We start from the raw sequence: 115343 nt of genomic DNA on the forward strand, positions 1-115343 counted from the left end.
GTGGCGGAGGACGGGGCGCCGGTGATCCTGCCGTCAGGGGCCGAGCGGACGGGGCTGGCGGCGCTGCCGGTGCGGGCGCTGCGGCTGTCAGGACCCGTGCTGACCCTGCTGCGCCGCTTTGGCCTGACGCGGATCGGGCAGCTCTATAGCATTGATCGCAAAGCACTTTCCCGGCGCTTCCAGTCCCGCGAAGCGGTGGAGGCGGTGATGCTGCGGCTGGATCAGGCGCTGGGTGCGCGGGCCGAGCCGTTTGCCCCGCTGCGGGCGCCGCCGGACTATGCCGCCCGCCTGCCCTGCCCGGAACCGCTGAGCGACAGCGCCGGGATCAGCGAGGGCCTGAGCCGCCTGACGGAGGAGCTGTGCGCGAAGCTGTCGGCCCATGGACTCGGCGCGCAAGGCTTTGTTTTTTATGCACTTCGTTCCGATGGCGAGACGCGCAGCCTGACCGTCAACATGGCGCGGCCGGTGCGCAAACCGGCCCATGTGCTGCGCCTTTTCCGGGAGCGGCTGGACCGGATTGACCCCGGTTTCGGCATCGACCTCCTGCTGCTGGAAGCCCTCAGAACCGCCCCCATGGAGGCCGGAAGCCAGCCATTATCCGCTGATCTTGCCATGACTATAACGGACTTAGGCATGCTTTCCGCGCTCGCAGACCGGATCCAGGCACGACTAGGCGAGGCCCGTGTCATGATCATCCAGCCGGAGGCCCGCCACCCACCGGACATGGCCGAGCGTCGCGTGCCCTTCACCGGCCAGCCGACCGAGGACACCCCGCCTCCGCCCGACACGCTGCCTGGCCTGCGCCCCATCCGTATGCTGGACCGGCCCGAGCCGATCGATGCCGTAGCCGAAGTACCGGACGGGCCGCCGCTGCGCTTCGTCTGGCGCCGGGTGGTGCGCCGCGTGGTGAAGGCCGACGGGCCCGAGCGGATCGCGCCGGAATGGTGGGCCCACCTGCCGACGCCCGGCAGCGGGGTCCAGGCCATGCCCCGCGCGCGGGACTATTACCGCGTCGAGGACGAGCACGGGCATCGCTACTGGATCTTCCGCGAAGGCCTCTACGATGACAGGCGCGGCAGCCACCCGGACTGGTTCATGCAGGGGCTGCTGGCATGAGCGGGTACGCAGAGCTCGCCGTGACGACGAACTTCTCCTTCCTGCGGGGAGCGAGCCATGGCGCCGAACTGGTGCAGCGGGCCGCCGAGCTGGGCCTGTCGGCCATCGGGGTCGCGGACCGCAACACGCTGGCCGGGGTCGTGCGGGCGCATACCGCCGCGAAGGAGGCCGGGCTGAAGCTGCTGGTCGGGGCACGGTTGGTGCCGCTGGAGGGACCGGAGATCCTGGCCTACCCGATGGACCGGACGGCCTATGGCCGCCTGTCGCGCCTCCTGTCAGACGGCAAGATGAAACCGGACGTACCGAAAGGCGAGTGCCATCTGACGCTGGAGACCATCCTTGCCGCCAGCGAGGGACAGGTGCTGATCGTCATGCCACCTGCTGTTCCGCCTGCGGAATTTTCCGATACGCTGCGCGAAATCGCCGCCGCCGCGCCGGGCCGCACTTACCTTGCCGCGCGCTACACCTATTCCGGCCGCAACCGCGAGCGTATCGCCCGGCTGGCGGAGTTCGCCGCCAGTGCCGGCGTGCCGCTGGTCGCCACAAATGACGTGCTCTACCACGCGCCGGACCGCCGCCCGCTGCAAGACGTGCTGACCTGTATCCGCGAACACTGCACCATCGACACCGCAGGCTACCGGCTGGAAGCGAACGCGGAACGGCATTTGAAGAGCCCCGCCGAAATGGCCCGCCTGTTCCAGGGCTTCGAAGCCGCTATCGAACAGACGCAGGCGATCGCGGAACGCTGCAATTTCAGCCTGGACGAACTGGCCTATGAATATCCGGACGAACCCGTTCCCTCCGGCGCAACGCCGCAAAGCCATCTGACAAAGCTGACCTGGGAGGGCGCGGCAAGCCGCTATCCGGATGGCATTCCGGATCAGGTTTCCCGGCAGCTGGAAGAAGAGCTGGCCCTGATCGAGGAGCTTTCCTATGCGCCCTACTTCCTGACCGTGCACGACATCGTCGCTTGGGCACGCAGCAAGGGTATCCTGTGCCAGGGGCGCGGCTCTGCGGCGAACTCCGCCGTCTGCTACTGCCTCGGCATTACCAGCGTGGACCCGACGCTGACCAAGCTGCTGTTCGCACGCTTCCTGTCGCGGGAGCGGCGGGAGCCGCCGGATATCGATGTCGACTTCGAGCATGAGCGCCGCGAGGAAGTGATCCAGTATGTCTACGGACGGTATGGCCGCCACCGCGCCGCCCTGACGGCAACGGTGATTTCCTACCGCTCCCGCTCCGCTGTGCGCGAGGTCTGCAAGGTGCTCGGCCTCAGCGAGGATATTTCCAGCGCGCTGGCCAATGGCGTCTGGGGTAGCTGGAACGATGCCATGCCGGACAAGCGCATCGTCGAGGCGGGGCTCAGCCCGCGCAGCCCGCTGATCCGCCGCGCCATCCTCCTGACCCGGCAGCTGATCGGTTTCCCGCGCCACCTGTCCCAGCATGTCGGCGGTTTCGTGCTGACGCAGGGCCCCCTCACCGAGACCGTGCCCATCGGCAATGCGGCCATGGATAAGCGAACCTTCATCGAATGGGACAAGGACGACATCAACGCGCTCGGCATCATGAAAGTGGATGTGCTCGCGCTGGGCATGTTGACCTGTATCCGCAAGGCCTTTGACATGCTGGAGAGCCACAAGGGCATCCACCATACGCTGGCCAGCATTCCACCCGACGATCAGCCGACCTATGACATGCTGTGCCGGGCCGACAGTATCGGCGTGTTCCAGGTGGAGAGCCGCGCGCAGATGGCGATGCTGCCGCGCCTGCGCCCGCGCGTCTTCTATGATCTCGTGATCGAGGTGGCCATCGTGCGGCCCGGCCCGATCCAGGGCAACATGGTGCACCCATATCTGCGCCGCCGGAACGGAACGGAACCCGTGCGCTTCCCGAGCCCCGCCCCGGAACACGGCCCGCCGGACGAACTGGAGCAGATCCTGGCGCGCACCAAGGGCGTGCCCCTGTTCCAGGAACAGGCCATGCAGATCGCCATCGATGCAGCAAAGTTCACGCCCGATGAAGCGAACGGCCTGCGCCGGGCGATGGCGACCTTCCGCCACCTCGGCACGATCCACAATTACGAGGAGATGCTGGTCTCGCGCCTGATCGATCGGGGCTATGACCCGGCCTTTGCCCGGTCCTGCTATGAGCAGATCAAGGGCTTTGGCGAATACGGCTTCCCGGAAAGCCACGCGGCCTCCTTCGCGCTGCTCGTCTATGTATCGTCCTGGTTGAAATGTCACCATCCGGACATTTTCTGCGCCGCCATCCTGAACAGCCAGCCCATGGGCTTCTACGCCCCGGCCCAGCTGGCGCGGGATGCGCAGGAGCATGGCGTCGAGATCCGCCCGGTGGATGTGAACCATTCCGACTGGGACAATACGCTGGAGCCGGTGGAGCATGCCTCCGGCCTGTTCGCCGTGCGCCTCGGCTTCCGGCAGGTGGACGGATTGCGGCAGGCCGACATGGAGCAGCTGATGCTGCACCGGGGCGCAGGCTATGCCAGCCCGGACGCACTGACACGCCGGGCCCGGCTGACGCGCGCCGTGCTGGAACGGCTGGCGGCGGCGGATGCCTTCCGTTCCATGGGCCTGTCGCGGCGCGATGCCCTCTGGAAGATCCGCGGCGACGCGCCGGGCCATGCCCTGCCCCTGTTTGCGGCGGCCGACCTCGCCGAACAGGGCGCGGAGGCGGACGTGGAGCTGCCACAGGTTCCGCCATCGGAGCATGTGCTGCAGGATTACCAGACGCATCGCATGTCGCTGAAGGGCCATCCGATGCACTTCCTGCGGAATGCGCATACGCGGCGGGGCATTGTCTCCACCGCCGAGGCAACCGGGCGGCGGAACGGCCAGCGGGTGGAGACGTCCGGCCTCGTTCTGGTGCGCCAGCGGCCCGGATCTGCCAGCGGGGTCGTCTTCGTCACGCTGGAGGATGAAACCGGGATTGCGAACCTGGTCGTCTGGCCGCGCGTGCTGGAACGGTTCCGTCCGGTCGTGATGCGTGCGCGGTTTCTGCATGTGGTCGGCCGGGTCCAGTCTGCCGACAATGTCACCCATATCGTGGCCGAGCGGCTGATCGACTGTACGGAGGACCTGTCCCTGCTTTCGGAAGATGTGCTGCGTGATCCGCTGAACGGGGTGCTGGCGCGGCCGGACGAGGTCCGCCGGCCTGTGGCGCCGCGCAAGGGCCCCGCCAGGCGCCCCTCTGGCGGGCGCCATCCGCGCAATGTCCGCGTCATCCCGCCGAGCCGGGATTTCCATTAAGCGGGCGACCTGCGGCCCGAAATATATTGACAGTCCTTATGTCAATTATTTAGGCTTCCCGAAACACATCAATCGGAGGCAATGCCCATGGATGTCCGGAACGAAGTTTTCCCATCCGACCCCGCCCGCATGACACAGATGCTGGAGAAAGGCCCTGACGGCCCGATATTCATGGTCAACCTACTGAAATTCAAGGAAAAAGCCGAGTATGACGATGGCCGCGAGACGGACCTTTCCGGACGCGATGCCTACATGATCTACGGCCGGGCGGTGGCCGATATCCTGCCGAAATTCGGCGGGCGGGCGGTCTTCGCCGCGGATGTCACCTTCCTCGCGCTCGGCGAAGTGGAGGAGCTCTGGGACGAAGTCGCCATCGCCATGTATCCCACCCGCGCGGACATGGTGCGCATGTCCCTGTCGGAGGAATGGCGCGAAGCCGCCGTCCACCGCTCCGCTGGCCTGAAGGGGCAACTGAACATCGAAACTGTCTTACCCGCAGCTCAGCAGGAGTCCCCATGGGCGAAAAACCTGATTCAGGAGCAAAAATGACGTTTCGCGCAGTTTCGTCAGCAGCGGGAAGCTTTCCTCAAGACCCAACCTGTCTATTCTGGACTTCTGATTGTGGGGATAATTGACGGCATTCGGCTTGCTTTCAGCGTCCGATAGCATTGGCAGGGAAATAGACATGGCGACAGACCAGACCACGCAAGACGAAACCCACGTCTCGGATGGCCGCAGGCTCAGGTCTGAACGCAACCGGCAGAAAATCGTGACCGCCATGATGGAACTGGTTCGCGAGGGTGACTACGACCCGAGCGTAGCCAGCATTGCGGAACGGGCCGGCGTTGGCCTCCGGACCGTGTTCCGCCATTTCGACGATGTCGACACGCTCTACCGCGAGATGTCCGGACAGATGGAGGCCCGCATCCTGCCCGAGATCGCCAAGCCTCTGACAACGGAAGCGTGGCAGGATCGCGTCAAGGAGATGATGGGGCGCCGCATCCGCATCTTCGAAGACATCATGCCCGTCCGGATCTGCGCCCGCGTCCGGCGCTTCCGGTCAGAATTCCTGATGGCCAATCACAAGAGGTTTGTGGCGCACGAAACGGCTGCGCTGTCCCTCGCACTTCCCAAGGAAGTGCTGGAAAATGAACCGCTGAAAATCGCCTTTGATGTTGCGCTGAGCTTCGACACCTGGCGGCGCCTGCGTCAGGACCAGGAATTCTCACGGGCCAAGGCCACCGCGACTCTCGAAGCCATGCTGGATGCGCTCATCGCCGCTGCAGAATGAAGCTGACGCACAGTCTCATACTTGCGGCTGTGATGGCCACTGCCTGCAGTGGACCATCTGATCAGAAGACGTCATCCGAGACATGTGGCCTCGCGCCTGGCGCACTGGGCACATTCATATCATTCGGACCCGGATCTTTCGACAAGGGAAAGGATCCGGTCTATCCGGAAGAGTCCCCCCCCCTTACTTTGCACATAGATGCATTTGACCTGCTGTCTCATGAAGTAACGAATGCCGAGTTCGCTCGCTTCGTTGAAGCAACCGGTTATGTAACCGACGCGGAACGTAGCGCAGCGGCTGGCGGAGTAGGTGCAGGTTCTGCTGTGTTCCAGTCTGCGGAAGGCTCCATCGGGAAATACCCATGGAAGCTCGTCTCCGGGGCAACCTGGAAGTCACCGGAAGGCCCGGGATCCAGTATAGCCGGGCGTGAACGCCACCCGGTCGTTCATGTATCTCTCGCAGATGCCCACGCCTATGCCGAGTGGGCCGATGGCAGGCTGCCGACAGAGGCCGAATGGGAATATGCAGCATCTCTCGGCCTGCCTGATCCGGCGCGCTCCAACTCCGGTGCATATACCGAAAGCGGTGGGCCAATCGCAAACACCTGGCAGGGCATCTTCCCCATCGCCAATACAGGTGCTGATGGCTTCAAGGGCACCTCGCCGGTCGGGTGTTTCGGTCCGGACAAAGCCGGCATGTTCGACATGATCGGAAACGTGTGGGAGTGGACAGACACGCCCTACGGCCCCGGAACGAACACGATCAAGGGCGGCTCCTATCTGTGCGCAGAGAATTTCTGCCGCCGGTACCGCCCAGCCGCACGCCAGCCGGAGGAGACCGATTTCTCGTCAAATCACATCGGCTTCCGTATCGCCCGGGATGTGCAGCCCTGATCGGTCAGTTTGGCCAGTAGATATATTCATCCCCAGCCTCGAACCGGTCTGCCGCAGTCTTGTCGACCATGATCGGGCTCTCCACGATGTAAGGATAGAGAGGCTCCCGCGCATTCGCCCAATGCGCATCGATCAGGGACTGAAGCTGTGCCACCTTGCCCGGCATGGAATCCGCGAGATTTACCTGCTCCGTAGGGTCATCCGCCAGATTGAACAGCCAGGACTTCTCCTGCCGCCCATTTACTTGCAGCTTCCAGTCGCCAGCGCGTACGACACGGTAGTATCCGCTGGACCAGAAGATCGCATCATCCTGCCGCTCAACGTGCCCGCTCCCTGTCGCTTCTGGCAGAAGGTTTTCGCCATCAATCTCCACACCCGCCGGCAAGACCGCCCCCGCGATTGCGGCCAGGGTTGGCATCAGATCCACATGCGCCACGGGGGTCTCTATCGTGGTATCAGCGGCAATTTTTCCGGGCCAGGAAACAAACATCGGTACTCGGATTCCACCCTCGAACAGGGTGATCTTCCACCCTCTGTATGGGGCATTCACCTCCGGCAAGCCGATATACCCCGCGCCGCCATTGTCTGACGTAAAGACGATGACCGTATTGTCCGCGAGCCCCTCTTCCTCCAGCTTATCCATGATGCGGCCGACACTCCGGTCGAGCGCACGCACCATCGCCGCATAGACTCTCAAGCGCTCCGGCTGGATGTCTCCCACGGCATCATAGTCTTCCTGAGTGGCCTGCAGCGGTGTGTGCACACCCCAATGAGCCAGATAGAGGAAAAACGGGCGGTTACGGTTTGCCTCAATCACCTTGCTGGCCTCGTCGGTCCAGTAATCGGTCAGATATCCACCCGGTTCGAACCATTCACTGTTATTGAACGATGCCGCGTACTGCATGCGTGCCCAGAGGAATTGGTCAATGGGATCGAAGTCAAGCTTGGCGTTGACCACATCCGGATCATCGCCCGGAAGATAAAGGCCACTCGCCATCAGTAAGCTTTCATCAAATCCTTGCGCGGTTGGGCGCGACTCCTCACTGCGCCCCAGGTGCCATTTGCCGATATGGACCGTGTGATACCCAGCCTGTTTCAACAGCTCAGCAACAGTCACCTCTTCGCCCGGCAAGCCCTGCTCTTCAAACGGCACACCGCCCTCATCCGCCTGCTTGTTCCAGAGGATCGGAGGAAGACCGTTGTCCATGTCGTTTCCAATCCTGGAAACGATACCTCCCATGCCGGCCGGCGTTGGCGTAAACTCAAAACCTGTACGGGTCGGATAGCGCCCGGTCATCAGCATCGCACGAGAAGGCGCGCAGGTTCCTGTGCCAGCATAAGCTTGCTGGAATATCGCGCCTCGCGCAGCAAGTCGGTCGATGTTCGGGGTGGGAACAAGCCCGCCTGCCACGCCGCCGCCGAACGTCGAGATGTCGTTGATGCCCAGATCATCCGCCACGATGAAAACGATGTTCGGTGGGCCTTCCAATTTGTCGGCCTGCCGACCTTCTGGCCCCTGATCCCAGGCAATCTCCTGATTAGGCGCCACGTCCACTCGGCCGGTATGTGAAACCAGAAACAGGATCACGGTTTTTTTGTTGAACCAGGCAAGTCCGGCAATAGCGACCAGAAGCGTGGCAATTGCGATGAGAATTTTTTTCAGCATGTTTGCCTGCGCCTAACTGAGCAATTCTTCACAGCCCGTACCGGACAGAATCTGCTGGACTTCACCCCGAGCGGCTGCGGGAAGCGCAGTGGCTTCTTCACGTAGATGCTTCAGGCATTTGGCTTGATACGGGAATGTCGGCTGTTTCCAGACCTGACCATCTATTTCCGTTTCAAACTCGGACTTCCCGGCGATGACAGCCGCGGCATTGGCCTTGAGGAATGGGAGGTAGACCCGGCCTATTTCGCGAAGCAACGGTTTAAGCCGTTCTTCCGCCTTCTCACGGGTAAACCAGTCACCGTCTTCTGGCTCTATACCGGACAAGTCTTCCACCCGGTCCAGCCAGGCCCTGACCCGAGCTGAACGCGCGCTCGTCAAAGCTGCAGAGGTCGGCTCCACGATGGCGAGCTGCGTGAGCTGTCCATAAATTGCGAAATCTGCTGAAGAGGGCCGTGCGCCGAGCACGTAGCCCGCGCCTTGCAACAAGGCATCCAGAAGGTCGATGAAGCGGAGATAGCTGGATTCAATGGTCGACGCGGTGACGTCATTCGAGCCGACAACATAAAGCCGCTCAGTCTGCCGTTTACTGAACATGTCCGCCATTTTCTGCGCATCCGGCGCGGCAAGCGTCGGCAGGGACCAGTAGACGAGCAAAGGCGCAGCATTGTCGCGGTCTGCTTCGAAATACCAGCGATAGTGGAACATGGCCTTGGTCAGCCATTCATCCGCATAATCTTCGATCAACTCATTCAGGAAAGCGAGTGCCGGATTTTCCGGAATGACACTCCGGCCGGCATAGTCCCGTTCCAACCGGCGGGTGATGGGTGTGGAATCGACAACGGCCTCAACATCACCGCTTCCATCAGGAAAATAGAAAGTCGGCAACAGCTTCACCTTCGGTTGCGGAAGGCCCGGCGGAGGATTCTGGTGCCCGCCCCAGAGAACCGCGTAGGGAATCCGGCGATACCGCAACAAAGCCAGCATCTTGCGTGTATACGGCGAACCGGGCGCGCCCATCAGCTTCAGGCGATCGTCAGGTATGACGTCCATGTTTCCTCCCTGCCCGCGTGCCGGGTCTTTTCACTTATTTATTGGCACTCTTCCTGTCATTTATTTCCGGGTCAATAGAAGATCGCCGGGTCAACGCCGGATGAGGCGCCGGACGAAGTAGACTAGGAAGCCGGCAATCGTGATGACGCCGATGAGCAGAACCAGCAGTTGTGGCCAGTAGGCCTTGAACTGACGCGCCATTGTATTGCGCGTGATCTCTCTCAAAGAGCTATAGCCTTCCGGCACTTCGAGAACGCCGACACGCTTGCTGTAAGCCTGATACTCATCCAGCATGTCCGCGAAGACATCCGGCTCGTCCTCGCTCAGATCCTTTGTCTCTCCCGGATCCTGTTCGATGTCGTACAGGCGCCACTGGCCGTCGCCATGTGGTTTCTGATTGCGGGTGATCTTCCAGCGGCCCTTCAGGATGGCGGAATTGCCAGATACTTCCATTCCGATCACATCGTCCGGCTGGTAAACCGTTGCTTGTGCACCGGACAGTATCGGCCCCAGGCTGCGCCCGGTCATCATGTTATCCGGTGCTTCAATCCTCGCGTATTTCAGCAAGGTTGGCGCGATATCCGTCACAACCGTCCGGGCATCGACGGCCTCTCCTTCCGGCACGCCGGGCCCCGCCATGACCAGCGGCACGCGAAGGCCGCCCTCCGATCCAAGAAATTTGAACATGTTATTGGGGGACGCCGCCGCGATCGCCCATTCCGGACCGATAAAGCCCCAGCTTCCCTGCTCCCCGATGCCATCGATGCCGATGTGATAGCCATGCATCTTCATCCAGATCGACAAGCGGATGTCTTCATCGCCGCGCGATGGTTCCGGTCCATTGTCGGACGTCACGACGAAGACTGTATTTTCATACTGACCGGTCTGCTCAAGGTGCTCCATGAGCCGGCCAATCTCGATGTCCATGGCCTCCATCATGGCGGCGTTCACCTGCATTCGGGCCGCATAGAGTGCCTGTTCGTCCGGGGAGAGATCGTTCCATGCGCGCATCTCTTCCGGCATATCGGCGAGCGGCGCACTCTCAGGAATCAAGCCGATGTCTTTCGCCTTCTGCCAACGCGCGATCCGCAGCGCATTCCACCCCTGGTCATAGATACCATCATATCCTGCGGTCAGTTGCGGAGGCGCCTGGACTGGAATGTGGATTGCCTGGAATGCCACATAGGCAAAGAATGGCTGATCCTGATCGCCCTCATCGAGGTAATCGATCATGTGATCGACGATCATGGTGGACGAGTAGAACGAGTCCGGCAGCTCCGCAGGCGCTCCATCCTCATACCAGGGCGCCTTTTGATAATACGGCATGTAAGGCTTAGGCGACCAGTTATCGGCACCGGATGCATCCAGTGCCAGAGACCGGTCAAATCCATGTGCGTTGGGCAGGTCACCCGCGCCGCTGCCGAGATGCCATTTACCGGACATCAGCGTCCGGTATCCGGCCGTCTTCAGCCTGTCTGCGAGAGTCAGGACGCCCGGTTCAAGATGCATCGTGTAGCCGGGCTGACCGACATGTTCCTTCGGCAGCACTTCGGGAATCGTTGCGATGCCGGTCATGTGATTGTCCATGCCGGTCAGGAGCATGGCCCGCGAGGGCGAACAGAGCGGAGATGAATAATGCCGCCGGAACATGGCGCCGCGCGCGGCGAGCGCGTCGATGTTCGGTGTACGCGCCTCTCCGCCATAGATGCCGAAGTCCATCAACGCCGCATCATCGACCAGGATGAGGACGATATTGGGCCGCGTATCTTCCGATTGGGCCTCGGCGGCCAGGCCTGTACCGAAGAAAGCGATGGCTGCGGTAATCCCCCCACCCAGCCATACGAAACTTTTCCGAACGATACCGCTCGCTTTCCAATCCGGCATGTCTACCCCTGACTCATATAATGACACTCGAAATGTCATCTGTTTGATCTTTTGTCAAAGTCGGGGCTGAACACCGCTGAGAAAATATCGGTGTAAATTCTGAAATTCAGGATACGCTGAGGTCAGACAGCCGGGTCGCTGGAGTGCGTCCACTTCGGCGGCTTCGCAGTTTCGCGTCCCAGGCTTGCGCCAGGTGCAAGGCGTTCTGGACCGTGCCGGTGGTAACGGGCGCCTTTCAAAAACAGCTTGAACGCTTCCCAATGGATTCCTGCGATGACGCCCAGCGTCATGAACGGAAATTTTGCCAATAATCCAAGCGTGGTTCTTGTCGTGACTGGCTTTGCCTTCCCGGCGAGATGCGCGGACATCCGATCCATTCCGCCGTCACGATAGGATATCGAGAGCGCGACTTTGTCGGATGGTGGCCGGACAATAAATTCGTAGCGGCCGCGCTGATCGAAGAAGGGAGAGACATAGAAGGCCTTGTCGCACTCATGCCGGCAAAGCCCGTCACTCAGGTCTGCCGCACAAAGATAAAAATGCCGCTCACCGAAGGTGTTGCCGACTTCATAGAGCACATGATGTACCTCCCCTGCCTGATCGTAGAGAAAATAGACCGAGACCGGATTGAACACATAGCCGAACATCCGCGGTAGAGTCAGGAGTTCAATTCTGGACACATCTTCCTGGACACCCTGGAGGGCGACGAATGTACGAACCCAGGTCCCCAAGTCCTCAGTATCGCCATCTCCATGATCCCGCGGGTCGAAACTTATCAGGCCGCGCTTGCCAATATTGAAGAAGCGCGCCAGACGTCCCGCTTCCTCCAGCCGGTCCAGATCAAGCAGGAGATAGGCAATCCGGTAGCGCAAAACATGCGAGATCTCACCGAACCGCCTGTGACTCACCTGCCCCGTATAGTATTGCGCCGGTTGTTTCACGCAGGCACCCTTCCGGCGTCCGCACGCGAAAGGCGCTCTTGCCGGTAATCGAAAGCCCAGGGCCGCTTCCAGTCGCTCAGCAGTTCAGCGACCGCCAGGCCGGACTGGATTCCATCCTCATGGAAACCGTACCCTTGCCACGCCCCGCAATACCATGTGCCGCGGCGGCCCTGGATGGACCAGATTTCCCGCTGCGCATCCATGGCAGGGCCATCGAAGACAGGATGGTTGTAAACGAACTCCCGCTCTACCTTCTCTGCGGCAGGCTCCTGTTCCGGATTTAGAGTGACAAAATAATCCGTGTTGGTCTCGATCCGCTGCAAGCTGTTCATCCAGTAAGTCACCGACAGCTCAAGAGAGTCGCTTCGCTTGGCGCGATAATTCCAGGCCGCCCACGCCGCACGCCGCTCAGGCATCAGGCTCTTGTCGCGGTGAAGGATAACGCGGTTCGGCTGAGTTCTGAAACGAGACAGAATACCGGCCTCCGTTTCGTCGGCGTCTTCCAGCAGCGCGAAAGCGTCGGGTGCGTGGCAGGCAAAAACGATTTCATCGAAGTCTTCATGCGCCCCTGTCTCGAAATCGATACGGACGCTGCTCCCGGTCCGCTTTACAGAGCGAATGCCTGCGCTACAGCGAATGCGATCCGCAAACCCCTTTGTCAGCGGCTCCAGATAAGACGCACTGCCGCCATCGACGGATTGCCACGGGAACTGCGGGCGGACGCTGACCAGGCCATGATTGACGAAGAAGCGAGCGAGACTTGCCGCCGGAAAATCCATGATCATCGAAACCGGACAGGACCAGATCGCCGCCGCCATGGGCAAAAGGTGATAGTCCACGAAAGCGCGGCCATAACGTTCCTCGGCCACATACTCCCCAATCGACCGGCCCCGTTCGCATTTTGCCAGTTCGTATGACGCCGCATGAAAGCGCAAAATATCCTTCAGCATCAAATAGAAGCGCGGGCTGGCCATGTTCCGGCGCCAGGCAAACAGCCCTTCCATGCCATGGCTGGCATATTCCATACGCTCATCCGGAATGGAGACCGAAAAGTTCATTCGGGTGGGATTGGCGCGCACTCCCAGATGTTCAAACAGTGCCGTGAGGTTCGGATAATTTGGTTCGTTGAAAACGATGAACCCGGTATCCACGGGAACTGGTCCCTCCCGTGCATCCACAATCACTGTCGCCGTATGACCACCTATCCGGTCCGCCTTCTCAAACACTGTGATGTCACAGGTGTTCTGAAGGGCCCATGCAGCGGAAAGGCCTGAAATGCCTGTTCCAATGATAGCGACTTTGGGGCGGCGGCCTTCTGATGTGTCCGCAGTATGGCGGCTGGCAGGTGCGGCGACATCAAATGGCATGGGCGTTCTCCGATTTACTCCAAGAGATACGCAGCAGCGCGCCTGCCGGATTGAATGATCCAGTCAGCCGGCATTTGCGTAAAAGCAACAAAGGAGTCGATAATGCGATTTGTGACGTCCGCTCAGTCAGGAGCCATTGATGGCATCAAGTCGAAAAGCCCGGCCAAAGTGAGCGCCCTTCCTGGCCGCTCCGCTGTGGATAGCGAGTTGATGTCACGCGTGGTCACTTCTGCTGACCGCGAGGCATTCAACACGCTCGCCGTTCATTACGGCCCTCGCCTCAAGGCTTGGCTAATGCACCGCGGCGAAGGCGATTCAACCTCCGAAGATATCGTGCAGGATGTCCTGACGGCGGTCTGGCAGAAGGCGGCGAGCTACGACAGTACGAAGGCCAGTTTTTCAACATGGGTCTACCGGATGACACGCAATCGCTGGATCGACCACAAACGGAAGCACGACCGGCTGCAGCCGACTGCGCCTCAAGACATGATCGAGTTGGCTGACGCGCCTCAAGATTCGCCACACGCCGGGCTCGAAGAAGCCGAGGCCGCGCAAGCCGTGAGGGATGCACTTGCGACCCTGCCGCCAGAACAAAAGCAAATGCTTTACCTCGCCTTTTTTGAGGGCCTCTCCCACAGCGCCATCGCAGAACGCACCGGCATAGCCATCGGAACAGTGAAAAGCCGGATCCGGGCGCCCTTGAAGAAACTGAGAACGACACTTGAAGCCTATCGAAAGGATGAACCATGAGCTCGGCACACTCCCTGCCGGTCACGGTTGATGACGACTGGCTGGCCATGCAGTCAGCGGGATCGCTCTCGCCGTTCAAGCAACTTCTGCTGACCTGTCAGGCAGACATCAATCCGTATGTTCGGGAAGCCTTTATAACCGATGACCATGTGGCGGGCGTGCTTTTGGAAAGCGCGAAGCCTGCAGCGATGTCAGATGATTTCCTTTCCCGCCTGAATGCTCGTCTAGATACAGAGGAAGCTGCCGAAACCGCTGTTCATGCAGCTTCGACCGGCACCCACGAAGAAGACAGTCAGCCTGAATGGATGCCCTCACCGCTTGCTGATTACATCCGGCGATCCGGCCGCCGCCTCAAATGGCGAAGTGCGGGCCTGGGCGTTCAGCAGGCACGGCTTGGCCGGAACAATCGGGGCGAACGGCTTTATCTCTTGCGCGCACGGCCAGGCCTTCCAGTGCCGCGTCACTCCCACAGCGGACAGGAATGGACGCTGGTTCTTGCGGGCGGATACAAGTCCGGTTCACAGCAATTTGGTCCCGGTGACCTTCACCAGGAAGACGAAGGTTGCATGCATGATCTGCGGATCGATGATGACGGCCCGTGCATTTCCCTCATTGTCGACGAAGGAAAGCTGAGGTTTGCGAATCCTCTGTTGCGTCTGTTTCAGCCCGTACTTGGAATCTGACCCGACAGTACCACAGGCATTTTAGCCTGATCGTATTCCGTTCAAATTGAATCGATCAAGTGATCTGGTTTGCGTTCCACACCCGCTGGAAATTACCGCCAAGAAACGCAGCCAGTTCCATTTCGCTCATGCCTTTTCGGCTGAGCAGCGCCACCAGGTCCGGCAGGCGCCTGTAGTCGTCGAATACGGGCTTGTAGTTCGCATCCATGTCGGACCCGAGGCAGACATGTTCGATCCCGACCATGTCCACTAACTGGAAAATCCGGTCGGCGAAGCCGGCAAGATCCCCAATTTCGATCCCTGTCGGCCATGCCCCGATGATGCCCCCTGAATCAGCGGCCGCTTTTGCCAGTTCAAGCGAAATGAAGCGCGGATGATAGGAGTGGGCCGAACTGATATGCGTATGCGTGAACATGACCGGCCGAGTACTGAGTTCCAAAGCCCGAAACGCCCCGGCTTCGGCCATGTGTGACAGGTCGATCACCATTCCCAGCTGGTTCATCTCCCGAACGATTGCATCGCCTTCAGAGGTCAGGCCATCATGAACCGGTTCATTGGTCATGGCGTCAGCAAGACCGTTCGTCCGGTAATGAACCAGTGTGATGGATCTGACGCCGTCCTGGTAGGCCTCACGCACGCGCTGCGTTGAGCCCTCCAGAAAGTCTCCGCCCTCCACCGTCCAGATTGCACCAGGCCGGCCGGAGGCCCGCGCTGAATCCAGCGCACCGGGTGCCAGCATTTCCGAGACGAGCCCCTGCTCCACAAGCCTCTTGAGATTACCGATCTGGATCTTGTAGCTCTGCCAGGCCTCTCCTTCCTCGAAAGGTCGTCGGGCTTCGAGACCCTTCCCTTTCGCAAGGTTCAGAACATTGAAGTCCGACACTGCAGCAAAACAAGCCGCCGCCAAGTGGCCTTCGCGCATATCGCCGATTGTCCGGCGTTCGAAGCCGGACTGAGCCTTGTAGACTTTCAGAAGCGGTGCGAGGCCCGAGGCTCCGCGGGCAAAAGTCCGTCCGGGGTGGGCATGACTGTCGATCGCCGGATACTTGTCCAACAGCGCGATCGCGTTTGCTCTCTCTTCCTCGGAAACCTCAAAACCAAGAGGCGCCGGCGCAGGCCGCTTGTTCAGCCAGTAAGCGCCGTACGCCACGCCTGCGCCAGCGACCAGTCCGCCGCCGATCAGGGCGCGCCGCGTCAGTTTTCCCATATGCTCTTCCCTCCTTCCGGGTAATGCGATCCTAGGACGCCGCGGACAGGGCCGCGAATTCCGCCATGGCTTCATCTGCGGTCAGCGCGAAGCCGTAGGACGCGAGCTTTCCAATGGTCGCGTCGTAGGATTCAAGGTGGTAGGTCGTCGTCGCATCGCGAACCACGCGGGTGATGTAGCCATAGTCGAGAGCCACACGGGTTGTGGTTTCCACGCACTCATCCGTCAGGAAGCCCACGACGATCAGGTGCTCAATCCCCATATTGCGTAGCGTTGTGTCGAGGCTTGTGCCTGTGAACGCACCACTGGCTGTCTTGGTGATGACGATTTCATCGGCATTCGGTTTGGTCGGCTCGAGGAACTGGGCCGCTGGGCTGTCGGGCGGGAAGCACCAGCCGAGGCGGCTATGTAGCTGGCTAGTGTCGCGTCCCTTGTCTGACAGGGCCTGGATTTTCACATGGATCGGCGGGATTCCAGTCGATCTGGCCGCGTTCAGGACACGTGCAGCCTGGACTACTGCGGCATTAAACCGGGCTTCATAATCACTTAGAGCTGCCCGGGCAGCATCTTCAGGCAGGCCTGCCGCAACAGCATTTTTAAGATGGTAAGATGGCTCCGCCAGATGCTGGATATCGATCAGAAGCAATGCAGTATTGTCCAGCGTGGCGGCCGGCGGCGCTTTCGCATTCACGAAGGAAGTGGCAAGCACCTCATTGATCCCGATGGTCGGCTGGGTTGTTGTGGTCATGCTGAATCTCACTCAGGGCTGATTGCGGATTATTTGAACGGATCGCCTACGGCTGTTTCAATGGCGTGAATTCCGTCTTCACTCAGCACGGCGCGCAGGCTGATCTTGAAGAGCCGGGCAACGACGTCTTCCTGCCCGATCAGGGTCGGAGCGACATAGCGAAGCTGATCGGCGGTATAGAGGTTCGCAATGCCGAACGCAGCTGCCTGCAGGGCGGCAAGCACGAGATCCTTTTCGACATCAATAAAGTAATTTGCGCCGAAACACTCGGTGACCAGATCATCCATCAACTGGATCGTTTTGTGCCGCTGCGCCTGATAGGTTTCCGAAGAGAGGATCTCCTCAGTTTCCATGCTTTTCATCAACAGGAAATAACCGGGATGGGAGCGGGCGAAGTGAACATAGGCGTAACCGACGGCCAGCAGCCGCGAGAGCGTCATGCTACCCGCCTGTTCGAGCGCATAAGTGCGATAGTTTTCCTGCAGCACGTACCCTGCGATCGCCGTTTCGACGAGCAGGTCCTGCTTGCTCTCAAAATGCCGGTAGATTGCCGGAACGGATGTCCCAACCATCTCGCCAACTTCTTTTAACTGGAAGTCCAGCGAGTGGCTTTTCGCAATCAGCCCGGCAACGGCCTCGATGATCGCATTCCGCAGATCGCCATGGTGGTATCCCGCCTTTTTGCGGACGCGGCTGGTCGATGTTTTCAAGCCACCTGCCATTCGCTGCAATTCCCCGGACCGCCGTCACCATGACGCGTTGACACATTAATGTTAATTCAATTAACTTCTTCGGGCAAGGCTTGGAAGTGCCTGCTTGCGCGCAGGTACCGGGGTTTACCCCAAGCCCGACATCCGAATTTAAAGGGAAGAACAAGATGAAGACGTCTAAACTGCTGATGGGCGCAAGTTGCCTGATTCTGGCAGCCGCTCCATGGGCCGCCGCCTCCGCCCAAACGCAAGCTGAGGGCGAAACGGCCGACACGGTTGAAACAACCAGCCCGGTGCAGGAAGACGACGTGAAGGTCTATGAAGGCATCGTCGTTACGGCGACCCGCCGCGCCGAAAAACTTTCGGAAGTGCCGATCGCCATGTCCGTCTTCGGCGACGACAATATTGACCAAACCAGCGTCCGCGAACTGTCGGAAATCTCCGGATACATTCCGAACGTTTCAATCTCGGGACACAACGACTTCCGGTCTGTCATCACGATCCGCGGCGTCGGCTCGGCCTCCCGCAACATTGGCTTTGACAGCCGCGTCGGCGTTTATGTCGATGGCGTTTACATGGGTCAGTCCCCGGCCGTGAACCAGGAACTGCTTGATCTGGAACGTGTTGAAGTGCTGCGCGGCCCGCAAGGCATGCTGTTCGGCAAAAACACCGTGGCTGGCGCTGTCAGCCTGGTGACCAAAAAGCCGGAAGACCGCTTCTTCGGCAAGCTCAGCGCCAATGTCGGCAACTACAACCTGCGTGAATTCCAAGGCATGCTGAACGTGCCGATTTCCGAGAAGGTCGCCGCAAAAGTCTCGATCTCCAAGACCGACCGCGACGGCTATATCGACAACATCACGACCGGCAACGAACTCGACACCAAGGACGTGCTGGCCTACCGCGCCCAGCTGCGCATCACGCCGAGCGACCAGTTCGAAATCAATCTCGCTTATGATGGCCTGTCGGCTGACAACAAAATCCTGGTCGGCGAACCTCTGACGGACCCGTACGGCGTCATGATCACGCCGTTTGCCCCGGAACCGCGCAAGGTCGCTTTCGACTTCGACCCGACCGAAGAACGTGACGTTTCCGGCGCGATGATGGACCTGACCTATGAGTTCCAGAACGGCTTCACGGCGAAGTCGATCACCGGCTACCGTAACACGGATGCGTCCTACTCAAACGCCACCGACTATGCGCCTATCTCGATCGTCTATGTCGATTATGGTGATGAATTCAAACAGACGACCCAGGAGTTCCAGCTGATCTCCCCGTCTGACAGCGCCTTCACCTACATGGGCGGTCTCTACTACTACAAGCAAGATGCTGACACGGTCCGGGATGTGACCCTCGGCGATAATTTCCTCGAAGGTTTCATTCAGCCGGTCATTGCGCCCAGCGTGGCCCCTCTCCTGAATCTGGATCCGGCGACCCTGACACCGGCACAGCTGGCATTCATCTCCTCGCTGGTTGGCTTCGGCCCGCTCGGCTCGAAAGTCACCAACAGCGGGAGTGTCGAAACGGAAAGTTTCGCCGCTTACTTCAATGGGTCTTACGACTTCAATGACCGCTGGACCCTCGGTTTCGGCGTGCGCTACAGCACGGAAGACAAGAGCGTGAACTGGCTGCTTGATGGCCGGAATTCGGGCGTCTTTGGTATTGGTTCCACCAATGTGGCACCCGGTGACACCACGACCGCTCCGACACCGCTGATCAATGACCGCAGCGACAGCTTCCTGTCGCCGGCAATCAGCCTCAGCTATGCCGTGACCGACCAGAGCAACCTCTACGCCAAATACTCATCCGGCTATAAAAGCGGCGGCTTCAACCTCGACTACATCAACGAGGACGAACTGGCGGCAAACTCCGGTCTGGAATTCGGCAAGGAAACCGTGGATGCTTACGAAGTCGGCCTTAAGAATACCTTCATGAATGGCCGCTTCACACTGAACCTCGCAGCCTTCTACTCCGAATACAGCGACTATCAGGTGAACCAGTTTGTTGACCTTGGCCAAGGCCGGACATCGATCCGTATCACCAACGCAGCAAAAGTTATCACCCAGGGTCTGGAAGCAGAATTCAACCTTCAGGCCACGGATCACCTGTCCTTGCAAGGCTCCGCTGGTTACCTGGATGCCACGTTCGACTCCTTCCCGGGCGGCGGCACTGCAGGTTCGGATGCTTCCGGAAACGATCTGATCAACGCGCCTGAATGGAGCGCCTCTCTTGGCGCGGTCTATACGCGGGATATCCCGTCGATTGACTCGACCCTTCTGACGCGCCTCGACATGACCTATTCGGATGGCTATTTCACCACCGCTGACAACATCAAGACGCAAACGCTTGCTTCCACCCAGGTGGTGCCGTTCGGCTATATCGACTCGATGACTCAGCTGAACGGCCGCATCGGTCTCATGAGCAATGATGGCCGTTACGAAGCCTATCTGTGGGGCCGCAACCTCACCGACGAAGATGGTCTGGTGGATGACTTCCGCGATTTCTTCGGAACGCTGGTAAACCACCCGAACATCGGGCGGACCTACGGCGCTGAACTGGTTGTGAACTTCTAATTCACCTGCTCTGACTCGATACCGGGAAGGATCCGCATCATGCCCCCTGTTGATGTGGAACTTTCCCGGTATTTTTCTGCCAGCTACAAAGAAGGACGCCAGAAGTTCTTCGAGTTCTGCCAGCGCCACGGCCTGGAGATCCAGAGCCATGTGCATCCAACCCTGAAGGGGCCCTCGGCCGAAGACCTTTCCATTGATGCCGTGTGGTATGGATCGCGCGATGCCAAGCGCGTCCTCGTCTTCAGCTGCGGCACACACGGACTGGAAGCTGCTGCTGGGGCAGCCACTATCCTTCGCTGGCTCGACAGGAGTGGCCCCGGGCAACTGCCAGAGGATATGGCCGCTCTGCTTATCCATGCCATCAATCCCTATGGGTGGGCCTGGGCGCACAGGATCAATGAAAACGGAATTGATCTGAACAGAAACTTTCCGGACCGGGGGAAGCCACTTCCGCCAAATCCGGACTATGTGGACATTCACGAACTCCTGCTTGCGGCCACCATGGACGATGAAGGCCTCGACAGATTCGTGCAGGGCTTTCACGCACTGACGGAGAGCAAGGGCATGAATGCCGCTCTGACCGGTATTACATCTGGCCAGTTCAACCATCCGGACGGGCTCAGCTTTGGCGGTACAGCGCTTAGCTGGTCAGGCGAAACCCTTTTTGCGATCGCCCGCGCCCATCTCGGCCAGGCAGAACGAATCCTGCACATCGACTGGCACACCGGCATCGGCGAATACGGACAAGCCCACTTCATTCTGGATGAGCCGAAAACATCAGATACGTATAGCCTACTCTCAGCCTGGTGGCCGGACCACGCCATCCATTGTGACGACGTGGTCGACGGCGTTTCCATTTTCTACAACGGGCTGTTGCTGGAAGGCTTGCGAGCCGAGATCCAGAAGTTCAATCCTGCTAAATTGGTGAACCTGACGATCGAATGGGGTACCTATGAGGTCGAGAAAATGCTGCTGGCCCTGGTAATGGACAATTGGCTGATGCACCGATCAGGCAAGGCTGATCCGGCGCAGGTGGACGCTGTGCGGAACGAACTGGTCGAACGCTTTTATCCAAAGGCAGCGGATTGGCGCTTCAATGTCATCCGCATATCCGACGAGATCCATGATCAGGCGGTCGCCGGGCTGAAAAGCTGGGACTGATGCCCAAGAAAAAGGGCGAAGCGATCTGAACCGCCTCGCCCTAATCTGTTTGACAGATGTTTCAGATGAGCGATGGAGGCGCCCCGGAGCCGGGGCGCCGTCCTCCAATCATGCACCCACGATGGCCGGGAGCGCTTTGCAGAAACGTTCCACGTCTTCGATCTTGCCGGTCGAGACACGCGTCCAGTCGACATAATCCATGTATTGTCCGCGGACTGATATTTTCTGCTCAGCGAACGCTTTCTGGACGTCGTTGGCTGCCTTGCCGGATTTGAAGAAGACGAAATTCGTCTGCGACGGCAGGTATTCGAGGCCGAGCGTGTCTAGCGTGGTCGTGATCATTTCACGAGCTTCTTTGACCTTCGCCTTGGAATAAGCCAGGAATTCCTCGTCATTGTAGCAACCGATGGCCGCTGCGTACGACGTGCACGGCGACCAGGACATGGCCGTTGCCTGAATCTTCTGGGCAACTTCCGGCGAAGAGATCGTGTAGCCCATGCGGATACCGGCCATGCCGTAGATCTTCGAGAAGGTCCGAGACACGATCACATTCGGATTGTCCTTGATCAGGCCGATGCAGGTGTTTCCTTCCGGATCGTCGGCCAGTTCCATATAGGCTTCATCGACCAGAACCATCGTCTTGGAAGCCATGCGAGTCACAGCGGCTTTCAGCGTCGCCGCGTCTGCCACGAGGCCAGTCGGGTTGTTTGGATTGCAGAGCTGGACGAGGCCGGTTTCGGTCGTGACCTTCGCCTCAATACCTTCGAGGTCGGTTGTCATGTCCGCTTTCAGCGGCACACGGTCAATGGTCGCCATGCCGAGACGGGCGGCATAGAGGGCCGTCGTATCCCAGAACAGACGCGGCGCAACGATCGGGCCATTCGGACCATAGATCATTGCTATCGCCGACAGCGCTTCGCCCGAGCCGGTGGTCAGCGCAATCTGCTCCGGCGCGACGCCGTTCTTTTCGGCAATCATCGTTGCCAGCTGTTTCACCGCATCCTGCGAAGCATAATAGGCGCCTTTCGAACCGGCATATTCGATCATTTTCAGCGCGGACGGTGACGGGCCGTAAGGGTTCTCGTTGCGCGAAAGAAGCGCCACGCCTTCCGGCGGACCGAGGAGGTAGGGGTTTTCAACAGCGACCTTCTCAGGCGGGAAGGCAGCCTCTGTGGTTTCCGCGATCGCGGATGCGCCCGACGCGCAGGCTGTTGCGCCTGCTACACCGAGGCCGGTCGCGCCAGCCAGAAGAAAACGTCTGGAAATATCGTAAGCCATATTCTGAATTACCTGTAGCCTTTGGGTTGAAAAGAAACTGAATCCTTGAGGTCCGCTTGATTGCGAATGGCAGCATCATCCTGTCCGCCTATTGTACAGGACTATGCCGGATGTTGCGACCGAAGGGGTAGCAATTGCCGTTGTGGCGCTTGCGACGTTGAATTGGTGGGCAGCTTTGGTGCTCAAGAGGGCAGTCAGGAAAGAAATTGTCACGCCTGCCGCCGCGGCAATTGCATAGATCTCGAGCGAATACTCGAGAAGGAGATTCGCTGGCGCAATGTGCGAAAACACGAAGACTATGGCGCCGCACAAAGCAGCAGGAACCAAAACACTCCGAAAGGTTGATCCCTCGAAGACAAGAAGCGGTTCGCGGACGGCGGATGCGTGCCGCAATTTATTGCCAGACATTCTGATCTGCGTTTCCTGATTGAGGCTTGTCAAAGCGCCTCTTCCCGAAGATGCAAGGAGGGGTAGCGATACCCCTCCCCGCGAAAATGTCGCCCGCCCCGATCACGAGGCGGGCGGATTTCATGCCGACCTAGAAGTTGGCCTGCAGTTTGACGTAGTAATAGCCACCCTGCCAGTCGATGATGTCACCGGAGCGATAGATCCGGCCACAGCAGCTGTCGCCGAGTTCCGCTTCATCCGGATACTGGTCGAAGGCATTACGCGCACCGAGCGAGATCTTCACCGCTTCAGAAGCCTGGAAGGATCCCTCAAGGTCCACCTGAACCTTCGCGCCATAATCCTGATAGCGCAGCGGAGCGTTCGAACCGTCAGAGTTCGTCGACTCACCGTAGTAGTTAGCGCGTGCCAGGAAGCTGTACGGGCCGACGTCATGCGTCACAGAGAACACGCCGCGCCATTTCGGATCGTAGTTCACGAAGTCATACTGGTCTTCATCGTTAAACAGGCTACCAACATCGCTGTCGAACTCGGTCTTGTTGTAGTTCACAGATGCGGTGAACTTGGTCGAAGACCCGTTTGCCCAATCTTTGGAGTAGGTACCGACCACGTCGACACCCTTTGTGCTCGTGTCGAATGCGTTGGTGAAGTAGAACACGCCACCGATCGATTCAGCACCGACAACCCCAGCACCGACAAGGGCGAGATAGTTGTCATACGCGGTTCCGGATGTCGGATCCGTTGACACATCCTGCGTCGAGATCGCGTTCACACGATCTTCCAGGTCGATCTGGTAGAAGTCGACCGTCAGCGAGAAGGCATCATAGGAAGACGTGAAGCCCAGCGTGTAGTTGGTGGACTTCTCTGGCTTAAGCGGTTCGGCACCCAGTGCGCCAGCGATCGGACCGCCTGCCGGGAACAGACCGGTTGCAACCGGGAAGCCATTCGGGAGGCGGGTCGACACGTTGGTTGTACCTTGCTGACCCGGTGTCGGAGCGCGGAAGCCCGTACCGACTGACCCGCGCACCGCGAAAGCCGGCGTGAATTCGTAACGGCCAGCCAGTTTCCAGACCAGTTCGGAGTCGAAGTCCGAATAGTCTTCAAAGCGCAGAGCACCTTGCAGGAACAGGGAGTCGGTTACGTCAGCACTCAGATCACCATAGATGGCGTAGGAGTCGCGGGTATATTCACCAGAGAACTCCGGTGAGTAGCCCGGGAAGCCGTTCGAACCCACACCGAGCGCCGTGTAGACGGGATCGGAGGAGTCAGCGCAATCCAGTGTGGAGCCGTTCGCGATGACGGCTGCACCTGCAGCGGTCGGCGCACCTGCGTCACAGAAACCGTACGGATCCGGAAGCGAGTAAGGCCCATCGATGTAGGACTCGTAGTTTCCACCAACGAGCTCGTAGGATTCGTCCAGGTAGCTGGCACCGAAAGCGAAAAGCAGCGGGCTGGCCAGACCAGTTTCAAATTCCTTCGAGAAGTCGGCCTGCAGTTGCATTTCTTCGTTGATCAGGTCACCCGGATGGAAGCTCGTCGGTGACATTTCTCCGAGCGACGGGTTGACCGTGTTCTTCAGCGTATACTTGATCTCGTTATGACCAAGACGGCCGCTGAAATCATAGGTGATACCGTTGTCCCACTCGCCACGCACACCACCGACACCGGAATAGTCGATGACGTTACCGAAGAAGCGCGGGGTAAAGCCGCCCGGGAATAGGTAGAGCGACGACCAGAGCGAACCATCCTCAAGGCGAATGTTTTCGATCGTGCCGTTACCTGGATAACGATAGAAGAAGCTGCCGTCAGCTTCTGAGTTCGAGTAGTTGCCGAACCCGTAAAGCTCGAATGTACCAAAGTCATAGCCAGCATTCACAAAGGTACGGAACGCTTTGGCGTTTGGCTGACCCCAAGGCTGAACCACGCCAGAACCGGAATAGTCAGCGCTGTCGAGGCCGGCGATGAAGGAGTCCAGATCGAACCCGGCGATGGAAGTATCACCTGGAGCAAAGTCCGGGCTGTTCACGTCCACACAGACCCAACTTTCACAATATTGTTCGCCGCGAACGGTCATATCCGCTTTTGAGTATTCGGCCGAAACGTTGACGAAGCCATTGTCGCCAAGCGCAAGACCGAAGTTGCCAGCAAGGGTCGTGTTGAAGCCGTCGCCCTCATAGTACTGACCGAAGTCTGCGCTGATGGAACCACCTTCCGGCGAGTCCTTCAGGATGAAGTTGATAACGCCGGCAATGGCATCCGAACCGTACTGGGCTGCAGCGCCATCGCGCAGAACCTCAACACTCTTAAGAGCGATAGCCGGGATGGTTGCGATATCCGGACCCTGCGTACCGGAACCGCCGATCTGCACCAAAGCGGCGCGGTGACGGCGCTTGGAGTTGACCAGAACAAGCGTCTTGTCGGTCGGCATGCCACGCAATGTGGCCGGGCGGATGAATGTGCCGCCATCCGAAATCGGCTGACGTGCCAGCGAGTAAGACGGAACCAGCGTCTTGATGATATCGTTGGCGTCCGTGAACGGCACGTCGGATATTTCGTCCGAGCTAAGAACATCTACCGGAACCGGAGAATCCATGACGGACCGCGCTTTACCCCGCAAGCCGGTGATGATGACTTTTTCCTGGACGGAAGTTTCGTCTGCTGCCGGTTCATCGTCAGGCTCTGCATAAGCCACCCCCCCGGTGACCACCATTCCAACGACCGCGGACGATACGGCACATTTCAAGAAAGAACTAAATCGCACTTTGTATTCCCTTTCCGCAGCGGAACCAACACTCACAATTGAGGTTCCGTCTGCCCCCTGTTGTCGAGCACACACCAGCTTCCCCCATTGGGCAGAACGCCCAAGGCACTGATATCCTGAGGTGTTAAGTCGGCCCGCCGTTGAGCCACATACGTCAGCAGACTGCTCAAAATGCCTCCGTTGGCATTCAGTTCCTGCTGACTTGCCTATCAAGCTGTCCTGCGCCCCCGCGAATGCCAATTCGAAACGTGTCGCCGGTGATGCTGAATCGTTAACCCGTCTCGCTTTTGTGCACCGCACACCAAACAACGCCCAAAGTCTCAGCACTCAGAATGCAGAAATCAGGCTCCAGAAGATCAGAGGTTTCATGGAAAAATCGCGAAGATTGCGAGAATGTTTTCTGCGATCTCCCGCAGTGGTTTTCCCTGAGTCATGGCCATGCGGCGCATGGAATCATAGACTTCCTGCTCCGCGAGACCGCTCTTCGTCATCAACAGGCCCTTGGCACGCTCAATTGTCTTGCGGGCTGCGAGGTCTTCCTGCGTTTTCTGCAACTGATCCTGCAGGGACAACGTCAACGCATGACGCTCCTCTGCCACATTCAGGATTGCAGGCACGCGTTCTGGCTCCAGTCCATCGACTATGAATGCACTGACGCCGAGCTTCAGCGCCCTGCTCATCTCTTCCCGGGATCCCTGATCGACGAACACGAGCACCGGCACAGAGCGGAACCTGCGCATCGTCAGAAGTTCTGTCAGCAATTCCAGATCTGCAGTTGGCGAGGCGATAAGAATTGCCCGCGCGCCCATCAGTCTCAACCGCCGGGTCTGCCAGTCCGCCTGCCCCGTGATTTCGGTGTGATGCGGTTGGTCACCCAGCCCATTTGAGATCTGCCTGGCCCGCGCTTCATCGCTGGCAAGCACCAGGATCTGCCCACCCCAACTCCCCATTTCAGACACGGAAATGGATTGCTGTTGCTCTTCCAGCAAGACTGTACTGCGGGGATTCTCGGCAGCCATTTCGGTCGGGGCTCTCTGCAAAACATTCAAATCATTGATGTCACTTGATTTTTGAGAACAACCGCGCCGAGTCCAAACAGCCAGGATGAAGTTGGCATGTCAGATTGCCGCATCTGATTATTCCTGTTTCGCGATTGACCAAATACTCGGCACGAAAGGCTGCATTTACCCCCCCCGTCTTTTTTGGAGCATTGTCCAGTTTCAGGGCAACCATGATTGCGTCAGGTCAAAATCGCTGAATCAGCGAGCATTCCACTGGGCGACGCTATGCTCTGAAGGTCACGCCTTGACCCTTTAAAGGCAGAGCTCAACAGTCGCCTACGGGAACGCTTACGCATCGAGGAAATCATGAAACGTAGAGACTTTCTGGCGACAGGGACAGGCCTCGGCATCGCTGCCCTCACGGGGTGTACAACGACCACTACGGGATTTGCTCCCGCACCAGTGACCGGCGATGCGTTGGTCCAGTCCATCGATGCACCGATGCGGCCCATAAAATCCTCCATGAGCCGCGTGACTCGCACAATTGTCGGTCTTCGCCCCTTCCGAAAACCCGGTCCCCGGCTGGAAGCAGTGAAGATCGGTTCCAAGGATGTCGTGCACAATTACGGCCACGGCGGAGGCGGTGTCTCCCTTTCCTGGGGCGTTGCAGAAATGGCAGCGGCACTCGTCAAAAAGACGCACAGCGACAAGGTCGCCGTTCTGGGATCCGGATCTGTTGGCTTGTCGACAGCCATTCTTCTCCAACGTGCCGGCATAGATGTAACGATCTACGCCAAGGATTTCCCGCCTTACACGACCTCGAACGTTGCGGGCGCCATGTGGCACCCTGTGACCCTGTTTGAGAATGATCAGGTCTCCCAGGAAACCCTGGCCATGCTGGATCTCGCCTCCCGGATCGCCTTCAACCGGTTCATCCGCTTTGCCAATGATCCGAAATACGGCGTTTACTGGATCCGCCAGTATTCATTGAGCGACCGGCCCATGAGCACGATCCGCCCGTATGTGGGCGGCGACGCACTCTATCCTGGGCTCAAGCGCAACCAGCCCGGCGGTCCGTTCGGCTTCCCTTATTACGACGGGTACTACACGCTGATGATCGATCCGGACATTTACCTGCGTGCACTGGTAAATGATTTCCTCGCGGCCGGCGGCAAGATGAAGGAAATGGCGTTCGAGACCGAGGGCGACCTCGAAAAGCTGCCAGAGTCCAGTATCGTGAACTGCATGGGACTTGGTTCCGGAAAGGTGTTCGGAGACGAAAGCATCATTCCGGCGCGCGGCCAGCTTAGCTTCCTGTTGCCTCAGAACGACATCGATTATGGCTATGCCGGATCAACAGATGACTATGGCCTGCTTTATTCGTTCCCCAGGAAGACAGGCATTCTCTTGGGCGGATCAGTCGATAAGGGCGATTGGAGCCTTGAGCCTCGAGCGGACGAAATCCGCCGCATGGTCGAAGGACACGCCTACCTGGCTTCCAAGCTGGCTTAGCCACCAAGCAGCTTCATTTAGCTTACATCCATGACCTGGTCTTCGTTCTGAAGGCCCGGTCTTTTTGCGCGCAGTGTCAGACAAACTTTCCCACCCGCTTTCCGTCTCTTTGACGCGACCGGTCAAAACTGTGTCGTCCGCCGTCAATACCGGCGCAGCTCCGAGGAGTAGTCAGGATTCAGCTCACTTCTGAAGGGCAAGGCAACTCCAAACCGATGCCTCTCCCCAAGGAAAAGCGGAACCCAAAACGACTCTCATGGAGACCATCATGTTTACCTCCCGCCTCCCACTGAAACTCGCCCTGGCATCGGCCGGACTGGCCGGCCTGCTGTTCGCCCAGCAAACCGCCAGCGCTGAAACCGCCCGCGCCGCAACCGCAAAAATGCCGCCGGTCAATGACGGCCTTCCCATGCCGGGCTTCACAATCGATCCGGCAACGACTGCAATCGTCATCACCGATCCGCAAAATGACTTCCTGTCACCGGAAGGCGTGACCTGGGGCGTTGTTGGCCAGAGCATCACCGAGAACGGCACGGTCGAAAACCTCGAGGCGCTCTTCAAAGTTGCCGATGAGACCGGCATGCCCGTGTTCGTGTCGCCGCACTTCTATTTCGAACACGATCACAAATGGGAATTCGAAGGCACGCTTGAAACACTGATGCACAGCATCGGCATGTTCGACCGTCCGCACGCCCTGACCCTGGAAGGATTTGAAGGGTCCGGCGCCGATTGGCTCGATCGCTACAAACCCTACATCAACAACGGCAAGACGGTCGTCACCAGCCCGCACAAAGTCTACGGCCCGGAAACCAATGACCTCGTCCTTCAGCTTCGCAAGGCAGGCATTTCGAAAGTCATCCTCGGCGGCATGTCGTCGAACCTCTGCACGGAATCCCACATGCGCGAACTGATCGAGCAGGGCTTCGAAGTGATGGTGGTAACCGATGCGACCGCAGGCGCGATCACTCCGCTTTACAACGGCTATGATGCGTCCCTGACCAACTTCCGGATGATCGCCAGCTCAGTCGACAACACGGCAAACACCGTGAAAGCGATCAAGGCTGCTCACGGAAAGTAGTCTCCTCCCGATCCACGTCTCACCCACGTGGATGCCCCGCAGCCCGGCTGGTGGCTCTCCCCCTCTCTCCCCCACCAGCCGGGCCCTTTTGGGCCGCAATAGAATGCGCACCCGCCCTACAGATTCTCAGGAAGCACGACATGTTGCAGCAAGAACTCCTTTTCTCGCCGGAGCCAGAAATCGTCCCAGCACATGTCTTCTGCCTACTGATCATCCAAGTCAGTCTGAAGTTCACTGTCCAAGAGACTTCTGACGTCCATCGCCTGCCGGACGCCTCCCCGGTCCGGCAGGCACCTTCCCCACCGAGCCTGTGGCTCCAACCTCCCAAAAAGGAAATTGAAATGTCCCGTACAATCACACTCTCCGCCATGGTGATGGCCGCAGCCATCGCTACTGCCATGCCAGCTGCTGCTGAAGACGAGTACAACGTGTCGACCGGCATCACGACGGCGGGCGTACCGCTGGGCCTTCATGGCGTCGATGCTGTCGCGCTGACGACGCTGAACGCCGTTGCCGAAGGTGACGCACAATACACTGTCGTTGAAGACGGCGTGGCCTACTACTTCGCCTCCGAAGACTCCGCGAACAAGTTCAAAGCCAACCCGGCGATGTATGCACCTCAATATGGCGGCTTTTGCGCCTATGCGGTTGCTCTTGGCAAGAAGTTCGACGGTGACCCACAATATGCCGACATCGTGGATGGCAAGCTCTACCTGTTCGTGAATGCGGAGATCTTCGAAAAGTACAAGAAGGACTCCAAGCGTATTCTGGCCAAGGCCGAACGCACCTGGCCCCGCATCGAACACAAAGCCGTCGGCGACCTGTAAGCTCGTACGCGGGCGGCTGGTAACTGCTTCCAGCCGCTCATGCTTTCCTCCTGGAACACAAAGAGACAACAAACATGAGACCGCCCCTCCCGCCATTCACCGCTGAAACCGCAACGGAAAAAGTCCGCCTTGCAGAAGACGGCTGGAACAGCCGCAACCCAGAAAAAGTCTCTCTCGCCTACACGGAAGACAGCGCCTGGCGGAACCGTAGCCAGTTCATCACGGGGCGTGCCGAAATCGTCCGCTTCCTGACGGAGAAGTGGCAAAAGGAACAGGAATACCGCCTAATCAAGGAACTGTTCGCCTTTTCCGGCAATCGCATTGCCGTCCGCTATGCTTACGAATTCCATGACGCGAGCGGCCAATGGCATCGTGCCTATGGCAATGAGAACTGGGAGTTTGACGCAGAGGGCCTGATGCAGAAGCGCTATGCCAGCATCAATGATCTGAAGATCAGCGAAGCACAGCGTCTCTTTCACTGGTCGCAGGGCCGGCGCCCAGACGATCATCCAGATCTCAGCGAACTGGGCCTCTGACCGGGATCAGGCGTCCTCCAGAACCGGCGCCACCTCTGCCGGTGCCAACCGGATCAGGTAATCGAATGCGGAGAGGGCCGCCTTGGCCCCTTCGCCCATCGATATCACGATCTGCTTGTAGGGCGTCGTCGTCGCATCACCGGCCGCGAAGACGCCCGGAAGTGACGTCTGAGCCCGCATGTCCGTCACGATCTCTCCACGCTCGCTCAGTTCGATGCTGCCGCGCAGCCATTCCGTATTCGGCACAAGGCCGATCTGCACGAAGATACCTTCCAGCGCAACTTCGTGCAGTTCTTCGGTGTTTCGGTTCTTGTAGGCCAGACCTTTCACCTTGGCCCCATCGCCGAGGACCTCAGTCGTCATGGCCGACGTAATGATGGTGACATTCGGCAGGCTGCGCAGCTTGTTCTGAAGCACCGCATCAGCGCGCAGCTGCGTATCAAACTCGATCAGCGTCACATGGGCAACGAGCCCCGCAAGATCGATGGCGGCCTCCACGCCGGAATTACCGCCGCCGATGACCGAGACACGCTTGCCTTTGAAAAGTGGACCATCGCAGTGCGGACAGTAGGCAACTCCCTTGTTGCGGTACTCTTCCTCACCCGGCACGCCCATCTGGCGCCAACGCGCACCGGGGGCGAGGATCAGGCTGCGGGTCTTCAGGCTCGCGCCATTCTCCAGCACGACTTCATGCAGACCGCCTTCATCTTTCGCCGGAACAAGCTTCGAGGCCGTCTGGAGGTTCATCACATCGATGTCGTATTCCTTGATGTGCGCCTCCATCGCCGTGGCCAGCTTCGGCCCTTCCGTATACGGCACCGAGATCAGGTTCTCGATGCCCATCGTGTCCAGCACCTGCCCGCCAAGCCGTTCTGCGGCGATACCCGTGCGGATGCCCTTGCGGGCCGCGTAGATCGCGCCAGCTGCGCCGGCTGGACCGCCGCCGACAACCAGCACGTCAAACGGCTCTTTCTGCGAAATCTTTGCGGCCGTCTTTTCCTGCGCGCCAGTGTCCAGCTTCGCGAGGATCTGTTCGACCTCCATACGGCCGGACCCGAAGACTTCGCCGTTCAGGTACACAGTCGGCACAGCCATCACCTGACGTGCATCGACCTCTTCCTTGAATAGCGCGCCGTCAATCGCAGTATGACGGATGTTCGGATTGAGAACCGCCATCATGTTCAGCGCCTGAACCACGTCCGGGCAGTTCTGGCAGGACAGAGAGAAATAGGTTTCGAACTCAAACGGGCCATCGAGCGATTTGACCTGCTCGATGACCTCCGGCGCCACCTTGGGCGGATGTCCGCCGACCTGCAGCAGCGCGAGAACGAGCGATGTAAATTCATGGCCGAGCGGCAGGCCGGCAAAGCGCAGGCTAATGTCCGCCTCAGGCGTGGTGATAGCGAAGGACGGTGCGCGCGCATCGTCGCCGCGCTTCCAGCTGACCTTGTCGGAGAGCCCTGAGATTTCCTGCAGGAGTTCTTCCAGGTCTCGGCTGCCTTTGGTGTCATCCAAGGCTGCCACGAGTTCTACCGGGCGCCGGATGTTTTCCATATAGGCTTTGAGCTGGGTCTTCAGATTGGCATCCAACATGCGTCATCTCCTGCGAAGAGCGAGGCCGCACTGACTGGCAGCGCGATGTTCTGCGGGGAAAGGGAAAGCCGGCCGGCTGTGACACGCACAGCCAGCCGAAAAATGGAAAGCGGTCAGCTTAGATCTTGCCGACGAGTTCCAGCGACGGGGCGAGGGTTTCCGAACCTTCTTCCCATTTCGCCGGGCAGACCTGACCCGGGTTCGCGCGGACGTACTGGGCCGCTTTGACCTTGCGGACGAGTTCAGCCGCATTGCGGCCCACGCCTTCGCAGGTCACTTCGATCACCTGGATCACACCGTCCGGGTCGACCACGAACGTTCCGCGGTCAGCCAGGCCCATGTCTTCGCGCATATTGTCGAAGTTGCGGGTGATGGCGCCAGTCGGGTCGCCCAGCATGTAGTATTCGATCTTGCCGATGGCCGGCGAGGTCTCGTGCCAGGCCTTGTGGCTGAAGTGGGTATCAGTCGAGACTGCGAAGACTTCCACGCCCATGCTCTGCAGAGTTGCATACTCGGACTGCAGGTCTTCCAGTTCGGTCGGGCAGACGAAGGTGAAGTCTGCCGGGTAGAAGAAGAAGATTGCCCATTTGCCCTTCACGTCGGCTTCGCTGACCGACACGAATTTGCCTTGCTTGAACGCTTCGGCCTTGAAGGGCTTAATTTCAGTATTGATGAGGGACATTGTGGCTCCGTCTTGTTGTTGCTTGCCGGGACAGACCCAATACCCGTCCCATATGGCTTGCCAATAAATTGTGGTGGGACATATCGCGCGCTTGTTTTTAATTGTTGCGCGCCGCATCCCGCGACTGACGTTTCCTTCGCCCTGAACCTGTTTCTATAATCATTCTAAATTTGGAAACAAGGGCAGACCCGCCAGCGTCTGCAGCCATTCCACAAGTCGCTGCATTTTCTGGACTTATTCGGCCGAACTGCCCCACTCATACGCGCTGTGTCAGCTGGTTCTCGCCTCCCAGCCGAGCCGAACACGCCTCCGGTCTGGCGGAGAATCGGACTGCCGCTTCGGGGCAGCATTCCCTCCCTCGTGATTATGCCACACGGGGGCTCCGCCCCACCGGTCAATGCTGATTGAAATTTGGTCCGTTCCAAACAATGAGCCGATTCGCCCCAGTTTTTCCTTTACCTGCGCCCCCGGTCACCTACGACGAAAGGAAAAATGGAGGGTATTATGGAGGGAGCGACCCGTCGGTCTGCATTGGCGCTCATCGGGGCAACGGCTGGCAGTGCTGCGCTGTATGCCGCGATGAAGTCCATTCGACACGTCCAGCCGTCATCATATAAAGGCCCCATCAGGCTCGATGGAGATCCGAAAGGCGCGAAAGTCCTCATTCTCGGCGCCGGTCTCGCGGGCATGGTCGCAGCATTGGAACTTCGATCCGCAGGCTATGACGTCGAGGTATTGGAGTATCGCGAGAAAGCCGGCGGCCGTTGCTGGACGCTGCGCGGCGGTGACACCTACACCGAGCTCGGCGGCGCGAGCCAGAAGGTTTCCTTCAAAGGCGATAACTATATCAATCCGGGGCCCTGGCGGATTCCTTATGACCATCACGGCGTGCTGGACTACTGCCAGCGTCTAGGCGTCCAGCTGGAACCTTTCATCCAGCAAAACCACAACGCCTATATCCACAATAGCAAAGCGTTTGGCGGCAAGCCGCAACGTTTCAAACACATCGCCACGGACTATCGTGGCCAGACTTCGGAATTGCTTGCCAAGGCGGTCGACCAGAATCGTCTGGATGACATGCTGACGTCGGAAGACCGGGAAGCGCTGATTGAATCGCTCCGGGCGACCGGGGCACTGGACGACACCAATTCGTATAAGGCCGGGGACCTGACCAGCCGGTATCGCGGTTTTGGCAAACCGCCGGGCGCCGGCTTCAATGGCGCGCCATCCGCTTCGGATCCGATCAGCCTGTCCGAAATCCTTCAATCCGGCATGTGGGGCCGGCTGGCCGACGCAGACCTGCTGGATCACCAGATGCCGATGTTCCAACCGGTTGGCGGCATGGACATGATCGCGCAGGCATTTGCACGGGAAGTGGGTGACCTGATCCGCTTCAATTCCAAAGTCGTTTCGCTGCAACAGGACGATGATGGCGTGAAAGTCGCCTACGAAGACACTCGCACAGGCGACACACTGACAGCTCAAGCGGACTGGTGTGTTTGTACCGTACCATTCTCGATCCTTGGCCAGATGGATCACAATCTGTCACCGGAACTCACAGCGGCGGTGAACAATGTCTTCTATCGCGGATCCGCCAAATGGGGCCTCGAATTCAAACGCCGGTTCTGGGAGCAGGATGAACATATCTATGGCGGGATCAGCTATACCGATCTTCCCATTGAAATGATCTCTTACCCCTCAACAGGCCTCTTCACCAAGGGCCCGGCCGTCTTGCTGGGCGGCTACACATGGGATGACGCGCAGGCATACGAGTTCAACGCCATGCAACCGGAAGACAGGATCAAATGGGCACTTGAATTCGGGTCGAAACTCCATCCGCAATATCTTGAAGAATTCAAGACCGGCGTCAGCGTCGTCTGGCACAAGGTGCCATGGGTGCTCGGCTGCTTCGGTATCTGGCGGGACAAGGAAGCTCACTACGCAAATGCGGTGAAGATCGACAACCGTGTTGTCTGCGCCGGCGAGCACGTGTCTTATCTCGGTGCCTGGCTGGAAGGCGCAATTGAATCTTCACTCGACGCGATTGGCCGTCTGCATGACAAGGTGATCAACGGATGAGACATCAAGCCCGATTCCCCCGCACCGCGCTGACCGTTCTCGCTTTCTCGGCCGTTGCCCTCAACATGCAGGCCGATCAAGGCATCCCTGAAATTACAAGCTTCGAACCGACGCCACTTGAGAAGAAAATATTCGACGGCCCGGGCGTCACTGTGACCAGCGGCGAAGAGATTTACTCCACGCTCTGTGCGGGCTGCCATATGCCAAAAGGTGAAGGCGCAGTTGGCGGTGGCATGTACCCCGCCCTCGCGGGGAATGATAAGCTTGAGTATCCGGATTATGCTGTCTTTATCGTCCTGAACGGGTACAAAGCGATGCCATCATTCGCCCACACGCTTTCCGACGAGCAGGTTGCCGCGGTCGTCAATTACCTGCAGTCCGGACTGGGTAAAAATTCTTATGAACCGACCGCTACTGTCGAACAGGTCGAGCTAAGCCGGCCTCAATAATCTGAATACGGAGTGAAACCTATGCGCTTTACCATCCCTCTTCTTTCGATTGCCGCCGTCGCGCTTGCTGCCTGCGGCGCCGCCGACAGTGAAGTCATCCGTCACAAGATTCCAGGATCCGACTTCCCGATCCTTCAAGCGGTTGAAGTGCCCGCCGATGCGACACTGGTCTACCTGAGCGGCGCCGGCCCGGCGGTCACCGACGAAACTGCTGAACCGCGAACCCCGGCGGCCTATGGGGATATTACAACCCAGACCGAAACCACTCTGGCGACGATCGAATCCCGCCTTGAGGGTCTCGGATTGACGATGAGTGATGTCATCAAAATGCAGGTCTATATTGTTGCCGCTCCGGGCGAAGACTCGCTGGACTTTGGCGGCTTCATGGAAGGTTACGTGAAGTTCTTCGGGACAGAAGAGCAACCGAACCTGCCGACCCGCTCGGTGTTCGAGGTCGCCGGTCTCGCCAACCCGGGTTGGCTGATCGAAATCGAAGTTGTTGCTGTTCGCGACTAGTTTCTACGTTCCGGCGTTTCTCAGCGCCGGAACGCTCTTTCCGGGCTTTGCTTGCCCCTACGCAAATCATTTCCTTCACCGGTAAGGCATGTATGATCCCCAAAAATACCATTGGGGAGAGACATGCACTACGCAGAACTTCTGAAGGCGCGCGAGGAACTGACCGGTCCGGGCGGTGATTTCGAAATCACCGAGGCTGAGGTTCTTGGCCACACGCTCCGTGTTTACAAGAATGCCCCACCGAGCATTCGCGAAGTCTGGCTCGCCACCAGGGATTTCGCCGACCGGACCTATCTTGTCTATGAAGGTGAGCGCCTCACCTATGCCGAAGCGCACAAGCAGACGGATGCCATAGCAGCGTGGTTGTTCGATCATGGCGTCCAGCCGGGCGACCGGGTCGCCGTGGCCATGCGCAACTATCCGGAGTGGCTTCTCATTTACTGGGCCTGTGTGTCGGTCGGGATCACCGTGGTTGGCATGAACGCCTGGTGGACCGCCGAGGAAATGGCCTACGCCTTGAAAGACTCCGAACCGAAAGTCCTGTTCCTCGATGCTGAACGGCTCGAACGGATCAGGGGCCGCGATGACCTGACAGGCTCAATGAAAGTCGTCGGAGTCCGGATCCCCGACCTGCCGGCTAACGTAATACCGTGGAGCGACGTCATTTCCCACGGCGGCGAGATGCCGGATGTTACTGTCGACCCCGACTCTGATGCGTGTATCTTCTATACGTCTGGCACGACCGGCTTCCCCAAGGGGGCCCAACTCACCCAACGCGGGTGCGTCGCCAATCTCATGAACATGATGTATGCCGGGGCTTCCACGGCACTTGCGATTCAGCGCGCAACCGGCATCGAACCTCCGGAAGATCCGCCGCCACCCGTGTCCCTCCTGACGACGCCTCTTTTCCACGTCACCGCCAACAATTGCGGCGCGTACGCCACCACAGCGGCCGGTGGCACGATCATCCTGATGTACCGCTGGGATGCCGGCGAAGCGCTGAAAATCATCGAGCGCGAGAAAGTTACCAGCCTAGGCGGCGTGCCGGTCATGGGTCGGGAACTGATCAATCACCCAGACTTTGCCAAGACCGATACATCCAGCCTTGTCCAGCTTTCGGGCGGTGGGGCACAGGTGCCGCCTGATCTGGTCCACAAGATCGAATCCAGCATCGCGACCGCCCGCCCGGCCACCGGGTATGGCATGACCGAAACATGCGGAATCATTACTTCCGTTTCGGCGGATTTCTTCGTCGACAAGCCGGACAGCGCCGGACCGTCCATGCCGAACTTCGAGGTCAAATGCGTGGACGAGCTCGGTGAAACCGTCGCCCCCGGCGAGCTGGGCGAGCTCTGGGTCAAAGGCTCCTCGGTCATCAAGGGCTATATCAACCGTCCCGAAGCAACCGCGGAATCGATCACCGATGGATGGCTCCACACCGGCGATATCGCCCGGATCGACAAGGACGGGTTCATCTATATCGTCGACCGCAAAAAGGACATGGTCCTTCGCGGCGGCGAAAACGTCTACTGCGCCGAAGTGGAATCTGTTGCTTATACTCATCCGGCAGTGGCCGAGTGCAGTGTGTTTGGCGTCCCTGACGATCGGCTGGGAGAAGAAGTAGGTATCGCCATCGTCCTGAAGCCAGGCGAAAAACTGACCGCTGACGAATTCCGGGCCCACTGTGCAACCGCCATGGCAAAGCACAAAGTGCCCCGCTATGTCTGGTTCATCGCGGATGCCCTGCCCCGGAATGCCAGTGGCAAGTTCGTGAAACGTGACCTGCGTGACCGTCTGAGCGCCGAACTCCAGAACGCCGGGCAATAAACCTGCACCATTGATCGTGGGGCGGCCTGAGCCCGGCCGCCCTAGATCAGCTTGTGTCGAATTTTCGCCGCCAGCGCATCCAATGTCAGCACCGACAGGAAAATTATCAGCAAGATCGTCGCGACATGGTCGTATTGGAACATGTCGTACCGACCTTTCAGCTCCTGCCCGATCCCGCCAGCCCCAACGAGGCCGATTACCGTACCCATACGGATATTGCGATCGAGGATATAGAAGCTCAGCGCGGTATAACTTGGCAACACTTGTGGCAGCACGGCCAAGCGCAATACAGCAAAGTCGCCCGCCCCGGTCGCGCGTACGGCATCCTGCGGAACCTTGTCGGCCGCCTCGATCTCCTCAGCGAAGAACTTGGCCAGGAACCCCACGCTATGTAACGCCAGAGCAAGAATACCTGCGATGGCGCCAAATCCGAACGCCAACACCAGAAAGAGCGCGCTGATCAGCTCCGGGACAGCACGCAGGAACGAAATGAAGCTGCGCGCGATTGCATACAGTGCCGAGTGGGGGGTGAAATTGCGCGCGGCAATCCAGGACAATGGCAGGCTCATCAATACGGCAAACAGGCTGGCCCATATGGCCATCTCCACCGTTTCCAACATCTTGCCGAGCGTAAAGGTCAGATATCCGGCAGGCTCGACGAGAAATGTTTTTTCCACAGTCGTCGTTGTCATCTGCATGGTCTCAGGGTCCAGCGCAGATTCTTCCACTCGCTCAGTTTCGAGACGTGAAAACAGAGGAAGGCGCGCCGGATCGAAATCGTCGATCAGGGATACCGGTGTTCGCTCCGCGATGGCGATCGGGTACATCTGTTGAGTGACGCTGCCGATGCCCCGCCCGATCTGGGACGATTCCTTCAATCCTACACTTGCCTGAAGAAATTCACCCAATTGGCTGGAAAGCCGGTGCAGTTCGATCCGATGAGCAGAAACGGACAGTAGCACGAACGCAACCACAACCGTCAGAACAGTCTTCCAGCCAAAAGCCGGGCGCACGCGCCAATGCGCAGCGTCCACACGTCCGGTCACCGCGCTCTCTGACATATCAGGCTACCGCCATTGAAAGAGAAAAGCCTTCACGTTCCGCGCCAAAGATGCGGGCAAGCATGTCCTGGCTGAGCTGGCTTGGTGGACCGTCAAATACGATCCGCCCCTCACGTAACCCGATGATGCGGTCAGCATAGGTGCGAGAGAGGTTAATCTGGTGTAACGAACAGAGAACTGCTGCGCCCTGCTCCTCTGCGCACCGGCGGAGCAGCCCCATGACATCCTGCGCCGTTTGCGGATCGAGACTGGCAACCGGCTCGTCTGCCAGGATCAGTTTTGGAAAATTGATCAGAGCACGGGCTATGCCGACACGCTGCTTCTGGCCACCGGAAAGACCGCTCACCGGCCGGTTCACATGCCCCTCTTCCAGACCGACGTGCGCAAGCAAACCGCAGGCTCTATCCTGAACAGACTTTGAATAGGCTTGGAACAACACTCGCCACATTGGCAAATCAGGCACCGTGCCGGCCATGACGTTCTGCGCCGCCGTCAGGCGTGCTGAAAGGCCAAAATCCTGATGCACCATGCCGACATTGCGGCGTAGGTTGCGCATCGTTCTCGGCGAGAGTTTCACCCCGCCGACATCAATGAATCCCGCGTCCAGTGGGGTTAGACCGATAACCGAGCGCAGCAGTGTGGTTTTACCGGATCCAGACGCACCGAGCAGAACACAGAAGCTCCCCGGCTCAATCCGCAGAGACACACTGTCAAGGACAGTTGGACCGTCCGCAAAGGTCTTGCACGCGGCATCAACCGTCAGAACTGCCTGGGGGCCTATTGAACAGGATCGCGTATTGTTCATTCGGTTCAATCAGGAGCCGGACTTGAGCAAAATGGCGGCTTGATAGTCGGTGTCGATAAAGCCGATCGTACTTGCCATTGCTTCGAACAGTTCATCGGAAACATCTGTGTTGTAACGATCCACCTGTTTGCCACCATAGCCCCGGATGGACTCTGGCCGGATACCAGGCATCTCATGAACACTCCCAAGAGAAGACCTGAGAGAAGCCTTCACAGACGGCGACAATCCCGGATGCATCGCAATGGGGGGATTCGGAATTGGGTCCGACTTAATCAGCAGGCGGAATCCTGACGCGCTAAGGCCACCCTGATTTACCGCCCGCTCAAACGATATGAATGATGCGCCAGCAGCATCGACCAGGCCATTCTGCAGCGCCAGCAGGCTGTTAGCGTGGCTCCCCGTAATACGAACAGCATCAAGATCCCGAAGCGGATCAACACCGGCTTTCGATAACATCGCCAGCGGGTAGGAAAAGCTGCTTGCCGAGTGCTGTGATCCAAGCGCTATGGACTTTCCGATCAGATCATCTGGAGTGTCGATCCCGGAATCCCGGGACACAAAGACACCCGCATAATAGGTCGAACTGCCGTCTCGTTCTTCAATGGCTAAAAGGTCTGCGCAGCCGCGCTTGTGCGCTTCCACATAAGACACAGGCCCGAGCCAGGCAATTTCCGCCTGGCCAGCGCACATGCCTTCGATAACCGCAGAATAGCTTTGCCCGGTCTGGACATCGAAATGGATTCCGCTGGTGCGGGTTATTGCATTGAACAATGGGAGAAAATCGGCCCGCGTTCCATCTTCTGTCCCGCCATCCGCCGGAATTAACAGCACACGGAGCGGACTGCCCGCCGCGCCGGTACGCTCAGCACTGGCCGGGAATCCGCCTAGGCAAAAACCCATCAGGACGATCAGGAGCATTCCCAGACGCATGTCAGACCCCTCTCAATCCAGGCAGCGCCCCCTTGTGCGCCGCAACAATACTCAGGATCTTCGATAACAGCCGCTTGTGACATTGGTGTAACGGAGTCAGTGCATTCTTGACCTTTCTTGAACTAAATTCAATTAATGTGATACGAACCTTAGGAAGCGATCAATGTCCGAGAGCAAACCCAAACGCAAAGCCGCAACCAAAAAGCGCGGCGACGTTCCAATCGTCGACAATGTGATGACGCGGATCCGGGTGCGTCACGCTTCTCTCGGTCCAAGCACTCGCTCCATAGCTGATTTTATCCTGGAGAACCCCCGCCAGGTAGTCGGCATGTCCGTCACCGAACTTGCTGAAGCAACGGGTGCCAGCGACGGAAGCGTCATCAACCTTTGCCGCCAGCTGGATTTGTCCGGTTTTCAACAGCTCAAACTCAGCCTAGCCCAGGAAGTCGTTCAGCCCGTCCAGTTCATCCACGAAGACCTACGTCCCTCGGACACAACACCGACCGTATGCCGGAAAACCTTCCACGCCGGTATTCAGGCCTTGCGTGACACGCTCTCGATTCTGGATGCCGATGCTGTCGACGAAGCTGTCCGCATTATCCGCGCGGCCGATCGTGTAGAAATATATGGCATTGGTTCCTCCGCCCCCATTGCAGAGGACGCGCAGTATCGCATGCTGCGGATCGGCATTGATGCCAAAGTCGTCGTGGACAGCCACATACAGGCGATCAGCGCCTCACGTACGGGACCGAAAGTGGCCGTGCTGACCATATCTCACTCAGGCGCGACGCACGAAACACTTGCCGCGACACGCCTCGCCAAAGAGGCTGGCGCCAAGACAATCATCGTCACGAACTTCTCCAGTTCGCCCCTGCAAGCCTATGCAGACGTGAAACTTTTCACCATGGCTCGCGAGACCAAGTTCCGGACCGAGGCCATGACCAGCCGCATCGCGCAGCTTTGCGTGCTTGACGCGCTGATCGCGGCGCTCGCCCTCGCCGATTATGACCGCGCGACCGACACACTCCGGAAAACATTCGATGTTTTGTCCTTGAAGCGCTTCTAGAAACTGACTTCCCGAGCTAGGGCCTCCAGCACACCCGGTTCATCCGCACGAACCATCAGGGAATGCATGCCTAATCCCTGCGCCCCCGCCAGATCGGTGGCAGGATTATCCCCCAGCATGACAACCATCTCAGGTGAGAGATCGAGCGCACGGCAGGCTTTCAGATACAGCCCGGGCTTCGGCTTTCCTACGACCTCCATATCCACAGCATCGAGATTTACGCACGATCCGAGTGCTGACAGGAGCGCCCCTGTCTCTGGCTTGATCCGCCCTTCGGCGCCGGGATGCGTGAGATCCGGATTTGCAACAATCAGGCGCGCACCCTTCCGAAGCGCATTCGCAGCGCGCTCCAGTCGGCTATAGCTAAACCGCGTATCCCGTAGCAGGACAACCACATCCGCTTCATCCCGGTTCAGCCGAATGCCAGTATTGCGAGCGACAGCCCGCATACGCGGATGCGCCAGAACCATGACATCGACCAACCCCGCCTTGGACGCGCGATCAATTGCCTCGACACCCGCCAGCACGATTTGTTCACGCTGCATGGTAATGCCGGAACTGGAAAGTATCTCCAGGAAGTCATCCACGGTATTGGTGGAATTATTCGATACGATGGCTGCCCGGGTCTGGTGCGCCCGCAGAAAAGCGGCGGCTGACTCGGTCAATTGATTGTCGATGGCACAGCAACCATCCCAGTCGATAAGGAAGCCTCTGGCCGATTGCGCAACGTGCGCGATCTCGGCCGATGAGGCGGGCAAAAAGCCATGCGCCATGCAATTCACTCCAGAACTCAATCCGATATTTGAATTTTTCTCAATTACAAACCAAGTCTAATGTAAATACTATTCATATCAATTTTATTCAAAGTTCACAGAAGTGTTGCGATGGCTGTCTAGATCGGCGGCGTGGCGAGTGCGGTCAACCGACCGCCCGCGCCCGGCTCGTCGATGTCCGGCGGGTGATGGGGTTATTTGGAGACACCAGCCATGAAACAGAAACTGAAAAGCAGCGTAAAATTCTGCTTGAGCGCACTGATGGCGTCGAGCGTCATTCAGGTTGCGATTGCAGAACCGGAGCCGGATGGGGGTGATACACGCCGACTCGAAACAATTCGCGTCGAAGGCCAGGCCGTCGACGCTCTGACATCTGACATTGCTGTCGACTTTGCCGAGTTTGGCACCCAGGTCCAGCTGATCAGCTCTGAAGAAATTGAAACCGGCGGCTTCACCAATTTTGGCGAACTCGCGTCCGGCCTGATCCGCGGCGCCAACATCGGCTACTCGCCGGATGAAGGTGAGTTTACCATCCGTATCGATGGCGGCACCGACCGGGACACGCTGCTCCTGGTGGATGGCGTCCCCTATTTCGACCGGTCTTCCCCGCTGGAAGACCTCTGGCCCGCGACGGCCATTGATCCTCGCATGATCGATAGCGTGGAAGTCTACCGCGGCGGTAACAGCCTTTACTTCGGCTCCAATGGCGGCCTCGGCGTCGTCAGCGTTCGCACCAAGGAGCCTGATGGCACCACCAAAGGTCAGTTCGGCGTGTATGCAGGCGCCTTCAAGACGCGCGAAATCTACGGAAACATGTCCCTGCCGCTCGATAAGGACGGCAAGCACTCCATCCTCGTGTTCGGCCGCTCCTATGAAACGGATGCCCACGAGCTGTTCAGCAAGGAAGCTTATGGCGACAACGTCCTGGCCCTTGGCGGACGTCATGAATTCCCGTACAGCTACAATAGTCTGGGTCTGAAGTATCTCTGGCAGATCGGACCGGACACAGAGTTCCGCGCCGGCGCGACTTACTCGACCATCGACTTCCGCGATTCCTTCCCGCAAAGCACGGTATTCCAGCCGAACTTTACGGAATTCCCGATCTATAACGCGGCCTTCAAGCACCGCTTTAACGACAAGCTCAAGATCAATCTGGAAGCGCACTACCAGGATCCGCAGCTGAAGAACAACGAGATCGACGCCCGCATCTGTCAGATCCCGCGTCTTGGCGACCTGCCATCCGACATCCAGGCAATTGCAGCAGATCAGGGCATCACGGGCTTCTCGACTGCCGCAGCTTTTGAAGCCTTTGCTGCATCAGTACCGGGCCTGCCAGCCGGCTGTGTGACCAACCCCTACGGCAGCGCCGGCAGTGCGGGTGATGACAACTGGAACGGTGGCAGCAGCTACTACATCAACCAGGATCCTGACAGCCCGTTCTACGGCCAGCCCTACGGTACGATCGAGAACCCGTTCCCGATTGGCGCCCCTATCGGCTATGTCGTCCAGTCCACTGCGTCCTTCGGTGACGGCGGTCTGACCAAGGGTTTTGGCACCACTGACCAACGTGAATCCGGTTATGTCGACTATGGATTCAACGCCCGGGCCACCTACACGCTGAATGACTATGTTGAAATCGTCGCCGGTGTTCAGAACACCAGCTACAAGGACAATTCGGACGACTCCTTCGGGGTACGCGATGTGAAGCTGACCAGCACAGGTGTCTATGGCGACCTGCGCCTGTCCCTCCCCGTTCTTGAAGGCTTCAGCGGTTCGTTCGCGGCCCGTCAGGACTTCAATGACAATTTCGATGACCAGTCCGTCTGGAAAGTCGGCCTGCGCCAGAACTTCGGCTACGGCCTCTATGCTCGCGGCTCGGGCGGCACATCCTACAGCCTTCCGAAGATTGACGAGATTGGTGCGTTCGGTGCCGGTGCAAACATCAACCCCGGCCTGCAGCCGCAGGAAGTCGACGCGTTCAACGTGGGTGCCGGTATCGACGGTGACATCTTTGGCGGCACGTACAACGTCGAAGTCGGCTACTTCGAAACAGACATCAAGAACCTGTTCTCCAGCCGTGCTGTCGGCGCTGTCTGCCTCGAATATGCCAACGATCTGACAAATCCGCTGTTCGATAACCTGACCAACGACACGGCCGCTATCGAACAAAACCGTCGGAACATCATCGCGCCGGATGACTTCTGCTCTACCGCAGCCAACGGTCTTTCCGATCCGGGTGAAACGGTCGCCGTCAATGCTCTAGCCAATCAGGACATCAAGGGCTTCACCATCGACGTCGCGTTCGACTTCGATAAGTGGCAGGCAGACTTCAGTTACACCGACATGGAATCGCTGGAGCCAAACCCGGTCTACGGCACTCTGGCTCGTCTGGATGGCACATCGACCAATCTTGACTTTGTGATCCCGGGTGCTGCGGGCAATTCAGAGCTCCGTCAGTCTTCGGAACGTCCTGAATGGACCCTGTCGGGCCTTGTCACCTACACGCCGAACGAAAACTGGGTGTTCTCACTGAACCCGCGTTGGCAGGGTCCTGAATGGGCTTATGCTGGGACCAGCCTGGCCCGCCTTGTCGACACCGATGGAAATCGTGTTGTCGAGGACATGAACTTCGGTGACTACTTCGTCCTGAACGGTTCGGTTCAATACTTCATGGGTGATGAAAAGCAGCACCGCTTCCTGATCCGAGGCGTGAACCTGCTTGGCGAAGATTATTTCGAGCGCGCATCCGGTGGGTCCACCTATACCCGTGACCGGGCAGTTGTCCGGGGCGAGATCGGTCCGAACGACAGCGCTTACTACAGGCAGTATGGCTGGAACGGTAAACCGCGGTCTTTCTGGATCCAGTACGAGTACTCGTTCTAACCACACTCAGGACCCGGCCAGTCTTTCCCCGCTGGCCGGGTCTCCCTTGTTTTGGGACGGGAACATTTCTACCAGTGAAAGGCACCCCGGACAAACCAGTTTCCCCCGGTGAATCCAAATGGCGCGAACGTGTTGTACATGTTCGACCCATTGATCTCGCTCGGCTCATTGATCTGCTCAGGATATGTGTTGAGTAAATTGTTCGCCCCGGCATAAACGGTGAAGTTTTCCGAAAGGGCGTAGCCGATTTCGAGGTCTGCGATCCATTCCGGGTCCACATCATAATCCTCATCCGGATTTGTTGCATTACGGACCATATAACGGCCGAAGCGTGTTGTCCGGAAATTCGTCTTGAACGGACCATACTCCCAGCCAACGCCAAGACTGATCTTGGAATCGGGAATAGTGTCCGTCAGGGCTGCCCGCTTGCTCCGGTCAAATATATCAATACCCCCCAGCGCCTCCAGCTCAGGCGGATTCTCGACGATTCCGCGTATATCTGTTTCGTTCCTGTTGAACCCGCCGATAAATCTGAAGCTGCCATACTCCGTATGCGCTCGGTAAGTCGCAACAATATCGAGTCCGCGCGTACGCGTGTCGATGGCATTTGTATAGTACTGTCCACTAATCCCTGGCGAGAGCTCATTTGCGACGAGCAGCGCCTGGATCTGATCGCCAATGGTTGTGATGCCGTCCGCTGAAAGGCGCGTGTCCAATGGAGAGAACGTGGAAGTTACAACGATCCGGTCATCCAGATCGATCTGGTAAGCATCCACCGTCACCGAAAGGTTCGAGTGTGGGGTCAACGCGAATCCAAAGCTTGTATTCCTCGACGCCTCCGGTTTCAGCGGAGACGCCCCAAGGGCACGGGCTGCAACCGAATTGACCGGCAGATTCTTGAGCAACAAAAGCTCGGCTTCTCCATCGCCATCCAGATCCCGGAACTGGCTGGTGGTCGAAGCATACGCTTGCTGGGCCAGAGACGGCGCGCGGAACCCGGTATTGAAAGACCCTCGGAGCGCGAGCCAATCAGTCACAGCATACCGGCCGCCGGCCTTGTAAATAATCTCATCGCCGGCAGCGTCATCAAAATCTTCGTATCGCAAAGCCGCATTCAGGAACAAGTTTTCCGATGGGCTCCAGCCCAGTTCGCCATATGCGCTGAGGTTTGTTCGACGGATTGCGCCTGAATCATCCGGACGGAAGCCGGGCGTCGCCTGGGCCCCCGGCGGAAGAAGCTCGCCGGCAAAGGGCTGCCCCTCCGGTCGGACATAATCTCCAGCGATCCAGCTAGCTTCTTCCCCTTCTTCGATTTCATATCTTTCGAGCCGGTGCTGAAGGCCGAAGGAGACCTGTATTGTCCCCGCCCTGTACAGCTCCTGCAGCTTCGTCACATCCAGCGCATTGACCCATTCAGAAGAGATGAGGTGACCAATATTAAACTGGGTTGGACTGGAAGGCCCGAGACTGGCATTGAGCCCATTGGTATTCTCCCATTCGGTAATGTCGGTGCCAAAGCCCGACGATATATCCCAAGCCCAGCCGTTTGCAGATTCCCCCCGGAAACCGGCAACCAGTTCAAAGTCATCTTCCTCGATCACCAGGCGCGGACGAAACCCATCCGGATAAACTTCCGGCAGCGAAACAATTCTGTTTGGTGCACGGAATGACCAGTTTAACTCGGACTTTCGAAACCCGTATGTCCCGAAAGAATAGAATTCCATATCTGCGAAATCATAGCTGAAGTTCCCGCCGAAAATATGCGAGATCTGCGGAAATGCCCCATAGTTCTGCGTGATCATACGATCGATTGTCGCTTCCCGCGGATCGCGCGCGCCACCTTCCAGCAGCGGGTAAAGATTGACACGGTCCGAGATCGGCACAGCCCTGTTGGATTCTTCCCGGCTCATGAAATTGTAGAACAGGTTAAGGCTGCCGGATTGTCCAATGGATATGCCGTTTCCAGCGGACACGGTGAAGAACTCACCATCATTACGGTCAAAGTTCTGCCCTGCGCTGATCGAGAGATCCCCGTCGTCGGGGTCATCCTTGAGGATGATATTGATGACACCAGCAATCGCGTCAGAGCCATATTGAGCCGCAGCCCCGTCTCTCAGAACTTCGACGCGGGAGATCGCTGACGACGGGAGCATATTGAAGTCGGCACCGGCCGCGCCATTGTAGAGCGAAGACACCGAGTTGATCAGAGCGGTCTTGTGCCGACGCTTGCCATTCACAAGAACCAGCGTGTGATCGGGGTTCAATCCTCGCATACCGCCACTCGCGATTATGCTTGCTGTACCACCGCCACCACGGGTCGGCAGGTTGAAGGACGGGATCAGGTAGCGGAATGATCCATAAATGCCGGTTGAACTGCCTTGCTGCATATCCTGATAGGTCAAAACATCGATGGGAGTTGGGCTGTCGGTTACTGATCGAGGCGCACCTCTGACCCCGGTTACAACAACCGTATCCTGAGTACTTGGTCCTTCTTCGATCTCAGTTTCCGGAACCATAGGGATATTCAAAGGAGAGGGTTTTGGCTCGCCGACTGGAACAGGAGGGGGCGGCGGTGGAAGTTCCACAGCTTCCGGGGTGCCCCGTTGCAAGGTCAACGCACCATTATCAAGTTTTTCGACCTCCAGACCGGTGCCCTTGAGGAGCATTGTCAAGGCCGCTTCATGGTTCAGTCGGCCTTTGACCCTGTGAGATGTTTTGCCTTCCAGGATCCCGGAAGGCACCACAATTACTATCTTGGATTGTTCCGAGTACGCCATAAGGGCGTGCGCAAGTGGTTGCGCATCGATCTCGTAATAAGATGGTTTTGCGCCTGCAGGATCAGCAAATACTGGCGCCCCCTGAAGGATAAACAGGAACACCACGCCAGCCAGACCAGCTCTGCTGAGCGGACTTCTGACCTCTGGCATTCTCTACTCACCCCTCAAACTTCGAAAAGGCTCCGAATTGCCCGGCCTGAACGTTAACAATGACTCTGTGATGAGAGCGTCTGTGCTGCCGTGATGACAACGCCTAGTGAACGATCGTGCCTTGGAAAATATGTCCGCCAGGCCGGGCAAACGCACCAGTGCAAAGCCGGCGTAATGGCAATCGATTGCTCCACGCGCGGAAAATGCGCGCCCATGTCCATATTTTTGTCAGAGTGTTCCGGGCGATCTCAGCTGGCCGGAAGAAAGACTACTTTGGAGGGATCGGCGCGGTCTATCGACAGGGGATACGAAGCTTCCAGCGCAAAAAGAAACTGGTCGACATTATCCGATCCAAAGGCAGCGGTGACACGAACCTCGCCCAACGCGGAATCCGAGAAAACGAAATTGCGATCATCATAGCGGTGCAGGTCTGCAACAATGTCATCGAGACTGACATCGTCATATGCCAGCCAGCCCGATCGCCAGCTCGCGGCCTTTTCAGGGTCAATCGTTTCAATCTGGCGTTGGTCCTGGCCGATCATCGCGGTCACCTTGTCGCCGGCCGTCAGCACGTCTTTCACGAGGGTGCCGTGACGTTTTTCGGTGGCTTCGGGGTTCCGGGCCTTGATGACCTCCACCACACCTTCAACCACCGACACCATCACCGAACTGGACGACTGGCGGACATCGAATTGCGTTCCGACGACGCGCACCAGCCGATCACCGGCCTGAACATAAAATGGATGGCTCTTGTCGGGGGCGACGTCGAAGAAAGCTTCACCTTCCTCAAGCGCGACGGTTCGCAGACCATCTTCGAACTTGTATTCGATCCGGGACCTGGCGCCCAATGTGACGACAGTGCCATCCGGCAGGGTCACGGCACGGATCTCGGCGACCTGGGTCTCAATCGCGGGCAAAGCCGCTGCCTGCAGATTTTCGACGGTACTCGGCCGCTCATGGAGCGACACACCGACTGTGGCCGCCAGGACCAACGCCGCGGCCATGACGCCGCCTGCCACAGCGCGGATGGGTGAAAAGGAGCGCTTTGGCGCTGCGTGCGTCTGCAAAGCGGTTTCGACCCGTCCGCCCAGAGCCCTTTCTGGCACACCGCAAGGCAGCCCAAGGTCCATCATGATCTGCTCATAGTCATGGAATGCTTGGGCATGATCAGCGTTCGCAGCCAGCCAGGTTTCGAACTCTGCGAGCTTGTCTGCCGTGGCATAACCGGAATTCAAGTATACGACCCAGGACCGCGCCTGCGCCTCCACACGTTCGGTGTAGCGTTTGTTTTTATTGGAATCTGGCCGCACCAAACTCAAACTTTCCTCCCGAACTGCTAGCGCTTCAGCGCTTGCGACAGACTGGCGAGTGCCTTGTCCATTTGCCTGTAGACATCGCCATAAGACCATCCCGTTTCATCGGCAATCTGCTGATAAGTATAGTTATACCGCCGCCGAAGAGTCAGGATGACCTGTTGCTTGTGAGGCAATGTTTGAAACACTGCATTGATGACTTCAAAACGCTCTTTCTCAAGTAGGACGCGCTCAGGAGACAAATCATCCAGCTGAGGGCCAGAATTTTCAGCCAGCACCGCCTTTGCGTAGTCGAGGTGACGCCCTGAGCGGCGTTTCTGGTCTAAAATGATGTTGCGAGCCGTTACGAGCAGGAAAGCCCGCGGATTTCTGACGCTTTGCGGTTCTTCCAAAGCGGCAAAGCGAATGAAAGCCGCCTGTACTGCATCTTCCGGTTCCGGAGGCCCCGCCCCGAACATGCGTCTCAGATGACCACAAAGGTCCTGCCAGTAAACGCGGTAGAGCTGCTCGAAGTTTGCCGCGTCATTTAATGCCACACGGTCGCCAGCGCTCAGCGCATCCTGATTGGATGAAAGGGATTTCGTATTGGACTTGCTCAACACCCTGCTCACAGCTCAACACCCGACCGGACATAGCCATCCCGAAGAGGCGGAAAGAAACAAGCGAGATGAGGACCGGCGTTGGCAAATGTCTGCACTTGCGCAGATCTGAAGCAATCGTGCGGATCGAATGCCAATTTTCGTTTCCTTGCCCGGCTGATATCGGAGCCGACGGGCGCGCCAACAGGACACAAATACGGTCCACCCTCGCACTCCTGCGAAGATGGACCGTATTCGAAAATCACGACATTGGGTCTGACCGGAACCTATTCCGGTTTGGTGTAGACGATCTCTCCGTTTTTCATCACTTCACTGACGCTCAAAGTGTTGGCAATATCTGCTAACGGGTCGGCATCCAGGATGGTGATATCGGCAAGATAGCCCGGCGCAATCTGACCCAGTTGATCGCCGACACCGATTGCCTCAGCGGCCTGACTTGTCGCCAGCTTCAATACGGTTGCATTGGGCACACCAGCTTCGGAATAAACTGCAAGCTCATCATGAAGTGAAGCACCATAAGGCACGAACGGGGAGTCCGTGCCGGCAACTATTTTGCCGCCATTCTCGATGATTTCTACCAATGCATCCTGACCGGCCTGAACGAATTCCGAACCTGCCCGCTTTCCCATCGCGAGCGTGGGAGTGACATACATTCCCGATTGCGAAATCAGGGCAATCACATCCTGATAGGAATGTCCGTTCAGAGAGCTCTTCAGGGAATATCCACGACGACTGGTGGCTCCGAAATGTTCCATCTGGTCAACGCCATTCGCGACAGCAGGATACAATTCATGCCCGGTAACCGGGATTCCGGATTCATGGGAAAGTTCGATCACCTCTTTCTGAATCGTATAATCCTGCCGCACATAGCTCTTGTAGAGGTCCAGCTTGAGTTCGGTAGAGAGGCGGACGGAATTGGCGGCCTCTTCCACCGTGCCGACTGTTTCGGAAACGCCGTATGATACTCTCGCCCCCTCGTTCAGCGGTCCGGCTGTGAACACCCGTGGCGCAGACCGGCGGCCGGCATCTGCCGCTTCCCGGCGTTCGACCGCGTGATAGGGGTCATCGCCTGTCTCACGCACGGTTGTGATGCCATACTTGAACCAGATATCGCCAAGCGCCTTTCCTTGTGTGATCGACTGGTGTGTATGGCTCTCGATCAGGCCTGGAATGACATACTTGTCTGAAGCGTCGACCAGCGTCCCGACGAGTTCGGCTGTTCCCGCTGGCTCGATGGAACTGATGACACCATCCTCAACAATGATATCCACATTTTCGAGATATTCACCTGCAGCCACGTCGAACATATGGCCAGCGCGGATCGTGTAGTCTTCGTCCGGCATATCACGGTGCCATTCAGGCTTGATGTCGAGCGTGCTTGTTTCGCCGGTAGTTCGATCGAACAACATGATGTCCGCGCCGTCGATGTAGATCAGTTTGGTTCCATCAGTTGACCAATTCGGATTTTCCCCGGCTTCGGCGACCAGAGAAATTTCCCCGAGGCTGCCATCTGCAGTCAGAGGCGCCATATAAAGAGCCCCCTGATAACGATACACGATCATGCCGTCAGACGACCAGGCGGGGCGGTTCCATTGGCGCCGTCCGAGAGAGGCATCCATGCCTTGTGGTGCCACCCATTTGGTCTCACCTTCACCTGAAGCAGGCATCAGGAGAAGGGCATTGTAGCCTTCACGGAACCTGTTGGTTTGCGGAAGACGACTAACCACGAGCACAGTATTCCCATCACTCGACCACGCGGGTGGGCTAGGCCCAAAAATCGGTTCGGAAATCACTGTCTCGCTGCCGGTAGAGACATCAACGATATTAACTGTCGCGCCGAGGAAGATTGTGATGAGCGCATCTGACAAGTATGCAATACTCGACCCATCCGGCGACCAGATCGGAGAGTTGGCAGGGCGACTTGCATCAGTTAGCTGAGTAAAGGAACCTGACGCAACTTCCAGCAACCAGACATCAGACTTGCCACCCCGGTCGCTGACGAACGCAATGCTTGAACCGTCGGGTGACCAGCTGGGAGACATGTCAATAAAATCATCATCGGTAAGCTGCTTTGTCTCGCCGCTCTCCAGGTCCGCCATCCAGAGGTCCCCAACCGCCGTGAAGACAGCGCTTTTGCCATCAGGAGACAGGGTGGGGTCAATCACACCAAGTGCCGGCTTCGCTTTCCTAGATGTGAGATCATAAACCCGGCGCTTATAGGGTGTTCGGTTCAACTCAACTGTGGCTGAAAAATCGATGTTCGTTGGCGCTTCAGCATCGGGCGCGATGACATTCACCTTGCCGTCAGCTGTGTACAGTACCGAACCGTCTGAAAGCACGGACGGCCGGAACGGGAACACATCCCCTCCTTCCACCAACAATTTTGCGTCGGAACCATCCGTGAAGGCCTGGGTAACCAGCCCCTCTCGTCCCAGAAGACCCGCAATAAAGAGAGACTCGCCGTCTGGCGCCCAGACAGGCGCACCAAGTGTATTCGCCGTATAGGCTATGCTGAACTTCTCTTCCGTATCAATATCCCGGACAACCAGTGCATCCATCTGACCATCGATAACGAATGCGAGTTTCGAACCATCCGGAGACAGGACTGGGTACACTGCGTTACCAAAGCCTGAGAAGTAAGGTGTCAACGGCGTCTCGTAGCCGGTTTCATCTGCGACAGTCAGCTGCTTCGGCTCGGCGTCTTCTTCGAGCGTAAGGGACCAGACCTGATAACCCCCTTCAGTATCGGCAGAATAAAGAAGGCTACTGCCATCGGGCGTGAATGATGGGTAACGTGCATCAGAAGGGCCAAAGGTTCGTTGGGTTAGATCCGATCCGTCAGGCTTCATTGTCCAGATCGTGAAGCCATTCTCCGCATAGGTGTAGAATGCGATCAGAGAGCCGTCCGGTGACCAGGCCGGCTCATGCGAATCCAGTTCTGCTGGTGTCAGCGCTGTCGCTTCACCACCTTCCGCAGGCAAGGACCACAGAACGCCCTGCAGCGCCAGGATCAGCATGCTGCCGTCGGGCGACATCGCCGCTGACATATTGGTTCCCTCTGTCATCTCAACGTCGATAAGCACGGGACCGGAGGCGGAAGCCTCCACCTTGCTTTCGGTCTCAGCTGTTTCACCCGGGCTACTGCAGCCAACCAGAACTGCCGACGCGAACACAAGAACTGCCCCGGCTGATTTCAATCGCATTTTATAACTCACGTTGATCTCTCCCAATTTAGAACCTTAAAACCTTAAGTCCGCTATTACCTAACGAGTACGGACATTAACTAGCCTTACCAGCCTGCCGCCATCGCCATCCGTCGAGGATCGGCCCCCGCCATGACAGCGCCGTTTTCATATGCTCGCACCCCCTGGATGCTTCCGATCGCGTAAGGTCCTACATAATCTGCCATGTGTCCCAATGCCTTTAGACCAGAGAGGCATTGCGACGAGAATCTCGATTCCAGCTGCAAGAAGCATTTGGCGCCCGGCAGGTAGAAGTTCGGGTCAGCCTTCACCGCAAAGCGCGGTGCCTCAATCGCCTCCTGAATTCCCATGCCATGATCGATCAGGCTCATCAGAACCTGAAATTCACTTTGTCCGATCGTTTCTCCGCCCGGCGTTCCGAATGCAGCCCAAAGCTTGGAATTATTCATGACCACGACCGGGGAGTTGTTGAGGATCGGGATCTGTCCCGGCGCGACAAAATTCACGTTGTCTTCGTAGGGCGACGTCGACCCCAGGCGCATCCCATTGTTCAAAAGGAAGCCTGTACTGCCCGCGATCACACCGGCGCCGAAACCGCCGCCAAGCGTTGTGGTCACAACGATCGTGTTCCCTTCTTCATCAACAACGGTCAGACTTGTCGTATCGCTATATCGGGCGTCGTCGTCAGGCGTGCGCGTTGCCGACACCGGCGGAGCAGGTGCAGATGGGTCGTAACGCCGGAAATCCGTAACCTCAGGGAACGGCAAAGCCAGCGAAGGGTTTATCATGGCGCCGCGATCCGCAGCGTATGCTTTTGATACCATCGCCGCGACCGGCACGTCGGCAAATTTCGGATCCGCCGCATAGGCATAGATGTCGGCCTTGGCATGCTTGATGGCTTCGGCTTGCAGATGCAGCAGCTGCGTACTTCCCGGCTTGAGTGAGGACACGTCAAAGCGCTCTACAAGATTGGCTTGCATACAAACTTCGAGTCCGCCGCGGGAGGTCAGGGGTGTCGAATAGACTTCGTATCCTCGATAGGTCGTTTTTACCGGGTCTGCCCACTCAGCGTTGTAGGCAGCCAGGTCGGCTTTTCTCACCCAGCCACCGACTTCGCGGAAAAACCGATCAAGCTCAGCCGCAATTGGGCCGTTGTAGAAATACTCTCTTGCCGCAAGCAGTGCGGTATCGCGATCACCACCGCCAGCCAGAACCTTTTGTTCTTCTGCGACCAGCGACTCGAACGTTCTGGCGAGGTTTTCATTGGTCAGAATCTGGCGCGGCTTTGGTGTCTTCCCACCCGGCAGAAATACTTCCGCCGTGGTCGGGTGCATCTGCAAGCGCCCCTGCATGTACTCTATGATCCGGGCAATGGAGGGATCTATCGGATGGCCGTTTCTGGCCAAATCAATTGCTGGCGCAATTACATCCCCCAGAGACAGGCGCCCATGCTTGCGAAGCAGTTCGATCCAGCCGTCAAATGCACCGGGGGTCGTGGCGGCCTTTACCCCCCAGTCAAATGCTTTGGGATCGCTCTTCGGATCTAGTGCGAAAGGTGCCGCGCCGCCGAATTTCAAGGCTCTGACCTGACCGCTCGGCTTGTCATAGACTGTCGCAAATCCGTTCCCGGCAATACTGGAAGCCCACGGCTCGACCACATTGAGAACAGCCATTGTCGCGACCGCAGCATCGCCGGCTGCGCCACCTTGCATGAACATCCTCAGACCAGCCGACGCAGCGAGCGGATGACCTGCCGTGACGACGCCGCGCGGACCCGGGGTCTCGACGCGATGCGCCGCAACGTTCAGGTCACCGCTTTCGGGTGCGTCCGGCGGCCGAACTGGTTCCAGGGACGCAACACCTGAATTTGCCGCGTCTACCGGAGACACACATGCAACAGCAACGCCACTTGCGGCAATTGCGCCCGCAGTCAGAAATTTCCTACGGTCCAGACCATGAGCATCCGTATGCTCAAGCTTGTTTCGATCAGCGTTACTTTGCTCTGTGAGCTTTTTCATGAATCCCTGAGCTCCCCTTCAACACCCCATCGCCAATCGCGATGGATGGCTGATGATCAAAGCATGCAGATGAAACCAGGGTTCAGCGGTTGACAAGCAACCACCACCCCGGGACGAAAGTCCGGGGTGGCACGATTGCACCGCCCCGGACTCCATTCGGAGACCAATCCTTCTTAGAAGGATTTTTTCACATTCACATACCAGTAGCGCGGCAGCGGCTGATACAGGGACGAGAGATAACCGTAGGTATCAGCCAGCGGCGGATCTTCGTTGAACGCATTCCGCACACCAACACGAATGGCTGTGCCGTCTGTCCAGGTGTCGTTCTCGACTGTATATTGGCCGTAGAAATTCCAGGTCATATGGTCTTCGATCGGCCATGGACCATAGGTCGAGCTGCTGACGCTCGTCTGGAAAACTTCGCTGGTGTATTGCGAGAACGCACCGAACTTCCAGTTCGCGATGTCATATGCCATCGACATGGAATATTTCCACTCCGGACGCCCGTTCTCCTGGATCAGGCTACCACCGCCGGTGACAGTGACATACGGATTAACCGTTCCGTCAGCCAGTCCTTCCAGAAGAGCCGCAGCTTCAGCCGTCGGGCTCTGATAGTAGGTGTCCAGATAGGTGGCATTGAGATTGACCGAAAGCTCACCCGGACCAACCGGGACATCCCAATACGCACCATAGTCGATTCCTTCGACCTTGAGCGGCGAAAGGTTGGTGAACCGGGCAATGACGTTGACCACATCGCCAACTGGCGTGAGTCCTGTGCCGGCAAAGTCCGCGATCTGCTGAGGTGTTGGGTCCGCACGGATTACGTTCGGGTTAGAGCTGCCCTGCAAACGAAGCAGATAGTCATACGACAGGGCGACAGAGTCATTCAGAAGGCCAATCGGGTTCTTCTGCTCAATGCTCCAGACATCTGCCGTGAGCGTGAGCGAACCGAACTTTTCAGGAATGAACTGAGGTTCGAACACCACGCCGTAGGACGAGCTTTCCGATTCTTCTGGTTCCAGTTCGGAGTTACCCGAGCGCAGGCTGGCAACCGTCACACCCAGCGTCGCACACTGGCTGAAGTCGGTGATCCGGCCTTGGCTGAGGGCTGCCTCACACTGGATGTAGTCCGGATAGCCATTGACGCGTTCCAGAAGCGGCGTGTTGACCACTTCAAGGTTCGGCGCCTTGAAACCCTCCGACCAGGATCCACGGAAGCGAAGACCGTCAATGACATCCCACGACATTGCGACCTTCGGCTTCGAGACTGACCCGACATCTGAGTAGTCCTCATAACGAGCCGCAGCCTGTAGATCGAGCGCCTGAACGAACGGGATGTTCATCTCAGGTGAGACCAGTGGCACAGCCAGTTCGAAATAGGCTGAAGAAACATTCCGGTTGCCTTTGACGTCCGGCGATGGGCTGTGTCCCATCAGGCTGGAGTCTGAAACGAGGTTCCCCGTGATCTGGTCATAGTAAGGCAGCGAGCCATCCTGGTGCGGATCGCGGTCGTCGTGATAGGTCTCACGACGGAACTCGATACCGCCAGCAACACCGATATCACCTGCCCAGATCGAGAACAGATCCGGCTTGGAAACTTTGAAGTCTGCCAAAGCAAGCGTGGTCTTGTTTTCACGAACCTGAGTGATGCGGAAACTGTCGATCGTTTCCTGCGAGTTGCAATCCGGAGCGCCGACATCCGGCACCGCCGGATCACCACCACAGAACGGGTTGTATGCGGTGGCGTCTGTACGGTTGATAGCCTCCTGGAACAGTCGCGAGTCATACCCGTCAGCAGAATCCTTCACGGTGGCTTCGGTATAGAGGATTGCAGAGTCCCAGTCCCATCCGAATGCATCACCTTTTGCACCAGCGAGGAGCCTGATCTGCTCGTTATCGACGACAACGTCACGTGTACCTGCATCCACGGCGCTGTAGGAGTTGATCACAAGATCCACGCCTTCTGCCGGAACGTTCGTGCTGAGCCCATCGATACGGTTTGCCGACCCAACAGGCCCCAGCGGGTTCCAGTATGCATCCGAAGCGATGTAGATCGGACCAGATCCCAGGGAACCACTGGAAGCAATAACCGCCTCTGACGTCGCATTGTAATAACCAACCTCGCCATACACTCGCAGGCTGTCGGAAACATCGTAGTTCGCGAAGCTGAACATGTTGAAGCGATCTACCGCCGGCAGCATGGTCAGCGTATCGAAAGTCTCCAGGTCGTCATGCCGCATATCTCTGTATGCAGATGTAAAAATGCTGCCTGCGCCATAACAAATGTCGCCACCGACATCGTACAGACACCCTGCACCAAAGTCCGTGGGCTGAACGTGGAAGGTGCCTGCCGCGTCAGTGAAAGCTGTGCCGTCTGCACTGATCTCACCAATAGACGTATCGACCGGCGTGAACTGCCCCCAGGGGCTCGTCCAGGTCGAACGGTTATCCCATGCGACGCCCGCCCAATTGGTGCCGTCGGTCAATGGGCGCATATCGGCGAGGTTGGTGTACTCCTGGTCAGAGCGCAGCAGGGAATCCCGCGTTGTGCCGCCGAGATAGACAGAGATGTTGCCTTTGCCGTTCGCGAAATCCGTGCCGTAGAGAATATCCCCGGTGAATTCAGTCAGGTTCGTCCCTTCGGCCAGTCCATATTGAAGATTGACATCCAGACCTTCGAAGTCGGACCGGAGGACGTTGTTCACAACGCCCGCAACAGCGTCGGATCCATAAAGAGCGGCGGCGCCGTCTTTCAGAACCTCAACGCGCGCCAGCCCCTGAACCGGAACTGCATTGACGTTGTAACCAAAGACCGGAGTTTGGTTGTCGGTCTGCGATGTCGGGTGGACCACCGAGCGGCGGCCATTGATCAGAAGCAGCGTATTGCCCTGGGCCAGACCACGCAGGCTGACCGTCGACACGTCACCCCGGGCAGCGTTTGAGTTGCCACCTCCGAGATAAGTGCCGTTGAAGGTAATATCACCGGCTGAGGGAACGGTCCGGAAGAGCTCTTCTGCGGAAACCGCGCCAGTCGCCTCGATTTCGTCAGGCGATACAACCGAAACCGGAAGGGCGCCGGAAACCTTGGCACCAGCAATCTGGGAGCCAACAACCAGAACCTTTTCCATCTGGGCAGTGTCGTCTTCCGCCTCCTCTTGGGCCAACGCCCCTTGCGACAGCACACCAAGCAAAAGCGCGCTTGTAGATACTGTCATTGCACAATGCCGCATGAATCGTCCCGACTTCACGACGCGCGCGACGCCGTTCCCGTTCATCGACCCCCTCAATCCACTGGATTTCATTTTTGCTGACTCCTGAGCTTCTTTTTTCCCGCAAGTCTCCGCCTTGCCGACAGACCCCCTGCCGGACATTCGCGCAGCTCTTGCACCCGCTGGCACGACCAAGCGCGGCCAGACCTAGTTAAATCTGTATTCGGATTTTTTGTGCGGCCGCCGTTGACCACATTCCTTGCTCTTCATTGAGCAATAAGCAGGCTATCGGCGCACGCCTCATCGCACACGAAAAAATGTCAATATTTTTCCTTTTTGTGTCAGCTGCACACAAATGTTGCACCTGCGCAGATAAAATCATCACGCAGTACACAAAGAAATTGGGAAGAAGAAAACCATGGAAATCGCCCCCGGCACCCGACGGGCGATTTCACTTTTTTATTCGTACACGAATTTTGTTGTTTCGAGCACCCAGACTCGATTATGCAAACGCACTAATGCTCAGTAAAACCTGACATTATCAAGCTCATACCATACTGCCTCGCCGCCCGGCCTCTTGATCAGGAACCGCACATCAACGATGCCATCACCTGACCACTTAACACCTTCCGCGGGAGCGCTAAGATCTTTAAACGGAATACCGACAGTTTCCCAATCTTGACCCACTTCGAATTGCCGCTCCCAGCGGCCCTCTGTGGTCGACACAGTCAAGGTGTAGGGTTTCTCATCTCCGCGCATATCGAAGACAATGCCCTGATAAGACGCCCCATCCACAGGCTGAACCGACCCAACATTCATTGGAATGACAATACCCGCCCGGGCCTCTTCGCGTAGCGCGAGATCTGCAGACAGGTGCAGCACACCTCCGCGCTCACCATCGTCGCGAATCTCAAAAACCTGCCAGCTGCGCTCCATCCCTCCATCAGGATCACCAACAACAAGAGTGTCACGCGAGGAGCGCCCATCTTCCCGGTCGAAATCATCGATGAGTGCGCTCGAAATACTGGACGATTCCATCACAGTCGAGGAAACCGGCACCGGCGCCCCCTCTCCAAACACCTTGTCTCCGCCAACGAAGGTGTATTTCGTCTTGTGCAAATCGGAAATATCTTCCCAAGGCTTACCGGCGATCAGAACCACATCGGCATCTTTGCCAACTTCGATGGAGCCGCGCTGGTCATACACCCCAACAGCGCGTGCACTGTTGGAAGTACCCGCCATCAAGGCAGCCTTCGCCGGGAGGCCCGCGCGCACCATCAATTCCATTTCGGAAAGTGTGGAGTACCCATGTGGCGTACGCGGCATTCCGGCATCGGTACCCAGCGCGATAAGGACGCCACCTTCATACAGCGCCTTCATGTTGTCCAAACCCACCTGGAACCGTGCCTGACGCGACTTGAATGTCGGATGCTCGCGCTCAAACTCCGTCGTCTCCGGTTTGTCAGGATTATAGACAGCAAGCGTCCCCGCGTAAGCCGTACCGCCAGCCTTGAGCGTGTCGATGGTTTCCTGGTCCACATGTTTGTCGAGTACGGAGTGCGCAATGATATCCACGCCGGACCGGCCGGCAATCTCAGCCCGGTCCTTGGTCACGGTATGGGTCAGAATCTTCAAGCCATGAGCATGAGCCTCTTCAACCAATGCTGTCAGGGTCGGCTCATTCATGCTCGTATTGTCGACACCGGAGCCATAACGCCAGCCATCCGTGAAAACTTTGATGACGTCAGGCTTGTAGGGCAGCAGCTCCTTGACCGCTTCGGTGGCCGCATAGGGTGTGTTGACCCACTTGGTCGTACTCTTGTCAGACCAGTCAGCGCCATGCCCGTTGGTTGTACTCATACGCGCCGCGAAATTCACACGCGGACCCGGCAGCGACTCCAGCCACTCGCGGCGAGGCGCGAAGGCTTCCGGTGGCTGGGCAAAATCATAAACGGATGTGACACCGGTCTTGGCATATTCCTGCGAAATCTGAGGCGTGGTCGCCGGCTGGCCAATCGGTGTGTAGTGAACATGCAGGTCAAAGAAGCCAGGCAAAAGTGACAGGCCGTCGCCATCAATCGCGGGTACGCCCGCGGGGGCAGGCCCGGCCGCCTTGTCGACCGACGAGATAAGACCGTCTTCAAACACCACAGTCGCTTTGTAGGGATCAGCACCCGTGCCATCGAAGACTGTGACGCCCGTGATCGCCAGATCCTGAGCAAACGCGGATCCAGCCACGCACACCGCCAAAAGGCACGAATTCAATAACCTGCCGACCATACTCGTCCTCTGCACTTTGCACGCACGTATATGAACCAGACGCTTTGAACTGACTTTCTATCCAGATCGAACAGAATTTTTTGCTCAGATTTTTTGGGGGTCATTCACGCCTCTCCGGCGGGCAAACAAACCCATTTAAAGCCTTCAATTCAGAATGTTTTATTTACGTTGCCAAAGTGGCGGTGCACGCCTCCAGCGTCCTCTACGAAACATCAGAAAACCGAAAAAGTGCTTTGATTGCATAGCTATAGACCCGATCCGCGTTCGCTGTTGGATAGACTTGGCGTGCCGATTGCGCTTAACTGTAATGTAAGTATAACAATCACCCCTCAAGCTAAACATGAACGGGGTCAACCGAAGGCTGAGGGGAGCAAGCATGCCCGGACCGGGGCAGAATTCAGATTTGACCAAACGCCCTCAGCCCGACAATACGCCTCAGGCTTCGGATGGTGTCGAGCTGGAGACAAAAGTCTCTCCATCCCAGGACCGCGCACGCAACACATTCGAAACGATCCTGTCCGTGACCGGGGACCTGCTTTCCGAGGTCGGTTTCGAACGGTTGTCGACCAATATGGTTTGCAAGCGCGCCGGCCTCACCCCGCCAGCACTCTACCGATACTTCCCCAACAAGTACGCCATCCTTCACGAACTCGGCCGACGCCTGATGGAGGCGCAGGACCAGGCCGTTTTCGAATGGCTTCGCGAGGGGGGGATCGATACGCAGTCATTCGAGGCTTCAGCAGAAAGCATCCTGCGAATCCAGAAACGAGTAAACGAAATCACGAAGACATTTCCCGGAGGCGCCTGGGTCGTCCGCGTTATGCGGGTCATTCCCGTGCTCAAGGAAGTCCGGCTGGATTCCCGTGACCTTGTTAGCGAAGAGATCCTGGAAGCACTCCGCAAGAACTTGCCCGACATCCCCGAAGATCGACTTGCCATGGCAACCAAGCTGACAATCGAATTGATGTTTTCGGCGACCGAGATGGCCTTGGAGGTCCCGGAGCGGGAAGAAGAAATCACGCGGGAAGTCTGCTTCCTCGTCGCAAGCTATCACGCGCGTCTGCGAAACGGCTCCTGAACCTTTTCTTTGGGGTGCAGCCTAGCTGTTGTCTTCCTGCATCAACTTCTCCATCTCGCCGAAGCGGTGCGCAACGTGAGGCAACACATCCCGGCCCACGATGCTGACCACAATGGCAGCTGTACCACCCAGCACGAAGCCCGGCACGATCTCATAGATAATGTCGGAGAGCGACTTCCCGTCGATCTCAATCGGCGCATAGAGCCAGAACAACACCGTGACAGCCCCGACAATCATGCCTGCCAACGCACCGTTCCGGGTAAGACCACGCCAATAGAGGCTGAGAAGGATAATCGGCCCGAATGCAGCGCCGAAACCGGCCCAAGCATTGCCGACCAGCGAGAGGATGTTGCTGGATCGATCAAATGCCAACCCGATCGCGACCAGCGAAACGACAAGCACAGATATCCGGCCAACCGCAACCAGCTCCCCTTGACTCGCTTCCTTGCGAAGGAACGTCTTGTAGAAGTCTTCCGTTAGCGAGCTGGAAGACACAAGCAACTGAGACGAAATCGTACTCATGATCGCCGCGAGAATGGCTGCTAGCAGGAAACCGGCCACAAGCGGGTGGAACAGAATTTGGGAAAGAATGATGAAAATCGTCTCAGGATCATCCACAGGAGTGCCGTGAGCATAAGTGTAGGCATAGCCGGCGATCCCCGTGAGCACGGCACCAATCACCGTCACGATCATCCAGCTCATGCCAATATAGCGGGCCGTGGCAATATCTTTGAGGGAACGGATAGCCATAAACCGGACGATGATGTGCGGCTGGCCGAAATAGCCAAGCCCCCAGGCAAGCAATGAGATGACCCCCATCACAGTCATGCCCTTCGGCCACATGCCGAAATAGCCAGGCTCAACGGAAGCAGCAGCCGAGGCCCAGTCACCTTCGTTCTTCAGGACGATAAAGGAAACGACTGGCACGAGGATCAACGCCACAAACATGATGCAGCCCTGAACAAAGTCGGTCAGGCTGACGGCAAGAAATCCGCCGAACAACGTGTAGGCAACAACCACACCGGCTGTCAGGAACAAGCCCAGCTGGTAATCGAGACCGAACGAGGCCTCAAACAATTTGCCACCAGCAACGACGCCCGCAGACGTATACAGTGTAAAGAAGATAACGATCACGACCGAAGAAAGAACACGCAGCGCACGTGACTTGTCGTGGAATCTCTTTTCGAAGAAGTCCGGAATGGTGATCGCGTCGTCTGCCAGCTCTGTGTAGACGCGCAGACGAGGCGCAACAAAGAGGTAGTTGAGATACGCGCCAATAACGAGACCCACAGCGATCCAGGCAGCGCTGAACCCGGACACGAAAACCGCGCCCGGAAGGCCCATGAGCATCCATCCGCTCATGTCGGATGCGCCAGCAGACAGCGCACCGACGGCTGGGTGAAGCTTACGCCCGCCCAACATGTATTCGGAAACATCACTGGTGGATTTTCGGTATGCATAAAGGCCGATGGCCAGCATCAGAACAAAGTATACCGCAAGAGAGATCAGAGCTTCGTAATTCATAGGCTCACTTTTTCAGGTGTTCGTATTTCGAAAAGGGCCAACTGAAGCGGCCCATCGAGAGATTTTGCTGCCTTGGCGATTTCCGCATTGCGCCTAGAAAACGCACTCCATTGGTACGCGCGTCATGAAAGTCTGACGTCGCTTGCATGTCCTGCGTGATATCATCATGCCCTGCCCCTGCATCGCTATGAAATGCGTTACCTCAACTCGACTGCGCGCTTGTACGCTGCCTGTGTTGCCCCAATCAACAACCGGGAAAGGTCTCCGGTTCCATTCAGGGCGTTCAAGCCCGCCTCGGTGGTGCCCGCTTTACTGGTCACGGCGTTGCGCATGTCGGCCAGGTCATCGGTCGAGCCGACAGCCATCTCGATCGTTCCGGCAATGGTGTCGAGCACCAGTTTGCGGGCCTGCTCTTCTTCGAAGCCAAGCTCCTTGGCCGCTTCCATGTAGGCTCGCGCGATCTCGAAGACATAACCCGGTCCACTACCCGCAATGGCGGTCACCTTGTCGAGATCGAACTCCTCTTCGACCTCCACGATAGTGCCGGCAGCCCTCATCATCTGCCGCGCCGTCTCTTTCGCACCGTCCGGAGTCTTGTCGGTGAAATACAGGCCGCTCACGCCCTTCCCAATGCTGGCGGGCAGATTGGGCATGACGCGAATGACCGGACGCGCACCAACAATCGATTCCAGCCGCTCACAGGATACGCCCGCAGCGATGGAAAGCGCGGGAGCATCTGCCTTAAGGTGATCGAGGTAGTCCGGAATGACGTCCTCGATCAGTTGCGGCTTCACGGCGATAACCAGCAGGTCAAACGGACCACCTTCGACGTCTTCTGCTGACTTGAAGGATTTGACACGTGAATCCGGGAACGTCGCGACCGGGTCAGCGACCGAGTAAGTCATACCCGGGACATCTACCCAACGGGCCAGCAGTGACGCGCCCATATTTCCACAACCAACCATCAATACGTGCATGAAACCTCCGAATCTGAATGCCCCGCACATAGGCCGATCTTACTTTGAATTCAAATATTCTGCTGCGGTTCCCCTTCGTTTGCAGCCTGCTTTCGGAACAATTACGGCCAATGAACTGTTAATTCTGGAAGAAATACGGGGCTATCACCGCATATTAAGCCAAAGACTGTTACTTTGTGCTCTAATCGTGTTGCGAACCAACCCAACGCAGCCTAGGTCGTAGCCCGAGGAACCAAGGGAGCCCTGTGTGCCTAAATCTAAGCGTATCGTTATCAAGATCGGATCCAGCCTACTGGCCAATGAAGAGCTGCTGACGCCGCGATGGGCGTTCATGCAGCAATTGCTGAACGATGTTAAAACGCTCCGCGATGATGGATATGAAGTCCTGATCTGCTCATCCGGCGCTGTCGCACTCGGATTGAACACGATCGGTGAAACACAGGAAACGGCTGGTTTGCGGGACAAGCAGGCAGCTGCCGCGTGCGGCATGCCAATCCTGCTGAATGCCTACAAGCAGGTCGCACACGAATACAGCTTCGACATCGCACAGGTGCTGATCACGCTGAAAGACCTCGAAGACCGGCGCCGCTTCCTCAATACGAAGAACACAGTGCACCGGCTGATTCAGGCCGGCATCACGCCAATCGTCAATGAGAACGACTCCATTACGACCGAAGAAATCCGCGTCGGCGACAATGACCGGCTTGCGGCCAAGGTCGCCCAGATGGTGCAGGCCGAAACTCTCATCATCCTGACCTGCGTGGATGGCCTCTACGATCGCAATCCGGAAGAGCCAGGCGCACAACTGGTCGAAACCGTGAATGACGTGAACGAATTCCTCGAAGTCACCAAAGGCGTGAGCAGTCTCGGCAGCGGTGGCATGCTGACAAAGATGCAGGCCGCAAATATGGCCCAGAACTCAGGCTGCACCACAATCATCGGGAATGGTGAAGCGGAAAATCCGGTGACCTCCCTGCTCGACGGGTCGCGCAAGCACACCAGATGCATCGCACACGACAAGCCGGCGACCGACTGGACGGCCTGGCTGACCGACCGCCTTCAGATGGCCGGCAGCATTGTGGTCTCCGAAGAGTCAGCCGACGCGCTTTGCCGCGGGGAACGCGGATTGCTGCGCCAAGACATTCAATCGATCCAGGGCACCTTCGTCCGGGGTGATGTACTCCACATCTATGATGAATCCGGAAATGAGCGCGCCCGCGGTCTCTCAAACTTCACGGCAGAGGAAACCCTGATCCTCGCGCGAAACAAGGAAATTCCTGCCAAGCAACTGCTGGGCTTCCAGACGAATGCGACCATCGTCAGCCGCGACAACATCGTTGTGCTCGATGGCCGGCACATCCAGTGGGACACGCCTCCGGAAAATGAGCTGGAGCAGATTGAGAACCGTTAGGTTCCCGGATCGCTTATATCGCCGACCTGCAGGATTGGTGCGGCATCAAGATTGTCTGCGTTCATCATGAACGCGACTTTTTGCATGCTGGAAACGAGAAGCGACTTTTCCCAGTCTGCCAACCCATTGAAAGATGACAGGAACCCCTCCTGAAGGAGCTCGGGCGCATCTACCAGGCGCCGCTTCCCCTCTTCAGTGATCACGACTTCCAGGCTCCGCCGGTCATGCTCATTGCGTTCCCGGACAACCAGCCCTGCCCGCACCAGCCGGTCCACGATCGATGTGATCGTCGCCTGCGACAGGTGAACCTGCCGCGCGATGTCACTCGGTTTCGCACGCTTGGCGCCAGCGACACTTTGCAGAACCAGCAATTGGGGCGCCGTTAATCCGGTGTCCTTCGCCAGCTTTTTGGAGTGCATATCAATGGCGCGGGTTATTTTCCGCAGCGCAACGAGAAGATCGTGATACTGGCTCATCTGGTGATGCAATAACCTGCAAGTCGCACTTGTCCAGTTCAGGACGTCGCACCCGGCCGTCCTTCCGCAGTCATCCCGCGCTGGCCCAAGGGAGGCTGCCGGAGGTCATTGTTCAGCAGGCGCAACTGGTCAGGACGATGTCAGCTTTTGCTGGTAAGATACTTTAAAATTCCGGACTCCAGATACGCATGCGAACATTGATCATCGAAGACAATCGCGAACTGGCCAGCCTGCTGGCCGAGCGTCTTGGCGCGCGCGGCATCGACAGCGACATTGCCGGCGGTATCGCCGAAGCTGACGATCACATGGCCGTTGGGCAATTCGACGTGATCATGCTGGACCTCGGCCTTCCGGATGGCGATGGAATCGACTGGCTGCGCGGCCTGCCGGCGGACCGCCCGCCCGTTCTGATCCTGTCTGCCCGCAGCACCCTGGATGACCGCGTTACCGGTCTGGACACAGGGGCGGACGATTACCTGGTCAAACCTGCCGAAGTCGAAGAAATCGCCGCCCGTCTGCGAGCGCTGATCCGCCGGCCCGGCCGCCGCGACCCTGTCGTCCTGACGGTCGGCGACGTCACCTTTGATACAACCAGCCGGCAGGCAGAACTCTCCGGCCGGCCGCTTGCAATTGGACGCAAGGAAGCGGATTTCTTGGAAATTCTCCTTCGTAATGCTGGCAAGGTCGTTCCACGCGAACGGATTGAAGGCGCACTCTATAGCGCCGCGGATCCCGTGACACCCAACGCGCTCGAAGCTGTCGCATCAAGACTGCGGCGTAGATTCGCCGAGGCCGGTGAAGAGGACATCCTCCACACGGTCCGGGGTGTCGGGTATCTGTTCGGAAACCGGAGAACATCATGAACTCCATCGCTGGCAGACTGCTGCGCGGCCTTTTGATCTCCGGCCTTGCGGGAGGTGTCGTGCTCACCCTCATGGTGATCTATGAGTACGGCCTGCTCAGCCCGAACCCACCGCCGTTCTGGCGAACAGTACGCGAGATCACCGAGCATGTGCTCGTCCCCTTTGGCGTGTTCCTCGCCCTCTTCGGCATTGGCGCGCTTCTGGTCGTGCGCCGCGTGGAGCGCCAGTTGAAAGCCATTGCAGGCGATGTCAGGGAAGCCGCGCAAGACCTTCGCAGCTACCAAATGCCACCCGACGCACTGCCTGCAGAGCTCACGCCATTTACGGACGCTGTCAACGAACTCACCAGCCGGTTGGCAGAACATGCCAGACGGCAGGAAGCCTTTGCCGCCGACGCTGCGCACGAGTTGAAAACCCCGCTCTCGATCCTCGCGCTCTCGCTCGACAAGTTGCCAGCAGAAGACGCGGCTCCCTTGCGTGCACAGATCCACGCACTGTCTGACATGGTCGACCAGCTCCTGTTGCTCGCCCGCAGCAATGCGCCGGACACGGCGCAACGTCGCAGCCTGATCGAGCCGGACAGTCTGGCCCGCCGCATCGTGGCGGAGCTCGCCCCTGCCGCGATCCAGGCTGGCAGGGAATTGTCTGTGGAAACCGACCATCCCGCCCCATTCCGCGGATTGGAGGAAGCCGTGGCGGCGTCCTTGCGGACCCTGATCGTCAATGCCCTCCGCGCCGCTCCCGAAGGCAGCGAAGTTATCGTCCGCGCGGGCCCCGGGGCTAACCTCGCTGTCATAGACGGTGGACAGGGTCTGACATCGGACGAACTGGAACGGCTCAAGGCGCGTGGCATCCGGGCTGACCGGGCCCCGGGCGGTGCAGCGGGGCTTGGCCTCGCGATTGCTGACCGGATTGCCGACTCCCATGGCGGCGAACTGGTCACCTGCCTGCCGGAGTCCTCCGGTCTTGCCCTTCGGTTTCCAACCGCTCGCCCTGCCTGATTTTTAAGCATGCGGGTGCTGCAAATTCCGCATGCCACACATGCAGATGCGCAATTCCCCGTCAGGCTGGCGTCAGTGAGCGCTGTCAGAACGTTGTCATGGACAGAAACCACGACACGGCGAGAAGACGATGGTGAATTGGGTTTTGCGCACAGCGCTTGCGGTTACCTCACTGGCAATATTAGGCGAACCAGCACTTTCCCAGACAGTTGAAGTCACTGCGGCGAGCCGGAAAGCGCTCGGCATTACGACTGAACCTGTTCGGACAGAGAGCTCCATTGAGGGTACACGGACATTTGGAACCGTGATTGCCCCTCCGGGGAACTCCTCGCCCGTCGCCAGCCCGTTCGAAGCCGTGCTGCTGGAGCCGCTGGTCATTCCCGGCATGCAAGTGGAGGCCGGAGATCCGGTCGCCCTACTCTACAGTCCTGAATATGAAACGGCCCGCGCGGAAGTCGAATCCCAGCGCATCATGGCCGAACACATGGATCACCTGCTTGAGCGCGCATTGGAGCTTCGTGAACTCGGATTGCGTTCCGCGCAGGAAGCAGATGAAGCCGAGCACGATTCAAAATCGGCTCACCTTAATCTCGCAGCCTCGCAGCGCCGCCTGAGTGCGGTACGCAGCGCGGGCGGTGCCGGCCGCTTCAAGCTTGTCGCGCCTGCTTCCGGCACGGTGGCCAGCGTATCGGTCGCTGCCGGTGAGGCGGTTGGCATGTCCGAACCGTTTCTCTCGATCTTTGACGGCAAGCGCTACTGGCTTGATGTCGCGTTGCCGGAGCGTGTGGCAAACACATTCTCGATCGGGTCCTCGGTATCCCTGCCCGGATCTGCCGGAAAAGGGACTGTGGTGGCGATTGATCCCACGGTCGACGCGCGCTTGCAGTCTGTCCGAATAAAGATTGAACTGCCCACCTCGTCCTCATGGCGCCTCGGCCAATTGGTCAACCTGTCTCTCGATACAGCGGAGCAGGAAACAAATCTCGTCATTCCCGCGCGCGCCATCGTCCGCATCAACGGTACAGACTGTGTTTTCATCGATACGGGCGAAGGCTTCCGCCGTGTGGAAGTCAGCATAATCACCCGCAGCCGCGACGATGCAGTGCTGAACGCCGGCGTCTCCCCCGGCGATCAGGTCGCCGTCTCCGGTCTGGCTGCCCTTAAGAACCTCGCTGAAGGAGTCTGAGGACCGTGCTGGATCGCCTTGTTTCCTTTTCGCTCACGCAGCGTATCTTCATCCTGGGCGCCGCCCTGCTGCTGGCCATAGCCGGCCTCTATGCATCGGCCCGCCTTCCTATTGACGCCTTTCCCGAGATCGCCCCCACGCAGGTCAAGATCATCCTGAAAGCCCCTGGCATGACGCCGGAGGAAGTCGAGTCCCGCGTTGTCCGTCCGCTCGAAATGGAACTGCTCGGCATTCCCGACCAGACTGTTATGCGCGCCAAGGCGAAGTATGCGATCGCCGACGTCACCATCGATTTCAAGGAAGGCACAGACATCTATTGGGCGCGCCAGCAGGTCTCCGAACGCCTGACGGCTGTTAGTGGAGATTTCCCGGAAACGGTTTCCGGTGGCCTTGCCCCGATCTCCACCGCCCTGTCGGAAGTCTTCATGTTCACCATCGAGAGCGACGACCTCTCCCTTGAGGAGCGCCGTTCCCTGCTCGACTGGGTCATCCGCCCCGCTTTGCGCACCCTGCCGGGGGTGGCGGACGTCAACGCCCTTGGCGGTCGCGTTCGGACATTCAACATCGCACCGGACGAAGCGGCCATGGCGATGGCAGGCATCAGCCTGGATGACATCCGCACAGCGCTTGAGAACAACAATCGCAATGACGGCGCCGGCCGGATGTCAGAAGGAGAGGAAGCCCTCGTCGTTCGTTCCATCGGCGCAACCGAAAACGAAGCAGATATCGGCGCGCTGGTGATCCGTGAAACGGATGGGCAAGTCCTCCGTCTGCGTGATATTGCAACCATCCAGCTTGGCAGCCTCACACGCTACGGATCCGTCACCCGCGACGGAGCCGGCGAAGCTGTCGAAGGTATCGTTGTCGCCCTCCGCGGGGCTGATGCCCGGACGGTCATTAAAGGCGTCGAAGACAAGCTCGCTGAACTCCAGAACAGCCTGCCCGAGGGCACAAGAGTCGAAGTCTTCTACAATCGCTCCGACCTGATCGAAAAAGCAGTCTGGACAGTTACGGAAGCGCTATTGATAGCAGTTGTTCTCGTGATTGCCCTTCTCATCGTCTTCCTCGGGGATTGGCGCGCTGCGCTAGTCGTGACCCTCATCCTGCCTGCATCTGCACTGGCAACTTTCCTCCTGATGAAAATGTTTGGCCTCTCGGCGAACCTGATGAGCCTTGGCGGTCTTGCCATCGCGATCGGCATGATCGTGGATGGTGCCATCGTGGTCACGGAAAATGCCGTCGAACGCCTGCACGAGAACCCGAAATCCAGCAAGCTGCATGTCATCTATCGCGCAGCATCCGAAGTCGCTCTGCCGACCGCTTCGGGCATCTTCATCATCTGCCTCGTCTTCGTTCCGTTGCTCACGCTGCAAGGCCTTGAAGGGAAACTGTTCGCACCGGTGGCACTGGCCATCGTGTTCGCCCTCGGATCCGCCCTTCTGCTTGCGTGCACACTTATCCCGGTGCTTGCATCCTATCTGCTAAAATCCTCCGGAGCGCATGAGACCTTCCTCATGCGGGTACTTACGCCGGCATATCGCAGCCTTCTGAACCGCACCCTGAACATGCCGGTGATCGTCTACGCGGTTGCGGCAATCAGCGTGGTGTTTGCCGGCTTCGCTTACACGTCCACGGGCAAGACTTTCATGCCGACCATGAATGAGGGGGCTGTGGTGATGCAGCTCGCGGCGCTTCCCTCCATCAACCTCAATCAAAGCGAAGCCGACGCCATGCGCGCGCAAGCCGCCATTCTGGATAAGGTTCCGGAAGTTGAGCACATTGTTGGCCGCATCGGCTCGGATGAGCTCGGCCTCGATCCGATGGGCCTGAATGAAGCTGACATGTTCCTCGAACTCGCACCGCGGGAAGAGTGGCGTGGGCCGGATACGGAATGGCTGGTCGGAGAAGTCCGCAGTGTCATGGACGACTTTGTCGGCATTGAGTCCTCCTTCACCCAACCGATCGAGATGCGTGTCTCCGAAATGCTGACGGGTTCCCGGGGAGACCTGGCCGTCAAGATCTTCGGACCCAACTCCGATGAACTGGCTGATCTGGCCGGGCGTGTGGAACAAGCCATCTCGACCGTTCCGGGCGCCGCGGACGTATTCACTGCATCGAATGATGTTTCCGAGTATCTGCAGGTCGAAATCGATCCGATTCGGGCCGGCCGTCTGGGATTGGATGTCATTACAATCCAGGATGAGCTGCGGTCGCGCCTTGAAGGTGTTCTCGCTGGCGAAGTCATTGAACCAGGCCGAAGGACTCCGATCGTCATCCGTCAGAACCAGGCCGAAGGAACTGGCGCCTTTGACTTCGGCAACCTTCTGATCGTGAACCCGGCCGGCGAGATGGTGCGCCTCTCCGATGTCGCCACTGTATCCCGTGTCGCCGGGCTCGCCTCCGTTGCCCGCGAAAATGGGTCTCGCTACGCCGTGGTGCAGGCCTTCGTATCAGGGCGGGACCTTGTCGGCTTCGTCGCCGATGCTCAGGCCGCAGTCGATGCGACGGTCGCGTTGCCGGCTGGCTACACGCTGGAGTTCGGCGGTGAGTTCGAGAACCAGCGCCGCGCGTCGGCCCGCCTGTCACTGATGGTGCCGCTGTCACTCGGCCTGATCTTTATTGTCCTGTTCGGCACCCTGAGATCGATGCGGCAGGCGCTGCTGATCCTGCTGAACATTCCGTTTGCACTGGTTGGCGGGATCATCGCGCTTAGCCTGTCAGGCGAGTACCTTTCCGTTCCGGCATCGGTGGGCTTCATCGCCCTCCTCGGCATCGCTGTCCTCAATGGGCTCGTTCTGGTCACCTGTTTCAATGATCTCCGCGCACTTGGTCTCGACACGGAACAGGCCGTGCGACAGGGGGCTGAACGCCGGCTGCGTCCGGTCCTGATGACCGCGACAGCCGCTGCCCTCGGCCTCGTCCCGCTCCTGTTCGCGCATGGCCCGGGCTCCGAACTCCAACGTCCGTTGGCGATCGTTGTGGTCGGCGGGCTCGTTTCTTCCACCATTCTGACACTGTTCCTTCTGCCGGTGCTTTACCGCCGGTTCGGTGTCGACCGCACGCCAGCCGGTGTGCCGCAAGGAGAGGTTCAATGGATTCGCCCCTACGCAAACTGACGCTTGTCTGCCCGAAAAGCATTCAGCCCACCGTGCTGGACACGCTGGACGCGATTGACCCGCCGCTGCCCGGCTATACCAGCCATGATGGGCTCGGCCATGGCAGCTCGATGGATCTCGCCTCGACTGCGGAAAAGGTGAAAGGCGCGATGAAAGTCTTCACTGTGCTGATGGTCCTGCCGGAGAATGCCATTCCGCTCGTTCTGGAAACCATCCGCCAGGCCTGCCCGCGCCGCCAGATCTCCTACTGGATCGAACCCGTACTCGATTTTGGACGCCTCAAATGAAACTGCCTCTTCTTGCCGCCGCGTTTGCTGGCGCCATCTTCTTCGCCCAACCTGCCGCCAGCCAGACCGATCCTGTTGTCGACCTGATGGAACAGGCCATCCGGACGAGCCCGTCTTACCGCTCTGCTAAGGCCGATGTGGACCGGGCGAGCGCCTCGGCGCGGCGGATCGCTTCCGGCCCTTATGAGTTCGAGATGAATGCCAGCGGCGGGCAGCGCAAGATCGACGACCCTCTGGCATCGGAGAACCGGTATACGGAATGGTCTGCCGGCATTTCCCGCACTGTGCGCCTGCCGGGCAAGCGCCAGGTCGACTCCAATCTGGCGCAGCTGGAAATCGACCTTGCCGGTACCGGGCTCGACCAATCCCTGTTCGCCGAGCGGGAGAAGTTCGCTTCGCTCTGGAATACCTGGCGCCGGGCGGACCTGTTGTCGGAGTCCTCTGCGTCTCAGGCGGCGGAAGCGCTGCGCATCGCCGAACTCCAGCAGATCGCCGTGGACAAAGGTGCAGAGCGCCAGATCCGGGCGGACCAGCTGGCCGCCGAGGCCGGTTTGCTGCAATTGCAGGCCGAGCAGGACCGGACAGCCGCTCAGGTCGCCCGCGCGGCCCTGGTCGCCCGCTATCCCGATATCGTGTTTCCGGAGCGGACTGCGCCGCTCGATGTGTCCGATGAGATGATATCCCCCCTGTTCGAGGCGGATATCGAGAACACACCGTCTTATCGCCGCGCGGGCCTGGTCGCAGAACAGGCCCGGCTGAAGGCACAGCGCGCGCGGATGGAGAAGCGCCCGGACCCGACCTTCGGACTCGACTTCGGCAATGAGTTTGGCGGATCCGAAACCAGTGTCATGGCCCGGGTCAGTATTCCCATCGGCGGCTCGGCCCGCCGGGCCTATGCGCAGGAAATGTCTGCCAGCGCCACCGTTGCCGAGCTGGACCGCGTCACCGCCCAGCGAGAAGCCTTCCAGGCGGTGCAGTCTGCGCGGCAGTCTCTTGGCGCTTCGATGACACTCTACGAAAAATCCCTTGAGACAGCCGAGTCCTCCCGGAAGATTCTGGAGACGATCCAGAAAGGCTACGAGTATGGCGAGATCACCATCACCGAATTCCTGAACGGCCGGCGTGCCCTGATCTCGGCCGAACGGATGGTGGCGGAACAACGCGCGCGGCTGGAAAGCGACGTGCTTCTGCTGCTGGCTCTGACAGGTGGTCCGGAAACGGAATAACTGCCTTCACCGGCACCTCCGCCCGGACACGCTCCCGCGCTCCGGCAAAGTCACCCAATTGTCGGGAAGTTCAGCCCGTGTCCGGATCCGGCCACCGTTTCAGCGCTTCAAGCAGCTGAACGGTCAGCCCGCCGGAGACGAGGGCGATGGCGGCGGGCATGCGGTGGGTGTTCGGGATAGGCGGCACGTGCGGCCGGGCCTCACCCGCCGCCTGCCAGCGCTGGATCGTGCGGGCGAGACATTTCGCCTGGCGCTTGTGGTGTTTCAGCGTGTCCAGCATGGCGTTCCAGCGCGCGATCAGCGGTGCGGCTGGGACAGGGCCGCGTTCCGGAACCGTGACCGGTCCTTTCAGGAAATACGGACATGGGCGCGAGGGCGCGGGCACCATGGTGAAGACATAGCGGTATTCCGTCTCTTCCTTCTTCGGCTCATAATAATTGCTGCCGGTGCGCGGCTTCAGCGGCGCGAGCTCCAACCGCAGCGCCAACAGGAAGATCAGACGGCGGAGCAGCATGGCGAGGCGCTTCAGCTCCGCCCGCACGCACCGGTTCACCGGTTTTGCAATCGTCTCAGGCGTCTTGAACAAGTCCACATTCACGTCCGCTTCGGCAATCGCGCGGGCAATCGTGTAAAAGGCCTGGGAGAAGAATTCGGTGCGGTTTGTCATGCCCGGGAGACTGGCATGGAAGGTTACCCGGGAGGATAGAATGGACGATTTATTGCGCGCTGTATAACAGGTCCGGGCATGCGGTGGTGGGATGAGGCAGAGTCGATACCCACCCGCTTTGCTGCCATCCTAAAGCACTACGGTGGTGCAAACATATGCCCCTGCATGACTTGTCATGACTATAACGGACTATGCCGGACTATAGCGGATCAATCGCCCTCTTCGGATCGGCGGGCGGCTTCGCGAAGGCGGGCGAAGAGGATGGCCGGGTCTTCTTCCGAAACGTCGGCATCCTCGGGCGAGACATATTGCTCGTCCTCTTCCTCGTCTTCGGCAAGCACAGGCTCGAACGGATCTTCCTCTGCAACGCCGGCCGCGGCTTCGCGCTGGATTTCAAACGCCTCTTCGATCTCGTCATCATCCGCATCGTGCGCGTCGGAGCGGAGGCGTCCGATCACGGTCTCACCACCGACGAGTGACTGGCCCGGCCATATCAGCTGGCCGGAACTGGTGGGAATGAAGAGATCGCACCAGCCGCCGAGGCGTCGCGTGCCGCACGGTTTGCCGAGGCGGGCAATGTCGCCTGCGTTCATGTCGATCTCAATACGCGGGCCGAAACCACCAGACGCGAGGCGGATGCCGACCTGCTGGCTATGACTTTCAAAGCACATCCATGCCCGGGCGAGCCCCTCGTCATCCGCGCGCATGGCGATCGGGATGGAGGAGTCGCCCTCTTCCAGCGTGACATGTTCCAGGCTGCCGGAGATCGGCGTGTAGATCTTGTTCGTGGAGACCGGCGCCGAAGAGATGCGCACACGGGTCACGACAGGCGTGTGCAGGCGCAGTTCGGGCGGTGCCTCAACCTGTTTAATCGACACGACGATGCCGTCACACGGTGCGACGATACCGCTGGCGAGTTCCGGCGGAGTCCGCTGCGACCAGCGGGTCGCCAACAGGGTCGCGATAAAGGCGAGAAAGCCGAGCCAGAACAGCGGTGCCCACAGCCAGCCGAGCAGCAGGGCGCCGAGGAATACAGCGAAGGCCACGACGATGCCTTCAATGTCGAAGCCGCCATTCAGCCAGGGCGTGGACTTGTGGTCCAGGTCATCCATAATTCAGCACGCTTTCTTTTCCCATCCCAACTTTTTAGGGCCCTTATTCGGCCGCAAGTTCGAGATTCGCACTGCGGGCCTGTCTTTCCCACATATCAGCATATTTCCCGTGCTTTGACAGCAGGGTGGCATGATCTCCTCGCTCGATCACCTGCCCGGCTTCCAGCACGAGGATTTCATCAGCGGACTTCACGGTAGACAGGCGGTGGGCAACCATCAGCGTGGTGCGGCCCTGGGAGGCTTCGTCGAGCGCTTCCTGCACGGCCTGTTCGGTGGCGCTGTCGAGGGCCGAGGTCGCCTCGTCCAGCACGAGGATGGCCGGATCGGCAAGAATAACGCGGGCGATGCCGACGCGCTGTTTCTCGCCGCCGGAGAGCTTCAGGCCCCGCTCACCAACGCGGGTGTTCCAGCCTTCGGGCAGGCTTTCGATGAAGTCGAGCAACTGTGCCCGGCGGGCGGCGTCGCGCACTTCCTCATCCGTCGCATCCGGGCGCGCATAGGCAATGTTGCTGCGAATCGTGTCGTTGAAGAGGACCACATCCTGCGGCACGAGGCCGAGTGCGCGGCGGAGCGATTCCTGCGTCAGATCCCGCACGTCATGGCCATCGACCAGCACGCGGCCGGATTTGACGTCATAGAAGCGGAAGAGGAGTTTCAGCAGGGTTGATTTGCCCGCGCCGGACGTGCCGACAAAGGCGATTTTCTTGCCGGGCTCCAGCTCGAAGCTGACATCCTGCACGCCGACGGCGCGGCCCTCATGGCTGAAGGAGACGTTCTCGAATTTCACGCTGCCGACGGGATGCGCGAGCTCGATGGCATCCGGCGCGTCGGTGATTTCGGGTTTCATGTCGAGCAGGCCGTAGAGCTTTTCGAGGTCCACCGCGCCCTGCTTGATCTCGCGCCAGGCCCAGCCGAGGATGTTCAGCGGCGCATAAAGCGACAGCATCATCAGCATGACGGCCGTTAGGTCGCCGATCTGCATCGTGCCGTTGATGACGTTCCAGGCCGACAGGACCAGCACGGCGGCAAGGCCGCCATTCATCACGAAGGCCTGCGTGGCGTTCAGGATGTACATGGACCGGACGGTCTCTACATAATGTTGGTTGTAATTGGCCATCGCCTTGCCGAAGCGGTCGGTTTCCCGGCGCTCGGCGGCGAAGGATTTCACCGTCTCGAAATTGGTGAGGATGTCGACCGAGGTGGCGCGGAAATGCGTGTCGGCCTCGTTCATCTTGCGTCGCTGGCGCACGCGCCATTCGGTGATGATGACCGTCGCGACGACATAGATTGCGATTGTGGCGACCGCGATAAGCGCGAGTTTGTAGTCATAGGCGAGACCCAGCGCGACGGAGGCCAGGATCAGGCGCACGAAAGTGGGCCCAATATTGAAGGCGAGGAAGCGGATTAGGTAGTCGATGGCGCTGGCGCCGCGCTCGATCACACGGTTGAGGGCGCCGGTACGGCGGGTCTGGTGGAAGTTCAGCGACAGGAGCTGGGCATGGCCGAAAGCATCGACGCTGGCGACGCGCTGGGCATCCTGGCTGACCGGCGAGAACAGCCAGTCGCGCAGCTGGGGCATGGCGCCGGCTGCGAACCGCACGCCAATGCCGAAAGCGAGCCAGATGGCCGCTGTGCTGAAGGAGGCTGCTGCGCCGCCGGACGGGGCGACCTGGTTGATCGCGTGGCCGACAACGAGCGGTGAGACGACTTCCAGCACCGAGGCGCCGAGCGTCAGCAGGACGGCAATCGCGATGACCGGGCGCCATTTCGCCAGTTCAGGCCGCCAGAGCAGCTTCAGGATGCGCCCGATGGAGGGGCCGAGGCCGCCATCGGCGCTTTCGATCTTGTCGTGGTTCTGGCTGGTATGTGGAGGACTCATTCCCCCGGATATGGGGCCGTTTGGGCCCACAGGGAACCCGAAAGCGCCGCTTTGAGCCTGAAAGCGCCTGAATTTCGCGCTGGCGCGGGCAAATGGCGCCCCATATGAGGGAAGGAATGAGAAAAGAAAACGAGGTTCAGGGGATGTCGAATTTGCGGTCGGTCTGCGTGTATTGCGGTGCGTCAGGCGACGTGCGCCCGGACTATATCGCGCTGGCTGAACGGCTGGGCCGGGAACTTGCGAAACGCGATATCCGGCTGGTCTATGGCGGCGGCGGCGTCGGCCTGATGGGCGCCTGCGCACGGGCGGCGCACGAATCGGCCGGCGACGTGCTGGGCATCATGCCCCGCTTCCTGCTGACCAAGGAAATGATCTACGAGGATGTCGAACATCGTATCGTCGAGGACATGCACACCCGCAAGCAGATGATGTTCGAGGAGTCGGACGCCTTCATCGTGCTGCCGGGCGGCATCGGTACGCTGGAGGAAGCCGTCGAGATCCTGTCCTGGGCGCGCCTCGGCCTGCACGCAAAGCCGATGGCCTTCCTCGACGAGGACGGCTTCTGGACGCCTTTCTTCGAGCTGATGCGCCACATCATCGACGGCAAGTTCACGCCGGAAAGCTTCCGCGAGGCCCTCGTCCACAGCAATACGCCGGAAAAGGCGATCGATGCGCTGTGCGACCGGATCGTGATGCTGGGCCAGTAGGCCCCCCGCCCTTGAGCCAATCGGGTGCCTAGACTCCCGTGAAGCCCTGCACTTCCTCGACTGTCTTTTTCGTGAAGTCCATGCCGAGTGACAGGACCAGCGCCGAGGCGATGAAGATCGAGGAATAGGTACCGATAAAGATACCGAAGATCAACGCGAAGCTCATGCCCTGCAGCACCGGGCCGCCGAGGAAATAGATCGCGAACAGGGAGATCAGCGTCGTGCCGGAGGTCAGCAAGGTACGCGACAGGGTCGTGTTCAGCGACATGTCGATCACTTCGCGGTCCGGCATCTTCTTGTACTTGCGGCGATCTTCCCGGATCCGGTCGAACACGACGACCGTGTCGTTCATGGAGTAACCGATGATGGTCAGCAGGGCCGCGATGGAGGTGAGGTTGAACTCAATCCGCAGCAGCGCAAACATGCCGAGCGTGATGATCACGTCGTGCGCCAGCGCCGCGATGGCCCCCACCGAGAACTGCCACTGGAAGCGGAACCAGATATAGACCAGCATCATGGCCAGGGCGACAATCAGCGCCGTAATCCCGTCCGTGAACAGTTCTTTCGACACTTTCGGGCCAACGGAGTCGTTGCGCAGGAAATCGCCGTTCTCAACGCTCAGATTAAACGCATCCGACAATGTCTGCACGATCAGTTCGTTGGTGGCACCGGACGCGCGTTCCGCTTTCTGCTCGTCCGACAGCGACTGGAAGTCTTCGCCAAGGAGATCCGGCGGCGCTTCGCCGAATTTCACAACGACGATCTCGCGCCCGTCCGTTCCGCGGGCACTGTTGACCTCGGCATTGATCGGCATCGCGGCGCGGACGGCCGGCACAGTGACCGTATCGGTCTTGGCCAGTTCCATGACCGTACCGCCGGCGAAATCGACGCCGAAATTGAGGCCGCGCGTTCCCAGCAGGAAGGCGGAAGCGGCAATCAGGATCATCGAGAACAGAGCCCCGGCAATCCGCATGTTCATGAAGGGGACGTTTGTCCGTTCGGGCCAGTACTTGATCAGCATAGCGTCTCTCCAGCCCCTAAATCCCGAACCGCTTGGGTTTCAGCAGTTTCATATATCCGACCGTGATCATCCGGGTGACGACATAGGCCGTGAAAACCGACGTCACGATGCCGATCGACAGGGTCACGGCAAAGCCTTTCACCGGACCGGAGCCCAGCAGGTAAAGGATCGTCGCGGCGATCAGCGTGGTGATGTTGGCGTCCATGATGGTCGACAACGCACGCTCATAGCCGGCCTGCGTGGCCGTCCAGGGCGAGCGGCCTTCACCCTGCTCTTCCCGGATCCGTTCGAACACCAGCACGTTGGCGTCCACCGCCATACCGATGGTCAGGATGATACCGGCGATGCCCGGCAAGGTCAGCGTCGCCCCCACACCGGACAGACCGGCAAAGATCAGGATGATGTTGCAGGACAGGGACAGCACCGCGAAGAAGCCGAGCGTCCCGTAGATCAGCACCATGAAGACGGCGACGGCAGCCAGGCCGATCAGGGCTGCCGTGTAGCCGGCATTGATCGAGTCCTGTCCGAGCGTCGGGCTGACGGTCCGCTGGTCGAGGAATTGCAGCTTGGCCGGCATCTCACCCGCCTCAATGATGGCGGCGAGGTCGATGGCTTCCTGCTGGGTAAAGTTACCCGTGATGCGAACGTTACCGCCCGGGATCGGCTCGTTGATGTTCGGCGCCGACATGACGTGATCGTCCAGCACGATGGCAAACTGCTTGCCAGTGTTCTTGGCCGTCGTCTCATAGAATTTGCGCGCGCCGTTGCCATTCAGACGGAAGGTGATCTGCGGACGGTTTTGTTCGTCAAAGCCTTGCGCGGCATTGGCGATGTCGGACCCGACGATCTCCGGAATATTGTTCACCAGCAGCGGGCCTGTCTCGTCGCCCGTCAGCAGGCGGAAACCCGGTTTCACAGCACCGGCCTGCGCAGCCTGGATCGCGGCGGGGCTGGAATCGACCAGGTTGAAGGTCATCCGGCCATCGCGGTTCAGCAGGTCTTTCAGGCGCTGCGGGTCCGGCTCGCCCGGGGCTTCCAGAATGATCCGGTTGTTGCCCTGCGGCGTGATCGAGATTTCGGAAACGCCTTCCGGGTCCACGCGGCGGCGCACGATCGTCATTGTCTTGTTGAGGGCATCCTTCAGCAGCGATTCCTCAGCGGCCTGCGGCACGGTGATGGTGATCGTGTCCTTGCCGGAAATGTGCATTTCATACATCTGCGCGCCGCCAATGACGCCGCCGACGGGGCCGTTCAGCTTCTGAAGGCGCTTCAGCGCGTCTTCGGTGCGGAAATTGCCATCGGCGTCAGGACGGGTCAGCCGTACGACCAGTTCGCGGCCCTTCACTTCCGGAAGGTTGAAGATGCGGTCCGACTGCGGCGTGGTGAGAGTCGACGACACGTCGCGGGACAAAACGTCGAGGCGGTTGGCCACGACTTCATCGGCCTCGATTTCCATCATCAGATAGACGCCGCCCTGAAGGTCCAGCCCCAGATTGACGCCCTTCTTCGGCATCCAGCCCGGCGCGCCGGACATGTTCACCACGTTCGGAAGCGCCAGGACGACGCCCCACAGAAGAATCACAGCAATCAGGCCGATCTTCCAGGGTGGAAACTGAAGCATTTGGGAATCCTTGAATGGCCGCGCCCATGGGCGCAGGGCTCAGTCGTTGGGCCTAGTCGTTTGCGGCGACCGGCTCGGCCTTGCCCCGCACCTCGATGACCATGGTCTTGATCACGCGAACTTTCACGTTTTCACCCAGGTCGAGGGAGATTTCGTCGTCAAACACCTTGTTCACCTTGCCGACGAGGCCGCCGGAGGTGACGACCGTGTCGCCCCGCTTCAGGGCCGTCAGCATGGAGGAGTGTTTCTTGGCGCGCTGCTGCTGCGGGCGGATCAGCAGGAAGTAGAAGATGGCAACCAGACCGATCGGCATGATCAGCAATTCGAACAGGCCACCGCCCGGACGGCCACCGGCTTCCTGAGCCACCGCCGGAAGCGCCGACAAAGCAGCTCCGATGAACAGCGCTACGTGCTTGTTCGCCATGATTTTCCTCTCTTCTGGCCCCTGAAAAAGATACGCCCCTATAGCTGTGGCCGCAGGGATTGGCAAACAAGGGCTGCAGGCGTGAATTCGCAGTCAGAGCGCCTGTGCAGGGCCTTCGCGCAACAGTGGCAACGCATGCCGGAAGCCCAGCCGCTGGCGCTCGCTATTCTCGTGCAGGCGCATCAGGACCTGCCCATCTGACGTGACCACCGGAGCTACCAGCAAGCCGCCCTTGCCAAGCTGGCTGAGCAGGACATCCGGAATCTCTGTCACAGCCCCAGCCAGCAGGATCCGGTCGTACGGTCCCCGTTCCGGCCAGCCGAGCAAGCCATCGCCGCAGCGCACCGCCAGGTTGGGCAATTCGAGATCCAGGATTCGCCGCCGGATGGCGTCTGTCAGGGTGTTGAAACGCTCCACCGCAAACACGTCCGCCGCCAGCTGCGCCAGCAGGGCCGCCGTGTAGCCGGAGCCCGCACCGATCAACAGGACACGGGATTCATTGCCTTTTTCCAGATCGAGCGCCTGGATCAGCTGCCCCGTGGTGACCGGACGCGGAATGATCTGGCCGCATGGGATCGGCACCATGGCATTCTCGAAAGCGAGATTGGTCAGCCCCGGATCGTCGATGAAGGCGGCGCGGTCGATGGTTTCCATGGCCTGCAGCACGCCGTCATCGGTCACGCCCTCCTGCCTGAGGTGGAGAACGAGCCGGGCTGCGCGAAAGGGATCGGCGATCAGGCCTGCCATGACTCCCGAAGCTTTTGGAGGAACGCCTCGTGCGTCAAGTCCACATGTAGCGGAGACACCGAAACATAGCCCTCATAGATCGCTCTTAAGTCAGTTCCTTCATCAGGTTTGGACAATTTGCCCCTGTAGCCGATCCAGTAATAATCGTTCCCGCGCAGGTCTTCCCGCCGGTCGGTGTGGATGATCGACTCGTCGCGGAAGCCCTGACGGGTAATCTGAACGCCGCGGACGTCCTCGGGTTCGAGATCCGGGAAGTTCACGTTCATCACCACATCGTCCGGCCAGCCCATGTCGATCAGCGGGCGCAGCGTCTTCGCGCCCCAGGTCCGGGCCGTGTCCCATGGCAAAGAGCCGCGCTCGCGGAAATTCTGGGACTGGCTGAGCGCGATCGACGGAATGCCCAGCTGCATGCCGAACATGGCCGCCGCGATCGTGCCGGAAAAGCTCGTATCCTCGGCGATGTTCTGGCCGCGATTGACGCCGGAGAGGACAAGGTCCGGCTTGTCGGGCATCAGGTCATGCGTCGCCAGCAGCACGCAATCGGACGGCGTGCCGGTGATTGCAAAAGCGCGGGCGCCGACCTTGCGGGTGCGCACCGGATGCGTCAGCGAGATGGCGCGGCCCTTGCCGGACTGTTCCTCTTCCGGCGCCGCAATCCAGATGTCGTCCGACAGCTCCTTGGCGATTTCCTCCAGCACCGACAGGCCGGGGGCATTGATGCCATCATCGTTCGTGAGGAGGATTCTCACGAGATGACCTCAAGGCCGCCAAGATACGGGCGCAGGGCCTCAGGGACGGTGATGGAGCCATCTTCGTTCTGGTAGTTCTCGATCACGGCGACCAGTGTCCGGCCGACGGCGAGGCCTGAGCCGTTCAGCGTGTGCACGAATTCCGGTTTTGCGCCGGGCTCGGGCCGGTAGCGCGCGTCCATCCGGCGGGCCTGATAGTCGCCGCAATAAGAGCACGAGCTGATCTCGCGATAGGTGTTCTGCGACGGCAGCCAGACTTCGAGGTCATAGGTCTTGCGCGCCCCTGCCCCCATGTCGCCCGTGCAGAGCAGCATGCGGCGGAACGGCAGGTCGAGCCGCTTCAGCACGGTCTCGGCGCATTCCGTCATGCGCTCCAGCTCCGCGAGCCCCTCTTCCTCGTTCGCAACGACAGAGACAAGCTCGACCTTGTTGAACTGGTGCAGGCGGATCATGCCCTTCGTGTCACGCCCCGCACTGCCCGCTTCCGACCGGAAGCATGGCGTGTGTGCGGTGAAACGGCGCGGCAGGTAGGACGCTTCGATGATTGTCTCACGGACGATGTTCGTTAGCGACACTTCCGCCGTCGGGATCAGCCAGTGATCGGCTGTGGTCTTGAACAGGTCTTCTGCAAACTTCGGCAACTGGCCGGTGCCGACCAGCGCCTGGTCTTTCACCAGAAGCGGCGGCGAGCATTCCGTGTACCCATGTTCCAGGGTCTGCAGGTCCAGCATGAAGGAGGCGAGCGCGCGTTCCAGCCGGGCAAGCTGGCCCGATAGCAGCACGAAGCGCGCACCGCTCATCTTGGCGGCGGTTTCGAAATCCATCATACCGAGGGCTTCGCCGAGGTCGGCATGGTCTTTCGGGCCGTTAATGCGCTTCGGTTCGCCCCAGCGGTGCTTCTCGACATTCATCTCTTCGTCCTGTCCTTCCGGCACATCGTCCAGTGGCAGGTTCGGCAGGCCATAGAGCAGTTCGTTCAGTTCGGCGCGGGCCGCCTCTTCCTGCTCGGCGCAGGCCTCAATGGTTTCCTTGGCATCGGCCACGACCTTGCGCAGGCGCTCGAATTCCGCCTCGTCACCGGACGCCTTCGCCTTGCCGATCAGCTTGGACGTTTCATTGCGCAGTTTCTCGGCTTCCTGCTTGTCGGTCAGGGCCGTACGCAGGGCCGCATCGTGGCGGTGAATATCATCCACCGCATCGCCGAGGCCCGGCTTGCGCCGGTTCCAGGCCTTGCGGAAGGCTTCAGGGTTTTCGCGGATCGCACGGAGGTCAAACATCGGATCGGGCCTTCGATGACTTTTAAGGGTCTTCTATAGCCCCAGCGTCTAATCCGCTGCGGCAGGCGCGTCCACTTGCGTTTCAGCCGCAGCCGGCTTTTCTGCCGGCTTCTCGACGGCCGTATCGATCACTTTTTCCGGCGCCTTCCCGTTGGATTTCTCAGGCGGCTTCTCCAACGCCGTTTCCACAGGCGGTTCCGGCTTTTTGGGCGGCGGCGCCAGCGGCGATGGCACACCGACCATGCGTCCACGGCGGCTACGCGGCCCGCGGACACGGCACACGATCCGCACCGTCTTGTCGGCGAGTTCCGTGACCTCAATGTCCGGGTTTTCCTTCGACAGCTTGTGCATCAGCGTCTTGAAGTTCTTCTGGCCCAGCCACGGCTTCACCCGGTTGCCATACTTGGTCTGGAAGCCTTCCATGCCCTCCAGCGCCCGGATCACCTTGTTGCGCGGCAGCGGCTGGTCAGGGGTGCGGGCGCCAAGCTGCATCACAATATCGGCGGCGAGCCGTATCTGCTGGACCGCGTCCGGCGTGCCGTTTGCCTTCTCGACTCGTACCGCCTCGCGCACTTTCTTCATCAGCGGCGAGCGGCGCTCCGCCTGCTGGCGCAGCGGGGCGATCACCGGTGGATCGGAGCGAAGCTTGTACCATTTGCGCGGTGCACGCTCGTAATCGAACGCGGCCTTCAACGCACCGATATGGATCACACCGTCAGCATGTTCGGAGTAGAGCTGATAGGTCGGGTCGGTTTCCTTGCCCGCCGTGACAACGCGCAGGCCTGCCAGCTGGAGGCGGTTTACCACGGGCACGAAATCGGAATCGGTGGTCAGGATGACCATTTCATCGATACCGCGCATCGTGTGGTGCAGCTCAATGGCATCCATGGTCATGACAATGTCGGCCGAGGACTTGCCCGAGGCGATCTTCGTCTTGGCATGGGCCCGGCAGTCGAACGTCTCGAAGCCCGCCGCCTGAAAGGCTTCGCGGTGCACGTCATACTGACTGTTCCAATAGACCCGCTTGGACACGAATTTGCGGCGGAGTCCCTTCTCCGACAGCGCACCATCGGTCAGCCACAGAAGCCATTTCGGCAACGTGTCGACCATGGCCATGCCCGTAGCGGCGAAAATATTGTCAAAATCCACGAGCAGTACGCTCTTCAGGCGCGCCACAGACTACTCCTTGCTTCTCAAGGCCAGGCTCATTTGTAAGGTTCTACATCCGCGCAGTCATTTCAACAGCGCCGCACAGCGAAGCGGTCATTCCGCCGCGGAAGTAGCCTCGCGCTCAGCTTCTTTTTTCTCAATCAACTTCACGCTCAGAATGCCGACCTCATAGAGGAACAGCACGGGCGCCGCCAGCAGGATCTGCGAGATTGCATCCGGAGGCGTGAACAGTGCCGAAAATGCTAGAATGCCGACAACCGCAAACTTCCGCCCTTTGGACAGGCCTTCAGAGCTGACGACCCCGATCTTGCCGAGCAGGGTCAGGATCAGCGGCAGCTGGAACGAAATGCCGAACGCCAGCATCAGCGCCATGACGAGTGACAGGTAATCCGCCACCCTGGGCAACATGGTGATGTTTGCGACCTCGCTGTCGGTCAGCTCCATACCCACGGTGAAACGCGCCAGCATCGGCAACATGACGTAATAGACGAAAGCCGCACCGGAGGAGAACAGAATCGGCGCCAGAACCAGGTATGGCCAGAAGGCGCCGCGCTCATTCTTGTAGAGGCCCGGTGCCACGAAGGCGTAGACCTGCCAGGCGACAAAGGGGAATGCCACGAAGATGCCCGCAAACAGGGCGAGCTTCAGCTTGGCGAAGAAGAACTCCATCGGCGCAGTGTAGATGAAGTCCAGTTTCGCACCGCGGATCTCCTGCGCCATGCGGGCGAACGGATCCAGCAGGAACTCGTAGATGTCCTGCGCGAAGAAGAAACAGCCGATCGTCGCCACCGCCAGGGCCAGAAGGCTCCAGATCAGGCGGGAGCGTAGTTCGGTCAGATGTTCCAGCAGCGGCGCGCGGGAGGTCTCGACCTCGTCTTCCAGGATTTCAGGCTGCTCGTCCTTGGGGGGCGTGTGCGTCATGCCGGATCCCCCTTCGGCTCAGGGGCGGGGCGGGTTTCGGGCTTGGTATCAGGTTCGGATTTCGCCTCACGCTTTGACTCCGGTTTGGACTCTGGCATTTCCGGAGATGTCTGCTCGGCCAGCTTCGCCGCCGCCTCCGACCGCGACTGCGCCATGACGGCGGAGTTGACGTCCTTCTCATAGTCGGACAGGTCGCTCGTCGCCTGCTTCAGCGAATTGGAAATCTTCAATTCCTCGATTTCCTTGCGCAGGTCTTCGAGTTCGCTCTGACGGGCGATGTCGTCAAAGGCGGCCTGGAACTCGCGCGCCATGGCGCGGCCTTTGCCCACAAACTGGCCAAGACGGCGCATCATCATCGGCAGGTCCTTGGGACCCACGATGATCAGGGCCGCAACGGCCAGCACCATAAGTTCGGTAAAACCGAGTCCGGGCAGCATGGGGTGCGCCCTCCGTCAGGGTTCAGGACGAAGCCTTGGTTTCGTCCTTCTGGGGCGTGACATCGACCATGTCTTCCTTGTCGACCGCCTTGGGTTCGTCCTCATCCTTGAGGCCCTTGCGGAAGGCGCCGATGCCTTTCGCCATATCGGTCATGATACCGGAAATCCGGCCCCGGCCGCCAAACAGCAGCAGCGCGACGATCACAACGATCAGCATTTGAATCCAGCTGGGGGCCATGCCGGGGGTCTCCTTGAAGTTTCCGGGAGTATAAGGGCCGGAACTGGCTGGAACAATGGGGCGAAGCTGCTTAAAGGTCAGCGCATGCGTATTGCCACATGGAACGTCAATTCGATCAAAGCGCGCTTCCCGACTGTGCAGGAAGTGCTGCAGAACATCGATTGTGATGTCGTCTGCCTTCAGGAACTGAAGTGCGAGACGGACGCCTTCCCCTATATGGAACTGGAAGAAGCTGGCTGGAACTGCGCCGTGCTGGGCCAGAAATCCTATAATGGCGTGGCCATTCTCTCGAAATATCCGCTGGAGGATGTGACGAAAGGCCTCTCCACTATGAAGGACGACCAGGCCCGCTTCATCGAAGCGCTGGTCATGGCCGACCGGCCGGTGCGGGTCGGCGGGCTCTACTTGCCGAACGGCAACCCGGCGCCGGGCCCGAAATTCGACTACAAGCTCGAATGGATGGCCTGCCTGCTGGATCATGCCCGCGAGCGCCTGAAGGCTGAAGAGCCTTATGTCCTCTGCGGTGACTACAACACGATCCCGACGGCGGTGGATTGCTGGGACGAGACCAAATGGGCCGATGACGCCCTCGCCCTGCCCGAAACGCGTGAAGCCTTCCGCCGGATCAAGAACCTCGGCATGGCGGATGCGTTCGAAATCACCGACGGCCGCGCCCACCAGTACACATTCTGGGACTATCAGGGCGGCGCTTTCCAGAAGGATCACGGCATCCGGATCGACCATTTGCTGGTCTCCCCGCAGGCGGCCGACCGGCTCCAGTCCGTCGAAATCTACCGCAAGGCCCGCAGCCTGGACAAACCGTCAGACCATGTGCCCGTGATCGGGGTTTTTGAAGACTAGTTCACAGACCCGTAGGTCGCGCCAGCATCGTTGAAATAGGCGCGCCAGAAGCCCTTTACGTCCGCGACCGGCAGGTCGTAGATCTGGCGCGGCACGACGCGGGCGACGACGTCGACGCCTTCGAGCTTCGGCTTCGTCTCGGCCAGCTCCGAATCCAGATAGGCGTCATAGTCGGCGCCCATCTTGTAGAAGGAGAAGCCGCCGGAATGCTGCATCAGGTCTGACACCAGCACGACCCGGCGCCCGGCCTGTTGCGGCTGGAAGTCTGCCCGATCGGAGATGGAATAGATCGCTTCGCTCAATGGGGAGCTCGGCTGTTCCTTGTCCATCAGCGCCTCTTCCACCGTGCCGACCAGCGGCTGGTAGAATTTCTTCTGCCAGGCCTGTTCGATCATCTTCGGGTTCTGTGTGATCGGGTTGGCGGCGGCGGCGCTTCCCGGAGAGCAGGACGTGTACAGAACTTTCGGATTGTAAGGATCGGCTGCGTTAGGAACCATCACGCTCAGCTTGCCAAACTTCGGCAATGACCGGGCCTCGTCGTTCACCAGTTCACGCACCCAATCCATGTCGTTCGGATTGAACGGATCCGACTGGTCGATCAGAAGGATCGTATGCGCCGGGTCCTTGTGGTCCAGGCGGCAGCTGGTGTCAGACGCCACGGCTGGCGGCTGGCTGAAAGCGACCAGTGCGAACAGGCCGAACACGCCGGTCAGCATGGCACCGATGGTGCCACGCCAGAACCAGGGACCACGAGTACTCCTGCGTCTTGCCATGACCAGCTATCTCCTCAGGCGCGGCGGGCCTGATCAACAGGCACATGGGTGGAACCCTTGACCTGCTTGACCTCACGGACCTTGCCGATTTCTTCAGCAACTTTCTTCTCGATGGACGACAGCCCCTGCTGGACGTGCTGGATGTGCTGCTCCAGCCATTCCCGGCAGATATTCAGGGCCGTGATGTTGTTGTCGATGGTCTTCATCGCTGTCTGTGCCTGTTCCCGCTCCTTGGCCATGTCGTAGGACGGCAGCTGCGGCGTGACGATCTCGTCGAAATAGGCCGGACAAGCCGCCTGATCGCCAAGGCGGTCACGGTTGGCATTGCGGGCGCGCCGGTGCGCCTGGCGGTACGCGACTTTCAGGCTGCGCTCCTGGTCGGCGGCGCGCGAGGCAATCGCGATGGCAAAGTCACGCCGGGCATCCAGCAGGTTCATCGCCTTTTCGATTTCGCGCTTGGCAGCGACATGGCGCGACTGCTGCGTCTCGAACCACTGGCGGCAGTGCGTGAAATAGTCCGACAGGTCGTCGCGAACGGCATTGCGGACCGCCTGACGGCGCTCATACGCCTTGCGTTCCTTGCGCCACACACGGCCATAGCCTGGGTAGCGGTCAGAAATGCGGTCATAGCCTTCATAGATGGCAAGGCCGAAGACCGTCAGCCCCATGAACAACAGGCCGAGGGCGATGAAGCTGTCGAGGCCGACGATGTTCGGGAACATCGATACAAACACTTCAGACGGCGAAATCGAGAACAGGGAGAAGGTTCCCAGCCCGGCATCGGCCTCCGTGCTGTGCAGGCCGGTTTCGACAGCGTCGCGGAAGTGCGCCACGAAGAAGTTCAGCAGGATGCCGGAAATGATGCAGACGGTCGCGACCGTTCCGCCAATCACCTTCTTGATGATGCTGGGGCTGTTCAGCGCATAACGCAGGCCGAAGAAGCCGGCGGTCACACCGAGGCAGACGTTCACGGCGCTGACGCCAAAGGCGATCATCATGCCGCCGATCAGGCCATTGGACTGGGCATCCTTGAACAGGAGGGCGTTGAAGCCGCCTTCCAGGATCATGATGAAGACGAGAATCGCGATCGCCTGCTCGACGTTCTTCTTGATGTCCGGTGTGCGGTCACCGATCCGGTCGCCATGACGGGCACGGAACTGCTGCAGTTCGATGATCGCAGCGGAATGCGTTTCCTTGGCGTCTGCGGTATCGTCGGTCTCATAGTGACGATACTCGTTTTCTTCCGACTTAATGGCTTCGCGCAGCTGATCGGGATGAATGTCGATTGGCGTATAGTCGGCAATATAGTTGCGGACAGATGCAGACGCTGTGGACATCCAGGTGCTGAGACCGCGGCGCACTTCCTCGGCACGCTCGGCGATCATCTGCTCACGCTCGCTCCACTGATCCTGTGTGATGGCCTCGGACACCGGCAGGCCGTCCTGGGCATCGGCTTTTGCATCCTTGCGGGTCATCTGGCGGCTGATTCCCAGCTCGCCTTTGGCTCGTTTGCCTTTCAGGCCGTGGTCGGCCAGGTCATTGGGAAGCTCAAGCGGCTTCACCTTGGTTTGACAACCGACATCTGCGCCCCAGCGCACAGTGTTCTTCGCCATAACGCATCCTCATTAACAATACGGGCAAAAAAATTAACTGTCCGCAGAATGCGCCGCAGTGGTGAACGGGCGGTAAACCATCCCGCGTTATGTGCAATTCGTAATGTTGATCAGAGCGCGTCAGCCAGAACCGAAAAGAACTCATCGGCAGACTGGTAGATCACCGACATGTCGCCAGACGTCAGGTAGGCGACGGGCGGCAGTCCCAGCCGATCCGCCTCGCGCTCGATACCGGTCTTCCAGCTGCCCGTGGTTTCGATGCCTGAAATGACCATCGCCGGCGTATCCCTGAAACAGCCATCCGACAAAATCGGGTCTTCCTTCAGGGCATTACCGAGCTCAAACGTAAAAGTCGGCACATCCAGCCGCGTCTGAAGCATGGAGATGGATTCCGACATCAGTTCAGGATTGTTCCGAAGAAATGCGATGTCGCCAATGCTCTTGCGCCAGAGATTCTCAAAGACCCAGGTCTGCCCGAAGACGCCCCAGGAACTCTTCAGCGCCATCAGGGACAGCTGCCCGCCTGCTGGGCTGGTAAGCGCCTGCTCGAGGGCCCTGGCCATCCATTCCGGCTGGAATTCGCCCATCTGCTCATAATTGAAGCCGCAATTGGAGAAGACAGTGAAGGCGACTCGCGAATCTCCTGACAGGGTGACGCGCTCGCAAATCGGATTCGAACAGCCGATTCCAACCAGCACCACGTTCTCAAGATTCATTTCCTCAAGAAAACTCCGGATCAGGCCAGTTTGCGCCTCCCGGTCGGTCAGTGGCGAATTGGCGCCAAAGCCCGGGCGCCGAATCGAGATGACCCTAAAGCCCGCCGCTTTCGCTGTGCGGCAGAACAGTCCCGTCGGCCAGCAGCAAAGGTCGAGCGACTGCAGAATGACGAGCGGGCGTAATTCGGGGGCGCCATCGACCAGATATTCAAGTGAAGCGAACTCATTCTGGTGGCGGTGGACCACTCTGCCGAACGGATCAACCGAGGCAGGCCAGGAAGGCACCACACGCTGATCCATCCCGAATATGCGCTTAAGAACAGGCATCAGCACCATCCGCCACAAAGAACAGTTTGAACGCAGCCAAACCGTACTGCCCGCGAATCAATGATATTTTACGCCAGATCGTCTTCCGCTGAAGCCTCGCCGGAAAAAATTTGCCTCACATAAAACTGGCAAAAAGCATTTATCTGCGAAAATATTATTTCTGGATCGATGATCCCAATTTCAGCTCTGGTTTAAACCTGAATCGTTGCTCCCGCGACGAAATCTCATAATTACTCCAATGACGGTCCCGGGACGGGACAGGCCCAGCCTGCACGGCTGAAATTAATCTTTCCTGCAGTGCCTGCGGGAAGGAATGCGAGTGTGCCGGTGAACGCCACACACCAATCAAGGGGACGCCCCCCCCCCCGATTGTCTCGCAGGGATACGAATTCCCCCGCAAATACTGGGGCCCCATTTTCCCGCCAAGAGCGCACGAGACGTTTGGACGAAGTATTAGGGTTAGCGCTTATTTTCCGTGGTCGGATTGATTCACGCTTTCGCATTGACGGGCGCGAAAGCTGATCGCGTCTGAATCGGGCGCGGAGTTGAGGCGGAATGCAAAAATCATGCTGGAATTCGTCAGATTATTTTGGTCGAGCAAAAAAGGCGCCACGGCGATTGTCGTTGCCGTCACCCTGCCGGTTCTTGTAACCAGCGCTGCGTTTGGGACGGAGGCGGCATTCTGGACCTACAGGCACCGCTTGGTGCAACAGCAAGCAGATGCCGCGGCCTATGCCGGCACGCTGGAACTCATGGAAGGTGACGAGAACGGTATTGACGTCACCGGGGCGATTGAAGAGTCGCTTGCCATCAACGGCTTCCGTGGAGACATCGGGACTTATGTCGCAGAGTGGCCTCCAAAATCAGGCGCCTATGCCGGAAAAAAAGCCGTGCGGGTTTCCGTGTCTGAAAAGTGGCCGCGCATGTTCACCGCACTCTTTCTCAGCAGCGACGTGGACATCGGAGCCGGCGGCACCGCCAGCCCGGAAGAACTGGGCGAAGCTTGCATGCTGGCGCTGGACCCCAGCGGCTCGGGCACCGTCAACATCACCGGCACGGCGGACGTCACGCTGAAAGGATGTAGCGTTGTGGCGAACTCGACGTCCGGCAGCGCCTTTACCCAGTCCGGCTCCAGCAATTTGTCTGCAGCATGTGCCGGGGCGGTGGGCGGTGTATCGGCCACTACATCGGGAATGGATCTGACAAGTTGCTCCTATCCGAGGGAACGAATCCCACCGATCAAAGACCCCTACGCCAACGTGCCGGAGCCGACCGTTACCGGTCCCTGTAAAACCCCGAACCTGTTCGATGGCAGCCCAAGCTCGACCTATTACATCACGTCAGGCCGGTATTGCGGCATGACCGTGAAGCGCACCGTGAACCTGGCGCCGGGACTCTACATCATTGATGGCGGCGACCTGTCGTTGACATCCACATCCAAACTGAACGGATCCGGCGTCACCTTCTTCCTGACCAATGGGGCCCGTCTCATCATCGACGGCAGCGCTGACGTCGATATCTCGGCGCCGACAAGCGGAACCTATTCCGGCCTGCTTTTCTTTGCCGACAGGTCCGGCCCGCAACTAACCCACACATTCAGCGGCTCGGCCAGTTCCCAGTTTGAAGGCGCCGTCTACATGCCGAATGATCACCTGGTCGTAGCGGGCTCCAATTCGGCAGCGGCCGGATGCACCCAATTCATTGCCAGGACGCTGGAACTGACCGGCACGTCAGGCGCCGGCATTTCCTGCGACAGCAGTGGCACCAACGGAATCGAATTCTATGGACGTGTGAGGCTAGTCGAATGAGCAAACTGACCAAACTCAATCTGGTGCGCCTGCAATGGAGCCGGAGTATCAGAGGAATCGCCGCAGTCGAATTTGCACTGACCGCTCCCCTTTTTGTGCTGCTCCTGCTGGGGATCATCACCTATGGCATTTCCATCAAGGAACATGGTGACGCACAGGAAGCGATCCGAGCGGGCGCACATGCCGCCATGTCGGATGTGCGCGACACAAGCGCTATCCAGAATGTCGTCTATCAAGCCCTGAACAGTACGAAATACCGTTCACGCGTCAACGTGAAGCGCTCACTGCGATGCGACGGCGCAGACACAACATCAGTGAATTGCAGCGATGGACGGGCCGCCGAAGAATTCGTCGAAATCAATCTCAGAGTCTTCAGCAATGCCGAACTGACGGGCACTCCAAAAATCCAGAAAGATGTGGAAGTGAGGGTCTTCTGATGCGTCTACGGAACCTCTTGAAAGATTGCCGCGGTGTAACGGCAGTCGAGTTTGCCATTGTGTCGCCCATGCTTATCCTGATGATATTCGGCGTTATCGAAACGGGCCGGTTCATGTTCATCAATAATTCGATGGACTCGGCGCTCGCCAATTCTGCGCGCCTCTGGATGGTTGATCCGTCAACGCCCGAAAGCATCGTGAAGGCAACCTATTGCGAGCGATATACGATGACGAATTGCGCTTCCACACAGTTCGTCGTTACCAACAAGACAGTGGATGGCCAGAACTGGCGAATCCTTAGCGCCACAGCCGAATTTACGTCTCCATTGGCTGGCCTCATCCCATTGCCGACCCATGTATCACGCTCGGAAGCGATACCGATTTATACCCACTAGGCAGGAGACGCTGCCAGACGGAGGGGGTCACGGGCGGGCGAGTGTCAGCTCCCCGCCCGGGTGATCCGGCCAGTCGCTGGTCTTGCTGGGCGCATAGTCGATTCCCGGCACGCTTTCGAAATAAGGCTCGCCCTCTTCCGGCAGGATGAGCGCCGTCAGGCGGCCACCATGGACCGCCGCTGTATCGATGCCTGTGGCATTGGCAAAACAGGCCGGGCCATCCAGCCAGGGCTGATGACCGAAAATGACATGGCCGAACCGGCCATCATAGACATCGGCCCAGAATGGGTCGCCCGGCTTGTTGTGGCCGAGCGCGAGATACTTCCCCGTCTCTGCGGAGACATACCGGGTCCGGAGGATTTTCCGGAAGGCCTTACCGCGGCGCCCATGCCAGCGGCTGGCAAGTTCCACAGTTTCGGGAAAGCTGCGCTGCGTTCCAGGGATGCCGCCATGCACGACCAATGCACCCCATTCCGGCAAGCGCAGGAAGGGTATCGCCGTGGCCAGGAAGGCCCGGTCCGCTTCCAAAAGCTCTGCATCCAGCGCGGGCAGCTCCGGCGCGTCGGCGGCCATCTCCCGCGCCACTTTCGGGCGCTCGGCCGTGTTGATGTGATAGCGGCGGTGGCGGTCTTCATGATTGCCCTCAATGAGGATCACCTCATAGGGCGCTGTCTCGCTCAGCTGGCGGACGAAGCGGACTACGCCTGCCGGCTCCGGCCCCTTGTCGACAAGGTCGCCCACAAAGACCAACCGGTCCCCCGCACCAAGCGCCAGCTTCGTAATCAGCGCCAGTAGCGGCGCCAATGCACCATGCACGTCTCCGATAATGGCGGTTTTCATGAGCAGCCCCTCTCTGCCGCATTTGGCGCCCGTGAGGCCATGCATCAAGGTCTGTTACCGTCCCCGGAACACGGGCTCCCGCTTTTCTACGAAGGCTTTGGTGGCGTTGCGGTGGTCTTCCGTCGCGGCGCAGTGGACATGGTGTGTGGCTTCCAGATCCATGCAGTCGAACACGTCGCCGGACGACATGGCCCGGTTGAGGTTTTCCTTCATGTAGCGATAGGCGACCGACGGGCCGGAGGCGAGGCGCCGGGCAAAGCTCATCGTCTGCTCCGCCAGCTCGTCCGGCTCGCACACCCAGTTGGTGAGGCCGAGGGCGAGGGCTTCGTCGGCGGACACACGCTCTGACAGGAAATAGAGCTGGCGTGCCTTCGCCTGGCCGACCAGCTGGCTGAGGAAGAAGGTGCCGCCATAATCGCCGGAAAAGCCGACGCGCGCGAAGGCCGTGGTCATGATGGCGTTACGCGACATGATGCGCATGTCGCAAGCGAGCGCGAGGGCAAGCCCCGCCCCGGCCGCCGCGCCCGGCAGGGCCGCAAGGGTCGGCTTCGGAATGGTGTAGAGCTTGCCGGAGGTGGCACGCTGATTGACGCGCTGAGTGTGGATCGCCTCGTCGATCGTGGTCTCGCGCCCGCCGCCGGTGTTGCGCGCGTTCATGCCCTTCACATCGCCGCCCGCGCAGAAGCCCTTGCCCGCCCCGGTCAGTACGATGCAGCGGACCTCGGGGTCCAGCTCCGCCTTCGCCAGCGCCGCGCCCAGCGCCGCATTCATCTCGCCCGACATGGCATTGCGCGCCTCGGGCCGGTTCATGGTGAGCGTCAGCACGCCGTCTTCCAGCGCGGTTAGCAGGTGATCGGTTCCGGTGTTCGTGATGGTCATGCGCGTTCCTCCTGATTTTGAAGGAATGTGTAGGGTATGGGGCGAGTTTGTATAGGGAGGGCGGTCTCTTACAATCGCGGCTATTCGGGCCCATATGAACACTACGCCATTGCGCCCAATTTGGCTCAAGCATGCGGCGTGGTTCTTCCCGACAAAATACAGACGGACCTGACGTCCGCACACCGGGCGCCCGGTTCCCCGTCCCGACTCTCTCCCCAAAGGATCAAGACCATGGCCAAAGGCCAGAAGAAATCGAACAAGGAAATCCGCAAACCCAAGGCCGACAAGTCAAAGGCCAAAGGCGCGAGCCCCACGCTGAAAGACGACACGATGCTGGGCGTAGAAAAGAAGCGGCGCTAAGGCCCCCAAAACCCGCGCCCATGCTTCGACTTCGCTCTAGCCAAGAGCGCTTCATTATAGCCGCACACGGGACTCATTCTGAGCGAAGTCGAAGGATAAGGTCACGCGAACACACCCCCTATGCTTGCTTCTCCAGCCCCTTCTCAAGAAGAAGGGTCGTGAGATTGCTGTTCCATTCCAGATCGGGATAGCGGTCTTTTTCCAGATATCCGCGCGCCAAGTAGAAAGCCTGGCTTCGTGTGTTGAACGTGTCGGTTTCAAGCCGCGCTGTGGGGTGCCCCGCGCGGGCGATCTCCGCTTCGGCAAGGCCCATCAGCTGCGTGCCGACGCCCATGCCCGCATAGGCGGAATGGACATGCAGCGCGTGAACGAAGTCGTTCCGCCAGTGAACAAAGCCAGCCACAGCGCCCGTACGCACCACGACATGAAATTCCTGCCAGCACTCACCGACATAGGTTTCCGGACGCTTCGACGCCCTGAAAGCTTCAGCGGCCTGCTGGGAGATGTTGGGCCGCCAGGTGCTTTCGAACGTGTCGTAGAGGATGCCGATCAGGGCATCCTTGTCCGATGGGTTTGCAGAGCGCGTTTCGTCTATCCCGTCACCTCGTGACCCGCCTTACAACGGAATGTTATCGTGCTTCTTCCAGGGGTTTTCCAGTTGCTTGTTCTTCAGGCTACGGAGGGCCTTCGCGACGCGGCGGCGAGTTGAGTGCGGCATGATGATGTCGTCGATATAGCCCTTGCGCGCCGCCACGTACGGGTTCGCGAAGTTGTCTTCATACATCTTCGTGTGCTCGGCGATCTTGTCGGCGTCGCCGATGTCTTTCCGGAAGATGATTTCCACCGCGCCCTTGGCGCCCATCACCGCGATCTCGGCCGTCGGCCAGGCATAGTTGACGTCACCGCGCAGGTGCTTGGAGCTCATCACGTCATAGGCGCCGCCATAGGCCTTCCGTGTAATGACGGTGACTTTCGGGACCGTGGCCTCTGCATAGGCGAAGAGCAGCTTTGCACCATGCTTGATGAGGCCGCCATATTCCTGCTTGGTGCCCGGCATGAAGCCTGGCACGTCCACAAGGGTGACGATCGGAATGTTGAAACAGTCGCAGAAGCGCACGAAACGCGCCGCCTTGCGGGAGGCGTCGATGTCCAGAACACCGGCCAGCGTCATCGGCTGGTTGGCGACGAAGCCGACGGTGGAGCCCTCGATCCGGCCGAAGCCGCAGAGCACGTTGGCGCCGAATTTCGGGCTGATCTCGAAGAAGTCGCCTTCGTCGGCTACTTTCTCGATCAGCTCGCGCATGTCGTAAGGCGAGTTCGGGTTCGGCGGGATCAGCGTGTCGAGGCTTTCATCGATGCGTTCGATATCATCGAACACGTCGCGGACCGGCGGGTCTTCGCGGTTGGACCCCGGCAGGAAGTCGACCAGGCGGCGCATCTGCACCAGCGCTTCGATGTCGTTCTCGAACGCACCGTCCACCACACCGGACTTGGCCGCGTGTACCGAAGCACCACCGAGTGTCTCGTGGGTGACCTCTTCGTTCGTCACGGTTTTCACGACGTCCGGGCCGGTGACGTACATGTAGGACGTGTCTTTCACCATGAAGATAAAGTCCGTCATGGCCGGAGAATAGACGTCACCGCCAGCGCACGGGCCCATGATGACGGAAATCTGCGGGATCACACCGGAGGAAAGCACGTTCTCCATGAAGATGTCGGCATAACCAGCCAGCGAGTCGACGCCTTCCTGGATACGCGCACCGCCGGCATCGAAAATGCCGATCACCGGGGCGCCGACGCGGGCGGCGGCCTGCTGGACCTTCACGATCTTTGCGGCATGGGCCTTGGAGAGCGAGCCGCCGAAGACGGTGAAGTCTTTCGAGAAGACGTAGACGAGGCGACCATTCACGGTGCCCTGACCGGTGACGACGCCGTCACCCGGGATGCGCTGGTTTTCCATGCCGAAATCGGAGCACTGGTGCTCCACGAACATGTCGTACTCCTCGAAGCTGCCTTCATCGAGCAGGACGGAGATCCGCTCGCGGGCCGTCAGCTTACCTTTGGCGTGCTGGGCTTCGATCCGCCGCTCGCCGCCACCAAGGCGTGCCTGTTCCCGTTTCTGCTCCAGCGCTTCGATCACATCCTGCATCCGACCCGGGCTCCTTGCTAAAAGAGTGTCATATATTTTGTCTGAAGTGCTTGATAGTCGCACCACATCACTTGGCAAGGGCATGCTGTCGGCTATCTCGTCGCTGCCCTCGCGGATTGCCCTTGCGTCAGCAGTATCGGCTCTGGTCGAATGGCGCGCTCAACCAATTCATAGCGCTACGAACTCAGCCCTCCATGATGAGCATTTCCGGCGCTGCCAGCCTTGCCCTAGAAGTGAGATGGACCGCGCTGGGCATGGCTCAAACCCATGATGAACCGCGTGGACGTGCGCGTGATCACTGGATGTTCTCCTGGCCCACCCACGCCACATTACGTAAGGGAAGCCGAACTGGAACCGATTTTTAGTCTCTCAGCCCATTGCGAGCCCCCCCGCGTTTCCTCACCTCAAGACCGTCAGATCGCCGGTCACCCCTAAAAAAACCGCCCCGGATGTTCGGTCCGGGGCGTCACGCAAAACTCCACTATTCTGGCGGAGGAAAATATAGGTCTCTACCAGAGGCTCCTGCGCTCATCATAGCGAGGCCCGCCACGTCGGTGCGGAACTCCCTGAATGTCCGTCACCCGGCCATGACGGACGGTACAGCTGACACTTCTTTCGAAGTCGTGCCGGCGGCCCTCGAACTCCACTTCACGGAAGCGGACGGTGTATCCACGCCGGCCAAATGGCTGAGCCCAGGCACGGCTGTCGAAATCGACATCTCGGAATCCCATCCTGTGGGCTTCCTGTCTGATGCCTCTCCGGCAAACCTGGATCGCTTCGCGGCTCATCCGGTCACGATAATTTGGCGCATACCCGCGCGTCGCTCCGCGATAGCTGTACGCAGCCGGACGATAATCATAGCCGCCATGCCCGACCTCGATGAAGAGAGCGGAATTTTTTTCAAAGTCGGTGGCGACTGAAGCTCGAACCGGCGGACTGTCCGCCGAGGCCGGGAGAGCGATGAGGGCTGACGCAGCAAAGGCAACGGCGGCCGCTCCGGAAGTCATGACGTGTTTCATCATGCCTGCAGAAAAACATGCCGTACCGGAACCGATGCTGAAATCAGCGTTCATTTCCCGTTGTCGGACGATTTTGTTGAAACCCCGTTTATTTCGGCCCCAAAACGAACACAATTCGCCTATCAGGGGAAAGTGACCGCCCTCAACGGGCATATAGCTGCTATTTTATGAACCATTCCGTTTTTTAAGGTGACGAAACTCCGTGACACAGGCATTCGGTTGAATAAACCGACAATCCAGAACGGATGGTGGAGCCATGAACAAATCATTGGCCTGGAAAATTACGGCTGTTTCTCTCGCGGTACTGATGACTGCATGCGGTGGAGGTGGCGGAAGCGGCACGAGTAGTGGCGGCGATATTGCGACTCCGGTGTCTCCACCGCCCCCGTCCCCGCCGCCGGCATCTCCTCCGCCTCCCCCGCCGCCCGCGACCCAGGGAGATTCCGGATTCTCGACACCGGAAAGCACATCCCGCTTTCTGACGCAGGCGACATTTGGCCCGACAACGGAAGATCTGGACACATTCACGGGCACGAGCGCCTCGCAGTGGCTGGTCAATGAATTCGCCAAACCGGCGAGCCTCAATGTGGCCTGGGTGACGAATTTTCTGGAGGTACCAGGCTCAAGAGGAGATGAAGGCCTGGTCAATGACAGAGGTGCGGAAGGCCCCACGCACTCATTCTGGATCAACGCCATTACAGGTGACGATCAGCTTCGCCAGCGCGTCACCTTCGCTTTGTCGCAAATCATCGTTGTTTCGCATCATGACTCCTCAAGCTCGACTTTCCGGCGTCCGATTACGGTCGCCTATTATCAGGACATTCTGACCCGCAACGCATTCGGCAACTACAGGGAGCTGCTGGAGGAAATCACCTATTCTCCGGCCATGGCGTATTATCTGACCTACTTCAGAAACCAGAAGGAAGATCCCTATTCGCACCGAATGCCTGATGAGAACTATGCGCGGGAAATCATGCAATTGTTCACCATCGGCCTGAACGAATTGAATCATGATGGCACCCTCAAGCTCGGCGCAGATGGTCAACCCATTCCAACCTTCGACAATGACGATGTTTCCGGACTGGCGAAGGTCTTCACGGGACTGGCTCCGGACACAGGCGACTTCGATCAATACAACACAGGGATTCCACAGGCGTATGAGGCGCGGCCACTCGTCGTGTATCCAGCCTATCACTCTTCTTCGGAAAAAACCTTCCTCGGCACGACCATCCCCGCCGGGACAAGCGGAGAAGAGAGCATAAAAATTGCTCTGGATACGTTGTTCCAGCATCCCAACATGGGCCCATTCCTCAGCCGCCAGATGATCCAGCGACTTGTCACCAGCAACCCTTCACCTGCCTATGTGGGACGCGTCGCGACAGCATTTGAGACGGGCCAGTATACGCTTCCGGACGGCACGAGTGTTGGTGATGGGCGTCGCGGCTCGATGGAGGCGATGGTCGCAGCAATTCTCATGGACGCCGAAGCCAGGTCCGATGAGATGCTGGCGTTTGATACATTCGGAAAAGTCCGGGAGCCTGCGATCCGGTTCGCCCAATGGGCTCGGGCTTTTGATGCCTCAGCCGTTACCCCTGAAGATTCGTTCAATCCGTACGACGAAACGACAGACATGACGCTTGGCCAGATTCCGTATCAGGCCGCATCTGTGTTCAACTTTTATCGCCCGGGATATGTTCCTCCAGGCAGCGAGTCCGGCGCCGCCGGAATGACCGTTCCGGAACTTCAAATCACAAACAGCTCCACGCTCGTCGGCTACGCCAACTTCATGGCGCATTTCACTTTTGCGAAAGCCCTTCAAGGGAATCAAGCCCATAGCACCAGCTTCATTCCAGACTACACAGAAGAGCGTGCGCTTGCGAACGACCCCGCTGCGCTTGTCGATCATCTCGATACATTGCTCGCATCAAGCCAACTTACTGATGCAACCAAGAATAACATCGTACAGGCAATCGACGCCATACCGCTGACGAATGAGAACATTTACCGGTATGACGGACCGCTAGAGCGGATCGGCACAGCCGTCCTGATGGTTATGACGTCCCCAGAATATCTCGTGCAACGTTAGGAGATGGATATGAGTATTTCCCGGAGACATCTCCTCAAAGGCATCGGCGCTGGCGCGCTGAGCACAGCAACGCTGACGACCCTCGGAAGCGCGATGCGCGGGTTTCAGGCGGCAAATGCAGCAGAGGTCACGGATTACAAAGCACTGGTCTGTGTTTTCATGTGGGGTGGGTGTGATACGCACGATGTGCTGCTGCCTTATGACCAGACATCATATGACCAGTTCCGGAACATCAGATCTTCATTGCTCGCAAGTTATGGTGCAAGCCGTGACCGCAGCAGCCTGCTGCCACTCACGCCAGCAAATTCTGCAGACCTCGGCGGACGTCAATTTGCCATGCCGCCAGAAATGAGTGGGCTGCAAGGCCTGTTTCAGTCGGGTGATATGGCCTTTGTCGCCAACACCGGGCCTTTGATCAGGCCATTGAACAAAACGCAATGGCGAGATGGGTCGGTGCCCGTACCCAAGCAGCTTTTCTCGCATAATGATCAGCAGTCTACCTGGTCAGCCAGCGCACCCGAGGGCGCCCAGTTCGGATGGGGCGGCCGCTTCGCAGATGCGGCTGTCGCATCCGGAGCAAACATCAACCGGGAATTCAGCACGATCACATCAGTGGGGAACGAGTTGTTCCTGACCGGACAGGACGTGCTGCCCTACCAGATCGGTCTCGATGGCGCGCCAGAAATCTACCTGCTGTCAGAGTACAATGACGACGGCATTTCAAATCTGTTGCGCCGCCACTTCACAGCTGCAGAATTCAATGGAAGCAACCTGATCGGACGCGATATCGCCCAGATTGCGGACAAGTCCGTGGTGCTTAACGAATCCTACAATCAGGCGGTCGCGAACCTCATTCCAATTTCAACACAGTTTCCGCGATCTTATCTGGGCGCGCAGCTACGCTCCATCGCGAATACGATCGCCATCCGGGATAGTTTATCCGTACGCCGACAGGTATTCTATGCAGGCATAGGCGGATTTGACACACACTCGAGTCAGTCAGCCGATCTCCCTGCGCGACTCTCGGATGTCTCTGCTTCAATCACAGCATTCCACACAGCCATGCAGGAGCTTGGTATCGCAAACAGCGTGACAACATTCACTGCCTCCGAATTCGGGCGTACGCTATCGGCGAATGGCGACGGAACGGATCATGGTTGGGGCTCACATCACATGGTCGTCGGCGGTGCGGTGCAAGGCCAGAACATCTATGGCGAAGTTCCACCTATGGAGCTCGGGCATGAGCAGGATTCCGACAATGGCCGCCTGATCCCGACGACATCCGTTGAACAGTTTGCGGAACCCCTGGGCCGGTGGTTCGGATTGAATGATAATGAACTGGCGGCTGCGCTGCCGAACCTCGGCAATTTCACGGCCGCCAATCTAGCCCAGAACATCGTATAACCGGACGCTCAGAGCACGTAGTGATCGCCGGAAGCGCGGACGGTGACCTCGCCAACCGATACGCCCCACGGCTGATCAATCGCGTGCAGGACTTCGCGCGCTATGAAGGCCGGATCGAGGACGAGATAGTCGATGTTTTCCGGGTCGAGCGCCAGTCTGTCGAGTTTGCCTTCACGCAATGCACCCAGAGCCGTACTGAATTCGACCATGTTCTGGCCCACAATTCCGATGACAGCTTCGGTATTGATGACGCCCGCACCGAGACCGGTACCGGGCACCCCCGTCGGTTTCACAATCGTGACCTTGATCCGCCCGCGTGACTCCATGCGCATCGATTCCGAGAGGAAATTGACCGCCGCTTTTGTCGCGCCATAGACACCGGCGCCCACGACCGGAAAATTCCCGTAGATCGACGAGATATTGATGATGTGCCCGCGCCCCTGCGACAGCATCTGGTCGTGCACGGCCACCATGCCGTTCAGCACACCCCGGAAGTTGATATCGATGCAACGATGCCAGGCGCCCATCGCCTCCTTGTGATCGGCGAAGAAAGCGAGTGGCATGATCCCGGCATTGTTGATCATCACATCAATCTGGCCAAAGGTTTCTACCGCCTTCTCTGCCAGAGCTACCATATCCTCCGCAGACGTCACATCTGCTTTCACCGCAACAGCTTCTCCACCAGCGGAACGGACCAACCCGGCCGTTTCCTCGGCCGCCTCAATATTGATATCCGCGCAGACCATGCGCGCACCGCGTTCACCGGCTTGTTGAGAAATCAGGCGCCCGAAGCCACCGCCGCCCCCAGTCACGACGATCACCTTGCTGTCTACGTAACCATTCTCCGCCATGTTTTCCTCCCATGCGGTTTAATTCATTCTTTTTGTGGCTCAGCGGAGCCCTCGCATCCATGCTTCCAGCGCGCGGGCTTCCTTGCGACGGGCTTCGGTGGCGGCTTTCGCTTCTTCGTCTTCCCCCCACTGCTCGATCTGCCAAGCCTCATCGACGCGGGACACCTCAAACGCGTCGGCTGCCGAGAGCTGGCCTTCGGCAACAGCCAGAGCCAGCAAGGCCGAGCTGAACAGGCCACAGCCGAAGAGTGTTCCGGTGAGACGGAAATCATCCATCTCCAGCGCGACCTGGCGCGCGGCCTCCAATGAGGCATCGGGCTGTGGTGATGCCAGCAGGCCTTCGACAGGCACTAGAAGAATATCGAGTTCCTGACCCGCCCATTCGCGCACCGGGCGCCAATAGGCTTCCTCGCGTTCGACCAGTTCTACGGGGCCTTCCGCGATGTGGCACAGCAGGTCGGTCTCGCAATACCGAGCAAGTTCGTCGGCCATTTCCTCACGCGCTTCAGGCGTACGGTCGATGGCGACATTGGCCAGGCGCGTCAGGTGCATGGCGGCAAGGTCGATAATGTCGCCTTGTTCATTCCACTCGGCGGCAATGGCCCGGGCGAGGCGCTGGCTGGGCAGGCAAAGCGCTGCGCGGGCGGGCGTCTTAATGGAGCGCCCGTCGAGGGCAACGGTCCAGCCACCGGGCATCTGCTCGGCAGCGGCGTCTTTATAGAAGCGCTTGGGCTTGTGAGAAGGAGTATTCGTCATGGGTGCGCATGTACGCCGCGCAGGCCTTGTTTCCAAGAGACAACTACGCCCCTTGCTGTCCCCCTGCGGCAACGGACCTGAAATTCATGACGCTCTCGCGTAGTGTGCGGAATTCATGGTGCACCTCATGTGCACCGGCCTCTTCCAGCTCGTGGGCAGCCCCGAATCCCCAGCTGACGCCAAGCGACCGAACGCCAGCGGCGCGGCCCATGGCGATATCGTGGATGGCATCCCCGATCATCAGGCTCGCGTCTGGCTCCATTCCGAGCGCATCCATCGCCTGCAGCACCATATGGGGATGAGGTTTGCCCGGACCGTCATCGGCGCACCAGATCGTGTCGAAGAAATGTTCCAGCTGGTGCAGTTTGAACAGGCTTGCGATGCCTGCCCGTGTCTTGCCCGTCGCCATGGCGATCAGCCAGCCTTCATCGCGCAGGGCTTCCAGCGTTTCGAGCGCGCCATCATAGAGCGGCTGCTTAAAATCCGGACGGGCGCGGGCGCGTACCCACGTATTCCGGTAATCCGTGACGAGCCGCTCGATCTCATCCACCGAGGCACCCGGCGCCAGCTGGGCGCATGCTTCGTGCAGACTAAGACCGACGATCCGGCGTGTATCGTCATATTCCGGGGGCACTAAACCGGACTGCCGGAAGGCTTCCACCATCACATTGTGGATCGTCTCACGGCTGTCGACCAGCGTTCCGTCGACATCCCAGATGGCAAGGCGCAGGTCAGTCATGGCTTCCAGACATCAGACAAAGGGCGCGAGCGGATCCTTGCCCGCTTCCTGCTCAAGGAAGCCGAGCGCCTCGAACGTCTGCTTCATGTGAGGCGGCAAAGGCGCAACGATCTGAAGCGGCTTGGCGTTGGGGCGAGGAATGATCAACGCACGCGCGTGCAGGTGCAGCCCCGGCGCGAGCCCCTGCGGAACCTCCCGGCGGCACTGGTATTTGAAATCGCCCAGGATCGAAGTGTTCATTTCCAGCATGTGGAAACGCAGCTGGTGCATGCGCCCGGTCAGGGGTTTCAAAGCAACCCACGCCGCGCGCTGACCAGCCGTCGAGATCACCGCATAATCGGTAATGGAATGGCGCGCGCCTTCCACGCCCTGGGCGGAGCGGAACATGCGTTCGCGATCGGAGTCCCGGCGTCCGCGCGTCTTCGGGTTCACAACGCGGTATCCGTCCTCTTCATGCTCGTCAGGCACGCCCTTCACCATCCAGCAACGGATCTGTCCGAATGGCGGGTTTGGCACAGCGACGGTGACAGCCCAGTAGACCTTGTCCATGTCGCGGCTGCGGAAGAGTTCGGCGAGCCGCGCAGCAGACGCCGGATGTTTCGCCACCAGAAGAACGCCGGACGTATCCTTGTCCAGCCGGTGGACCAGCACCGGCCGGTGCGTGCCATCGCTCAGAGACGCTAGCATGCCGTCAATGTGCTTGCCCTGCCCGGAACCGCCCTGCACAGCGAGACCGGCGGGCTTGTTGAGGGCAATCATATCGTCGTCTTCGTAGAGCGTGATTTCACGCAGAAAGTCACGGTCTTCCTTTGACAGTTTCGCCGTCTTGTCAGGCGCCGGGCGTGCCTCATCGGTGCTCAGGATCGGTAGCCGAACCTGCATGCCGGCGGAAAGGCGGGTGTTGGACTTCGCCCGCGCGCCATCCACCCGGATCTGCCCGGTACGGAGCATCTTCTCTACCTGGCCCTGGGTCAGCTGCACGCGGCGCTTGATCCAGCGATCAAGACGCGTGCCTTCCTCCTTGGAGGTGACGGTTTCGGTGACGATCTGTCCGCTCATGCAAACACCTTCCGGGCCAGCCAGAGGCCGATGAAAAGCGCGACGAGACCCAACGCGACAGACAAGGCCGCATAGGCGACCGCACGGGACATGTCGCCAGCGCGGACAAAATTGGCAACTTCAAGCGAGAAGGCGGAAAAGGTGGTGAATCCGCCCAGCAGTCCAGTCGCCAGGAACAGCCGGAGCTCCTGCGGGCCGCCCTGCCCGCGAAACGCAAGCCAGCTGATCAGAAACCCCATGAAAAAGCTGCCGATAATGTTCACGGCAAAGGTGCCATAAGGCCAATGATCAGGCATGTGGCGCACAGTAAACTGGCCCACTCCATGGCGCATGGCTGCGCCAAGGGCGCCGCCTGCCGCGACTGCTAGAAATCCGTTCATGGCCCGCCTTCTATCCGCTTCCGGCCCCGGGCGCCAGCGGCATGCCCAGCCCTCTTGCGCCGGGTCCAAAACGGGCTCAAATACCTTTCGGCGCGCGGGTGTAGCTCAATGGTAGAGCAGCAGCTTCCCAAGCTGACGACGAGAGTTCGATTCTCTTCACCCGCTCCAGTTTTTCTTTCATTATTTCAATGAGATAGAAGCCAGCAATGCTTTGGCCACGGAACACTTTCCTGTTCCAGCTAGAAACCAGCTAGAAAAGCACTTCTATCGATGGCCAATGGTAGGAAAGATAGAGAACCAAAGGCACATGCCAGACAGCAGCACGCCAATAGCTCCCTGTCCGGCTTCTCCGGCCCCAGCCAATGCTCAAGTGGAAATCCCCGGCGATTGACGCTATGAGGGAGAGAAGGATGCGGTGCGTATTGAACTCAGCTCAATCGCACTCTGGTCCGGACCGATCAGGATTGCCGGATGAAGCAAAGGGGGAAGTCCGTATGATCAGATATGCAGTTTTCGCCGGATCACTGGCACTTGCTCCTCTGGGTCTTGTGTCCTGTGCGCCAGCCTCACCCGTTTCACAGGAAGAGATCGCAGATCCGGATGCACTCGGAGCCGCGCTCGGCCCGAGGGTCGCACCAGCCTTTGGGTCGATCCTTTCGCTGGATTCCGCAAACCGAACCATCGAGATCACTCACACTCCGGTCAACGAAACCGGCTGGCCGATCATGCAGATGAACTTTTCCGTCGCGCACCATGTCGATGTCAGCGGATTTGCACCTGGCGACCCGGTCGAGTTCATTTTCGATTACTCGAATGAAGATGTTCCCGAGATTGTTGCCATAAGGCGCGTCAGCGCTCGCGAAGTAATCGAGGCACTGGTCCCCGACGACGAAGAGTCCTCCGGCAATGAGCCGAACTGAGTCAGACCTGAGGGTCTTGCTGCGCGAATGCGTAACAGTAGCCAACACGAATTGTTGGATACCGATATGCTTTCAAGACGACATCTGCTGCACTACACGCTGGGAGCAGGCGCTGCTCTCGGGGTAGCTGGTATGCTTCCAGCGTGGGCCCGCTCCTCCAGTGACGGAAACCTGGGAATTACTTCGGCCTCAGGTACCGCCTTCGATCTGGAGATTGCAGAGTTTCCGGTACGCATCAACGGTAAGACCGGAAAGGCCGTCGGCATCAATGGACAGCTGCCGGGCCCGCTGCTTCGCTTTCGCGAAGGCGAGACGGTGACGTTGAATGTCACCAACAAGCTTCAGGAAGACACGTCTGTTCATTGGCACGGCCTGCTTGTCCCGTTCCAGATGGATGGTGTACCGGGTGTTACGTTTCCAGGCATAAAACCTGGCAAGACATTCCGCTACCAGTTTCCGGTCCGACAGAATGGCACGTACTGGTATCATTCCCATTCCGGCCTGCAGGAACAACTAGGGCATTATGGCCCGATCATCATCGAACCGTCAGAGAGGGATCCCATCGCCTACGACCGGGAATACGTTCTGGTGCTCAGTGACTGGTCCTTCACAGACCCGCACCGGATTTATGCAAAGCTCAAGAATAATGCCGAAAGCCTGAACTTCCAGCGCAGGACCCTTCCCGACTTTTTGAGGGATGCCGCCAATAACGGATTCAGTGACACGCTGGAAGATCGCGCCATGTGGGGCAAAATGCGTATGTCCCCGCGCGATCTCGCAGACGTTGGGGCACCGACCTACACCTATCTCATAAACGGTCATTCCACCGCTGAGAATTTCAATATGGTGTTCCAGCCCGGCGAGCGCGTCAGACTGCGGATTATCAATGCATCAGCCATGTCGCTCTTCAATGTGCGCATTCCGGGTCTTCCAATGACCGTTGTGCAATCCGACGGTCTGAATATTCAGCCAATCGAGACGGACGAGTTCCAGATGGGCGTCGCAGAGACTTATGATGTTATCGTTGCTCCCGAAGATGATCAGACCTACGCCTTCGTCGCCGAGTCAATTGACCGTTCTGGTCAAGCCGTCGCCACCCTCGGCCCTCGACCCGGCCTGCGTGCGGCGGTTCCGGACCTGCGGCCTGTCCCATCACTGACGATGAAGGACATGGGCATGAGCCATAAGAGCATGGCCGGCATGAGCGATATGGAAAACAGGCCCACCATGTCCGACATGTCTGGTATGTCGAGCATGGATCACATGACACATGGGGATATGCCACGTACGGCTATGGGCCCGGATCCGCACGGCCCTCCAACGCAACTGGCGAGTGTTGAAGCGTCTCTCAAAAAGGGACCTGGCGTTGCAAACATTGCGGCCATGCCCTCAAGCCGGCTTGATGAGCCGGGCATTGGATTATCCGATCAGCCGCACCGTACACTGACCTATTCTCAGCTTCGCAGCCTCGAGCCGAATCCCGACTCCCGATCACCGCAGAGAGAAGTCGTCATACACCTCACCTCCAATATGGAACGCTATATGTGGTCATTCGACGGCGTGAAGTTTTCAGAAGTCACGCAGTCCATCCGGTTTCGCGAAGGCGAACGTGTCCGATTGACCCTCATCAACGATACAATGATGCCACACCCGATCCATCTCCATGGGATGTTCTTCGACCTCGTCAACGGAGGAGGAGATCATAAGCCGCGCAAGCATACCGTGGTCGTCAAACCCGCAGAAAAGCTGAGCGTTGACGTTTCGGCAGAACATGTCGGCGACTGGGCCTTTCACTGCCACCTGCTCTACCACATGCATGCCGGCATGATGCAGGTCGTGTCCGTCCTGCCGTCCACGGACAAGATGCCAATGGACCATGACATGATGGGGCATGACATGCCTATGGAGCACGAAATGCCGATGGATCACGATATGATGGACCACTCCGCCATGGGCCATGACAAGCCTGAGGAGATGAAGTGATGCGCAAGGTGATGTTCGCAGCGCTCGCCGCAATCGCCGTTACGACAAGCGCATCAGCGCAAGCACATGATGATCAGCCGCCGTCTTCTTCTGAAAAGCCCTGGTCACAGGCCGACGCCTATTACGGAAAGGAAACAATGGCTGATGCCCGCAGGGCGGTTCAGGCCGGAGGCGGCGCACAGAATTCCTTTTATGTTCTGTTCAACCAGCTCGAAGCGCAGTTTTCTGACGAATCGGAATCCCTGTACTGGAACGGCCAGGCCAGTTGGGGCGATGATATCAACAAGCTCTGGATAAAGTCCGAGGGACGTACTTCCCTGAATGGCGACGGTACCGAAGACGCCGAGCTCCAGGCGCTGTATTCCCGCGCAATCTCTCCCTATTGGAACCTTCAAGCCGGCGTGCGGCATGATTTCGAACCCCATGGCCTGACCCATGGCGTACTGGCGCTCCAAGGATTGGCACCCTACTGGTTCGAGATCGATGCCTCGGCTTTTCTCAGTGAAAAAGGTGACCTGACAGCCCGCTTCGAAGCAGAATACGAGTTTCTGCTGACGCAGCGTCTGATTCTGCAGCCCCGCATCGAGGCGAACTTCTCCGCGCAGGACATTGCCGAACGCGAGACCGGCTCGGGCCTGAATTCGATCGATGCAGGCCTGAGGTTACGATATGAATTCGTCCGGGAACTGGCGCCTTATGTAGGCGTCGAGTGGCAATCTGAATTTGGCGGTTCCCGAGACTATACCAGAGTAGCTGGCGGAGACCCGGACCAGGTGGTCGTGGTGGGCGGTATCCGCACTTGGTTCTGAAGCAGACCGGAGGATCGGATGGCAAACATGAATCACTGGATGCCCGGCGGTGTCGGCGGCCTCATCGTCTGGGGCGGAATCATTCTTTTTGCCGGTCTCCTGCTTCGCTCGCTCCCAGGCCGGAGGCGCGATCCCCCGTCTGATCCGGAAACACCGCTTGAAATTCTCAAACGCCGTTACGCCAGGGGTGAGATCAACCGGGACGAGTTCGAAAGGCGCAAACGCGAGCTCGATGATGCCGGGTGAACCGGTTTCGAGGGACATGTGCATCCGGCGCGTATCACCTGCCAGAATGAATGGGTTGCCGGCCGCATGCCGAAAGCCCTGACGACCCGGCAACAAGACAGGAGCCTTTCTTGGACGGCCTCATAGAACCGAATATTCACCCCATCCTGGTCCATTTTGCCTACGCCCTCAGCATGACGGCCGCCGCATCCTACCTCCTGTGTCGCGTGTTCCCTTCCGGCCGCTGGACCCAATCCTTGTGGCCCGCGGCAGACTGGTTGCTGGCTTTTGCGGCCGCTTCGATCGTGGTGACCATCGCCGCGGGCTTCCAGGCCTATTATTCGGTCGATCATGATGAGCCGTCGCACATTGCCATGACGACACACCGCAACTGGGCGGTGCCGTCGGGATCGGCCATTCTGCTCCTTGCGGTGTGGCGCTGGCGAACCCGCGCAAAATCTGCGTCGGTCCTGTTTGTCGGCGCACTTTCTGCCGCCGCCCTCGCGCTGACCGCGACAGCCTGGTGGGGCGGGAAGATCGTTTACGGATATGGACTTGGCGTGAGGAGTCTGCCCGAGGTCACAGGCCAAGGCCACGATCATCATCATGGTGGCAAGACAGATGAGGCGGCCATCGCTGCCGGGCATGATGAAATGGCGTCTGCGCCAGGCCATGAGCACTCCGATGACGAGATGGACGACGGGCACCATGACGAGATGGCGGAAGGCGGCCACATGGACGGTCCCGGCAGCCATCATGAGGCAGATGCCGGGAGGGTGTCCGGGGCAGCCCAGACCGGCACGCCCGAATTCGTGGCCGATGCCTTCTCGGCCGCCTTGCGGTCAGGTGATGAAGATGGCTTGCGCGCCATGATGGCACCGGACGCGGTCATCGCGGAGGGCGGACAGGCCGAGCTGTCCTTCGAGGAATATGCCGGCCATCACATGAAATCCGACATGTCCTTCATGACCATGATGAATGTTCAGCTACAGGACCGGAAAGTCTTCCAGGCAGGCGACATGGCGACCGTCATTTCGCAATCGGAGATGAACGGTACATACAAGGGTGAGGCCGTCCACCTCCGGTCCATGGAAACCATGGTTCTCATGCGGAATGAGGACGGTTGGAAAATCACGCATATCCATTGGTCTTCCAGCCCCCTGGATGAAAGCCATGCACACTGACAGGAACTCAACTCGGGGCAACCTGCCGTATCACAAGAGCTGACCCCGGAAAACTCCCATTGGGAACGGGACGAGGGCCACACGTCATGGAAGGAATGCCACAGGTGTTCCAAAGAAAGAGAAGGAGACAGCCATGAAAATCAAACCACTGGGGCATGCCCTATCCATATTCCTGGCCATGACATTTACCCTATGTATTGCCTGGGGCCTCGTCACACCTGCAAGCCTTCACATGCATGCTGCATGGGAATCCCTGCTGCCCGGATTTTCCTTTATTTCCGTTCCGGGTTTCTTCCTTGGACTGATCGAGTCCTATCTCTATGGCTGGTATATCGCGCTGGTTTTTGTCCCGCTCTACAATTATTTCAATCGCGGCAATGTGCGTTCCGGCTGAGAACAACTGCGGAGACTGGAAAGGTACGACACCCGTATTGCTTCCCGGTTCGAAAGACAGAGCGTGGCCATTCGCCGCCGCCTCGATTTTCTTTGGGAACACTGTAGTGTTGCGCCAAGAGAGGGTTTGAAAGGATGACGTCATGAAAAAATGGATTGGGGGCCTGTTGGGCGCCACGCTGGTTGCGCTGATTTCGGGACTGGCATGGCTGGCCATTAACTCCGGGACCGCCAGGGCCGAAACGATGACCGTCTACAAGACACCCTGGTGCGGCTGCTGCACAGCCTGGGTCAAACATCTCCGGCGGGACGGATTCGAAGTGCGTGTAGTCGAGCGGGAAGATCTCGCCCCCGTCCGCGCGTCGCTGAGCGTGCCGGACCGGCTTGCCTCCTGCCATACGGCGGAAATTGCCGGATATGCGATCGAAGGACATGTGCCGGCTGCGGACATCAGGCGCCTGATGTCAGAGCGCCCCGCTGCAGCTGGCCTGTCGGTTCCCGGTATGCCTCTGGGCTCTCCCGGCATGGAAATGCAGGGCCCTCCAGATGCCTATGATGTTATTCTGTTCGGAAGCGGAACTACCAGCACCTATTCGAGCTATGTCGGACGATTCCCGGCCAGCGAGACCAGCGAGCCATGACACCGGAGACTTATAAGGAAGGGTCGCTCAGTCTGGCCGGAACCGTTGCCATGGGCACCGGTGTGATGATCGGCGCAGGCATATTTGCCCTGACCGGACAGGTCGCCCAATATTCCGGCCCGGCCTTTCCGCTCGCCTTCCTCCTTGCGGCGGTCATCAGCGGGTTCAGCGCTTACACTTATATCAAGATGTCGGACAAATATCCCTCGTCCGGCGGCATCGCCATGATCCTGCAGAAGGCCTACGGGCCTACAACGGTCGCGGCCGCCAGCGCGCTCCTCATGACGATGTCGATGATCATCAATGAAAGCCTTGTCGCCCGGACCTTCGGCGCCTATTCGCTGCAATTGTTCGACATCGAAAATACGGACACGCTCGTCCCGCTCCTTGCCGTCGGGTTGATCGCGGTTGCATTTCTCGTCAATATTGCCGGAAATAGGATCATTGGCGGCGTCTCGAAGATTGCAGCCGTCCTGAAGGTTGGCGGCATACTGATATTTTCCGGTGCCGCCCTCTGGGCGTCTGGATTTTCCTTCGAAGCCGCGAGCTCTGCGACGGAAGATGGGACCGGTCCCGCCGGCTTCCTCGCCGGTGTCGCACTGGCGGTCCTTGCCTTCAAGGGATTTACGACAATCACCAATAGTGGTGCAGAAGTCAGGAACCCCGGCAGGAATGTCGGACGCGCCATCATGTGGTCTCTGGCGATTTGTCTTGTCGTCTATATGTCCGTCGCCTTTGCTGTGGGGTCGTCGCTGACGCTGGAAGAGATCGTCGCCGCAAAAGATTTCTCGCTCGCCGAAGCCTCACGCCCCGCCTTTGGTGATCTCGGGGTGGGTTTCACCGTGATTATCGCAATTATCGCGACGGCATCGGGCCTGCTCGCCAGCGTGTTCGCGGTTTCCCGCATGCTGGCAATGCTGACCGACATGAAACTCATTCCTCACAGGCACTTCGGCATGCCGGGCGGGATTCAGAAACACATGCTGGTCTACACCGTTGTTATCGCGGCCATTCTTGCCGCCTTCTTCGACCTCGGCCGGATCGCATCACTTGGGGCGATCTATTATCTTGTCATGGACATTATTATTCACTTTGGCGTGTTGCGCCATCTGCGCGCGGATGTTGGTGCGCGGGCCTGGATCCTTGTCTCGGCAATCCTGTTCGATGCGGCAGCACTCGGCGCTTTCATCTTCATAAAGGCGATAAGTGATCCCGCGATTATCCTCATTGCCATCGGATCCATGACGGCGATCTTTGCCCTGGAGGCTCTCTATCTTGGCAAGGTCCGCAACAAGGAAGTATCAGGTCATGAAAGTTCGCATGCCCATTAAGCCAGCCTGCCTTTATGGTGTATTCTCCCCATGATGTTGGCCATCTTTCTTACGGCCGCAACATTTATCCTGTCCGGCGCCCTTCACTACTGGATCATGTCCCGCTTCATCCGGCATGCTGATCGAATAACGCTTTCTCCTGGCGGCAGGCTCGTGCTCGTGCTCTGTATCTCGGGAATTGCACATCTTTCAGTCGTTGCACTTTATGCGGCCACCTATGGGGCTGGACTGGCGCTGCACCTTGGCAGCTTTGCCGAACTCAAGCCCTTGCGCGCGATGGATGTGTTCTATTTTTCACTCGTCAGCTATACCTCACTCGGTCTTGGCGACATCGTCCCAACCGGTCACCTTCGGCTGGTAGCCGGCGTAGAGGCCTTGAACGGCTTTCTACTGATCAGTTGCTCGGCCGCCTACCTGTTCCTGTTCATGAGCCATCAGGGCAAGGATGGCGCCAGATGATATCCGAGATTTCATCCGCCCTGACCACGGATAAGGAAAAAATGGTCGCAGCCCGGTCTTTCCGTCTGGGGCCGCAATTGCCCCCGGATCGTACCAGGCTTGCACAGGTTTCAGGATGCCTCGTTGTCGTGGGGACGATCCAGTACCCGTTCACTCCCCAGGCGTACAGCAATCGCCGTAGGCGCTGATGGCAGATACAGTCGAAATTCGAGTAACGGCTTTTGTCAATGACGATGTGGATCGCAGTTCGCGAAGAGTTGTAAGGAAGAGTTAGATATGTGCCTGTCACCAGAAGTCAGTTTCGTCGCCGCAGCCGGCCTGATTCCCGCAGGCATGGTCAGTATGCGTCAGGCGTGGCGCACGGACCGCCATTATCTTCCGCTTGCAACCTTGCCGCTCCTCTTTGGTATTCAGCAATTGGCTGAAGGGGTAGTCTGGGTTGCCGGCGCTGGCCAGAACACGGACCTTATCCTGAACGCCTCACTCGTCTACATGTTCTTTTCCTGGCTCGCCTGGCCTGTCTGGATTCCCGTGTCGACGTTCACACTGGAGCCGCCGCGCCGGAAGCCCTTGTTCCTCATCTTCGTCATTGTCGGCGCAATGCTCGGAGCATTGCAATATGTGCCTTACTTCGCACATGATGGCTGGCTCCACACACGCTTCCTGCCACATGTGATCGTTTATGAAGGCACCGAACTTCTGGATTTTGTCGGGCGGCGCGAATTCACTTATGTTGTCTATATTTCCGTCGTCATCCTGCCGCTTCTGATCTCGTCCATCCGCGGTGTCCGGATCTTCGGTCTGCTGGCGCTCGGTGTCCTGATTACGACGTATACCTTCTTCTCCTACGCCTATGTGTCGGTGTTCTGCTTCGGCGGCGCCGTCATGTCGGCCTACCTGGTCTGGATGATGTTCAA

At 58.9% G+C, this 115343-nt stretch carries 98 protein-coding genes, 1 tRNA gene and 1 pseudogene (1 of these 100 running past the window's edge); 47 read left to right on the top strand and 53 right to left on the bottom strand.

What is annotated here, in order from left to right; genetic code table 11:
- The 5 genes from HY17_RS20400 to HY17_RS12805 all read left to right on the top strand — a co-directional run.
- A partial coding sequence (locus tag HY17_RS20400; RefSeq protein ID WP_197020281.1) for a DNA polymerase Y family protein occupies positions 1–1116 on the top strand: 1116 nt, incomplete at its 5' end.
- Positions 1113–4382, top strand: a complete 3270-nt coding sequence (locus HY17_RS12790; protein ID WP_034767168.1) for an error-prone DNA polymerase — start codon at positions 1113–1115, stop codon at positions 4380–4382. The genes HY17_RS20400 and HY17_RS12790, both read left to right, overlap by 4 nt.
- An 87-nt stretch (positions 4383–4469) precedes the next feature.
- On the top strand, positions 4470–4931 hold the full coding sequence (locus HY17_RS12795) for a DUF1330 domain-containing protein (RefSeq protein WP_034767171.1): 462 nt from the start codon (positions 4470–4472) through the stop codon (positions 4929–4931).
- Between the two features lie 136 nt (positions 4932–5067).
- On the top strand, positions 5068–5673 hold the full coding sequence (locus HY17_RS12800; RefSeq protein WP_051600062.1) for a TetR/AcrR family transcriptional regulator: 606 nt from the start codon (positions 5068–5070) through the stop codon (positions 5671–5673).
- A 32-nt stretch (positions 5674–5705) separates the two neighbouring features.
- Positions 5706–6566, top strand: coding sequence for an SUMF1/EgtB/PvdO family nonheme iron enzyme (locus HY17_RS12805; protein WP_081813163.1), 861 nt, complete (start codon positions 5706–5708; stop codon positions 6564–6566).
- 4 nt (positions 6567–6570) lie between these two features.
- Here HY17_RS12805 and HY17_RS12810 read toward each other — a convergent pair whose 3' ends face one another.
- The 5 genes from HY17_RS12810 to HY17_RS12830 all read right to left on the bottom strand — a co-directional run bounded on the left by HY17_RS12810 (position 6571) and on the right by HY17_RS12830 (position 13474).
- Positions 6571–8232: a sulfatase gene (locus HY17_RS12810; RefSeq protein ID WP_175354501.1), complete on the bottom strand. Its 1662-nt coding sequence runs from the start codon at positions 8230–8232 to the stop codon at positions 6571–6573.
- A gap of 12 nt (positions 8233–8244) precedes the next feature.
- Positions 8245–9282: a glutathione S-transferase family protein gene (locus HY17_RS12815; protein ID WP_034767173.1), complete on the bottom strand. Its 1038-nt coding sequence runs from the start codon at positions 9280–9282 to the stop codon at positions 8245–8247.
- 90 nt (positions 9283–9372) lie between these two features.
- The gene (locus tag HY17_RS12820) at positions 9373–11166 is read right to left on the bottom strand and encodes an arylsulfatase (RefSeq protein WP_081813135.1); all 1794 of its coding nucleotides are present in this window, start codon (positions 11164–11166) and stop codon (positions 9373–9375) included.
- A 122-nt stretch (positions 11167–11288) separates the two neighbouring features.
- The gene (locus tag HY17_RS12825; protein ID WP_051600063.1) at positions 11289–12107 is read right to left on the bottom strand and encodes a DUF1365 domain-containing protein; all 819 of its coding nucleotides are present in this window, start codon (positions 12105–12107) and stop codon (positions 11289–11291) included.
- Positions 12104–13474 (bottom strand): NAD(P)/FAD-dependent oxidoreductase, encoded by a 1371-nt coding sequence (locus HY17_RS12830; RefSeq protein ID WP_051600064.1) that lies wholly within the window; start codon positions 13472–13474, stop codon positions 12104–12106. Before HY17_RS12830 ends, HY17_RS12825 begins: the two co-directional genes overlap by 4 nt.
- 54 nt (positions 13475–13528) lie before the next feature.
- Between HY17_RS12830 and HY17_RS12835 the strand changes: the two genes are divergently transcribed.
- Both HY17_RS12835 and HY17_RS19495 read left to right on the top strand, forming a co-directional pair.
- Positions 13529–14224 (top strand): sigma-70 family RNA polymerase sigma factor, encoded by a 696-nt coding sequence (locus HY17_RS12835; protein WP_051600065.1) that lies wholly within the window; start codon positions 13529–13531, stop codon positions 14222–14224.
- Positions 14221–14907: a cupin domain-containing protein gene (locus HY17_RS19495; protein ID WP_051600066.1), complete on the top strand. Its 687-nt coding sequence runs from the start codon at positions 14221–14223 to the stop codon at positions 14905–14907. The genes HY17_RS12835 and HY17_RS19495 overlap by 4 nt, the downstream gene beginning before the upstream one ends.
- Positions 14908–14962: 55 nt before the next feature.
- Here HY17_RS19495 and HY17_RS19500 read toward each other — a convergent pair whose 3' ends face one another.
- The 3 genes from HY17_RS19500 to HY17_RS19505 are packed head-to-tail and all read right to left on the bottom strand — an operon-like array spanning position 14963 to position 17584.
- A complete protein-coding gene (locus HY17_RS19500) occupies positions 14963–16114 on the bottom strand; it encodes a dipeptidase (protein ID WP_051600067.1) in 1152 nt (383 codons plus the stop codon).
- A gap of 31 nt (positions 16115–16145) precedes the next feature.
- The gene (locus tag HY17_RS12850) at positions 16146–16862 is read right to left on the bottom strand and encodes a cysteine hydrolase family protein (protein ID WP_051600068.1); all 717 of its coding nucleotides are present in this window, start codon (positions 16860–16862) and stop codon (positions 16146–16148) included.
- Between the two features lie 29 nt (positions 16863–16891).
- Positions 16892–17584, bottom strand: a complete 693-nt coding sequence (locus HY17_RS19505) for a TetR/AcrR family transcriptional regulator (RefSeq protein WP_051600069.1) — start codon at positions 17582–17584, stop codon at positions 16892–16894.
- 155 nt (positions 17585–17739) lie between these two features.
- Between HY17_RS19505 and HY17_RS12860 the strand changes: the two genes are divergently transcribed.
- Positions 17740–20142 carry a TonB-dependent receptor gene (locus tag HY17_RS12860; RefSeq protein WP_051600070.1) on the top strand — a complete coding sequence of 801 codons (2403 nt, stop codon included), beginning with the start codon at positions 17740–17742 and terminating at the stop codon, positions 20140–20142.
- Positions 20143–20181: 39 nt separating this feature from the next.
- On the top strand, positions 20182–21303 hold the full coding sequence (locus HY17_RS12865; protein WP_034767175.1) for a DUF2817 domain-containing protein: 1122 nt from the start codon (positions 20182–20184) through the stop codon (positions 21301–21303).
- A gap of 108 nt (positions 21304–21411) precedes the next feature.
- Here the strand turns inward: HY17_RS12865 and HY17_RS12870 are convergent, their stop codons facing one another.
- From HY17_RS12870 to HY17_RS19510, 3 genes are all read right to left on the bottom strand, one after another.
- Positions 21412–22581 (bottom strand): histidinol-phosphate transaminase, encoded by a 1170-nt coding sequence (locus tag HY17_RS12870; protein WP_034767178.1) that lies wholly within the window; start codon positions 22579–22581, stop codon positions 21412–21414.
- A gap of 538 nt (positions 22582–23119) precedes the next feature.
- Positions 23120–25696 carry a TonB-dependent siderophore receptor gene (locus HY17_RS12880; protein WP_051600071.1) on the bottom strand — a complete coding sequence of 859 codons (2577 nt, stop codon included), beginning with the start codon at positions 25694–25696 and terminating at the stop codon, positions 23120–23122.
- Positions 25697–26112: 416 nt separating this feature from the next.
- Entirely contained in the window at positions 26113–26766 is a 654-nt protein-coding gene (locus tag HY17_RS19510) for an ANTAR domain-containing response regulator (protein WP_051600072.1), read from the bottom strand.
- 348 nt (positions 26767–27114) lie between these two features.
- Between HY17_RS19510 and HY17_RS12890 the strand changes: the two genes are divergently transcribed.
- The 4 genes from HY17_RS12890 (at position 27115) to HY17_RS12905 (ending at position 30701) form a co-directional block, all read left to right on the top strand.
- Complete coding sequence (locus HY17_RS12890; protein ID WP_034767184.1) at positions 27115–28260, top strand: FAD-dependent oxidoreductase; 1146 nt, start codon at positions 27115–27117, stop codon at positions 28258–28260.
- A gap of 268 nt (positions 28261–28528) precedes the next feature.
- Positions 28529–29338 (top strand): isochorismatase family protein, encoded by an 810-nt coding sequence (locus tag HY17_RS12895; RefSeq protein WP_034767509.1) that lies wholly within the window; start codon positions 28529–28531, stop codon positions 29336–29338.
- 341 nt (positions 29339–29679) lie between these two features.
- Positions 29680–30165 carry a YHS domain-containing (seleno)protein gene (locus tag HY17_RS12900; RefSeq protein WP_034767511.1) on the top strand — a complete coding sequence of 162 codons (486 nt, stop codon included), beginning with the start codon at positions 29680–29682 and terminating at the stop codon, positions 30163–30165.
- Between the two features lie 74 nt (positions 30166–30239).
- On the top strand, positions 30240–30701 hold the full coding sequence (locus HY17_RS12905) for a nuclear transport factor 2 family protein (protein WP_034767186.1): 462 nt from the start codon (positions 30240–30242) through the stop codon (positions 30699–30701).
- A 6-nt stretch (positions 30702–30707) separates the two neighbouring features.
- On the opposite strand, the gene ahpF is transcribed toward HY17_RS12905, so the two are convergent.
- Positions 30708–32294 (bottom strand): alkyl hydroperoxide reductase subunit F, encoded by a 1587-nt coding sequence (gene ahpF / locus HY17_RS12910; RefSeq protein ID WP_034767188.1) that lies wholly within the window; start codon positions 32292–32294, stop codon positions 30708–30710.
- 118 nt (positions 32295–32412) lie between these two features.
- Positions 32413–32976, bottom strand: coding sequence for an alkyl hydroperoxide reductase subunit C (ahpC, locus tag HY17_RS12915; protein ID WP_034767190.1), 564 nt, complete (start codon positions 32974–32976; stop codon positions 32413–32415).
- Between the two features lie 504 nt (positions 32977–33480).
- Here ahpC and HY17_RS12920 point away from each other — a divergent pair.
- The 4 genes from HY17_RS12920 to HY17_RS12935 all read left to right on the top strand — a co-directional run bounded on the left by HY17_RS12920 (position 33481) and on the right by HY17_RS12935 (position 37847).
- A complete protein-coding gene (locus HY17_RS12920; RefSeq protein WP_034767192.1) occupies positions 33481–35055 on the top strand; it encodes a flavin monoamine oxidase family protein in 1575 nt (524 codons plus the stop codon).
- On the top strand, positions 35052–35504 hold the full coding sequence (locus HY17_RS12925) for a cytochrome c (RefSeq protein ID WP_051600074.1): 453 nt from the start codon (positions 35052–35054) through the stop codon (positions 35502–35504). Before HY17_RS12920 ends, HY17_RS12925 begins: the two co-directional genes overlap by 4 nt.
- 21 nt (positions 35505–35525) lie before the next feature.
- Positions 35526–36020 carry a RidA family protein gene (locus HY17_RS12930; protein ID WP_034767193.1) on the top strand — a complete coding sequence of 165 codons (495 nt, stop codon included), beginning with the start codon at positions 35526–35528 and terminating at the stop codon, positions 36018–36020.
- 123 nt (positions 36021–36143) lie between these two features.
- On the top strand, positions 36144–37847 hold the full coding sequence (locus HY17_RS12935; protein ID WP_034767196.1) for a class I adenylate-forming enzyme family protein: 1704 nt from the start codon (positions 36144–36146) through the stop codon (positions 37845–37847).
- 41 nt (positions 37848–37888) lie between these two features.
- Here HY17_RS12935 and phnE read toward each other — a convergent pair whose 3' ends face one another.
- From phnE to HY17_RS12950, 3 genes are read right to left on the bottom strand one after another with little or no spacing between them, the layout of a single operon-like run.
- Positions 37889–38908, bottom strand: a complete 1020-nt coding sequence (phnE, locus tag HY17_RS12940) for a phosphonate ABC transporter, permease protein PhnE (RefSeq protein ID WP_051600075.1) — start codon at positions 38906–38908, stop codon at positions 37889–37891.
- A 1-nt stretch (position 38909) separates the two neighbouring features.
- Positions 38910–39713 (bottom strand): phosphonate ABC transporter ATP-binding protein, encoded by an 804-nt coding sequence (locus HY17_RS12945; protein WP_081813138.1) that lies wholly within the window; start codon positions 39711–39713, stop codon positions 38910–38912.
- Between the two features lie 9 nt (positions 39714–39722).
- Positions 39723–40643 (bottom strand): phosphate/phosphite/phosphonate ABC transporter substrate-binding protein, encoded by a 921-nt coding sequence (locus HY17_RS12950; protein WP_034767197.1) that lies wholly within the window; start codon positions 40641–40643, stop codon positions 39723–39725.
- A 163-nt stretch (positions 40644–40806) separates the two neighbouring features.
- Here HY17_RS12950 and HY17_RS12955 point away from each other — a divergent pair, with 163 nt between their 5' ends.
- A complete protein-coding gene (locus tag HY17_RS12955) occupies positions 40807–41709 on the top strand; it encodes a MurR/RpiR family transcriptional regulator (RefSeq protein WP_034767199.1) in 903 nt (300 codons plus the stop codon).
- Here HY17_RS12955 and HY17_RS12960 read toward each other — a convergent pair.
- The gene (locus tag HY17_RS12960) at positions 41706–42482 is read right to left on the bottom strand and encodes an HAD-IIA family hydrolase (RefSeq protein ID WP_051600076.1); all 777 of its coding nucleotides are present in this window, start codon (positions 42480–42482) and stop codon (positions 41706–41708) included. The genes HY17_RS12955 and HY17_RS12960 overlap by 4 nt on opposite strands.
- 213 nt (positions 42483–42695) lie before the next feature.
- Here HY17_RS12960 and HY17_RS12965 point away from each other — a divergent pair, with 213 nt between their 5' ends.
- A complete protein-coding gene (locus tag HY17_RS12965; RefSeq protein WP_034767200.1) occupies positions 42696–45365 on the top strand; it encodes a TonB-dependent siderophore receptor in 2670 nt (889 codons plus the stop codon).
- Between the two features lie 68 nt (positions 45366–45433).
- On the opposite strand, the gene HY17_RS12970 is transcribed toward HY17_RS12965, so the two are convergent.
- The 7 genes from HY17_RS12970 to HY17_RS13000 form a co-directional block, all read right to left on the bottom strand.
- Positions 45434–48292, bottom strand: a complete 2859-nt coding sequence (locus HY17_RS12970; protein WP_081813139.1) for a TonB-dependent receptor — start codon at positions 48290–48292, stop codon at positions 45434–45436.
- A 248-nt stretch (positions 48293–48540) separates the two neighbouring features.
- On the bottom strand, positions 48541–49602 hold the full coding sequence (locus HY17_RS12975) for a FecR domain-containing protein (protein WP_233348810.1): 1062 nt from the start codon (positions 49600–49602) through the stop codon (positions 48541–48543).
- A gap of 26 nt (positions 49603–49628) precedes the next feature.
- Positions 49629–50204: an RNA polymerase sigma factor gene (locus HY17_RS12980; RefSeq protein ID WP_034767202.1), complete on the bottom strand. Its 576-nt coding sequence runs from the start codon at positions 50202–50204 to the stop codon at positions 49629–49631.
- Between the two features lie 266 nt (positions 50205–50470).
- Positions 50471–53434 carry an amidohydrolase family protein gene (locus HY17_RS12985; RefSeq protein ID WP_155843623.1) on the bottom strand — a complete coding sequence of 988 codons (2964 nt, stop codon included), beginning with the start codon at positions 53432–53434 and terminating at the stop codon, positions 50471–50473.
- A 59-nt stretch (positions 53435–53493) separates the two neighbouring features.
- Positions 53494–55425, bottom strand: coding sequence for a gamma-glutamyltransferase family protein (locus HY17_RS12990; RefSeq protein ID WP_081813142.1), 1932 nt, complete (start codon positions 55423–55425; stop codon positions 53494–53496).
- A 173-nt stretch (positions 55426–55598) separates the two neighbouring features.
- Complete coding sequence (locus tag HY17_RS12995; protein ID WP_197020283.1) at positions 55599–58640, bottom strand: TonB-dependent receptor domain-containing protein; 3042 nt, start codon at positions 58638–58640, stop codon at positions 55599–55601.
- A gap of 516 nt (positions 58641–59156) precedes the next feature.
- Positions 59157–60872, bottom strand: a complete 1716-nt coding sequence (locus HY17_RS13000) for a CIA30 family protein (protein ID WP_197020284.1) — start codon at positions 60870–60872, stop codon at positions 59157–59159.
- A 445-nt stretch (positions 60873–61317) separates the two neighbouring features.
- Between HY17_RS13000 and HY17_RS13005 the strand changes: the two genes are divergently transcribed.
- Positions 61318–61992, top strand: a complete 675-nt coding sequence (locus HY17_RS13005) for a TetR/AcrR family transcriptional regulator (protein WP_034767527.1) — start codon at positions 61318–61320, stop codon at positions 61990–61992.
- 21 nt (positions 61993–62013) lie between these two features.
- Here HY17_RS13005 and putP read toward each other — a convergent pair whose 3' ends face one another.
- Both putP and HY17_RS13015 read right to left on the bottom strand, forming a co-directional pair.
- Complete coding sequence (gene putP / locus HY17_RS13010; RefSeq protein ID WP_034767208.1) at positions 62014–63516, bottom strand: sodium/proline symporter PutP; 1503 nt, start codon at positions 63514–63516, stop codon at positions 62014–62016.
- Between the two features lie 197 nt (positions 63517–63713).
- Positions 63714–64493: a pyrroline-5-carboxylate reductase gene (locus HY17_RS13015; protein ID WP_034767529.1), complete on the bottom strand. Its 780-nt coding sequence runs from the start codon at positions 64491–64493 to the stop codon at positions 63714–63716.
- 247 nt (positions 64494–64740) lie between these two features.
- Here HY17_RS13015 and proB point away from each other — a divergent pair, with 247 nt between their 5' ends.
- Positions 64741–65904 carry a glutamate 5-kinase gene (gene proB / locus HY17_RS13020; protein WP_034767210.1) on the top strand — a complete coding sequence of 388 codons (1164 nt, stop codon included), beginning with the start codon at positions 64741–64743 and terminating at the stop codon, positions 65902–65904.
- Here proB and HY17_RS13025 read toward each other — a convergent pair.
- Positions 65901–66380, bottom strand: coding sequence for a MarR family winged helix-turn-helix transcriptional regulator (locus tag HY17_RS13025; protein ID WP_034767212.1), 480 nt, complete (start codon positions 66378–66380; stop codon positions 65901–65903). The genes proB and HY17_RS13025 overlap by 4 nt on opposite strands.
- Before the next feature lie 188 nt (positions 66381–66568).
- Between HY17_RS13025 and HY17_RS13030 the strand changes: the two genes are divergently transcribed.
- The 6 genes from HY17_RS13030 to HY17_RS13055 all read left to right on the top strand — a co-directional run bounded on the left by HY17_RS13030 (position 66569) and on the right by HY17_RS13055 (position 74059).
- Positions 66569–67243, top strand: coding sequence for a response regulator transcription factor (locus HY17_RS13030; protein ID WP_034767215.1), 675 nt, complete (start codon positions 66569–66571; stop codon positions 67241–67243).
- On the top strand, positions 67240–68244 hold the full coding sequence (locus tag HY17_RS13035; RefSeq protein ID WP_034767218.1) for a HAMP domain-containing sensor histidine kinase: 1005 nt from the start codon (positions 67240–67242) through the stop codon (positions 68242–68244). Before HY17_RS13030 ends, HY17_RS13035 begins: the two co-directional genes overlap by 4 nt.
- 130 nt (positions 68245–68374) lie before the next feature.
- On the top strand, positions 68375–69430 hold the full coding sequence (locus HY17_RS13040; protein WP_081813143.1) for an efflux RND transporter periplasmic adaptor subunit: 1056 nt from the start codon (positions 68375–68377) through the stop codon (positions 69428–69430).
- Positions 69431–69435: 5 nt separating this feature from the next.
- Positions 69436–72546 carry an efflux RND transporter permease subunit gene (locus HY17_RS13045; RefSeq protein ID WP_034767223.1) on the top strand — a complete coding sequence of 1037 codons (3111 nt, stop codon included), beginning with the start codon at positions 69436–69438 and terminating at the stop codon, positions 72544–72546.
- The gene (locus tag HY17_RS13050) at positions 72522–72833 is read left to right on the top strand and encodes a DUF3240 family protein (RefSeq protein ID WP_034767225.1); all 312 of its coding nucleotides are present in this window, start codon (positions 72522–72524) and stop codon (positions 72831–72833) included. Before HY17_RS13045 ends, HY17_RS13050 begins: the two co-directional genes overlap by 25 nt.
- Positions 72830–74059: a TolC family protein gene (locus HY17_RS13055; RefSeq protein ID WP_034767227.1), complete on the top strand. Its 1230-nt coding sequence runs from the start codon at positions 72830–72832 to the stop codon at positions 74057–74059. The genes HY17_RS13050 and HY17_RS13055 overlap by 4 nt, the downstream gene beginning before the upstream one ends.
- 70 nt (positions 74060–74129) lie before the next feature.
- Here HY17_RS13055 and HY17_RS13060 read toward each other — a convergent pair whose 3' ends face one another.
- From HY17_RS13060 to HY17_RS13070, 3 genes are all read right to left on the bottom strand, one after another.
- Positions 74130–74726 carry a hypothetical protein gene (locus HY17_RS13060; protein WP_034767231.1) on the bottom strand — a complete coding sequence of 199 codons (597 nt, stop codon included), beginning with the start codon at positions 74724–74726 and terminating at the stop codon, positions 74130–74132.
- A gap of 209 nt (positions 74727–74935) precedes the next feature.
- Positions 74936–75838 (bottom strand): phosphatidylserine decarboxylase, encoded by a 903-nt coding sequence (locus HY17_RS13065; protein ID WP_034767234.1) that lies wholly within the window; start codon positions 75836–75838, stop codon positions 74936–74938.
- Between the two features lie 43 nt (positions 75839–75881).
- Positions 75882–77717, bottom strand: a complete 1836-nt coding sequence (locus HY17_RS13070) for an ABC transporter ATP-binding protein/permease (RefSeq protein WP_034767236.1) — start codon at positions 77715–77717, stop codon at positions 75882–75884.
- 143 nt (positions 77718–77860) lie between these two features.
- On the opposite strand from HY17_RS13070, the gene HY17_RS13075 reads away from it, so the two are divergent.
- The gene (locus HY17_RS13075) at positions 77861–78424 is read left to right on the top strand and encodes a TIGR00730 family Rossman fold protein (RefSeq protein WP_034767531.1); all 564 of its coding nucleotides are present in this window, start codon (positions 77861–77863) and stop codon (positions 78422–78424) included.
- A gap of 28 nt (positions 78425–78452) precedes the next feature.
- Here HY17_RS13075 and secF read toward each other — a convergent pair whose 3' ends face one another.
- The 10 genes and pseudogenes from secF to HY17_RS13125 all read right to left on the bottom strand — a co-directional run bounded on the left by secF (position 78453) and on the right by HY17_RS13125 (position 87029).
- On the bottom strand, positions 78453–79445 hold the full coding sequence (gene secF, locus HY17_RS13080) for a protein translocase subunit SecF (RefSeq protein ID WP_034767238.1): 993 nt from the start codon (positions 79443–79445) through the stop codon (positions 78453–78455).
- Positions 79446–79461: 16 nt separating this feature from the next.
- Positions 79462–81066 (bottom strand): protein translocase subunit SecD, encoded by a 1605-nt coding sequence (gene secD, locus HY17_RS13085; RefSeq protein ID WP_034767241.1) that lies wholly within the window; start codon positions 81064–81066, stop codon positions 79462–79464.
- A 52-nt stretch (positions 81067–81118) separates the two neighbouring features.
- The gene (yajC, locus tag HY17_RS13090; protein ID WP_051600079.1) at positions 81119–81490 is read right to left on the bottom strand and encodes a preprotein translocase subunit YajC; all 372 of its coding nucleotides are present in this window, start codon (positions 81488–81490) and stop codon (positions 81119–81121) included.
- Positions 81491–81583: 93 nt separating this feature from the next.
- The gene (locus tag HY17_RS13095; protein ID WP_034767244.1) at positions 81584–82237 is read right to left on the bottom strand and encodes a protein-L-isoaspartate O-methyltransferase; all 654 of its coding nucleotides are present in this window, start codon (positions 82235–82237) and stop codon (positions 81584–81586) included.
- A complete protein-coding gene (gene surE / locus HY17_RS13100; protein ID WP_034767246.1) occupies positions 82225–82986 on the bottom strand; it encodes a 5'/3'-nucleotidase SurE in 762 nt (253 codons plus the stop codon). Before surE ends, HY17_RS13095 begins: the two co-directional genes overlap by 13 nt.
- Positions 82983–84263 (bottom strand): serine--tRNA ligase, encoded by a 1281-nt coding sequence (gene serS, locus HY17_RS13105; protein ID WP_034767248.1) that lies wholly within the window; start codon positions 84261–84263, stop codon positions 82983–82985. The genes surE and serS overlap by 4 nt, the downstream gene beginning before the upstream one ends.
- Positions 84264–84311: 48 nt before the next feature.
- Entirely contained in the window at positions 84312–85439 is a 1128-nt protein-coding gene (locus tag HY17_RS13110; RefSeq protein WP_034767250.1) for an NYN domain-containing protein, read from the bottom strand.
- A gap of 87 nt (positions 85440–85526) precedes the next feature.
- Positions 85527–86354, bottom strand: coding sequence for a twin-arginine translocase subunit TatC (gene tatC, locus HY17_RS13115; RefSeq protein ID WP_175354486.1), 828 nt, complete (start codon positions 86352–86354; stop codon positions 85527–85529).
- A 238-nt stretch (positions 86355–86592) separates the two neighbouring features.
- Positions 86593–86791 (bottom strand): annotated as a pseudogene (gene tatB, locus HY17_RS20750) (Sec-independent protein translocase protein TatB); the annotation flags it as partial.
- 22 nt (positions 86792–86813) lie between these two features.
- Positions 86814–87029: a twin-arginine translocase TatA/TatE family subunit gene (locus HY17_RS13125; RefSeq protein ID WP_034767252.1), complete on the bottom strand. Its 216-nt coding sequence runs from the start codon at positions 87027–87029 to the stop codon at positions 86814–86816.
- 84 nt (positions 87030–87113) lie between these two features.
- Here HY17_RS13125 and xth point away from each other — a divergent pair, with 84 nt between their 5' ends.
- Entirely contained in the window at positions 87114–87890 is a 777-nt protein-coding gene (xth, locus tag HY17_RS13130; RefSeq protein ID WP_034767254.1) for an exodeoxyribonuclease III, read from the top strand.
- Here the strand turns inward: xth and HY17_RS13135 are convergent.
- The 3 genes from HY17_RS13135 to HY17_RS13145 all read right to left on the bottom strand — a co-directional run bounded on the left by HY17_RS13135 (position 87887) and on the right by HY17_RS13145 (position 91319).
- Positions 87887–88663 carry a hypothetical protein gene (locus HY17_RS13135; RefSeq protein WP_139068997.1) on the bottom strand — a complete coding sequence of 259 codons (777 nt, stop codon included), beginning with the start codon at positions 88661–88663 and terminating at the stop codon, positions 87887–87889. The two genes, xth and HY17_RS13135, sit on opposite strands and share 4 nt — an antisense overlap.
- 14 nt (positions 88664–88677) lie before the next feature.
- A complete protein-coding gene (locus tag HY17_RS13140; protein WP_034767259.1) occupies positions 88678–90276 on the bottom strand; it encodes a hypothetical protein in 1599 nt (532 codons plus the stop codon).
- A gap of 110 nt (positions 90277–90386) precedes the next feature.
- Complete coding sequence (locus HY17_RS13145) at positions 90387–91319, bottom strand: alpha/beta fold hydrolase (protein WP_139068996.1); 933 nt, start codon at positions 91317–91319, stop codon at positions 90387–90389.
- Between the two features lie 566 nt (positions 91320–91885).
- On the opposite strand from HY17_RS13145, the gene HY17_RS20270 reads away from it, so the two are divergent.
- The 3 genes from HY17_RS20270 to HY17_RS13160 are packed head-to-tail and all read left to right on the top strand — an operon-like array spanning position 91886 to position 93959.
- Positions 91886–93127, top strand: coding sequence for a hypothetical protein (locus tag HY17_RS20270; protein ID WP_034767265.1), 1242 nt, complete (start codon positions 91886–91888; stop codon positions 93125–93127).
- Positions 93124–93564 carry a TadE/TadG family type IV pilus assembly protein gene (locus tag HY17_RS13155; protein WP_034767267.1) on the top strand — a complete coding sequence of 147 codons (441 nt, stop codon included), beginning with the start codon at positions 93124–93126 and terminating at the stop codon, positions 93562–93564. Before HY17_RS20270 ends, HY17_RS13155 begins: the two co-directional genes overlap by 4 nt.
- Positions 93564–93959, top strand: a complete 396-nt coding sequence (locus HY17_RS13160; RefSeq protein WP_034767269.1) for a TadE/TadG family type IV pilus assembly protein — start codon at positions 93564–93566, stop codon at positions 93957–93959. The genes HY17_RS13155 and HY17_RS13160 overlap by 1 nt, the downstream gene beginning before the upstream one ends.
- A gap of 27 nt (positions 93960–93986) precedes the next feature.
- On the opposite strand, the gene HY17_RS13165 is transcribed toward HY17_RS13160, so the two are convergent.
- Both HY17_RS13165 and HY17_RS13170 read right to left on the bottom strand, forming a co-directional pair.
- On the bottom strand, positions 93987–94799 hold the full coding sequence (locus HY17_RS13165) for a metallophosphoesterase family protein (protein ID WP_197020285.1): 813 nt from the start codon (positions 94797–94799) through the stop codon (positions 93987–93989).
- A 54-nt stretch (positions 94800–94853) separates the two neighbouring features.
- Positions 94854–95678 carry an enoyl-CoA hydratase-related protein gene (locus tag HY17_RS13170; RefSeq protein ID WP_051600082.1) on the bottom strand — a complete coding sequence of 275 codons (825 nt, stop codon included), beginning with the start codon at positions 95676–95678 and terminating at the stop codon, positions 94854–94856.
- A gap of 231 nt (positions 95679–95909) precedes the next feature.
- On the opposite strand from HY17_RS13170, the gene HY17_RS20625 reads away from it, so the two are divergent.
- Positions 95910–96038 (top strand): hypothetical protein, encoded by a 129-nt coding sequence (locus tag HY17_RS20625; protein WP_255342769.1) that lies wholly within the window; start codon positions 95910–95912, stop codon positions 96036–96038.
- A gap of 118 nt (positions 96039–96156) precedes the next feature.
- Here the strand turns inward: HY17_RS20625 and HY17_RS13175 are convergent, their stop codons facing one another.
- Positions 96157–96543 carry an N-acetyltransferase gene (locus HY17_RS13175; RefSeq protein ID WP_233348813.1) on the bottom strand — a complete coding sequence of 129 codons (387 nt, stop codon included), beginning with the start codon at positions 96541–96543 and terminating at the stop codon, positions 96157–96159.
- Between HY17_RS13175 and HY17_RS20570 the strand changes: the two genes are divergently transcribed.
- Positions 96463–96648 carry a hypothetical protein gene (locus tag HY17_RS20570; RefSeq protein WP_233348797.1) on the top strand — a complete coding sequence of 62 codons (186 nt, stop codon included), beginning with the start codon at positions 96463–96465 and terminating at the stop codon, positions 96646–96648. The genes HY17_RS13175 and HY17_RS20570 overlap by 81 nt on opposite strands.
- A 6-nt stretch (positions 96649–96654) precedes the next feature.
- Here the strand turns inward: HY17_RS20570 and HY17_RS13180 are convergent, their stop codons facing one another.
- Together HY17_RS13180 and HY17_RS20275 are read right to left on the bottom strand one after the other, a co-directional pair.
- Positions 96655–98187: an acyl-CoA carboxylase subunit beta gene (locus HY17_RS13180; protein WP_034767274.1), complete on the bottom strand. Its 1533-nt coding sequence runs from the start codon at positions 98185–98187 to the stop codon at positions 96655–96657.
- Positions 98188–98696: 509 nt separating this feature from the next.
- Positions 98697–99194 carry a hypothetical protein gene (locus HY17_RS20275; RefSeq protein ID WP_146740251.1) on the bottom strand — a complete coding sequence of 166 codons (498 nt, stop codon included), beginning with the start codon at positions 99192–99194 and terminating at the stop codon, positions 98697–98699.
- 268 nt (positions 99195–99462) lie between these two features.
- Between HY17_RS20275 and HY17_RS13190 the strand changes: the two genes are divergently transcribed.
- Entirely contained in the window at positions 99463–101292 is a 1830-nt protein-coding gene (locus tag HY17_RS13190) for a DUF1800 family protein (RefSeq protein WP_034767277.1), read from the top strand.
- A 9-nt stretch (positions 101293–101301) separates the two neighbouring features.
- A complete protein-coding gene (locus HY17_RS13195) occupies positions 101302–102696 on the top strand; it encodes a DUF1501 domain-containing protein (RefSeq protein WP_051600084.1) in 1395 nt (464 codons plus the stop codon).
- An 8-nt stretch (positions 102697–102704) separates the two neighbouring features.
- Here the strand turns inward: HY17_RS13195 and HY17_RS13200 are convergent, their stop codons facing one another.
- From HY17_RS13200 to crcB, 5 genes are read right to left on the bottom strand one after another with little or no spacing between them, the layout of a single operon-like run.
- A complete protein-coding gene (locus HY17_RS13200) occupies positions 102705–103547 on the bottom strand; it encodes an SDR family oxidoreductase (protein WP_034767279.1) in 843 nt (280 codons plus the stop codon).
- A gap of 39 nt (positions 103548–103586) precedes the next feature.
- On the bottom strand, positions 103587–104303 hold the full coding sequence (locus HY17_RS13205; protein ID WP_034767281.1) for an ATP12 family chaperone protein: 717 nt from the start codon (positions 104301–104303) through the stop codon (positions 103587–103589).
- Between the two features lie 43 nt (positions 104304–104346).
- Positions 104347–105042: an HAD-IA family hydrolase gene (locus HY17_RS13210; RefSeq protein ID WP_034767283.1), complete on the bottom strand. Its 696-nt coding sequence runs from the start codon at positions 105040–105042 to the stop codon at positions 104347–104349.
- A gap of 12 nt (positions 105043–105054) precedes the next feature.
- Complete coding sequence (locus HY17_RS13215) at positions 105055–106101, bottom strand: RluA family pseudouridine synthase (RefSeq protein WP_034767285.1); 1047 nt, start codon at positions 106099–106101, stop codon at positions 105055–105057.
- Entirely contained in the window at positions 106098–106481 is a 384-nt protein-coding gene (gene crcB / locus HY17_RS13220) for a fluoride efflux transporter CrcB (protein WP_034767287.1), read from the bottom strand. The genes HY17_RS13215 and crcB overlap by 4 nt, the downstream gene beginning before the upstream one ends.
- Before the next feature lie 94 nt (positions 106482–106575).
- On the opposite strand from crcB, the gene HY17_RS13225 reads away from it, so the two are divergent.
- The 11 genes from HY17_RS13225 to HY17_RS13280 all read left to right on the top strand — a co-directional run.
- A tRNA-Gly gene (locus HY17_RS13225) sits at positions 106576–106649 on the top strand.
- 326 nt (positions 106650–106975) lie between these two features.
- Positions 106976–107401 carry a copper-binding protein gene (locus tag HY17_RS19520; RefSeq protein ID WP_051600085.1) on the top strand — a complete coding sequence of 142 codons (426 nt, stop codon included), beginning with the start codon at positions 106976–106978 and terminating at the stop codon, positions 107399–107401.
- 66 nt (positions 107402–107467) lie between these two features.
- Entirely contained in the window at positions 107468–109384 is a 1917-nt protein-coding gene (locus HY17_RS13235; RefSeq protein ID WP_034767289.1) for a copper resistance system multicopper oxidase, read from the top strand.
- Positions 109384–110193 carry a copper resistance protein B gene (locus tag HY17_RS13240; protein WP_051600086.1) on the top strand — a complete coding sequence of 270 codons (810 nt, stop codon included), beginning with the start codon at positions 109384–109386 and terminating at the stop codon, positions 110191–110193. The genes HY17_RS13235 and HY17_RS13240 overlap by 1 nt, the downstream gene beginning before the upstream one ends.
- Positions 110194–110211: 18 nt before the next feature.
- The gene (locus tag HY17_RS13245; protein ID WP_051600087.1) at positions 110212–110439 is read left to right on the top strand and encodes an SHOCT domain-containing protein; all 228 of its coding nucleotides are present in this window, start codon (positions 110212–110214) and stop codon (positions 110437–110439) included.
- Positions 110440–110549: 110 nt separating this feature from the next.
- On the top strand, positions 110550–111602 hold the full coding sequence (locus HY17_RS19525; protein WP_065383084.1) for a nuclear transport factor 2 family protein: 1053 nt from the start codon (positions 110550–110552) through the stop codon (positions 111600–111602).
- Between the two features lie 133 nt (positions 111603–111735).
- On the top strand, positions 111736–111996 hold the full coding sequence (locus HY17_RS13260; RefSeq protein ID WP_034767291.1) for a DUF5676 family membrane protein: 261 nt from the start codon (positions 111736–111738) through the stop codon (positions 111994–111996).
- Positions 111997–112138: 142 nt separating this feature from the next.
- On the top strand, positions 112139–112636 hold the full coding sequence (locus HY17_RS13265; RefSeq protein ID WP_034767293.1) for a DUF411 domain-containing protein: 498 nt from the start codon (positions 112139–112141) through the stop codon (positions 112634–112636).
- On the top strand, positions 112633–113967 hold the full coding sequence (locus tag HY17_RS13270; RefSeq protein WP_034767294.1) for an APC family permease: 1335 nt from the start codon (positions 112633–112635) through the stop codon (positions 113965–113967). Before HY17_RS13265 ends, HY17_RS13270 begins: the two co-directional genes overlap by 4 nt.
- A gap of 30 nt (positions 113968–113997) precedes the next feature.
- Complete coding sequence (locus HY17_RS13275) at positions 113998–114426, top strand: potassium channel family protein (RefSeq protein ID WP_034767296.1); 429 nt, start codon at positions 113998–114000, stop codon at positions 114424–114426.
- Between the two features lie 276 nt (positions 114427–114702).
- A protein-coding gene (locus HY17_RS13280; RefSeq protein WP_051600089.1) for a DUF6629 family protein crosses the window boundary here: on the top strand, positions 114703–115343 show its 5' portion. Its footprint extends 49 nt past the window's final position; the window shows 641 of its 690 coding nt (coding positions 1–641); the start codon lies at positions 114703–114705; the stop codon falls past the right edge of the window.

The sequence above is a fragment of the Hyphomonas sp. CY54-11-8 genome (genome assembly GCF_000682735.1).
Classification (GTDB): Bacteria; Pseudomonadota; Alphaproteobacteria; order Caulobacterales; family Hyphomonadaceae; genus Hyphomonas.

Bases quoted from the DNA above. Each gene is read 5' to 3' on its own strand.
- HY17_RS12790 (WP_034767168.1), top strand. From the start codon at position 1,113: ATGAGCGGGTACGCAGAGCTCGCCGTGACGACGAACTTCTCCTTCCTG.
- HY17_RS12795 (WP_034767171.1), top strand. From the start codon at position 4,470: ATGGATGTCCGGAACGAAGTTTTCCCATCCGACCCCGCCCGCATGACA.
- HY17_RS12800 (WP_051600062.1), top strand. From the start codon at position 5,068: ATGGCGACAGACCAGACCACGCAAGACGAAACCCACGTCTCGGATGGC.
- HY17_RS12805 (WP_081813163.1), top strand. From the start codon at position 5,706: ATGGCCACTGCCTGCAGTGGACCATCTGATCAGAAGACGTCATCCGAG.
- HY17_RS12810 (WP_175354501.1), bottom strand. From the start codon at position 8,232: ATGCTGAAAAAAATTCTCATCGCAATTGCCACGCTTCTGGTCGCTATT.
- HY17_RS12815 (WP_034767173.1), bottom strand. From the start codon at position 9,282: ATGGACGTCATACCTGACGATCGCCTGAAGCTGATGGGCGCGCCCGGT.
- HY17_RS12820 (WP_081813135.1), bottom strand. From the start codon at position 11,166: ATGCCGGATTGGAAAGCGAGCGGTATCGTTCGGAAAAGTTTCGTATGG.
- HY17_RS12830 (WP_051600064.1), bottom strand. From the start codon at position 13,474: ATGCCATTTGATGTCGCCGCACCTGCCAGCCGCCATACTGCGGACACA.
- HY17_RS12835 (WP_051600065.1), top strand. From the start codon at position 13,529: ATGATCCAGTCAGCCGGCATTTGCGTAAAAGCAACAAAGGAGTCGATA.
- HY17_RS19495 (WP_051600066.1), top strand. From the start codon at position 14,221: ATGAGCTCGGCACACTCCCTGCCGGTCACGGTTGATGACGACTGGCTG.
- HY17_RS19500 (WP_051600067.1), bottom strand. From the start codon at position 16,114: ATGGGAAAACTGACGCGGCGCGCCCTGATCGGCGGCGGACTGGTCGCT.
- HY17_RS12850 (WP_051600068.1), bottom strand. From the start codon at position 16,862: ATGACCACAACAACCCAGCCGACCATCGGGATCAATGAGGTGCTTGCC.
- HY17_RS19505 (WP_051600069.1), bottom strand. From the start codon at position 17,584: ATGGCAGGTGGCTTGAAAACATCGACCAGCCGCGTCCGCAAAAAGGCG.
- HY17_RS12860 (WP_051600070.1), top strand. From the start codon at position 17,740: ATGAAGACGTCTAAACTGCTGATGGGCGCAAGTTGCCTGATTCTGGCA.
- HY17_RS12865 (WP_034767175.1), top strand. From the start codon at position 20,182: ATGCCCCCTGTTGATGTGGAACTTTCCCGGTATTTTTCTGCCAGCTAC.
- HY17_RS12870 (WP_034767178.1), bottom strand. From the start codon at position 22,581: ATGGCTTACGATATTTCCAGACGTTTTCTTCTGGCTGGCGCGACCGGC.
- HY17_RS12880 (WP_051600071.1), bottom strand. From the start codon at position 25,696: ATGGTGGTCACCGGGGGGGTGGCTTATGCAGAGCCTGACGATGAACCG.
- HY17_RS19510 (WP_051600072.1), bottom strand. From the start codon at position 26,766: ATGGCTGCCGAGAATCCCCGCAGTACAGTCTTGCTGGAAGAGCAACAG.
- HY17_RS12890 (WP_034767184.1), top strand. From the start codon at position 27,115: ATGAAACGTAGAGACTTTCTGGCGACAGGGACAGGCCTCGGCATCGCT.
- HY17_RS12895 (WP_034767509.1), top strand. From the start codon at position 28,529: ATGTTTACCTCCCGCCTCCCACTGAAACTCGCCCTGGCATCGGCCGGA.
- HY17_RS12900 (WP_034767511.1), top strand. From the start codon at position 29,680: ATGTCCCGTACAATCACACTCTCCGCCATGGTGATGGCCGCAGCCATC.
- HY17_RS12905 (WP_034767186.1), top strand. From the start codon at position 30,240: ATGAGACCGCCCCTCCCGCCATTCACCGCTGAAACCGCAACGGAAAAA.
- ahpF (WP_034767188.1), bottom strand. From the start codon at position 32,294: ATGTTGGATGCCAATCTGAAGACCCAGCTCAAAGCCTATATGGAAAAC.
- ahpC (WP_034767190.1), bottom strand. From the start codon at position 32,976: ATGTCCCTCATCAATACTGAAATTAAGCCCTTCAAGGCCGAAGCGTTC.
- HY17_RS12920 (WP_034767192.1), top strand. From the start codon at position 33,481: ATGGAGGGAGCGACCCGTCGGTCTGCATTGGCGCTCATCGGGGCAACG.
- HY17_RS12925 (WP_051600074.1), top strand. From the start codon at position 35,052: ATGAGACATCAAGCCCGATTCCCCCGCACCGCGCTGACCGTTCTCGCT.
- HY17_RS12930 (WP_034767193.1), top strand. From the start codon at position 35,526: ATGCGCTTTACCATCCCTCTTCTTTCGATTGCCGCCGTCGCGCTTGCT.
- HY17_RS12935 (WP_034767196.1), top strand. From the start codon at position 36,144: ATGCACTACGCAGAACTTCTGAAGGCGCGCGAGGAACTGACCGGTCCG.
- phnE (WP_051600075.1), bottom strand. From the start codon at position 38,908: ATGTCAGAGAGCGCGGTGACCGGACGTGTGGACGCTGCGCATTGGCGC.
- HY17_RS12945 (WP_081813138.1), bottom strand. From the start codon at position 39,713: ATGAACAATACGCGATCCTGTTCAATAGGCCCCCAGGCAGTTCTGACG.
- HY17_RS12950 (WP_034767197.1), bottom strand. From the start codon at position 40,643: ATGCGTCTGGGAATGCTCCTGATCGTCCTGATGGGTTTTTGCCTAGGC.
- HY17_RS12955 (WP_034767199.1), top strand. From the start codon at position 40,807: ATGTCCGAGAGCAAACCCAAACGCAAAGCCGCAACCAAAAAGCGCGGC.
- HY17_RS12960 (WP_051600076.1), bottom strand. From the start codon at position 42,482: ATGGCGCATGGCTTTTTGCCCGCCTCATCGGCCGAGATCGCGCACGTT.
- HY17_RS12965 (WP_034767200.1), top strand. From the start codon at position 42,696: ATGAAACAGAAACTGAAAAGCAGCGTAAAATTCTGCTTGAGCGCACTG.
- HY17_RS12970 (WP_081813139.1), bottom strand. From the start codon at position 48,292: ATGCCAGAGGTCAGAAGTCCGCTCAGCAGAGCTGGTCTGGCTGGCGTG.
- HY17_RS12990 (WP_081813142.1), bottom strand. From the start codon at position 55,425: ATGAAAAAGCTCACAGAGCAAAGTAACGCTGATCGAAACAAGCTTGAG.
- HY17_RS12995 (WP_197020283.1), bottom strand. From the start codon at position 58,640: ATGACAGTATCTACAAGCGCGCTTTTGCTTGGTGTGCTGTCGCAAGGG.
- putP (WP_034767208.1), bottom strand. From the start codon at position 63,516: ATGAATTACGAAGCTCTGATCTCTCTTGCGGTATACTTTGTTCTGATG.
- HY17_RS13015 (WP_034767529.1), bottom strand. From the start codon at position 64,493: ATGCACGTATTGATGGTTGGTTGTGGAAATATGGGCGCGTCACTGCTG.
- HY17_RS13025 (WP_034767212.1), bottom strand. From the start codon at position 66,380: ATGAGCCAGTATCACGATCTTCTCGTTGCGCTGCGGAAAATAACCCGC.
- HY17_RS13030 (WP_034767215.1), top strand. From the start codon at position 66,569: ATGCGAACATTGATCATCGAAGACAATCGCGAACTGGCCAGCCTGCTG.
- HY17_RS13035 (WP_034767218.1), top strand. From the start codon at position 67,240: ATGAACTCCATCGCTGGCAGACTGCTGCGCGGCCTTTTGATCTCCGGC.
- HY17_RS13040 (WP_081813143.1), top strand. From the start codon at position 68,375: ATGGTGAATTGGGTTTTGCGCACAGCGCTTGCGGTTACCTCACTGGCA.
- HY17_RS13050 (WP_034767225.1), top strand. From the start codon at position 72,522: ATGGATTCGCCCCTACGCAAACTGACGCTTGTCTGCCCGAAAAGCATT.
- HY17_RS13055 (WP_034767227.1), top strand. From the start codon at position 72,830: ATGAAACTGCCTCTTCTTGCCGCCGCGTTTGCTGGCGCCATCTTCTTC.
- HY17_RS13060 (WP_034767231.1), bottom strand. From the start codon at position 74,726: ATGACAAACCGCACCGAATTCTTCTCCCAGGCCTTTTACACGATTGCC.
- HY17_RS13065 (WP_034767234.1), bottom strand. From the start codon at position 75,838: ATGGATGACCTGGACCACAAGTCCACGCCCTGGCTGAATGGCGGCTTC.
- HY17_RS13070 (WP_034767236.1), bottom strand. From the start codon at position 77,717: ATGAGTCCTCCACATACCAGCCAGAACCACGACAAGATCGAAAGCGCC.
- HY17_RS13075 (WP_034767531.1), top strand. From the start codon at position 77,861: ATGTCGAATTTGCGGTCGGTCTGCGTGTATTGCGGTGCGTCAGGCGAC.
- secF (WP_034767238.1), bottom strand. From the start codon at position 79,445: ATGCTGATCAAGTACTGGCCCGAACGGACAAACGTCCCCTTCATGAAC.
- secD (WP_034767241.1), bottom strand. From the start codon at position 81,066: ATGCTTCAGTTTCCACCCTGGAAGATCGGCCTGATTGCTGTGATTCTT.
- yajC (WP_051600079.1), bottom strand. From the start codon at position 81,490: ATGGCGAACAAGCACGTAGCGCTGTTCATCGGAGCTGCTTTGTCGGCG.
- HY17_RS13095 (WP_034767244.1), bottom strand. From the start codon at position 82,237: ATGGCAGGCCTGATCGCCGATCCCTTTCGCGCAGCCCGGCTCGTTCTC.
- serS (WP_034767248.1), bottom strand. From the start codon at position 84,263: ATGTTTGACCTCCGTGCGATCCGCGAAAACCCTGAAGCCTTCCGCAAG.
- tatC (WP_175354486.1), bottom strand. From the start codon at position 86,354: ATGACGCACACGCCCCCCAAGGACGAGCAGCCTGAAATCCTGGAAGAC.
- HY17_RS13125 (WP_034767252.1), bottom strand. From the start codon at position 87,029: ATGGCCCCCAGCTGGATTCAAATGCTGATCGTTGTGATCGTCGCGCTG.
- xth (WP_034767254.1), top strand. From the start codon at position 87,114: ATGCGTATTGCCACATGGAACGTCAATTCGATCAAAGCGCGCTTCCCG.
- HY17_RS13135 (WP_139068997.1), bottom strand. From the start codon at position 88,663: ATGGCAAGACGCAGGAGTACTCGTGGTCCCTGGTTCTGGCGTGGCACC.
- HY17_RS13140 (WP_034767259.1), bottom strand. From the start codon at position 90,276: ATGGCGAAGAACACTGTGCGCTGGGGCGCAGATGTCGGTTGTCAAACC.
- HY17_RS13145 (WP_139068996.1), bottom strand. From the start codon at position 91,319: ATGCCTGTTCTTAAGCGCATATTCGGGATGGATCAGCGTGTGGTGCCT.
- HY17_RS20270 (WP_034767265.1), top strand. From the start codon at position 91,886: ATGCTGGAATTCGTCAGATTATTTTGGTCGAGCAAAAAAGGCGCCACG.
- HY17_RS13155 (WP_034767267.1), top strand. From the start codon at position 93,124: ATGAGCAAACTGACCAAACTCAATCTGGTGCGCCTGCAATGGAGCCGG.
- HY17_RS13160 (WP_034767269.1), top strand. From the start codon at position 93,564: ATGCGTCTACGGAACCTCTTGAAAGATTGCCGCGGTGTAACGGCAGTC.
- HY17_RS13165 (WP_197020285.1), bottom strand. From the start codon at position 94,799: ATGAAAACCGCCATTATCGGAGACGTGCATGGTGCATTGGCGCCGCTA.
- HY17_RS13170 (WP_051600082.1), bottom strand. From the start codon at position 95,678: ATGACCATCACGAACACCGGAACCGATCACCTGCTAACCGCGCTGGAA.
- HY17_RS20625 (WP_255342769.1), top strand. From the start codon at position 95,910: ATGGCCAAAGGCCAGAAGAAATCGAACAAGGAAATCCGCAAACCCAAG.
- HY17_RS20570 (WP_233348797.1), top strand. From the start codon at position 96,463: ATGAAATTCCTGCCAGCACTCACCGACATAGGTTTCCGGACGCTTCGA.
- HY17_RS13180 (WP_034767274.1), bottom strand. From the start codon at position 98,187: ATGCAGGATGTGATCGAAGCGCTGGAGCAGAAACGGGAACAGGCACGC.
- HY17_RS20275 (WP_146740251.1), bottom strand. From the start codon at position 99,194: ATGACTTCCGGAGCGGCCGCCGTTGCCTTTGCTGCGTCAGCCCTCATC.
- HY17_RS13190 (WP_034767277.1), top strand. From the start codon at position 99,463: ATGAACAAATCATTGGCCTGGAAAATTACGGCTGTTTCTCTCGCGGTA.
- HY17_RS13195 (WP_051600084.1), top strand. From the start codon at position 101,302: ATGAGTATTTCCCGGAGACATCTCCTCAAAGGCATCGGCGCTGGCGCG.
- HY17_RS13200 (WP_034767279.1), bottom strand. From the start codon at position 103,547: ATGGCGGAGAATGGTTACGTAGACAGCAAGGTGATCGTCGTGACTGGG.
- HY17_RS13205 (WP_034767281.1), bottom strand. From the start codon at position 104,303: ATGACGAATACTCCTTCTCACAAGCCCAAGCGCTTCTATAAAGACGCC.
- HY17_RS13210 (WP_034767283.1), bottom strand. From the start codon at position 105,042: ATGACTGACCTGCGCCTTGCCATCTGGGATGTCGACGGAACGCTGGTC.
- HY17_RS13215 (WP_034767285.1), bottom strand. From the start codon at position 106,101: ATGAGCGGACAGATCGTCACCGAAACCGTCACCTCCAAGGAGGAAGGC.
- crcB (WP_034767287.1), bottom strand. From the start codon at position 106,481: ATGAACGGATTTCTAGCAGTCGCGGCAGGCGGCGCCCTTGGCGCAGCC.
- HY17_RS19520 (WP_051600085.1), top strand. From the start codon at position 106,976: ATGATCAGATATGCAGTTTTCGCCGGATCACTGGCACTTGCTCCTCTG.
- HY17_RS13235 (WP_034767289.1), top strand. From the start codon at position 107,468: ATGCTTTCAAGACGACATCTGCTGCACTACACGCTGGGAGCAGGCGCT.
- HY17_RS13240 (WP_051600086.1), top strand. From the start codon at position 109,384: ATGCGCAAGGTGATGTTCGCAGCGCTCGCCGCAATCGCCGTTACGACA.
- HY17_RS13245 (WP_051600087.1), top strand. From the start codon at position 110,212: ATGGCAAACATGAATCACTGGATGCCCGGCGGTGTCGGCGGCCTCATC.
- HY17_RS13260 (WP_034767291.1), top strand. From the start codon at position 111,736: ATGAAAATCAAACCACTGGGGCATGCCCTATCCATATTCCTGGCCATG.
- HY17_RS13265 (WP_034767293.1), top strand. From the start codon at position 112,139: ATGAAAAAATGGATTGGGGGCCTGTTGGGCGCCACGCTGGTTGCGCTG.
- HY17_RS13270 (WP_034767294.1), top strand. From the start codon at position 112,633: ATGACACCGGAGACTTATAAGGAAGGGTCGCTCAGTCTGGCCGGAACC.
- HY17_RS13275 (WP_034767296.1), top strand. From the start codon at position 113,998: ATGATGTTGGCCATCTTTCTTACGGCCGCAACATTTATCCTGTCCGGC.